The organism is Tumebacillus lacus, from assembly GCF_026410385.1.
Taxonomy (GTDB): domain Bacteria; phylum Bacillota; class Bacilli; order Tumebacillales; family Tumebacillaceae; genus Tumebacillus; species Tumebacillus lacus.
The window spans coordinates 57,672-171,697 of record NZ_JAPMLT010000007.1; the positions used below are offsets into that span (position 1 = coordinate 57,672).

Sequence of the window (114,026 nt, forward strand, 5' to 3'; positions counted from 1 at the left end):
TGCCAAGCGCGTGCTGAAACCGGACGGCACCTTTATCACGTCAGGCATCATCAAGGACAAAGCGGATCTCGTGCGAGCGGAGTTGGACGCGCACGGATTCCGAGTCGTCGATACGATCATCGAAGAAGACTGGGTGGCGCTCGTCGCCAAACTCGCGTAGCCGAAGGGGGAGACCGCCGTGCAACGCTATTTTGTTTCGCAAAACGCCATCGCAGGCGATACGGTCACGATCAGCGGCGACGATGTCAAACACATCGTGCGCGTGATGCGCATGGCAGCGGGCGATGAGGTGATCGTCTGTGATGGCAGCGGACAGGCTTTCCGCGTCGAGTTGACAGATCTTGGTGACACCGTGCAGGGCCGCATCGTCGAGAACGTGGCGAAAGACCCGGAACCGGCAGTAAAAATTACCTTGGCGCAGGGGTTGCCCAAAGGTGATAAGATGGAATTGATTGTGCAAAAGGGAACGGAGGTCGGCATCGCCGATTTTCTCCCGTTGGACATGGTGCGCTGCATCGTGCAGTACGACGCCAAAAAAGAAGCCAAACGCCGCGAACGCTGGCAAAAGATCGCCAAAGAAGCGGCGGAGCAAGCGCACCGCAATCGGATCCCTGATGTGCGCGAAGGCGTGACGTTCAAGCAGTGGCTGAAAACGGTCGCTGCGTATGATCTGGTCGTCGTTCCGTATGAAAGGGAAGAGGCGCTGGGGTTGCAAGAGGTACTGACAAACCATCCGGAGATCAAGAGCGTCTGCATCTTGATCGGGCCGGAGGGCGGCATAGCAGAGGATGAGATCGAACAGGCGTTGGCGGCAGGGGCGCTCCCCGTCACGCTCGGTCCGCGCATTTTGCGCACGGAGACGGCCGGGCTGGTCGCTGCGACCTGCGTGTTCTATCACTATGGAGAGATTGGAGGAGGAGAGAAATGAGCACCGTAGCGTTTCACACTTTAGGATGCAAAGTCAACTCGTACGATACGGAAGCGATCTGGCACCTGTTCCGCGAAAAGGGCTATGCACAGGTCGATTTTGACGATCAGGCGGACGTGTACATCATCAACACCTGCACCGTCACCAACACCGGCGACAAGAAATCCCGCCAGATGATCCGTCGCGCCATCCGCAAAAATCAAGACGCGACCATCGTCGTCACCGGTTGTTACGCGCAGGTCGCACCGGATGAAATCTTGGAGATCCCGGGCGTCGACCTCGTCATCGGGACGCAGGGCCGCGAGCAGATCATCGAGTATGTCGAGCGGGCCCAGCAGGAGAAAAGCCCGTTCAAGATCGTTTCTTCCGTGCGCAAACAGCGCGAGTTTGAAGAGCTGGACGTGTTTGATTTTACCGACCGCACCCGCGCGTCGCTGAAGATACAGGAAGGATGTAACAATTTCTGCACCTTCTGTATTATCCCGTATTCCCGCGGCTTCATTCGCTCCCGTCAGCCGGAGAACGTCATCCGTCAGGCGCGCAAACTGGTCGAAGCCGGCTATTATGAGATCGTTCTGACCGGCATTCACACCGGCGGCTACGGCGATGATCTGGACGACTACACCCTCGCCGACCTGCTCGTCGAACTGGAGGCGAAAGTGCCGGAGTTGCGCCGCATCCGCATCTCGTCCATCGAAGCGAGCGAACTGGACGCCAAGATGATCAAAGTGCTCACTGAGTCGAAGAAAGTGGTGCGCCACCTGCACATCCCGCTCCAGTCCGGCTCGAACCGCGTGTTGCAGCGCATGAACCGCAAGTACACCACCGAGGAGTTTGCAACCTCGTTGGCGGACGTGCGCAAGGCGCTGCCGGACCTTGCGATCACATCGGACGTGATCGTCGGATTCCCGGGTGAGACCGAAGAAGAATTTGTCGAGACGTACGAATTCATTCGCGATCAAAACTTTGCCGATCTGCACGTCTTCCCGTATTCGCCGCGCAATTTCACCCCGGCGGCGAAATACAAAGATCAAGTACCGGAGCGCGAGAAAGAAGCGCGCGTCAACCGCCTGATCCAACTCGCCAACTCCTTGCAGGTCAAGTACTCGGCCAAATTTATCGGCCAGACGCTGGAAGTGATCCCGGAGGAGCGCAACGAGCAAGGTCTTTTGATCGGCTTCACCGACAACTACATCAAGGTGGAGTTTGACGGCGGCGATGAACTGCTCGGCGAAGTCGTGGCCGTTCGCCTCGACGCGGCGGGTCCCGTTTTGTCGCAGGGCACGTTTGTGGAGCGACTGACGTTTACCGAACGCGAGGAAGAACTCCCGAGCGTGACCGGGCCGTTCGGTGAAAATGCGATTGAACTGGAAATGATGTAAGAGAAGCACGCATGGGAGAGGGGCCTTTTCACACAAGAGGCCCCTGCCTGTACATATCGCCGTACATAAGGAGGAATCTCAATGCAGGAGACAATCAGCCAAGCCAGAGCTGCTGTCGAGGCGGCTATCGGCCAGGTGGAGACAGGCATCGGCGCGTACACTCCGATCCCGAAAGAGCAAGTCGCTTCGATCATCGACCACACGATCTTGAAGCCGGAAGCGACGCCGGAGCAGGTGGAGAAGATCTGTGCCGAGGCGAAAGAATACAAATTTGCAGCCGTCTGCGTCAATTCGGGGCACATCGAGCGCGTCGCCAAATCGCTGGCGGGCACGGATGTCAAGCCGTGCGTCGTCGTCGGCTTCCCGCTCGGAGCCAACACGCTGGAGTCGAAAGTGTTCGAAGCGCAGGATGCGGTGGCAAAAGGGGCTCTGGAAGTCGACATGGTCATCGCCATCGGTCTGCTCAAAGGCGGCGACCTGAAGGCGGTCTACGAGGAAATCAAGGCGGTCGTCGAGGCTGTCAAAGGCAAAGCGCTGACCAAAGTGATCATCGAGACTTCGCTGTTGACCGACTTGGAGAAAGCGATCGCCTGCCTGCTGTCGGTGGCGGCCGGAGCCGATTTTGTGAAGACGTCGACCGGTTTCTCCAGCGGCGGCGCGACTTCCCCCGACATCGCGCTGATGCGGGCTGTCGTTGGTCCGCACGTGGGCGTCAAGGCGTCCGGCGGCGTGCGATCGGCAGAAGACGCCTACGCGGTGATGGCGGCCGGTGCCAACCGGATCGGCTGCTCGGCAGGCGTGGCGATCATGCAGGGGCAACAGTCGGAGTCGAACTACTAGTGACAAGCTCGCAGGCCAAAAGCGCGCACGAAAAAACGGGAAGGCGCATCGCCCTTCCCGTTCTTTTCATGCCTGCAGCGGCTTGTCCGGCATCAACCACTCCACGAGCTTGGCAAACTGTCTCGTGAACGGCCAGACGGCCAGTGAGGAGATCAGATTGAACAACAGATGCGACGTGGCAACCTGCACGCCGATACCGTCCGCCGTGTAGCGGCAAAAGTCGGCGAGGAGATTGATAAACGGCAGGAAGACAAGCACCCCGAGCACGTTCAAAATCACGTGTGCCAGCGCGACCCGTTTGGCCTCAAGCGTCGTGCCGACGGCAGCGATCACCGAGGTGATGCAGGTGCCGATGTTGTTGCCGAGGATGATCGCAATCGCGCCGGGCAGATCGACCAGCCCTTGCGAGGCGAGCACGACGGTCAGCATCGTCGTCGCCGTGCTCGACGTGATCAGCGCCGTCAGCACAGTGCCGGCCAGCACGCCGAGCAGAGGATGGCGGGACGAGGTGGCCAGCACCTCGCGGAACCAGTCCATGTGGGCGAGCGGGGCGAGGGCGCGCTCGATCAGTTCCAAGGCGAGAAAGATCGCGCCAAAGCCGAGAATGGCGAGGCCGATGTATTTGTATTTGCCGCGCAGCACCAGCGAGAGCACCGCCCCGGCGATGATCGACGGGAGGATCAGCGCGTCGAGGTCGAAGGACAGCACCTGCGTCGTCACCGTCGTCCCGATATTCGACCCGAGGATCACGCCGAGCGAGTCGGCAAACGTCATCGCACCGGCACTGACCAGCCCGATGGAGATGATCGAGACGCCCGCGCTGGAGTGGATCAGGGCGGTGAGTACCGTCCCGGTCAGCAGCCCGCGCGTGGGCGTTTTTACAAAGCGGCCGATGATCTGGGGCAGGCGGTCGATCGCCATGCGCTCCATGCCGGTGCGCATGATCCACATCCCAAACAGAAAACCGGAGAGGCCCAAGACGAGAAGGAGGGCCGATTGCCACATAGCAGCCACCTCCTGAATGCACACTATAAGACAACCTATGCAAACTCGTCCGACAACTGAACCTCTTTCCGAAGGAGCGTCGTACATATGGCAGATGTCATGTTGATGAAAAAACGCAAGAAACGACTGGAGCAAGGACACCCGTGGGTGTTTAAAGGCGAGATTGAGAAGATTATGGGCGACGTGGCAGCAGGCGATATCGTCAATGTCCGCCAAGCCAACGGCATGTTTTTGGCCAAGGGCTACTACAACCCGCACTCGCAGATCTCCGTGCGCGTGATGAGTTACAACGAGCGCGAAGAGATCGACCAAGAGTTTTTCAACCGCCGCATCCGCGAGGCGTGGGACTACCGGCAGCGGATGGTCGAGGACACCAACGCGATGCGCCTGATCTACGGCGAGGCCGATTTTCTGCCGGGTCTGATCGTCGATAAATTTGGCGACGTGCTGGTGATCCAGGTGTTGTCGCTTGGCATGGATGTGCGAAAAGAGATGGTGTTGCACGCGCTGAAAGAGGTGATCGCACCGAAAGCGATCTACGAGCGCAGCGACGTCGGCGTGCGCGAACTGGAAGGCCTGAAGCAGACGACCGGCTTCCTGTACGGGGAGAGCGACGGTCTGATCGAGATCAAAGAAAACGGGCTGAAGATGGTCGTCGACATCATCGGCGGGCAAAAAACCGGCTACTTCTTTGACCAGCGGGAAAATCGCGCGTCGATCCGCGACCTCGTCAAAACGTCTGTCGAGGGCGAAGAAGGCGCGTCGGTGCTGGAATGCTTCTCGCACACCGGCTCGTTCACCGTGCATGCGGCCGCGTTTGGCGCGAAGGACATCACCTGTCTCGACATCTCCGAGCATGCGATCGACACGGCGATCAAAAACGTCGAGTTGAACGGCTTTGAGGACAAGGCGGACTTTGAATTTGTCGTTGCCGATGCGTTCGACCAACTGCGCGTCTGGGAGAAGGAAGGTCGCAAATGGGACGTGGTCATCCTCGACCCGCCCGCATTTGCCAAATCGAAAGGCGCCGTGCCGGGCGCGGTGCGCGGCTACAAGGACATCAACCTGCGCGGGATGAAACTGGTCAAAGAGCGCGGCTTCCTCGTCACCGCGTCCTGCTCGTACCACATGCACCCGGAGTTGTTCATGGAGACGATCCGCGAGGCGGCCTTGGATGCGAAAAAAATCTTGCGCCTCGTCGAGTTCCGCACGGCCGGTCGCGATCATCCGAAGATCCACGGCATGGATGAAAACAACTACTTGAAATTCGCGATCTTCGAAGTCCGCAACCGCGGCTAGAAGCGAATGAGATTCCGGAAAAATTGATTTTACTTTTTTTCCAACGTGCAGTATACTGTTTAGGTATCTAATGGCACCGTTAGTTGACATTATTTGCTCGATTATTTTATAATGTTCTCTGACGGACTCTCGTCATTTGCCTTTTTATTGTTGCTTGGCGGAGGGAGGGAAATCAGGTGTCTGAAGTCAAGGTTCGCAAGAATGAATCTTTGGATAGCGCACTTCGTAGATTTAAGCGTGCCACTGCGAAAGATGGTATCCTCGCAGAGGTTAAGAAGCGCAAGCATTACGAAAAGCCCAGCGTCGCCCGTAAGAAGAAATCCGAGGCAGCTCGCAAGAAGAAGAAATACTAAGGAGGCAACTTTGCCATGAGTTTAACCGAACGTCTTACCAACGACATGAAACAGGCGATGAAGGACAAAGACAAAGTCCGCTTGTCGGTTATTCGCATGGTTCGCACCGCTATCCAGAACGCGGAGATCGATCAAAAAAAATCGCTCTCTGACGATGAAGTGGTAGTCGTGCTGAATCGCGAACTGAAACAACGTCGTGATTCCCTCCAATCTTTCGAAGCTGCTAATCGTGAGGATTTGATTCAGGATGCAAAGCAGGAGATCGAGATCCTTCTCGACTATCTGCCTGCTCAACTGACGGCGGAGGAACTTCGCTCCCTCGTTCAGGAAGCTATCGCTGAGACTGGCGCCAAAGGGAAATCCGACATGGGCAAGGTCATGTCGGCGTTGATGCCGAAGGTGAAGGGGCGTGCCGATGGCAAGCTCGTTAACCAAATCGTCCAAGAGGCGCTTCAATAAAATTCGTTCTGATTGCAGAGAAAAGCCATGTGTCGCAGCAATGCGGCACATGGCTTTTGTTGTACATGAAACTTTTGTGTCTTTGATGCGTATACCCAGGCAGAACGAGTTTGCGAAAGGAGAGAACGGCATGCGGGAGAACTTCCGCAGTATGTTTGCGGCCTGCCTGGCGGTGCTGCTGCTCGCGTTGTCGATCTGGCTGCCGAGCGGCACGCAAGCGGCGGGAAAGGGTCCGGTCTACGTGATCCCGGTGGTCAACGAGATTGAAACCGGGCTGTCGATCTCGCTGCAGCGTGCGTTTGAGCAGGCGCAGGCAGACGGGGCGCAGGCGATCATCTTGGACATCGACACGCTCGGTGGACGCATCGATGCCGCCTTGGAGATCGGCGAGCGGGTCCGCTCCGCTGAGATGCCGGTGATCGCCTATATCCGCGGCGAAGCGATCTCCGCCGGCGCGTACATCGCGCTCAACGCCAAACACATCGCGATGTCGCCCGGCAGCACCATCGGCGCGGCCGAAGCGCGCACCGCGTCGGGGGAGCCTGTCGACCCGAAAGTGACCGCGCTGTGGCGATCCGAGATGGTCGCCGCCGCTGAAGTGACGGGACGGGACACCAAGATCGCAGCCGGGATGGTCGACCGCAATCTGGAGATCCCCGGTCTGAAGCAAAAAGGCGAGTTGATCTCATTGTCCGCAAAAGAGGCGGTCGATCAAAAGATCGCCGACGGCACGTTTAAAACGTTGGAGGAAGTGATGGCGCACTACGGGTACCAAGGCGCTGTCGTCACTCAGTATGAGCCGAGCGTCTCGGAGATGATCGCCCGTTTTGCCACCAAGCCGGGTGTGATTCCGATCCTTTTGATCATCGGTCTGCTCGGGCTGACCTTTGAGCTGATGATCCCCGGTCACGTGTTCCCGGGCCTGATCGGTGCGGCGTCCTTGGGGCTGTATTTCTTCGGCCATATGGTCGCCGGATTTGCCGGGTGGGAGTCGGTGATCCTGTTCCTCGCCGGGTTGATCCTGATGATCGCCGAGATCTTTGTCACCGGATTTGGCATCATCGGCGGCCTTGGAGTGCTGGCTCTGGGGACCGGGGTGGTGATGGCGGCGTACGACACGACCTACGGGTTGAAAGCGATGCTGTTTGCGATCATCATCGCGGTGATCGGCGGCTTTGTGATCTTCAAGTACTTCGGCCACCTCGGCATCTGGAACAACCTGGTCCTGAATGACCGTCAGGAAAAATCGGCCGGCTACGTGCCGACGCGCAACTACCGCCACATGATGTACCAGATCGGCCGCACCGTCACGCCGCTGCGCCCGTCCGGCACGGCTGTCTTTCACGGACAGCGCTATGACGTGGTCAGCGAAGGGGCGTTCCTGCCAGTCGACACCGAGGTGCAGATCGTGCTGATCGAAGGCACGCGCATTGTGGTGCGGCAAAAGGAAAAAGGGGAAAATACGGTCATCCCCGTGCACACAGAAGAATAGAAGGGGGACTTGATTCATGGATACTGCACTCGTTGGCATGCTGGTGCTGATCGCGCTGGGCGTGATCCTGCTCGCCGTCATCTTTACTTTCGTGCCGATCATGCTGTACATCTCGGCTTGGGCCTCGGGGGTTCGCGTGCCGATCTTCACGCTGATCGGGATGCGCCTGCGCCGCGTCATTCCGGCCCGCATCGTCAATCCGCTGATCAAAGCGCATAAAGCGGGTCTCGGGCTGACCACCAACCAACTGGAAAGCCACTACCTCGCGGGCGGCAACGTCGACCGCGTCGTCAACGCGCTGATCGCAGCCGAGCGCGCCGACATCAACCTCGCTTTTGAACGCGCCGCCGCCATCGACCTCGCAGGCCGCAACGTGCTGGAAGCGGTGCAGATGTCGGTCAACCCGAAAGTGATCGAGACGCCGATCGTCGCCGCCGTGGCGAAAGACGGCATCGAAGTGAAAGTCCGCGCCCGCGTCACCGTCCGTGCCAACATCGAGCGTCTGGTCGGCGGTGCCGGTGAAGAGACGATCCTCGCCCGCGTCGGCGAAGGCATCGTCACCACCATCGGCTCGGCCGAGTCGCACAAGAAAGTGTTGGAAAACCCGGACGCGATCTCGCAGACCGTATTGACCAAAGGTCTCGATGCCGGGACTGCCTTTGAAATTCTCTCCATCGACATCGCCGACGTGGATGTCGGCAAAAACATCGGCGCCCAACTCCAAACCGATCAAGCGGAAGCCGACAAGCGCATTGCCCAAGCGAAAGCGGAAGAACGCCGCGCGATGGCGGTCGCCCGCGAACAGGAGATGCGGGCGTACGTTGAAGAGATGCGTGCAAAAGTCGTCGAGGCGGAGTCGGAAGTGCCGCACGCGATGGCCGAAGCGCTCCGCAACGGCAAACTCGGCGTGATGGACTACATGAACCTGCAAAACCTCGTCGCCGATACCGACATGCGCAAGGGCCTCGCCAACATGAACGACGACAGCGGCGACCCTGGCGATCTCACGAAAAAGTAGGTGATGCCCCGTGGATATCGGGCTTCTGATCTTCGGTATCATCATCGTCGTCAACCTGATCCGCTTCTTTAAAAAAGCGGCGGAGGGGTACAACAGTGCTTCGCCCCGTGTGGAGACAGTCCAGACGCCCTCTGTACACGAAAACCCGCAGGACGAAGGCGGCGAAGGCGTGACGCACGAGTGGCGGGAGGATAACCGTCAACCGACGGTTGAATCGCGCCCTGTCACGGCGTATTCCCCTTCGATGCTCTCGACGGGCCGCCGGCCGCAGACGCCGCCCAAAGCGCCTGTGACCGCACCGCCGCAGCCGCAACAGCACCATCCGCTGCTCGGCAGCAAACAGGACGTGGCGCGTGCGCTCGTGCTGGGAGAGATCCTTGGCGAACCGCGTGCGAAACGGCCGTGGGGGCCGCGTTCTACACGCAAGTAAACAGGCATACACATGGAGAGACACCCTCTGTCTAACGGCGGGGGTGGACTCTCCTTTTTTGTTCTCTCAGGGGCGTCCCGAGCATATGTACATAGAAAAGGAGGGTGACGTCTGTGCGTGCTTCTTGGCGTCAACGCGTGAAGAAAATGGCGGCCGATATGCTCGATGTGCCGAAGGACTCCATCTTGGATGTGCCGCGCATCACCCTCATCGGCGGTCTGCAACTGTATGTGGAGAACTACCGGGGCGTCATGGAGTTTCGCGACGACCTGCTGCGGCTCGCTTTGAGCCAAGGCGAGCTGCATGTCTACGGCAAAAGTCTGGTGGTCAAATCGATCTTTCCCGCCGAAGTGGTGATCGAAGGCAACATCAGCGGCATCAAATACCTCGAATAGATCGATAGGGGGATCTGTCATGTTGGGAAGGTGGTTCGTTGATTTTTGGAAAGGAACGGTCGTCGTCACGATGCGCGGCGACCGTGTGCCGGAACTGCTGAACGCAGCGACCGGTCAGGGCATTCCGATCTGGGAGATCTCCCGTCTGAAAAACGGAGACTACCGGATGATGATCAACCGGCACGACATTCACCGCCTGCGTCCCTTGATGCGGCGGTCGCAGATCAAACTGCGCCTTGGTCGAAAGATCGGCGTGCCGTTCCTGCTCTGGCGGGCGTGGCGGCGCAAATTTTTCCTGGCCGGCGCGCTGACGTTTCTCGTCTCGCTCTACATGCTCTCCTCGGTCATCTGGTCGGTCGAGGTGGAGGGAGCGGAGAAACGTCTCTCCCCGGAGTCGGTCGAGCAGGCGGCCGCTGAGATCGGCATCAAGAAGTGGGCGTGGATCGGCCATCTGCCGGACACCGACGAACTGCAGAGCAAACTGCAGGACAAACTCCCGCAGATCACCTTTGCCGGCGTGCAGATCCAGGGCACCAAGGTGAAAATACAGGTCGTGGAGAAAGTCGAAGGCGTCACCCCGCAGCCGACCGCACCCCAGCACATCGTGGCGACGAAAAAAGGCACCGTACGCGACTATGCTGTGCACCGGGGCAAGATCACCGTCGCGCGCGGCGAATTGGTACAACCCGGGCAAGTCCTGATCTCCGGTACGCTTGCGGAAGGCAAAAGCTCCGTCCATGCCACCGGCGAAGTCTGGGCGGCCGTCTACTATCCGAGCAAAGTGGTGATGCCGCTGACGACGACCCGCAAAGAACTGACGGGCGAGACGGTCGAAAAACATTTCCTGACCTTCTGGGGCAAACCGATCCAGATCTGGGGCTACGGCAAGATCCCGTACGCAGAGTTTGAGGAAGAAGCGGAGGACAAGGTGCTGAAAATTCGCGACTTTGTCTTCCCGATTCAATATCGGCATACTGTATACCGGGAAGTGGAAATTGAAAAAATGACATGGACTGAGGAGCAAGCCACCGAGCAGGCCAAAGAGCTGGCGAAGGCCGACGCATTGAGCAAAGCGGGCCAGGATGCGAAGGTTGAAGAGCAAATTCTTTTGCGGAGCCAAACAAAAGATGGTAAGTTAGAGGTAGAGATCGTCAATCGGGTATTGGAGAATATATCCAAACCGGTGCCGTTCACGCCGGGTCCGCCCGCCGATCCCGATCCAAACGCTACCAAACCGGCTCCATAAGCCGTTTTCAGTTCCGTTTTTTTAAAATGACTCACACAGCCACCTGTCGCAAAGGAGTGGGATCCAGCATTGGACCAACAGAAGCGAATCACACTGCAAGATAACCACGAGGCGTCGCAACTCTTCGGGCCGCACGACACGCACCTGAAGCAGATCGAAAGCGAGTTTCCGAACACGAAAATTCACTGCCGGGGTGTCGACATCACGATCACCGGCAGCGAGGAGGACCTCTCCGTCCTGGACAGTCTGTTCTCCGTGCTCCTCAAACTGATTCGCAAAGGGCAGTCGCCAAAAGAGCGCGACGTCGCCTACGCGATCAAACTCGCTCGTGACAACTCGGCGGAGCAGTTGCTCGAACTGTACAGCGAAGAGATCGCCGTGACCTACAAAGGCAAGCCGATCCGCATCAAAACGCTCGGACAGCGGGACTACATTCGCTCGATCAAAAAGCGCGACATCGTCTTTGGCGTCGGGCCGGCGGGCACAGGTAAAACGTACCTCGCCGTGGTGATGGCGGTCACAGCTCTGAAAAAGGGCGAAGTGAAAAAGATCGTGCTGACCCGCCCTGCTGTCGAGGCCGGTGAAAACCTCGGCTTCCTGCCAGGCGACCTGCAGGAAAAGGTCGATCCGTATCTGCGCCCGCTCTATGACGCGCTGTACGACGTGCTGGGTCTGGAGACCACCAACAAATATCTGGAGCGCGGCACCATCGAGGTCGCGCCGCTCGCTTACATGAGGGGGCGAACGCTGGAGGATTCGTTCGTGATCCTCGACGAGGCGCAGAACACCACTCCGGAACAGATGAAGATGTTCTTGACGCGGCTTGGTTTTGGGTCGAAAATGGTCGTCACCGGGGACGTCACCCAGATCGACTTGCCGCGCGGCAAACAGTCCGGTCTGAACGAAGCGGTGCGCGTGCTCAAACGAGTCGAGGACATCGCGTTCAACTTCCTGAGCGAGCAGGACGTCGTACGTCACCATCTCGTGCAAAAGATCATCCAGGCTTACACTGAGGAAGCCGAAGCTTAAGTTACAGCCCGACTGGGAGAGGCTGTTGAAGGAGTCGAACCACGATGAGGAGCAATCTGCTGAAACATCTGCGACAGATTACCCTAAGTCCGGAACTGCGCAAAAGCCGTTCCTTGCGAGCTACGATCTACGTCGTCATCACCGCGCTCCTCTATCTGCTCTTTCTCGGCAATGTGTTGCCTGAGCGATACGACTACGAGGTCGGCGCGATCGCGGAAAAGTCGATCAAAGCGCCGACCGATGCGGTCGACACTTTGGCGACGAATCGTCTGCGCGAAAATGCGCGCAAAAACGTGCCGCGCCAGTTTAACAAAGACACCGAAGTGGAGGAGCGGGCCTACGCCGACGTCAACAAGCTCTTGGAGACGGTCAGGCGTTTTGGCGCAGACCCGGCTCTCTCCGCCGAGGACAAGCTCGCTTCGATCAAGCGGGAAGTGCCGAACCTCGCGCTCAGCGACGAACAACTGAAAAAGTTGCTCGCCGTGCCGGTCGACACTCTGCCGTTGCTGCGCAACGAAGCGACCCGTCTGATCCAACAGGTCTACGTCGAAGAGATTACCGACGCGACGATCCCGGCCATCGACACCAAACTGGATGCGATGCTGGGCTTTTCCGCACTCGACCGCGACAGCCGTCTGCTCGTCAAGGAGATGGTCAAGCCGCTGATCCGGCCGAACATGATCTACGACTACGAACAGACGGAGAAAAAGCGCAACGAAGAGGCGGCGGCGATCCCTGCCGTGCAGATCAACAAAGGCGAGATCATCGTCAAGCAAGGGGAGCGGATCGACGAAGACACGCTGTCGAAGCTCAAAGATTTGAAACTGACCGCGCAGGACCCGAACTACCGGATGTATGTCGGCTTTGCCGCCTTGATCACGTTCTGGTCGCTGGTGCTGTGTCTGTATCTCGAACTGACCGGCTCGAAGGTGGGATCGAACAACCTGCTCCTGCTCTGCCTTGGCATCATCATCATCATCGTCGCGCTCTCGACCAAGACGCTGTCGCTGGCCGAGCCGCTCGGCTTTGCCAACATCGGCTATCTGGCGCCGGTGGCGATGGGCACGATGCTGATCGCCATCCTGTTCGACACGCAGCTCGGCATCGTCATGGCGTTTCTGTTTGCGCTGCTGACGGGGGCGGCGTTCGATTTCAAATTTGACCTGATCTTCATCTCGTTCATCTCCGGGCTGACCGGCGTGTTCGCCGTCTCCCAGGTCAAGAGCCGCCTTGTGATCATGCGCGCCGGCTTTATCATCGCAGGTGTCAATCTGCTGACCATCGCGGCGATGCAGGCGCTGTCGTCGTCCACAGGCGGCGAACTGAGCTCGTATCTGCAATCGTTCCTGTTCGGGATCATCGGCGGCGTGTTCTCCGCCGTCGTCACCATCGGCGTGCTGCCGTTCCTCGAGAGCTCGTTTGGCATCCTGACGCCGATCTCGCTGCTTGAACTGTCCAACCCGAACCATCCTCTTTTGAAAAAGCTCCTGATGGAAGCGCCGGGCACTTACCACCATTCGCTGATCGTCGGCAATCTCGCCGAAGCGGCAGCGGAGACGGTCGAGGCCGATCCCTTGATCTGCCGTGTCGGTGCGTTCTTCCACGACGTCGGGAAAATGAAGCGCCCGATGTTCTTCATCGAAAACCAGATGTCCAAAGAGAACCCGCACGACAAGATCGCACCGAGTCTCTCGCACCTGATCATCACGTCGCACGTGCGCGACGGCCTGGAGATGCAGGAGGAGTACCGTCTGCCCAAGGCGATCCGCGACATATGCGAGCAGCATCACGGCACGACGATCCTCTGGTACTTCTACAACAAAGCGCTGGAGCAGGACAAGAGCAATTCGGTCAAAGTCGACGACTTCCGCTATGCGGGTCCGAAACCGCAGACCAAGGAAGCGGCGATCGTCATGCTCTGCGACGCGGTGGAAGCGGCCGTGCGGGCGATGAACCGCCCGACGCCCAACCGCATCGAATCGGTGATTCAAAAGATCTTCAAGGATCGCTTGAACGACGGTCAGCTCGACGAGTGCGACCTGACGTTCAAAGACCTCGACAAAATCGCCGAAGCGTTTTTGCGTACGCTCAACGGGATCTATCACGCACGCATCGAATACCCGGAGCCTCCTAAAGCAAACTAACACAGAATCCCGTTGCCAAAAGGAGACATGAGTCATGTCCGAAGCAAACATCCAAGTCGAGATCCTCGACGAACTGGGCGAGTCGTTTTCGTTTGATGTCGCCGACCTGCTGACCCGCGCGCTGATCGCCGCGGCCCGCCACGAAGAGATCGAGGCGGGCGAAGTGGTCGTCTCGCTGGTCGACGACGAGCGCATCCAAGAGCTCAACCGCACCTATCGCGACAAAGACCAGCCGACCGACGTGCTGTCGTTCGCCATGCAGGAAGAAGGCGAAGACGAGCCGGAGATCTTCTTTGAAACGGAGGAGGAAGCGGCGGAGATGGACCGCGTCGACATGCTCGGCGACATCATCATCTCCGTGCCGACCGCTCGCCGCCAAGCGGGAGAGTACGGGCACGGCCTCGAACGCGAGCTGGCCTTTCTCGCCGTCCACGGTTTCCTGCATCTGATCGGCTACGATCACATGACGGAAGCGGACGAAAAAGAGATGTTCGGCCGCCAAGAGGAGATTTTGGTCGCGATGGGGTTGACCCGCGACTAGGGGGGACTGGCCTCTCATGCGCAGTTTGAAACAGCCCAAATTTACCAAAAGCGTCTCGTACGCAGTCGAAGGGATGACGCACGCGCTGACCACGCAGCGCAACATGCGGATTCATTTTGCGGCCGCCTTTGCCGCGATGGTTCTGACTTTGCTCCTCGATGTGAGCAAAGTCGAGATCGTGCTCATCTTCTTCGCCATCATCTGGGTCATCGCCGCCGAATTGTTCAACACCGCCATCGAGGCGGTCGTCGACCTGGTGACTGACGATTATCATCCGCTTGCCAAGATCGCCAAAGACACGGCGGCCGCCGCTGTGCTCATCGCGGCGGTGCATGCGGTGATCGTCGGTTTTTTTGTCTTCTTCGATAAATTGCTCCCGCTGCGGGTCCGCGACTGGTCGAGCACCGGGGAGATGGCACTGTACGTCGCCACGATCCCGTTTGGCATTCTCGTCTTGCTGCTGATCTCTTGGCGGGCCTATGTCCGAGTCAAACGAAATGGAAGGTGATCCTTCAATGGAAATTCGTGAGTTGATCGAGCATTCGCGTCAAGCGCGGGAGAGAGCCTATGTGCCCTATTCCAAATTTGCGGTCGGTGCGGCCGTCGAGCTCGCAGACGGCGAGATCGTCAAAGGCTGCAACATCGAAAACGCCGCCTATCCGTTGTGCCTGTGCGCGGAACGCACCGCCATCTTTAAAGCGGTGTCAGAAGGGAAGACTGAGATCAAACGGATCGCCGTCATCGCGGATACGGCGGGACCTGTCTCGCCGTGCGGCTCCTGCCGCCAAGTGATGGCCGAGTTCTGCCGTCCGGACACTCCGGTCTTCCTCGCCAACCTCAAAGGTGTCTACCAGGAGACCAGCGTCGGCGAACTGTTGCCATTTTCTTTTACTAAGGAGGATTTACAAGGTTGAGCAAAACACACTCCGGATTCGTCGCGATCGTCGGACGACCAAACGTAGGCAAGTCCACCTTGATGAACCACATGATCGGCCAGAAGGTCGCGATCATGTCGGATAAACCGCAAACTACGCGCAACCGGATTCACGGTGTCGTCACCGACGAAGCGCAAGGCAAACAGATCATCTTCATGGATACACCCGGCATACATAAACCGAAACACCGCCTTGGCGAGCACATGGTCAAGATCGCTACGCAGACCTTGCGCGAGGTGGAGGCTGTGCTGTTCCTCGTCGATGCGACGATGCCCAAGGGCGCCGGTGACGAGTACATCATCGAGATCTTGAAAAACGTCAAAGACACGCCTGTCTATCTGATCATCAACAAAATCGATCTGATCGAAAAACAACAGCTGCTGGAGATCATCTCCTCCTACAAAGACGCCTATGAATTTGCGGAGATCGTACCGATCTCGGCCAAGGTCGGCGAAAACGTGTCCCGCCTCAAAGACTTGATCTTCAACCTGCTGCCGGAAGGGCCGTTCTACTATCCGCCCGATCAGGTCACCGATCATCCGGAGCGATTTATCGTCGCCGAATTGATTCGTGAAAAAGTGCTCCATTTGACGCGCGAGGAAATTCCGCACTCGGTCGCTGTCGAAGTGGAGCAGATGCAGTTGAAAGAAGAGAAAAACATGTTGATCATCCATGCGGCGATCTACACGGAACGCGATTCGCAAAAAGCGATCATCATCGGCAAGCAAGGCTCCCTACTGAAGAAGGTCGGACAGCTCGCCCGCTATGACATTGAGCGCCTGATGGGCTCGAAAGTCTATCTCGAACTGTGGGTCAAAGTCAAAGAGGATTGGCGCAACCGGGACCATCTGCTGCGCAACTTTGGCTTTACGGAAGAGTAAGCCATTCACCCGTTTCACGCACGTTTTCTGCCTTTATTTCCATAGTATAGGGCAAGGAGCCTTGGCGAACATTAGAGTTACGATGTTGGCTTCACCCTCACTTTGGAACGAAAGGATGAGCTGCATGAGAGATTTTTCGTGGCGCTACTTCGAGCGTACAGGTGAGATTGACGCCTATTTGCTCTACAAGGAGCATCAAACCGTCTGCGGGGGCATAGAGCTGATCGAGGAAGGAGAAGGCTTGGAGACTGAGCAGGGCGCTCCTTCTGAAGGATAAGGGTTTCTTGTTTGCAGCGTGAAAGAGGTTCTGTTCATGAACAAAGTCGAAGCGATCGTCTTACGCACGGTCGACTATGGTGAAACTCATAAAATCCTCACATTATATTCCGCACAGATGGGCAAGATCGCAGCCCTCGCCCGTGGCGCAAAGAAGCCGAGGAGCGACTTGGCGGCGGTCTGCCAACCCTTTACATACGGCACGTTTCTGCTCTATATCGGCGAGCGGCAGGGCATGGGCACGATCTCGCAGGCGGAGGTGCTCGACTCGTTTCGGGCGATTCGCGAGGATCTTTTTAAAGCGGCCTATGCCTCGTATGTAGCGGAGTTGACAGACCGGTTCTGTGCGGACCGCGAGCCTTCCCCGAGCCTGTTTCTCTTGCTTCAAACGGTGTTGCACTATCTGACCGATGAGGACAAGGACCCGGAGGTGCTGGTGCGGCTCTATGAGACGAAGATGCTGGATCTGGCGGGGATTCGCCCGGAACTCTATCATTGCGCTCATTGTTTTCGTCCGGTGGAAACGAGCATCCGCTTCTCGATCCTGCACGGCGGACCGCTCTGCGGTGCTTGTCACCAGTCGGACGAGCGGGCTGTCTGGATGAAGCCTGTCACGTTAAAGTTGATGCAGACCTTTCAGGGCATGGACGTGCGACGGCTCGGACAGACGCGGGTCGGCGATGACGTTAAACGGCAGCTGAACAAGATCTTGCGCCAATATCTGGACGAGTACAGCGGCGTGCAGTTCCGTTCCCGAGGGTTTCTCGATCAGCTTCACAAATACGAAATCTAGGGAGGACCCCTCATGGCAGAGACGACGATGCTGGAAAAAGTGGACATCTTGCGCAGCCGTTGCCGCATCTCTTACCGGGACGCCTACGAGACGCTGGAGCGAAACGGCGGCAACGTGATCCGCGCCCTGATCGAACTGGAAGACCGCGAACACGCGGCCAAGCCGAACGTGCTGAACGCGTTGCCGCATCTGCCGGGCAAGGTGGAAGAGCGGATCACCGTGATGGGGCACGAACTGATGGACAAGCTCCAAGAGATCGTAAAGACCGGTCAGAACACGAAGATCCGCGTGATGCGCGACGGACGCACCGTGTTCAAAGTGCCGACTGCGGTCGGTGCTGTCGGCGCGCTGTTGTTCCCCGCCGTCACCGTCGTCGCCACCGCCGCCGCGATGGCCTCCCGCTATGAGATCGTGCTTGACAAACGTCCGCAGAATCAACAAACGGAGGACAGCGACACCGGCCATGACCCGGTGCTCGTCAACGTCCACACCGAGACGTTCGACCCGCTCGACAACGGCCACCGCCAGATCAACCCGTCGATTTCGTCGGGGAAGGTCGGTTCCGTATAAGCATTCAAAAAGACCCTGTCAGAGATTTCTGACGGGGTCTTTTTATGTATTTCAAGAACAAGGATCAGGAAAAATGTCCTGTGTTGAGTGTTGTAAAACAGTATCGTTTTGTGACTATAATACTGATTGTAGTAAATATAGATAAATTACTATTGCTTGTCTTTTGTTTATGATTATATAATCTGAGTGTGATCCAAATACAACAACACTTATTTTTAGGAGGTACTAACGAATGAAAAAAACCATCCTCAGCTTGGCACTCCTGGCAGCGTTCACGATGAGCAGCAACACCCTGATCCAAACGGCAAAAGCGGACAACCCGTTTGGCAACACGTACAAATGGTCGACCAACGAATCGATCACGACCAAAGCAACGCCGACCACTGACCCGAACGTTACGCGCTGGGTCGGCACCACCTGGCCGTTCGACGATGTTCATTACACGACCGAGATCTTTGGCAATCAGTCCCCGACTTACAGCAACAAATGGTACCTCCAGCACTTCCATGCGTATTCGGTCCAATCGTCCACCTGCGGCGACAGATGGGGCTTGTCCTCGGTTGAAATCATTGACGCTGGCGGCACTCCGATCTACGGCGTAAATGGCGGCGACCGTGTGATCGGCGAACACGTAGGTGTCAACAAAGAAGCATGGGTCACCAAAGGAAACAACAAAGTCACCTTCTACCTCTACCACGAGATGAAGAGATGTGACGGCGGCACCGGCGAATATTACGAGGGCAAGCGCTGGCGCTCGAACTTCTAAGGATAGGCAGGGGTCATGATGAAAAAGAAATCTATGATGTTGCTGAGCATGTCCCCCTTGGTGCTGGCCTCGATGATGTATGTCGGGTGGGCGTCTGTCAACTCGCCAGACACGGTCACGACCCCGGCACCGTCTGAGCAAGCGACGACCGCACAGCCAAAGCAGGCGGCGACCTTTGCGGAGCCGATGCCATACGCGGACACGACGGTGTTGGTGGAAGAGGAGGTCAAAGGCGAGCGGGTGGTCACCCGGTATGAAATCGCGGCCGACGGTTCCTGGCGTCAAGAGATCATGGAACATTATGATCCGTCCGGCGTGGGTCTGGTCACAGCTTGGGACAACTCCAAAAAGTACAGCTATGATCCGACCACCAATCGCCTGATCATCGCCGATCCTCCCAAAACGACTTCGAGATTTATGCCGAACCAGATTCTTTCGCAGGCGTATCCCTTGAACATCAAGAACAGCGCCGGCAAAGCGGCGAAAGTGGAGCAGGAAGGCGATCTCGACGTGTACACCGTGGGCAAAGAGCGATACAAGATCGACACCAAAGACGGCTTCATCAAGCAAATCGACCTTCTCGACGAATACGGTGCGATCGTGGGCCACGTCACCGTCAAGGATGTCAAACCGATGAAGCATGACAAGTCGCGGTTTCAGATCGATCCTGCAGGCAAGATCGTAGAGCATGTGCACGACCCGTCAAAGGGATAACAGACAATGCCAAAGGGGATACCTTCAGATGAGGGTATCCCCCTTGACTTTGCCCTGCACGATTTGCTATGATGATCCTCAAATTCCATATGATCGCGTTGAAGGAAAGAAAGTACCCGAGAGAGACCGATAACAGCGACCCAGGGACGGTGTGAGCCTGGGATTGGCGCTTGGCGAAACAGGCATTCCGGAGCGATCGTGAGTGAAAGAGGCGGGAACGTGCATCAAAAAGGCGTTCCAAACAGGGTGGAACCGCGGGAGCAACAGCTCTCGTCCTTGTGCAATTTATTTGCGCACAGGACGAGAGCTTTTTTGATTTCGAATTGCCCAAAAAGGAGTCGAAGAAAAGATGAAGATGAATTTCCAGAACATGATCCTCACGTTGCAACAGTTCTGGGCTGAACAGGGCTGCTTGCTCGTTCAACCGTACGACGTGGAGAAAGGGGCCGGCACGATGAACCCGATGACGTTCATCCGCGTGCTCGGTCCGAACGATTGGAAGATCGCGTATGTGGAGCCGTCCCGTCGCCCGGCAGACGGTCGCTACGGCGAAAACCCGAACCGCCTGTACCAGCATCACCAGTTCCAAGTTATTCTCAAACCGAGCCCGGAAAACGTGCAGGAGCTCTATCTGGAGTCGCTCAAGCGTCTTGGCATCGATCCGCGCGACCACGACATCCGCTTCGTCGAGGACAACTGGGAAAATCCGTCCTTCGGCGCATGGGGCCTCGGCTGGGAAGTGTGGCTGGACGGCATGGAGATCACCCAGTTCACCTACTTCCAGCAGGTCGGCTCGCTCGACGTCCGCCCGACCGCTGTCGAGATCACGTACGGCATGGAGCGTCTCGCTTCCTACATTCAGGACAAAGAGAACGTGTTTGACCTCGAATGGACAGATGGCGTGACATACGGCGACGTGTTCAAGCGCAACGAGTACGAGCAATCCAAATACACGTTCGAAGTGTCCGACACGGCGATGCTGTTCGACCTGTACAACAAATACGAAGCGGAAGCACGCCGCACCATCGACCAAGGGCTGGTCATGCCGGCTGTCGACTACGTGCTGAAATGCTCGCACACCTTCAACCTGCTCGACGCGCGCGGTGCGATCTCCGTCACCGAGCGCACCGGTTACATCGGCCGCGTCCGCACATTGGCCCGCCTCTGCGCACAGGCGTACGTGAAGCAGTTTGAAGTCACGGAGCCGTCCGCAGAAACAGATGCAGCAGCGAAGGAGGAGCAGTAAGCCATGACCACCACCCGTGATTTTCTTCTTGAGATCGGGACCGAGGAGATCCCGGCCCGTTTTCTCCCTGATGTACTTGCTCAGATGGAATCTAAGTTTGCCGCTTGGATGGAGGAGATGCGCCTGACCTACACCTCGCTGAAATCCTACGCCACCCCGCGCCGCATGGCGTTGCTCGTGCAAGGCCTGCAGACGAACCAAGCGGACCTTGAAGAAGAGATGAAAGGCCCGGCGAAAAAAGCAGCGCAGGACGCGGAAGGCAACTGGACGAAAGCGGCGGAAGGGTTTGCCCGCGGTCAAGGCGTCTCCACCGCCGACCTGTTCTTCAAAGAGCTGAACGGCGTTCCGTACGTCTTTGCAAACAAAAAGACGGTCGGCCGCGCCACCCAAGACCTGCTGGAACAGGGCCTCGAAAAATGGATCACCTCTATGCACTTCCCGAAGCATATGCGTTGGGGCACCCATGACCTGTGGTTCGTCCGCCCGATCCGCTGGCTGGTCGCGCTGTTTGGCGATGACGTGATCCCGCTGTCGATCACCGGCGTGGAAAGCGGATGCGCGACGTACGGTCACCGCTTCCTCAGCAACACCGACTATCAACACGAAAACGGTGCATACACGATCCCGTCGCCGACCGCCTATATCGAAACGCTGCGAAACGCTTTCGTCCTCGTCGACCAAGACGAGCGCCGCGAACTGATCCTCAAGCAGATCGACGCGCTGGCACAGGCGCACAACGCCAACGTCGAGATCGACGAAGACCTGCTCGAAGAAGTCGTGCACCTCGTCGAGTGGCCGACCGCGCTGATGGGCTCGTTTGAAGAAGAGTTCCTCGACGTGCCGCAAGAAGTCCTGATCACCTCGATGCGCGAACACCAACGCTATTTCCCGGTGCTCGACAAAGCAGGCAAGCTGCTGCCGAACTTCGTCACCGTCCGCAACGGAGACGACCGCTCGCTGGACGTCGTCCGCCGCGGCAACGAGAAAGTGCTCCGTGCCCGTCTGTCTGACGCCCGTTTCTTCTATGAAGAAGACAAAAAGACGCCGATCTCCGAGAACTTGAAAAAGCTCGAAACGGTCGTCTACCACGAAGACCTCGGCACCGTCGCGGAAAAAGTCCGCCGCGTCCGTTCGCTGGCAGGCAAGCTCGGTCAAAAGCTGGTGCTGACCGACGCCGAACAAGCGACCCTCGACCGCGCAGCCGAGATCGCCAAGTTTGACCTGACCACGCAGATGGTCTATGAATTCACCGAGCTGCAAGGCATCATGGGTGAAAAATACGCCAAGCTGCACGGCGAGAGCGAAGCGGTCGCCAAAGCGATCTTCGAACACTATCTGCCGCGCAACGCAGGCGACATCCTTCCGGCCACCTTGCCGGGCACGGTGCTCTCCATCGCCGAGAAGGTCGACACCATCGTCGCTTCTTTTGCGATCGGCCTGAAAGTATCCGGTTCGCAAGATCCGTACGGCCTGCGTCGTCAAGCGGCTGCCGTCGTCACCAACCTGCTCCACCACAACCTGAGCCTGAACCTCGGCGATCTGGTCGACCTTGCCCTCGAAGGCATCGCGGCACAAGGCGTGGGCAAAGTCGCTCCGGAGCAAGTGAAGCAAGACGTGCTCGACTTCTTCACCCTGCGCCTCGAGACGCTCTTGCAAGAGCAGAACGTCCGCTACGACGTGATCAACGCCGTTCTCGCCGTCGCAAAAGGCGACGTGCTGGCGACGGTCGGCCGTGCCAAAGCGATGATGAACGCGCTGACCGACGAACGATTCCTGCCGGCTGTCGAGTCGTTCAAACGTTCGAACAACCTCGCGAAAAAAGCGGAAGGCACTGCCGTCTCGGAAGAATACCTCCAAGACGACGCGGAAAAAGCGCTGTACAAGCGCGTCCGTGCGGTCGAAGAAGCGGTCCAGCCGCTCCTGTCTTCCCGCGACTACGACGCGATCCTGAACGAGCTGTTCGGCCTGAAAGCGGACATCGACGGGTTCTTCGATAAAGTGATGGTCATGGCGGAAGACGAAAACGTCCGCCGCAACCGTCTGAATCTGCTGAACGCAGTCATCCACAATGTAAGACTCGTGGCCGACTTCGGCGAGATCGTCGCGTAATACAAAACAAATCCGCACACCAAAAAAGCCGTGCCCTCGTGGAGAGGACACGGCTTTTTTCTTATGCCCGGACGATCAAGATCGACCCGAACACGATCAACAAGACGCCGGCGATGATCCCGAACGAGATCTTTTCCTTCAAAAAGATCGCGGCCAGCAAGATCGTGAACACGATGCTCAGCCGGTCAATCGGCGCGACTTTGCTGGCCGGGGCCAGTTTTAACGCGCCGAAGTAAAACATCCAGGACGCCGCTCCGGCCAGACCTGAGATGAAGATGTACATCAGGGGCTTCAACTCGATCTGTTTAATCTGCCCAATCGTGCCTTGGAACGTGATAAACGCAATCGTTGCGCCGGCCATCACCACGGCGCGCACGGCGGTGGCGACGTTGCTGTCGACGTTTTGCACCCCGATCTTGCCGAGGATGGCGACGAGGGAAGCAAAGACGGCGGAGAGCAAGGCATACATCAACCAGCCCATCCTGCTCACGACTCCTTTCTGCGCGGACATCTGTGTCTTGTTGGTATGCCCAAGGAAAAGGAAATTCAAGCAAAAGCGTGGCGGGAAGCTGTATCCTGTTATATAGTATATACTATATCATTGCTGACACAGTGTAGTATGGCACATTGATGGCATAGAAGGTGGTGGGCACCATCGAACTGACGAAACGACAAGGGCAGATCCTGGAGATCGTGCGAACGGAAGGTCCGATCACCGGCGAACAGATCGCCGATCAACTCGGTCTGACCCGCGCCACGCTGCGCCCGGACCTGGCGATCCTGACGATGGCGGGCTTTTTGGAAGCGCGCCCGCGCGTCGGCTATTTTTACGCCGGAAAAAAGAACGGCCAGATCTTCGGCGAGCAGTTGCGAAAGATGCTGATCAAAGAACACAAAGCCGTGCCGATCGTCATCGCCGAGAACACGTCGGTGTACGATGCGATCGTCACGATGTTTATGGAAGACGTGGGCACGATCTTCGTCGTCAAAGACCACGGCATTCTGGCCGGGGTCGTCTCGCGCAAAGACCTGCTCAAAGTCGCCATCGGCAAGCAAGACACGCATGAAGTTCCCGTCTCGCTGACGATGACGCGGATGCCGAACATCGTCACCCTGACCGGCGACGAGACCGTCTATGACGGCGCGAAGAAATTGATCGACTACCAGATCGACTCGATCCCGGTGGTCAAGCCGCTCGACGACAGCGGGCGCACCCTCGAAGTGATCGGACGCTTCACCAAGACGACCATCGCCAAGATCTTCGTCGAACTGGGTGAAAACAAAGAAGTGTAAATGGCTCTCTTGTGTAATCAGCTCGCTTAGGAGGCGGTCGTATGTCACAACCGATTGTATATGTTATTTCCGACTCGGTCGGCGAAACGGCAGAGTTTGTCGTTCGCGCCGTCGCGAGCCAGTTTAACGGCGGCCGGGTGGAGATCCGCCGAGTCGGCTACGTCGATGATCAAGAGCAGATCAAAGAGGTCGTGCAGGCGGCCAAGGAAACGAACGCCGTCGTGGCGTTCACGCTGGTGCTGCCGGAGATGCGCGATTACCTGATGGACTACGCGGTGATGAACGGCGTCGTCGCCGTCGATATCCTCGGTCCGATGATCGACGCGTTTTCGAAGGTGAACAACCAGACCCCGAAAAACCGTCCGGGCCTTGTGCATCAGCTCGATGACGAGTATTTCCGCCGTGTGGAGGCAATTGAGTTTGCCGTCAAATATGACGACGGCAAAGACCCGCGCGGCCTGCTGCGTGCCGACGTCGTGCTGATCGGTGTCTCCCGCACTTCGAAGACACCGCTCTCGATGTTTCTCGCCCACAAGCGGTTCAAGGCGGCGAACGTGCCGCTCGTTCCGGAGGTCGAACCGCCGGAAGAGCTGTTCGAGATCAACCCGCGCAAAGTGATCGGCCTGACGATCTCGCCGGATGAGCTCAACCTGATCCGCACGGAGCGGCTCAAAGCGCTCGGCCTCGGCTCTCAGGCCAACTACGCGCAGCACGAGCGGATCAAACTGGAACTGGACTATGCGGAAAAGATCATGAGCAAGATCGGCTGCCCGGTGATCAACGTCTCCAACAAAGCGGTGGAAGAGACCGCTTCGATCATCATGGACGTGATCAAACGCGGCGGTCGCGGCTGACAGCCGTAAATCGAGCGGCTATAACATAAAAATCCCGTCCTCTGCGACGGGATTTTTTCATGTTGTGTGAACATTTCGTGTCAGAATGGGAAAGTCATCGCTTCAGGAAGGATTTTTTGCGAAATAAAGCGTACATATTAAAGAAAGCTGGAACAGGTTTCTCTTGACAAAACGTCAAAAATGCTGTAATGATGTGGAATATTTTTGAATGGGCACGTCTATACTAGGGACGTATTTTGGAGAAAAGATTTTTGTCGAATCTTGTCTAATCTCTTGGAGAAACAAGCAGGAATCTAGTTCCTATCGTAGAATATTTATCACCTGTGCAAGGTGCGATTTCGGGAAAAATCTGTCGTACGCACAGAAGGAGATTGTTGAAAGTTGGCGAATATCTAACGTACTCCAGTAGACTTCACATGTTTTACAGAAGGGTGATGTCTGTTGAGACACCGGATTCCAGAAGAGATTGTCGAGAGAGTTCGTCAACATTTTGACATTGTCGACGTCATCGGAGAATATGTACGGTTAAAGAAAACAGGTCGCGGCTATGTCGGCCTGTGTCCGTTCCACAACGAGAAAAGTCCGTCTTTTTCTGTTTCTCAGGATAAGCAGCTCTACCACTGCTTCGGATGCGGTGTGAGCGGCAACCTGTTTTCCTTTCTGATCGAAAAAGAGGGCATCACATTCTTTGAAGCCATCGAACGGCTGGCACAACGGGCGGGTATCGCGTTGCCTGCTGCCGAGATGGAGGACGTCGAGTCTCCCGAGTACAAACGACGGAAAGAAATGTTTCGCGCACACGACCTCGCAGCGAAATACTACCACCACATCCTGATGAACACGGACGTCGGTCTGCCGGCCCTCCGCTACTTGGAGGAACGCGGGATCACGCGCACCACGATGGAGGCGTTCTCGCTGGGCTATGCACCGCAGGGCTGGGATGTGTTGCTCAAATTTCTGCTCAAGCGGGGTTTTCAAGAAGATTTGCTTCTCGAAGCAGGTTTATTGTCGGAAAGCGCGAATCAAAAAGGCAGATGCTTTGACAAGTTCCGCCATCGCGTCATGTTTCCCATCCAAGACGGTCAAGGTCAGGTCATCGGCTTTGGCGGCCGGGTGATGGACAAAGACGCGAAGCCGAAATACCTGAACTCACCAGAGACCCCTTTGTTCCACAAGGGGCGTCATCTGTTCAACCTGCACCGTGCCCGTCCGGACATGCGGCGCGTCGGTCAGGTGATCGTGCTCGAAGGCTATATGGACGTCATCACCGCGCATCAGCACGGGATCGGTCATGTGGTCGCGGCGCTCGGGACGGCCTTGACTGTCGATCAGGTGCGGCTCTTGCAACGCAACGTGCAGGAGATCGTCATGATGTTCGACGGCGATGAGGCCGGTCAGAAAGCAGCGCTGCGCTCCTTGGATGTCGTCAAAGAGTCGGGCTCCGAAGTCAAGGCCAGGGTCGCGACCATACCGGACGGGATGGACCCTGATGAGTTTCTAGGCACGTACGGCAAAGAAGCGTTCACCAGAGTCGTGCTGGACAACGCGTCCTCGACGACGACGTTCCGCATGCTGGCGTTGCGCAAAGACTTCAACCTCGCGACACAGCAAGGACGGGAGGACTACATCAAGTCGGTCATCTCTCAAGTCTTGTCGACGGTGCAAAGTCCTGTCGAGCTGGAAACGCACCTGAAAGAACTGTCAGAGGAGTTCGGCTACCCGAGGGAAGCGTTGCTCGAAGAGGTGGCGCTGACCAGAAAAAAGGCGCCCATCGGGGATAAACCTGACAGGAAGTGGAATACTAATAGAAATAATGCCGCAGGAATGGGCACCGGTATGCACCGGACCGCGTCTGACTTTCCGCCGCATATCCGGGCGGAACGCAAGCTCCTTACTTATATGTTAATCGATGAAGGGGTGGCAAGACAAGTTCAAGACACGCTGGCAGATGAATTTTCTGTGGATGAACACGGAGCGCTGCTGGCACATCTGTACGCGTTCTATGCCGAGCAGGAACATGCGGACCCGCAACGTTTTATCGGTCGTCTGGACGACCGGGAGCTGGTGCGGCTCGCGACATCGCTCGTCATGGAATCGGAGTCGGAAGGTTTTGAACGGCGGCCGGAATACGTGGAGAGGATCGTTTCAGAGCAGATCTTGCTGTTGCAGAAGCATCATCTGGAGCGAGAAGTGAAAAGGTACGATCAATTGGCGATTGATTGCGGAAATCGTGGGGATTGGGCAGGAATGAGGGTAGCTCTTGAAGAAAAGAGTCGTATCGAGACTTATATTGCAGCCCTTACGCATGCCTAACCGCAGTTATTGCAAATGATAGAATGTCAATCACTCCTTGAGGGGAAGGAGGGGTCGGGATGGTGAAGAATGTGAAAGATGGAGAAGTACAACAACTGACAGTCGAAGATGTCAAGCAATCACTCGTCGCGACGGGTAAGAAACGAGGCGTGATCACCTATAGTGAGATCATGGACAAACTTTCTCCCTTCGACCAAGACTCGGATCAAATCGATGAGTTTTTCGATCATCTCTCCGAGCAGGGTGTGGAAGTGATCAATGAATCGGATGAAGATCCCTTGCCGCTCGACGATGACGAAGAAGAAGAGGACGGCCCGCGCGGACCGCGCGATCTGGAAGAGGAGGAGTTTGACCTCAACGACCTGAGCGTGCCGCCGGGGATCAAGATCAACGACCCTGTTCGTATGTATCTGAAAGAGATCGGCCGCGTGCCGTTGCTTTCTGCTGATGAAGAGATCAATCTCGCCCGCCGCATCGAAGACGGCGACGAAGAAGCGAAGCGCCGACTGGCCGAGGCTAACTTGCGTCTGGTCGTTTCCATTGCGAAACGCTATGTCGGACGCGGGATGCTGTTCCTCGACTTGATCCAGGAAGGCAACATGGGCCTGATCAAGGCGGTCGAGAAGTTCGACTACCAAAAAGGCTACAAGTTCTCCACCTATGCAACGTGGTGGATTCGCCAAGCGATCACCCGTGCCATCGCGGACCAAGCGCGGACGATCCGCATCCCGGTGCATATGGTCGAGACGATCAACAAACTGATCCGCATCTCCCGTCAACTGCTGCAAGAGCTCGGCCGTGAACCCACCGCCGAAGAGATCGCAGCCGAGATGGACATGAGCCCGGACAAAGTGCGTGAGATCTTGAAGATCGCTCAAGAGCCGGTATCGCTCGAAACGCCGATCGGCGAAGAGGACGACTCCCACCTTGGCGACTTCATCGAGGACCAAGATGCGCTGGCTCCTGCAGATGCAGCCGCGTACGAACTGCTCAAGGAACAGCTTGAAGATGTGCTTGACACGCTGACCGAGCGCGAAGAGAACGTGTTGCGCCTGCGTTTTGGTCTGGATGACGGACGCACCCGCACCCTCGAAGAGGTCGGGAAGGTATTCGGTGTCACTCGTGAACGGATTCGCCAGATCGAAGCGAAAGCACTTCGCAAACTGCGCCATCCGAGCCGGAGCAAACGTCTGAAAGATTTCCTTGAATAGAAGGCCCTGAGCACTCACTGTTACGGTGAGTGCTTTTTTTCTTAGGAGGAGTTCCGGGTGAATCAACAAGAGAAAAAGATCATCATTCAAGAGATTCGGACGTGGCGGGACAGCAAGCTACTTCCGGCGGAATATTGCGACTTTTTGTTGAACCTATACGCCGAGGGTGATTCGTTTTCTGCCGAAGAGCAGAATCGTCCCCGGAAGAACAACCGCACAAACGGTGGCGGCGAAGGGCTCAGACAGTTTTTTAACAGTCAAGCCAGCCTCGTCCTGCTTGTGATGGGCGTGTTGTTGTTGTTCGTGATCTTTGCCTTTAATTTTACCTTGTTTCCTTTGCCAATGCAAATCGGAGTCCTTGCTCTTGTCACGGTGGTCGTCTACTTTTTGGCGATCCGTTCCGGGCAGGGGCCTGCTCTCAAACGGTTGGCTTGGACGGCGACATCGGCTGTGCTGGTAGCGGTGGACGGGTACTTTTATCTGAGCAAGACCGGGCTGATCGAGAGCAGAGGCTCGGTGATCGGCGTGATGTCGGTCGTCTTTCTGCTGTGGGTGCTCACCGGCGGGATCGGCCGCTCCCGGTTGATCTCCGGCATCGGCTGGGGCGGGCTGCTCCTGATGTACGCGATGCTGATCGAGCGGATCGCCGAGATCGGATCGAGTCCGTACGGGGTGCAGCATTTCTACTGGCTGATCCCGGCGATTCTCTCGCTCGTGCTCGCCTATCTGCTCGGTCGGGGCCGCGTCTACATCGCGCCGGTGTTTTTCGTGCTCGGGCTGCTCTCGCTGTTCGGCCCGGATCTGCGCCTGCTGGTCTACGGCGGGTCGATGGACTTCTTCATCCAAGCGATCATCTTTTTGAAGTTGGCAGTGCTGATCTCCGTGGTGATCGTGTTCCGGCTGGACCTCAAGAACTGGTGGGACGGCACTTCTGTCGAAATCGGTCGATAACGACAGGGAAAACGTCTTGCCACTTTTGCCGATCAGCGTATATAATGAAGATGAGAAACAATGAATGCGTATTCATTCATCGTACTTCGTTCGGTCCCCGTTGTTTCAACGGGTTTTTCTTTGAACATGATCTACCGAACGGTCGATTTAGGACTTTATTCGAGGAGGAATCACAATGAACTTTGATCTGACTCAAGAACAAGTGATGATTAAAAATATGGTGCGCGACTTCGCAGACGCGGAAATCGCACCGCGCGCGGAGCATGTGGACCGCACCGGCGAGTTCCCGTTCGACACCTTCATGAAGATGGGCGAACTCGGCATGCTGGGTCTGCCGATCTCCGAAGAGTACGGCGGCGCAGGCGCTGACACGATCTCCTACGCGCTGGCTGTTGAAGAAGTCGGCCGCGCTTGCGGTTCGCACGGTCTGTCCTACGCGGCGGCTGTCTCCCTCGGCGTCTCCCCGTTCTACTACTTCGGTACCGAAGAGCAGAAGCAAAAATGGCTGGTGCCGCTGGCGGAAGGCAAGATCCTTGGCGCATTCGGCCTGACCGAGCCGAACGCCGGCTCTGACGCGTCCGGCACGCAAACCACGGCGGTGCTGGAAGGCGACGAATGGGTGATCAACGGATCCAAGTGCTTCATCACCAACGTTTCCTACGCGGGCGTGTGCATTGTAACCGCTGTCACCGACCGTTCCAAAGGCTCGAAAGGCATCTCCGCTTTCATCGTGCCGACCGACACCCCCGGGTTCTCCACCTCGACGCCGTATGACAAGTTGGGCCTGAAAGGCTCCAACACCGCCGAGATCATCCTAGACAACGTCCGCGTCCCGCGTGAAAACCTGATCGGTACGGAAAACGAAGGCTTCAAGCAATTCATGGTCACCCTCGACGGCGGCCGCATCTCCATCGGTGCCCTGTCTGTCGGGATCGCACAAGCTGCGTACGAAGCATCGCTGAAATATGCGAAAGAGCGCGTGCAGTTTGGCCAATCGATCTCCAAGTTCCAGATGATCCAGCAAAAGCTCGCGGACATGGCGACCAACATCGAACTCGCTCGCACCGCGGTGCACAAAGCGGCGTTCCTGAAAGACCAAGGCCGTCCGTTCACCAAGGAAGGCGCGATGGCAAAGCTGTTCGCATCCGAGATCTGCATGCGCGCTTGCGACCAAGCGATCCAGATCCACGGCGGCTACGGCTATATGAAGGAATACCCGGTGGAGCGTTACTTCCGCGATGCGAAACTGATGGAGATCGGCGAAGGCACCTCCGAAGTTCAACGCATCGTCATCGCTCGCCAAATCGGCTGCTAATCAGTTTTTGATTGCTAAACTTTGCAAAGTTTAGTATAGTATGAGTTGGCGTATAATCATTATCCATTTGCACGGATATTGTACTGTAAGGAAAGACCAACACAACACTAGCCCTCTGCCATGCCCGGCAGAGGGCCTTTTTTTGTAAAAGGAATTTTACGGTGTGCAGTCGAATACATGTACTGTGAATATTTCGAAACTTTGCAGAACGTTGCTGCATCGGACAAGGAGTGGACGTACATGGCCGAAACTTTGCATGTGACAGTCGGACAACTGCTCGACAACATCACCGCCCGATATCCGGAGGGGGAAGCGGTGGTCTACCGGGATCGGGGACTGCGCCTGACCTACCGTGAATTCAATCAAGTGTGCGCCCAAGCGGCGAAAGGATTTATGAAACTGGGCATCGACAGGGGAGAGAATGTCGCGATCTGGGCGACCAACCACCCGGAATGGCTGATCTCGCAGTTTGCGACCGGCAAGATGGGCGGCGTGCTCGTCACCGTCAACACCAACTACCGGACAGCCGAACTGGAGTATCTGCTGCGCCAGTCCGACTCGACGACGCTGATCTTGATGGAAGCGTTTAAAGGGGCAAGCTATATCGAGATGCTCTATGAGATCGTGCCGGAACTGCGCGATGCGGAGCCTGGGAAGTTGCAATGCGAGCGATTGCCGCATTTGAAAAATATCATCGTGCTCGGCGAGACCCGATATCCGGGGATGTTCAACTGGTCGGACCTCATGGCGATGGGAGCGGACGTCAGCGACGCGGAACTGACGACAAGGCAAGACTCGCTCGATCCGGACGATGTGATCAACATGCAGTACACGTCGGGGACGACCGGCTTCCCGAAAGGCGTCATGCTCACCCACAACAACATCATCAACAACGGCCGCAACATCGCGGCGTGCATGGATCTGACCGATGTGGACCGACTGTGTATTCCGGTGCCGTTCTTCCATTGCTTCGGCTGCGTGCTGGGCGTGATGGCTTGTGTGACGGTCGGGGCGACGATGGTGCCGATCGTGTTCTTCAACCCGCAAGAGGTGCTGGAGACGGTGGAGGCGGAGAAGTGCACCGGTCTGCACGGGGTGCCGACGATGTTTATTGCGGAGCTGAACCATCCGGAGTTTGACAAATACGACCTGTCTTCGCTGCGCACGGGGATCATGGCCGGGTCGCCGTGCCCGATTGAGGTGATGAAAGCGGTTGTGGAATGGATGGGTGCGAAGGAGATCACCATCGCGTACGGGCAGACCGAGTCGTCGCCGGTGATCACGCAGACCCGCACGCAGGACCCGATTGAGCTGCGGGTGGCGTCGGTGGGGCGTGCGTTGCCGAACGTGGAAGTGAAGATCGTCGAGCCGGGGACTTCGATTGAAGTGCCGGTCGGCGAGCAGGGCGAGCTGTGCACGCGCGGGTACCATGTGATGAAGGGGTATTATAAAAATCCGGGTGCGACGGAAGCGGCGATCGATGAGGACGGCTGGCTGCACACGGGCGATCTGGCGACGATGGATGAAAACGGGTACTGCAAGATCACGGGCCGTTTGAAGGACATGATCATTCGCGGCGGGGAGAACATCTACCCGCGTGAGGTGGAGGAGTTTCTGTACACGCACCCGTCGGTGCTCGACGTGCAAGTGGTCGGCGTGCCGGATCTGAAGTTTGGCGAGGAAGTGGCGGCGTATGTGATCCTGAAAGAGGGTCAGTCGCTGACCGCCGATGAACTGCGTGAGTATTGCACGGGCAAGATCTCGCGCTTTAAGATCCCGCGCTACTTCGAGTTTGTCGACGCGTATCCGATGACGGCGTCCGGCAAGATCCAAAAGTTCAAGCTCCGCGAACAGGCGATTGAATCGCTGGGGCTCAAGCAAGCGGCTGAGATCGAAACGGCGTAAAAGATAAAGGAAAAGACCCTCGCAGCGAGTGCGAGGGTCTATTTTATCTTGCGAGGTGCTGACAATGCGTAGAAGATGTTGAGACGAGCAGGTTTGAGAACGTACAAGGTCTTGAGGGCATCGCAAGGACTTGCGAGTGATGAGGGTCTGCTTCTATTTGTGTGATGGAGTCGACGGTTTCAGCACCAGTTTGTGTTCGCTGCTTTGATACTCGTCTGGACGAGTGCTCGTGATGTGGTACCCACCGTATGCCCAGGCCTCCGCTTGATCGTCGTACCACGGGGAGAGGACGTGGCCCGATTGGCCGGGGCCGACGACGTTGTGGGTGCGGGTGAGGTCGGAGAGGTCGTTGACGGTGCGCCATGACGCGCCGTGGTTGACTTCGCCGGTGATGCTGTTGTATCCGGCTGCTCCGACTGTCACTTTCGAACCGCCCACAGCGAGCGGCTCCGGGTTGAAGAGCAAGTCGAGCGGCTCGACAGACGCGAGCGGGTGCTGGAACTGGACCTGATGGAAATCGCCCCAGTTCCATTTTTTCGTATGGCCGCCTTGCAGGGCGACCACTTTGTCGACCGTCTTTTGGAACGAAGCCAGCGCCACTTGCGACAGTCCGCCTTTTTCTTTCAGCCAGATGCTCTCTTTGCCGTCTGCCGCATCCCGGATCATCCCATCGACGGTGTTCCCTCTGCCTTCAAACATTTTGTACAGATCGGCATCGATCTCCGGCAGGAAAATCTCGTCGGCGATCTGCGTCATCCACAGATTGAACAGCAGCGGCCCGGCCTGATCCGGGTCATCCTTCAGAGGTCCTACGCTGGACTCGCCATATATCCAAAGCCGCAACATCTGTTTGGCTTCCAAATCGATCAGGCGCAACGAGTCTACCGGCACCAGTTCCAACTGTATCAACAGGATCGGCAACAACTCGTCTGCTTGCAGATTCATTGCATCATGCTGCAGTTGTTTGACCGACTCGACGTTGATCTTGCCCCTTTTTGCCGCCGCTTCGATGAACGCCGCAATGCGCTTTTGCCGATACGGTTGCGCCCACAGATTGGAGATGTGGTACGGGTAGTCATCCGGCGTGACCTTGTTGTTCGCCGTGGCGATGTACCCTTGCTTCGGATTGACCGAGGTCGGCAGTTCGTCCCACGGGATAAATCCGGTCCATTCGTATTCATCCGTCCAGCCGGGCACCGGCATCGAACTGTCGCCTTTTTTGCGAATCGGGATCAGCCCGTTGGCCCGGTAGGCGATGGTCCCGTCGGTGGAGGCAAAGACAAAATTTTGCGCCGGGGTGTGGAAGGCGGTCAACGCGTTTTTAAATTCCTCCCAGTCTTTCGCTTTCGCAAAGTCCAGCACAGCCTCCAACTCTGTCGACGGCTGCAACGCCGTCCATTTCAAAGCCAGAGCCGTCCCCGGCTTGTCATGATGGGCAAATTCGGAGATCACCGGTCCGTGGCGGGTGACGGTGATCTGATAAGGCACCGGGTCGCCGTCTTTGACCCGGATCTCTTCCTCGATCACTTGGGCCGCTTCCCATTTGCCGTTGTACTCGAACTCGTTCGGGTTGGCCGGGTTGCGTTTTTCGATGTACACGTCCTGCACGTCCGGGCCGACGTTGGTCACGCCCCATGCGACTCGCTCGTTGCGCCCGAGGATGATGCCGGGGACACCGGCGAAGATCACGCCGCTGACGTTGGTTTGATCCGACTTCAGATGCGTCTCATACCAGATCGCAGGCGTTGCCAGCCCGAGATGCGGATCGTCGGCAAGGATCGGTTTGCCCGACTCGGTGAGCGAGCCTGCGATCACCCAATTGTTGCTGCCGTTGAATTCGTTCGGGATCACCGCTTCGTCAAACGAGTCGCCGAGGGCGAGCTTCGTCTCTTGGACGGCGGGGAGGATCGTCGGCGCGTCTTTCGGATAAGTCGGGAACAGGTCGAGCGCTTTTTCCTCGGAGAAGTTTTGCACGAGGTAGTAGCGAAACACCTGCGACTCCCAGTGGCCGCCGAGATCGAACGCCATGTATTTGCCGATGGTCAGCGAGTCGGTCGGCGTCCACGGCTTCGGTTCGTAGCCGAGCAGCTTAAACTCGACGGGGAGCGTTTGGGTCGCCTTGGCCGCTTCCATATAGGCGTTGACACCGGCAGCGTACGCTTCAAGCACTCGTTTCGCTTCCGGAGAATAAGAATCCCACGACGCGACGGCCGCACGGCGCAGGCCGAACGTTCGGAAGAATTTATCGCGATCCAACGCTTTCGCCCCGACGACCTCGCTCAGTTCGCCGGACGCTTGCCGACGGCTCAGATCCATCTGGAACAGGCGATCCTGCGCGGTGACGTAGCCTTGGGCAAAGAACAGATCCGCGTCGCTCTCCGCTTCGATGTGCGGCACACCGTTCTCACTGCGCCAGACGGTGACGGGAGCGGCGAGTCCGTTGACGGTCAACTCGCCTTGGGTGACCGGCAGGCTCTGCCTGAGCAGCCAATGACCGGCTCCGACCGCACTGCTCGTGACGAGTATCAACACGAGCAGGACAGCCAGCAATACACGCACCCACCGCCGCCGTTTCGGGCGCGGTGCCGGTTGGGAGAGAGCGGTTGATGAGGATGATGACATACAGATAACCTCCTTGCCGGATAGATGGGATGTCCAATTATAAATGATATAAGAAGTCAGGCAATTCTATACAACAAAACTCCGCAGATCGTGATGTGCATTCCCTGGGGCTTTTGTTTATAATGAAAGCAAATTCCCATAAAATCTCTACATACAACAGGTGATCTCATTTTGCTGAACATATCGGAAAGACTTGCACGCATCGCCGCGCACGTGCCTCAGGGTGCGCGGATGGCGGATATCGGGAGTGACCATGCGTATCTGCCGCTCTATCTCGCACAAAAAGGGCAGATCGCCTCGGCCGTCGCCGGGGAACTGAATGAAGGCCCGTTCCGGGGAGCGGAGCGCAATGTGCGTTCGCGCGGGTACAGCGACAGGATCACGGTGCGCAAAGGAAATGGCCTCGCCGTGATCGAGCCGGGGGAAGTGGACGTGATCACCGTCGCCGGGATGGGCGGCGGTACGATCCGCGAGATCCTGTCGGCAGGCGAAGAAAAGCTCGCCGGCGTGCAGCGGCTCGTCCTCTCTCCGCAGGGGGACAGCGAAGGTCTGCGCCGCTGGCTCGGGGAGCACGGCTGGCAGATCCTCGACGAAGAGATGCTGGTCGAGGATGAGAAAATGTACGAGATCGTCGTCGCCGAACGCGGTGAGATGGCGGTCGACGACCGCAACGCGATGGAGTTCGGGCCGATCCTGCTCGCTCAAAAGCATCCGCTGATCGCAGACCGCGTCGACTACGAACTGGGCAAGATCCGGCTCGCGCTCGAAGGGCTGGAAAAGGCCAAAGGGGACTCCGGGGAACAGCGCCGTCAGGAACTGCTGGCCCGTCGTCAGCAACTGGAAGAGGTGAAAGCATATGTCCAATCCTAACTCGCACTACGCCACGATCCGCCAAGTCGCGTCCGCGCTGGAAGAGATGGCCCCGCTCACCCTCGCCGAGTCGTGGGACAAAGTCGGCCTGCAGATCGGCGACCCGAACCGCCCGGCTCGCAAAGTCCTGCTCTCGCTCGACTCCAACGACGAAGGCGTGATCGACGAAGCGATCCGTATCGGCGCCGACCTGATCATCGCTCACCACGCGATGATCTTCAAAGCGGTGCAGACGATCCGCACCGACTCCCCCTACGGCCGCAAACTGCAAAAACTGCTGGCTGCGCAGGTCGGCGTCTACGTCGCCCACACCAACCTCGACATCGCCGAGGGCGGGATCAACGACATCCTCGCCGGCCGTCTTCATTTGGAAAATGTGAAGGTGCTCTCCCGCGTCCACAACACGCGCCTGAAAAAGCTGGTCGTCTTCGTGCCGGCCACGCATCACGAGCTCGTTCGCAAAGCGGTTGGCGACGCCGGAGCGGGCTGGATCGGCAACTACAGCCACTGCACGTTCAACACGCCGGGCACCGGCACGTTTGTCCCGCGAGAAGGGACAAATCCGTTCATCGGCGAGCAGGGCAACCTGGAGCAGGTCGACGAGGTGCGCATCGAAACGATCGTCACCGACCGCAACCAAGATGCGGTGATCGCCGCGATGTTGGAAGCGCATCCCTATGAAGAAGTCGCCTACGACATCTACCCGCTGGAGATCATGGGCCAGGAGCTCGGGGTCGGCCGCGTCGGCGATCTGGTGCAGGACATGACGTTGGAGCAGTTTGCGCAGTTTTGCAAGGGGCAGCTCGGCGTCGAGCACGCTCGCATCGTCGGCCCGCATGACCGCGTGGTCCGTCGCGTCGCCATCCTCGGCGGCTCGGGGGAGGAGTACTGGCCGGAAGCGCTGAAAAAAGGCGCCGACGTGTATGTGACCGGCGACATCCGCTACCACTACGCGCAGGACGCACTGGCGGAAGGTCTGTGCCTCGTCGATCCGGGGCACAATACAGAAAAGGTCTGCCTGCCCGCCTTGCAGGCATTTTTGCAGGCCAAGATGAACGAGTACGGATATGACACGGAGATCGTGGTCTCAGAGACGAACACCGAGCCATTTTCCTTTGTGTAAGGCGAGTCTTTTTTGCGGGACATCCCCATAGGATGGTAGTGGGGGTGACGAGCAATGGCTCATTTGATCATGAGCGGACTTTTCTTGCTTGCGGTGATCATGGCCTTTATCTATGCGTACTATCTCTTGCAAATGATGTTGACCATCACGAAGTGCCCCGATTGCGGCCGGATCATGCAAAAGGTGCTCTATACCGAATGGGCAGACGACAAACAAGAGAAAGTGGTATACGAATGCCGCTTTTGCCAAGCCAAGCGCATTCGCAAGACAGGACACACCGGAAAAGGCCGCAGACATACGCTGTATCCATAACGGTTTTTACAACGATTGGAACTTGATAAGTCGGTTCCGATCCTGTATACTTTCTTCTTGCTGATACACAACAAAACAATTTGCAAACCGAAAAGTAAGCCGGGCAATCGCCGGTGCAAGTTCCGAAAGGACGCACGGGAGGAAAGTCCGAGCTTCACAGGGCAAGGGTGCCAGTTAACGGCTGGTGGGAGCGATCCTAAGGACAGTGCCACAGAGAGATACCGCCAACGGCTCCTTCACGGAGTGCGGGCAAGGGTGCAAAGGTGCGGTAAGAGCGCACCAGCAGCATGGAGACATGCTGGCTCGGTAAACCCCACCCGAAGCAAGACCGGATAGGAGTCCGCATGTGCCGGCCCGGCACGGACTCGGGTTGGTCGCTTGAGCGTACTGGCAACAGTGCGCCTAGATAGATGATTGCCGCTCCATCGTGCGAGGGTGACACCCGTTTGCAGCACGCGGAGAGACAAAACTCGGCTTACAGGCTTACTTTTCGGAGTCAATAAAAAAAAGAACTCGCCGCTTGCGGCGGGTTCTTTTTTGCTATATAATCATATCCAATTGATTCTGTTGAAAAGCGATGACGAAAGACGCGCCTGCACCGCGCACCCTTGATCAGAGAGAAGAAGCCGTCGGCTGAGAGCTTCTTCGTTGGGTCGGACACAGGACACCACTTTCCGAGCTGCTGTCTGCAAAGGACAGCCGGGGCGTACGTTATACGCGCGTGGAGAGCGCATGGCAAAATGCCGATGCGCTGAAGATTGGGTGGTACCGCGAGAGTAACGTCTCGTCCCTTTTACTGGGGACGGGACTTTTTTATTTTCTCTAGCAACCAAATTTTGTAAAACATAAAAGGAGTGTATGAGAACAATGTCTGAGCAGTTTATCGTTCGTCTCAAAGATGGTTCCGAAAGGTCGTACGCGCCGGGCACCACCTTTGCCGAGATCGCAGGTTCGATCTCGAAATCTCTCGCCAAAGACGCGGTCGCTGTCAAAGTGAATGGTCAAGTGATGGAGATGGCTCGCCAACTGGAAGGCAACGTGGATCTGGAGATCCTCACCCTGAAAGACGCGGAAGGCGTCGACGTCATGCGTCACACCGCAGCTCACGTGATGGCGCAGGCGGTCTCCCGCCTGTATCCGGGTGCGAAGTTTGCCATCGGTCCGGTGATCGAGAGCGGGTTCTACTATGACTTCGCCGATCACACCTTCTCCTCCGACGACTTCCCGAAGATCGAAGCGGAGATGAAGAAGATCATCAAGGAAAACCAGCCGGTCATCCGCGAGGTCATGTCCCGCGAAGACGCTTTGAAATTCTTCCGAGACCGTGAAGACCGCTTCAAAGTCGAACTGATCTCCGACCTGCCGGAAGATGAGATCATCTCCGTTTACCACCAAGGCGAATTTACCGACCTCTGCCGCGGGCCGCACCTGCCGTCGACCGGCAAGATCAAGGAATTCAAGATCATGTCGCTGGCGGGCGCGTACTGGCGCGGCGACTCCGACCGCGAGATGCTGACCCGTATCTATGCAGCGGCGTTCGCGAAAAAAGAAGACCTGGAAGAGCATCTGCGCCTGCTGGAAGAAGCGAAACAGCGCGACCACCGCAAGCTCGGCAAAGAGCTCGGCATCTTTACCCTCGTCAAAGAGGTCGGCCAAGGCCTGCCCTTGTGGCTGCCGAACGGCGCGAAGATCCGCCGCGTGATCGAGCGCTACATCGTCGACGTGGAAGAGAGCCTCGGCTACGATCACGTCTACACCCCGCACCTCGGCTCCATCGAGCTGTACAAGATCTCCGGTCACTGGGATCACTACCATGAAGACATGTACCCGCCGATGGCGATGGACAACGAAGAGCTGGTGCTGCGCCCGATGAACTGCCCGCACCACATGATGATCTTCAAGTCGGAGATGCACTCCTACCGCGACCTGCCGCTGCGTATCGCGGAACTGGGCATGATGCACCGCTACGAGTCGTCGGGCGGACTGGCCGGTCTCCAGCGCGTCCGTGCGATGACCCTGAACGACGCGCACATCTTTGCCCGTCCGGATCAGATCAAGTCGGAGTTTAAGAAAGTCGTCCAACTGATCCAGCGCGTGTATGAAGACTTTGGCATCGAGGACTTCTACTACCGCCTGTCCTACCGCGACCCGGAAGACACCGAGAAGTACCACTCCAACGATGAGATGTGGGAAATGTCGCAGCGCATGCTGAAAGAGACCATGGACGAGATGGGGCTGCCGTACGTGGAAGCGCCGGGTGAAGCGGCGTTCTACGGTCCGAAGCTCGACGTGCAGGTCAAAACGGCGCTCGGCAAAGACGAGACCATGTCGACCGCGCAGCTCGACTTCCAGCTGCCGGAGCGCTTTGAACTGGAGTATGTCGGCGAAGACGGCAAGAAGCACCGCCCGGTCGTCATCCACCGCGGCATCGTCGGCACCATGGAGCGTTTCGTCGCCTACCTGATCGAACAGTACAAAGGCGCGTTCCCGGCTTGGTTGGCTCCGGTGCAAGCGGTCGTCGCAACCGTTGCGGAAGCGTACGCTCCGTATGCGGAAGAAGTGGCGGAGAAACTGCGTGCCCAAGGCCTGCGTGTGCAGACCGACGTGCGTCCGGAAAAGATCGGATACAAGATCCGCGAGGCGCAAGTCGGCAAGATCCCGTACACCCTCGTCGTCGGTGAGAAAGAGCAGACCGAAACTGCGGTCTCCGTTCGCCGCTACGGCCAAGGCGACCTCGGTTCGATGTCTGTCGAGGCGTTCGGGGAGAAACTGGCCGAGGAAGTGCGGGGCAAAGAGCTGTTGGTGCAAGCGGTGGAGAAAAAGTAAACCGGTTCTGGTAAGGGCGGTTCCGCGGACGATGAGACGACCGCCGACCTGCTGCTCGGGATTCACACGGAGTTGGAAAAGCACGTGTGGATGCTGAGATCGTTCTTGGGATCAGACAGAAAGAAGCCCTTGGTGAAAAAACGCCAAGGGCTTCTTCTTGTTTGCCTTGCTCAGTCCTCGATCTTGATTTTGTACTCGCGCAGCCACGTATCGACCTGCGCCAGATAGGCGAACATCTGGGGACCTGCCATCAGTTGGCCGAACCACGGCTTGACGAAGTTCGGGTCGTTCGCTTTGGCGATCTCGCGGATCTGGTTGGCGTCGATCAGCGGCAGGATCGGCGAGCTCGGATCGTCGAGGATCTCCAGCACCCAGTCGCGGACCGCCGCAAAGTAGGCCGGATGGTGCGTTTTGGGATAGGGGCTCTTTTTGCGGTAGAGCACGTCATCCGGCAGCACGCCTTCGAGGGCGAGGCGGAGCAGACCTTTTTCCCGCTCTTTGTAAAACTTCATCTCCCACGGCACGTTCCACATGTACTCGACGATGCGGTGATCGCAGAAAGGCACGCGCACTTCCAAAGAGGCGCCCATCGTCATGCGGTCTTTGCGGTCGAGCAGCGTCGGCATCCAGCGGAACAGGTTGAGGTAGGAGATCTCCCGCGCCCGCGCTTCCCGTGCCGATTCTCCGTCCAGTTTCGGCACCTCGGCGAGCGTGTCGTGGTAGCGGGAGAGCACGTATTCTTCAATGTTCACTTTGGCGCTCAGTTCTTTCGACAGCCAGCCGGCGCGGCCTTCGACGTTGCGCGACCACGGGAAGGTGCCGGCGTTGACCATCTCTTCCCGGTAAAACCACGGATAGCCGCCAAAAATCTCATCGGCGCACTCGCCCGACAGCGCGACGGTGGCAAATTTCTTGATCTCTTCGGAAAAGAGGAACAAGGAAGCGTCGACGTCCGCCATGCCCGGCAGATCGCGGAACCGCAGCGCGTGTTTCAGCGAGTCGATCAATTTGGCGTTGTCGATCTGGATGTAGTGGTGCTCGGAGCCGAGGAACTCGACCATTCGTTTTACCCACGGCGCGTCGGAGTTGGGCTGGAAGTCGCTGGCGGTGAAGTGTTTGTCATTGTCCACGTAGTCGACGGAGAACGTGTGCAGAGGACCTTTGCCTTCACGTTCAAACTTTTTGGCGGCAAAGGCGGAGATCATGCTCGAATCCAGCCCGCCGGACAGCAGCGTGCAGATCGGCACATCGGAGACCAGTTGGCGCTCGACCGCGTCCTGCAGCAGTTCGCGCAAAGTGGCGATCGTCGTGTCGAGATCGTCTTCGTGCGGGCGGCTGTGCAGCTGCCAGTACGGCCAGGTCTTGAGCCCGTTTCGGGTGAAGAGCAGCACGTGTCCGGGCTTCAGTTCGTGAACGCCTTTGAACACGCCGTGCCCCGGCGTGCGGGCCGGGCCGATGGCGAACACTTCGGCAAGCCCCTCGGTGCCGACGACCGGCTCGACGGCCGGGTGAGCCAGCAGTGCTTTCAACTCCGAGCCGAAGATCAGCCCGTCGCCTTGCTCGGTGTAAAACAGCGGTTTGACACCGAGGCGGTCGCGGCCAATAAACAGCGACTGCTCCGTCTCATCCCAGATCGCAAACGCAAAGATCCCGTTTAAACGCTCGACGCAGGCCGGGCCCCACTCCATATAGGAAGTGAGCAGGACCTCCGTGTCGGAGTGACCGTGGAAGCGGTGGCCGCGAGCGAGCAGGTCTTTGCGCACGTCTTCGGTGTTGTACAGCTCGCCGTTGTAGATCATCGTATACGAACGATCCCCGACATTTCGACTCATCGGTTGCGCACCGCCTGCGGGGTCGACGACGATCAGGCGGCGGTGGGCGAAACCGCAGGACGGCGACGTCCAAAACCCTTCCGTATCCGGACCGCGCCGGGTCAGAGAATCAGCCATGTCTTTCAGAACAGACTTCTGCCCGGTGAGGTCTTGTTTCCAATCAATCCATCCTGCAATACCGCACATAGTGTTCTTTCCCTCCCGAATCAGAGACATTCGCCTAGCATGACATAACGTATGCCGGGGGGAAACGAGATGTGTCTGACCGAGCCATCCCGCCGTGTGTCGGCTAGGGGCGGGGCAGGTCGAGCGGTGCGCCGTTCGGTTGGATCGAAGCGACGCATTTTGCTGCGATGTCGACACCGGCCAGCGTTTGAATGATCCACTGGGCCAAGGTGACGGCCGACAGACACCCGGCGGCGGTGGCGAGGTTGCCGGTTTGCACGAACGGTTCGTCGACCACTTCGACATCGTAGTTCGCCAGTTGTTTCAGGCGGGTGGCATATGTTGTCGCCTTCCGATTTTTTAACAGCCCGATCTCCGCGAGCAGAATCGCGCCGGAGCACATCGAGCCGATCAGCTGGCGGTCCGGGTCGAGGAGGTGTTTCAGTTTATTGAGGTAGGCGTCGTCCTTGATCAGCCGCTGCACCCCCGGACCGCTGGCGACGAGCACCGCGTCCGCCTCTTCGAGATACGAGAGGTCGGCCATCATCGGGATGGTCAGCCCGGCGAAGGACGTATGGTGAGCGGCGGTGCCGACGATCTTCACCTCCCAGTCATGCTTCGGGAAAAATTCGTTGACCCGCTTCAGCACATCCCACGGCAAAAAGACGTCGATGTCGGTAAAGTGATCAAAAGCGAGGATGGCGATTTTCATCTGTTCCGAATCTCCTTTATTTTGCGTTTGTATCATTGTAGCACAAAGGCAGAGACTAACACCGACTACCAGTCGAGGAGGTGTGCACACATGACGACTAAACTGGCGCATTTGTCTGACGCGCAGCACCAACAGATCAACGAGTTGGAACAACAGCTCGGCGTGGTATTGATCGCGTACGACGGTTACCAACAAGAGGATGAACAAGGTCATTCAAAAGAGCAGTAGCAGGTACGAAGGGAAAGGCAAGACCGCCTCGCTCCGTCGGGCAGTCAGACCGTATTTGCCGCTGAGAGCGACGGCACTTCGCCCAGTACAAGTTTCACGCGTACGTGCACGGCGACTGGGTGTGCGCCTTGGCGTTGCCCTGCTCGACAGACTCCAAGACCGCGATCTATAAAGAAAGAGGCAGCCCGACGGCTGCCTCTTTCTTCATGCCGTATTTAGTTTTTGCTGATCTTGATCGTCGCCGTGCTGCGGTCGGCCGCTTCGCCGGTGACTTGGATCTTCAGCCCGTAGGACGGCAGTTTCAGACCCGCATCCGGAGAGGACGGGCTCCAGTAGCTTTGCTTGTCGTCAAAGACAGCCACCGGAGTCTTCGCCGCGTTGTAGAGGTGGAAGTCCGGACCGTAGAAGACGTCGAGGTCGGAGCCTTTTTGCAGCGAGAACGAAGCGTCGAAGATCTGGTAGCGGGTGCCGGCCAGATCGCCCGTTCCCACGTTGCCGCCCCAATGGTGGACGTTTTGGTGCGCGTCGACGACGCCGAGGAAGCCTTGGCCCGGGTGGACGCCGGTCCAGTTGTTGTCAAACGCTTCATTGACATACCAGATCACCATGCCCGGATCGTAGGACAGGACAGACTGACCGCGTTTGATATGCGAGAGACCCGCGTCCACGCCTTGGTGATTGCGCCATTCGACGAGGTAGTGGTGTTTGGTGGTCATTTTGCCTTCATGCTTTTCAAAGCCGTTCAGGGTGAAGGACGATGCCGACTCGCCGCCGTCGTTCAGCACGGTCGCGCCGTTTGCGGTGACTTTCACATTGTCGACAAAGAAGCCTTCTTCGTTGGTGCCCCAGTCGGTGATGTATCGGAATTGGAGCTGGATCTTTTGACCCGTGTATGCGCTCAGGTCCATCGTCTCATGCACCCAGCCCGCGCTGGAGCCGGTGTAGCCCGGCACGTTGGCCGCGACAGACGGGTACGCGTCATTGACGACATCAGAGGTGGTGCGTGCGGAGGACAGGGACTGCCAGGTCGCGCCGTTGTCGGTGGAGACTTGGACAAACGCCATGTCCCAGCCGCTTTCGATGCGGTACCACGCGTCAAAGTCCAGCGTTGCGGACGTCGCGCCGGTCAGGTCGACGGTCGTCTGCATCGCGTGATCGATCTCGTCGCCGCGGCCGCCGTAGTATTCATAGGAGCCGGTCGCCGGTTGGTTGATCACATGGACGCGGTCCGGCAGGTCGATGCGGACGACGTCTTCGTTGGTGCCTTTCGACGACGCTTGGTCAAGCGTGACGTTGACGCCGGTCGACGGGATGTTCGCCAGCGAGAACTGTTTGCCATGCTGCCAGTTGCCTTCGAGGGACTTTTGGAAGTACTGTTTCGCATACGGGGAGAATCCGGTCGGCTCGGTGCCCGGGATCAAGCCCGCCCACGAGCCGCCGGACATGATCGACCAGTACTCGACCGGTTCGCCTGCGCCCGAGTAGATCGTGTCATACTCGTCCGGGAGGCCGAGGTCATGGCCGTATTCATGGGCAAAGACGCCGGTCGCGCCGTCTTCCGGCTCGATGGTGTAGTCGAACGCGCCGATCTGACCGCCCCAGTACGGGACGCTGGTCGAGGTGCCCGGGATCGCGTACGGCTCGCTGAGATCCCAGCGGTGCGACCAGATCGCGTCTCCTGCCAGGTTGCCGCCGCCCGCTTCTTCGCCGACGCCGGCGTGGATCACCATCAGGTGGTCGACGAGGCCGTCCGGCTCGCGCTTGTTGCCGTCGCCGTCGAGGTCGTAGATGTCTTCGAGATCGTATTGGTTGAGATCGACGCCGTCCGCCGCCGCTGCTGCCAACGCCTCGCGAACGAGCGCGCGCGGGTTGGCATCGTTGCCGTCGCCGCCGATGTTGCCGCCGTATGCAGCGGCCGTATGCAGCGGCCGGTTGAGACGCTTTCAGCCAGCCGTAGACATCGCCGTCCACGGTGTAGGAGCCGCCGGACTGCTGCAGGTAGTACTGCGACATCGAGATCAGGTTTTGCCCGTTTGGACCGGTGAAGCCGGTCGGGGAGAAGAGCATCTGCTCATAATGTTCTTTGGAATAGTTCGGATAATGGAAGTCGGTCTCGGACGGCTGGATCGAGTTGTGCGCGTAGTCGCTGTACTCGACGAGCAGCACGAGGATCTTGTCTTCCCGGGTCTCACCGTTCCACGACGTTGTTTGCACCGGTGCCGGCGCGCTCGCGACGGTGCCGGACTGTGCGCTTTCATGCAACGTGTTGCGCTTGGCAGCCGGGTTGTTTTTCTCGGATCGGATCTCGGCGGATCGCACGCGCTTTTGCAGATAGGCGTTGAGCGCTTTTTCTTTCTGCTCCGGCGAAAGACCCGGCTCGATCACGCCGCGCTTGACCAGCGAGTCGATCATGCGGTCATGGTTGACGATGCCAAGGTCGAGCGGCGCACCTAGGCCGCTTTCGGCTGCAACGGGGGTCGTCGCCGGGTTGACGGTAAACATCGCACCCGCGACGAGCACGCCCGTCAAACCGATGGAGATTGATTTTTTCAATTTGAATCCTCCCTTTGTCATACTCTTTTTGAATCTAAACCTTATATACTTACTTCAATGAAATATCTTGATATTCCTATTTGTTTATCAAATTTTTTTCTGAATTCTCTGTCCGTGACGTTTCTTACAGAAATCAAATCTCACTTGAAGCACAATTGTGGGTACAGAAGAGAGCGAGGCGAACTTAGATGTTGGAAAACCAAGTGTCTACCGGCGGCGTGTTTTTGGACGCGCAGCCGACGCGGGCTGTGGAGTGGGAAACGGTGTGTGCGGCGTTGCAAAGCAGGGAGGCGGTGCTGTTGCACCTCGACTACCTGAAACAGACGCGGCAGTTTGCTTTGTTGAGCTACAGCTCTGCCACGGAAGAGACATTGCTTGCTCTGAGCGGGATCGTCGGCGACGGGGCAAAGATATATACGACAGACGGCAGCCTGCTGCCAAACGAACCGTCCGGAGGTTTGACGCTCGGCAAAGTGTCGCAGGCAGACTTCGCGCAGGAGCCGCATTATATTGAAGCGAGCCTCCAACTGGCCCTGTGGGCCGATCTGCCGCCGCTGGTGGTGATCGCCGAGTTGGAGGAGGCCGATCTGCAAGCAGTGCGGGCGGCAGGCCTCGGACTGTCGGACGCGACCTCGCTGTCGGTGAAGGACATCCTCCACCGCAAGATGAGCGAAGTGTCGATCCGCGACATCTCCGCCCGCGTGACGGTGCCGACCCGCTGGGGCCCGTACGATATGATCGCGTTCACCGATTCGTTCGGCGTCTCGCACAGCGCAGTCGTCTACGGCGACATCTCGGGTGACGAACCGGTGTTGCTTCGCGTGCATTCGGAGTGCTTCACCGGCGATATCTTCGGCTCGGGTCGCTGCGACTGCGGCGAGCAGCTCGATTTTGGGATGCGGGCGATCCGGGAGGCAGGCCGCGGCGTCGTGCTGTATCTGCGTCAGGAAGGGCGCGGCATCGGGCTGGTCAACAAGCTCAACGCCTACATGCTCCAAGACGCGGGCTACGACACCGTTGAGGCCAATCACCACCTCGGATTCCCAGGCGACGCGCGCGACTACACGTTTACGATCCAGATGATGCGACATCTGGGCATCCGCCAGATCCGCCTGCTGACCAACAACCCGCGCAAATGGAACGGTCTGGGTGAATACGGCATCGACGTGGTGGAACGCGTGCCGGTGCACATCGAGCCAGGTCAGCACAACGACCACTACCTGCAAACGAAAAACGACAAGCTCGGCCACCTGCTCCGTCCGTAACCCGCCGCCAAACGGAAAAAACCGCTCCGAAACGAGCGGTTTTTTGCATGGGAGCGGTATGATACAATAGGAAAAGATTAGCCGACACAAACGGCCTTTTCAAAGGGAGAGATATCAGAGTGCATCGTAATTTGCGCGAGTTAATCGATACATTGCGCCGCGAGCGCGACATCGTCGAGATCACGGCGGAGGTCGATCCGTATCTGGAACTGGCGGAGATCCACCGCCGCGTGATCGCCGAGGGCGGTCCGGCTTTGCTGTTTACGAATGTGAAAGGAAGCACATACCCGGTATTCAGCAACATGTTCGGCACGATCCGCCGCGTCGATCTGGCATTCGGCCCCCGTCCCGAGCAGTTGATGAACGACCTGATCTCGTTGACTCATAAATTGATGCCGCCGAGCCTCGGCAAGATTTGGGGCGAGCGCGGTCTGTTCATGGACCTGCTCAAGGTCGGCACGAAAAACGTCTCCACCGGACAAGCTCCGATCTTGGAGTCGGTCGACGCACCGGCGCAGCTCTCGAAACTGCCGGTGCTCACCTCCTGGCATGAAGACGGCGGCCCGTTCCTGACCTTGCCGCTCGTCTACACCGAGCACCCGGTCAAAGGCAAGGCGGATCACAACCTCGGCATGTACCGCGTGCAGATCTACGACGACCGCACGACCGGCATGCACTGGCAGATCCACAAAGGCGGCGGCTTCCACCACCATGCGGCGGAAGAGCGGAACGAGTCGCTTCCGGTCACCGTCTTCCTCGGCGGCCCGCCCGCTCTGATCGCATCGGCCATCGCGCCGGTGCCGGAACCGCTGCCGGAGTTGTTGCTCACCTCGCTGATCATGGGGGAAAAACTGCCGGTCGTCGCCGACCCGCGAGGCGGCAAATACCCGCTGATCGCCGAGGCGGAGTTTGCCATCGTCGGCCAAGTGCCGCCGCATGAGCGCCGCGTCGAAGGCCCGTTTGGCGACCACTACGGCTACTACTCGCTGGAGCATGACTTCCCGGTCTTCCACGTCGACCGCGTCTACCACCGCAAAGACGCGATCTACCCGGCGACCATCGTCGGCAAGCCGGTGCAGGAAGATTACTACCTCGGCGACTTCCTCCAGCGTCTGCTCTCTCCGGCCTTCCCGATGGCGATGCCGGGCGTGCGCGACCTGTGGACGTACGCGGAGACAGGATTCCACGCCCTCGCGGCAGCTGTCGTGCGCGAGAGCTACAAGCGGGAGTCGATTGCCAACGCGTTCCGCATCCTCGGCGAAGGGCAGCTGACCCTGACCAAGTTCCTGATCGTCACCGACAAAGCGGTCGAGCTCGGCAACTTCCGCCTCCTGTTCGAGCAAGTGCTGGAGCGGTTCGACCCGGCGACCGACCTGTTTGTCATCGGCAACACGTCCATCGACACGCTCGACTACACCGGACGCTCCTTCAACAAAGGCTCGAAAGCGTTCATGCTCGGCACCGGAGACCCGATCCGCAGTCTGCCGGCCGAGTATCATGGCCCGGAGATCCCCGGTGTGGACGCGGTGTCGGCGTACTGCCGCGGCTGTCTCGTCGTCTCCGGCGCATCGTTTGAAGACGACCCGGAGCTGGCACCGCGCATCGTGCATCTGGCGGGCGAGCAGTTGCAGGAATGGCCGGTCGTCTTCCTCGTCGACGACGTGTCGATTGCCAAGCATCAGTCGTCGTTCCTCTGGACGACGTTCACCCGCTTCGACCCGTCGCAGGACTTGTACGCGGACGCGGAGTTGGTGCGTCACCACGTCGGCTACAAACTGCCTATCGTCATCGACGCCCGGATGAAGCCGTGGTACCCGAAAGAAGTGGAAACCCGCCCGGACATCGACGCCAAAGTGTCGGCCCGCTGGACGGAGTATTTTGGCAAGAAAGCGTTCTAAGCGCTCGGTGCATCGAAATGGAAAAATCCCCTTTGCCGCCAGTGGACAAAGGGGATTTTTCCATTAGAAAGGCTCTTTCCAGTCGGACAGCACGTCGATCCCGGCCGCCCTCACCGTTTTGCGGAGCTGGTTCACGTTCACCAACTGAGAGTCATACGCGACCTCGATGATGTGGTTCCCCGGATCGGCCGTCGCATGGTCGACACCGGTCAACGCATTCAACGATTTCGAGACTTTGCGGTACTCGTCCGGCGAGCAATTGCGAATCATGATGTGTGCGATCGACATGGAATGCACCTCCCTGTCATAAGTATGAGCGGAAATGGTGAACACTACTCGCAGGAGGTGTCTTGCACATGTCCAATCACATCGAGTATCGACGCTTGGAATGGCTGATGAAGAAGTCTCGTCACGGTACATTGACAAAGCAAGAGCAACTCGAATTGGGAAATGCGTTTTTGACTGCCTCCGTACGTGCAACAAAAAGACCTCAGTAACAAAGACCTCCGTTTCAGGAAAAACATCCCTGCTCCCGCCTAAATTCGGGTCAGGGATGTTTTTTCGTGTGTCTTACAGTTTGTGTAAATTGACCAAATCTATTAGAATAGAAAAAGTTGAACGATTTTCATCAGATTGTCGAACTTTTTGCGGGTTGATTCGTATACATCGATACCAAGCAAAGGAGGTGGTACGGAATGGCTCGTTTGGAATACCGATTGTTTGATGAGTCTCAGGGCTTTCCGGTGCTGTATTATTATGAAGGGATCGAACGGCAGGAAGTGTCGTTGCGATTTGCCTGCTATTACTTTGTCAAAGACCGCACCGTCTACGAGCGGGTGTCCTGCGCCATCGAGGAGGGGACGTTCGTGATCTATGTCAGCCAGTCGGATGAGGAGAAGGTGCTCGATCTCAATGCTCCGCATCCGGTCAGCGGTTCCGGCATCCGATTGGAACTGCGGCAGTATCGGGAAGACACGGCGATCTATCCGGTGGTTCACGAATACAAGTTCCACAGTGCGAGCGACGCGCTGTTGCATTTGCAAAGCGATTTTCATTACGTGCAAGAGCGTGAGTGGAAGATGTCATCGACCGAGATCGATGAGGACCGCCGCACGTATGTGATTTACGCGGAACCGATTTCATAATCTGTTTTGGGGGGAACGGACATGCAACACAAAGACACGGGTCATGAAGGCCAGACCAAGACCATGAAAGTCGTCGGCCTGTTCGCGGCAGCCGCCCTGGCCGTCGCGGCGACCGGCTGTTCCAGCCAACCGGCGCAGCAGCCGGTGCCGATCAGCCAGGGCGCGCCGAGCCAGTCGGAGGTCACAGTCAACTCCGATGACATCTGCGAGGATGACAACAACGACGGGTACTGCGACAGCAACACCAGCACCCGCGTTCACTCCGGCGGTGCGTTCGTCTACATCGCCGGCAAGAAGTACTACTACAAAGACGGCCGCGCACCGATCGTGCAAAGCCAGAAACAACAAGAACAAAACTCCGGCTCTTCCGGCGGTTCTTCCAGCGGCGGCTCCAAAAAAGGTACCTCGGTCGGCAGCGGCAGCACCGTCACGCCGCCGTCCTCTTCGTCCGGCAGCGGGCAGGTCGTCTCGACTTCCAAATCGTCGAGCTCGTCCTCCAGCGTTTCTTCCGGCTCCAGAGGCGGCGTCGGCTCGTCGGGCGGTTCGAGTTCCTCCTGATGCGCCAGATCTCGTATGCCGACCGTCGCGACCGGATCTATCTGCCGCTGCGGGAGGCGGGGGTGTTCACCTGGGATTGGATGTACGGCGAAGAGTATGCACTGGCTTCGCTGCATGAGATTGACGCCGCGTTTCGCCGGGAGATCGCCGAGGCGACGGCCGTTTTGGGACGGATTTTTACAAAGGTGGTCGGCATCCTGCAGCAGAGCCCGGATGAACTGCTCTTGGAACTCGGCGTCCCGGAGGCGGCTGTCGGCGCGGTGAAGCGGGTGATCGACCCGGAGCGGGCGACGCTGATCGGGCGGTTCGACTTTGCGCCGACGGCGGAAGGACTTAAAATGCTCGAACTGAACAGCGACACGCCGACCGGCATCGTCGAAGCGTTTTACGCGAACGGGCGCGTGTGTGAGCAATTTGGCAAAAGAGACCCGAATGCGGGGATGGCGGCCGGGCTGCGGGACGGATTTCTCCGGTTTGCGGCGAAGTATCGGGAGCTCGGCTATCCGACCGACCGCGTGTACTTCTCCTCTCTCGACTGGCATGAAGAGGATGCGGGCACGACCCGCTATTTGCTGGAGCAGTCCGGGTTGACGGGGCAGTTCCTTCCGCTCGCCGATCTGCGGGTGCATGAGGATCGGCTGTATGCGCTGATCGACGGCGCGCATGAGCCGGTCGACCTGCTGTATCGTCTGCACGCGCTGGAAAAATTGGCGGAAGAGACAGACGAGGACGGCTATCCGACCGGCGCGCACGTGCTTGACCTGATCGCACGCGGGCATCTGGCGGTGCTCAATCCGCCTTCCGGATTTGCCGCGCAGACCAAGGCGGTGCAGGCGCTGGTGTGGAATCTGTACGAGACGGGCGAGTTTTTCGACGAAGCGGAGCGGGCGGTCATCGGCCGCTACATGCTGCCGACCTATCTGGAAAACCGATTTCACGGGAAAGAGCCGTATGTCTCCAAGCCGATCTTCGGTCGCGAAGGCGGCGCGGTGACGCTCCACGATGCGAGCGGACAGCCGATTGACCGCGACGCGGAAGAAAACTATTGGGAGCAGCCGATGGTCTACCAGAAGCTGGTCGAGATGCAGGAGATCGAAGTCGAGACGTTGAAGGGGCCGTATCGAGGGCGACTGCTCTGGGGTTCCTTCCTGATCGACGGTCAGGCTTCGGCGATTGTTGCGCGCGTGGGCGGCCGGATCACCGGCAATCTTTCGTATTATCTGCCTGTCGCCATGCGCGACGAACGATAGAAACGAGTTCCGCTAAGGGAAAGGGGAATGGAAATATGGCTTCGCAATGGGAGAGCATTTTTAACTTTTTGATCTACCTCGGGGTGACGTTGCCGCTGATGGGGTTCGGGATTTTTGTGTTTGCGATCACGACGCCGTACAGCGAGTTTAAACTGATCCGCGACGGGGGCGCCGAATCGGGCGACCCGCAAAAACAAGCGGCTGCCAAAGCGGCGGCGCACGATCTCGGCGGCAAGATCATCGGCCTTGCGCTGGTGCTCGCTTCGGCGATCTACCACTCGCTCGGTGTCACCGACCTGCTGATCTGGGGTGCCATCGGCATCGTCGCACAGGTGCTGGTGTTTTACGTCTTCGAACTGGTCACGCCGTTCCGCGTCATCTCGGAGATCCCGAAAGGCAACGTCTCCGTCGGTCTGTTCGCCTCGCGTCTGAGCATTGCGACCGGTCTGTTGATGGCGGCGCTGATCTCGTACTGATCGGGTCCGCTTCCTGCTTAGTTTCTCTGTCGACCACTTCCTCCTGTTCATGTTCCGAACAGGCAGGTGAAGTGGTCTTTTTTTTGTCCCTGTGAATAAGATCAAGGTGGATGCGGGTCTTGTGAAGGGTTACTAATGAAAGGGAGCAGAGAGGTGAAACATGCCGCAGGAGATGAACATCACTTATCAACTGGATATCGACGTGATCACCGCCGAGCCGTTCGCCTTGTCCGAGAGTTTGACGAAGGCGTGGGCCTCCGTCGGCGTGCAACTGAGTTGGAACGTGATTCCTGCTGCATGCGCACCGGCGGTGGAAATCATCGAGGATTCGATCCGTTCGGAGACCGCGTGGAGTCATACCCGCAAAGGTGCGTTGCAAGTGATCTGCTGCCGGACGCTGCACCGTGCCGGTATGCCGACGGACAGATTCCTGATCGGCGCGGACGGCGGATTTGAGTCCGATTGGCACAACAGTCTCTTCGTCACCGCTATCGACCTCGACGTGATCGGCACCGCCCTCGCCCAGTTGGTGCTGGGACGGACAGCGACGCAGGAGCAGCCAGGCAGGAGCGGCCGATTGTGCACAGACGGCACCCTCACGATGTCAATGACGGAGCAACTTCTGGCTCGCGACCGCATCTTGTTCGACCTGCAAGGACCGCCGAAACAAGCAAAAGGGCGCATCCTCTGGGTGTTTGCCAACCCATATATCGATTTGATCGCAGGGCCGTACGGACTCGACATCTTGGACGGCATAGCCAAACGCCGCGGCTTTCAAACGCATTTTGTCAATCCGTACCTTGAATCCCTCGATCCGCAAGCCGGGCTCTTGGAGGCGATCCGACGCACTCGTCCCGATCTGATCGGTGTATCGTTTCGAAACATCGACGATGCCTTGATCGTGCATCGCCTGGAAGGTGATCCGCAGTCGATCGACACGCACGATCTGGTCGGCGGCGTGACGCAGTTGTTGCAGGTGCTGGGCGAGTTTGACGGGCCGGTGATCGTCGGCGGTGCGGCGTTCGGCACAGCGCCGGAACGATTTTTGAATCAGTTTCAGCTCGACTACGGCATCATCGGCGCGGCAGACCTGGCGATCGATCAACTCTGCGCGGATTGGTCGCCGCTTGAGAGGAGCGGCGGGTGGCGAGCGGAATTTGAACGCGTCTGGTCCACTCTGCCGGGAGCGGTATGGCGAACGGGTGACACATTTGCCCGCCGCGATGGGAGCCGGACGCGGGAGTTGCAACAGACCCCGCGCATCCGCCGCACGCTGCCGTACACGCTGCTCAACAAGCGGGATTGGCTCCCGGAACCGGTGCGCGGGGCACAGGGGTGCGCGCTGGGCTGTTCCTACTGCGTCGAGTCGGTCAACCGCAAACAGATGAGCTGGCGGCAGGTGGGCGAAGTGGTCGACGAGATGGAGTTTGCCAGGCGCCACTATGGCCTGCAGGTGTTTCACCTTGCCGATTCGGAAGCCAATGTCCCTTTTTCGCGGCTGACCGACCTCGCCGACGAGATCGTGCGCCGGGGATTGGACGGTCACCTGCTCTGGACGGCGTATCTCAACGTCAAGCCGTTTGACACGGCGGCGATCCCGCTTTTGTCGCGCTCGGGTCTCTACCGGTTTAAATTTGCCCTCGACCATTTCCACGATTCGATGCTGAAAAGCTACCATAAAAATTTTCGGGAAGATGACATCGCTCAGTTGCTGGACGGATTTGCCCCGTATCTTCGGCAGACGCAGTTTTACGCGGGCGTCTTGCTCGGCGGGCCGGGGGAGAGCGAAGAGACGCTGGCCTGCGCGGTGCAGAGGATGAAAGAGGAAGCGGCGCGCGGCTTCACGTTTTACTACAACGTGGGGGTGCGGGTGTACCCTGGCACGCCGTTCGCCGAGCAGTGGCAGCGGGCAGCCGATCCGACGCACTACTACGGGCCGGGTCTGCACGACGGTGCCGTGTCTCCGCTGGTCTACTGTGCGCCGCAAGCGCCGCGTCCGCTGGCTGCCCGGCTGGAATCGGTGTTTGCCGACACACCGCGGGTGTTTCGGATGAATCAAGAGAAGATCCTCGAGATCGGATATGAAGGGTATCGGCGCTATCTGATCGCGTGGCACGCGTGGCTGGCCGGACGGGAATCGGAAGCTGCCGCGATCCTCGATCAGATCGAGAACTTGAACGTGCTGCGGCAAGGGATGGCGTTGCGCAGACTGTTGCGCCTCCGAGCCCGCCGTTCGCCGTGCACCGCACAATCCATAGAGAAATGAGGGACCCTCGTGAAAGTTTGTCTGGTTCGACCCCTGCTCTCATCCAACGTGTTTAACGGCTACCCGTTGAACTTGCTCATCCTGGCGTCTGCGATCCGCGATGTCGGCCACTACCCGGTGATCTGCGACTACGACTACCTCAAGGAGATCGACCCGTCTTGGATCGCCGAAGACTTTGCCGCCCGCGCCGCCGAAGACATCCTCAGCCACAACCCGGACCTCGTCGGCATCACCTCGATGTGCTCCAACTACGTCCTCGCCGTCGATCTCGCCAACGAGATCAAGCGGCGCGCGCCGCACGTTCACATCACGTTTGGCGGCCCGCACGTCTCCTTGTGCCCGGTGGAGACGTTGGAGAGCTTCCCGTCGGTCGACACCTGCGTCGTCGGGGAAGGGGAGATCACGTTCCCGGAGCTGCTGTCGGCCGTCGAGTACGGCCACTCACTCGAAGGCATCCTCGGCGTCCACTACCGGGACGAAGCCGGGGCGCCGGTCAGCAACGGCCCGCGACCGTTGATGAAAGACATCACGCTCTCGCCGCGTCCGGCGTACGATCTGGTCGACATGCGCTCGTACATCGACAATGCGGAGGACATCTACATGCAGGTCTATGCCGGGTCCGGCTGTCCGTTCGACTGCTCGTTTTGCTCGACCAGCATCGTCTGGGAGCGCAAATACCGCGTGATGGGGGCGGAGCGCGTCGTCGACGAGATCGAATATCTGCACAAAACGTATGGCGTGACCCACTTCAATCTGCTGCATGACAACCTGTCCTCCAACAAACCGTACATCCACGGGATCGCCGATCAGATCGTCTCCCGCGGCTTGAACATCAACTGGGGCTTCTCCTCCCGCATCGACACGCTCGATGAGAAGACCGCGCAGATCGTCGGCGCGGCCGGTTGCAACTATATCTTCTTCGGCGTGGAGAGCGCCTCGGAGCACATTCAAAAAACGATGGGCAAACGGCTCAAAGTCTCGATGATCCACCAGACGCTGCGCCATTGCCTGGAAAACGGCATCCTGCCGACGACCTCGTTCATCCTCGGATTTCCGGAGGAGGAAAAGCCGGATATCGAAGCGACGATCAAACTCGCGTTTGCCTGCAAAGTGGTCGGAGCTTGGCGTTCGTTTATCAACCTGCTCTCTCCGTACACAGGTACCCGCCTGATGCGCAATTCGGAAAAACTGGTGCTCGACTGGGACAATGTCAATACATCGATGGTGTATTTCCTGTACGACAAGCACAAGCGCGAAGTCGAGAAAAATCCCTTCATCTACGCCAACTTCTATTTCCTCGATTATTCCAAGTCCTATCTGAAAGAAGGCGACTATTCGAACATCGTCGACTTCTATACGATGTGTCTGTTCAAATATCCGTACACGATGCACTATCTGCTCAACGAGCTGGAACTGGCTCCGCTCGATGTGTACGCCTTCTTCAAAGATCAGGTGACGACGCTGACCCCGGCGCAGCGCGACTCGCTCGACGTCAAGATCACCGAGGAAGACCTGATCGCCATCGCCGGCGAGCAGCATGCGTACGACCTCGTCTCCTGCCTGCGCTATGACCAATCGATCGTCTTCGTCTCCAAAGCCGGCTTTGAAGGACGCGTTCTTTTCAAAGGATCGATCTACCTGCCGGACGAAGTGCCGCACAATTTCTTGGAGCAAGTGGTCGTGATGCCGGGCGAGCGGTATTTCCTGCACGAGAACAAAAAAGGCCACCTCGCGACGTATGAGCTGAACGAGGAACAATATCGGAACTTTGAACGGGAAGGTCTGCCGGTTTACTTCCCGGAGCATTGGGAGCCTGTGCACACAACCAACGGTGATGGGAGCATCAAACATGCTTAATCTCAATCTGAACGACCGGGATACCCTGTTGAAATTTGATCAGCAACTGCCCGTCTACAACTGGTACTATCCGTTTCCGTCCGACGAAGACGAAGTGGTCGACACCCATCAAGCATTGCTCACCCTGAAGACGGTCAAAGAGAATCGCGGCCGGCGCGCCTTGTATTTTCATGTGCCGTTTTGCGATACGCTCTGCACGTTTTGCCCGTTCTACCGCCTGACCAACTACACCTATCTGGAACGGGTCGATCAGTATGTGGATGCAATGATCGCCGAGATGAAGTGGAAGTCGCAATACCTCGGCATCGGCAAAGTGCCGGTCGACATCATCGCCGTCGGCGGCGGCACCCCGTCGGTGCTCACCGCCGAGCAGATCCGCCGCTTTGGGGCGGCTTTGCGGGACCACTTTGATCTCTCGGAGTTGAAAGAGTTTACGTTTGAGCTGGAAGTGAAGAGCGTGACGCCGGAGAAACTGCAGGCGATGAAGAAGATCGGCGTCAATCGGGTCAGTTTCGGGGTGCAGACCTTCCACCCGGTCTACCGCGAGATCTTCAACATCACCTCGACGCCGGAACAGGTGCGACAGGTCGCCAAGTGGGCGACGGATACGTTTGCGTACGTCAACATCGACATCATCTTTGGCCTGGCCGGTCAGAGCTTGGACGATCTGATGGCGGAGGCGGATGCAGCGATCGCCCTCGGCACGACGACGGTCGATTTTTACCCGCTCAACTACATGTCGGCCTCGCTGAAGATGCATCGCCAATTCAAAGAGCGGGGGTTGGAGCCGCTCTCACCGGCGACCAAGATCGGCTATCGCATGTTCCTCGACGAATACATGCGGGCCAAAGGGTACATTCCGATCAACGGCTACAGCTACACCCGCGACCGCAAAGAGCGCACCGGGCGGGTGCTGCTCGACCGCGATCCGGTGTTCCAATACCACGATGTACTCTACGGCTACAGCACCGACGAAGTGATCGGATTTGGTGCGAGCGCCGTCACGCAAGCGGGAGATTTCAACACGTTTAACCCGAGCTCGCTCGATGAGTACATCGATGAATTGCAAAAAGAAGGGGCGCTGCTCTCCGCCTTGACGCTCGGCAACAAAGACTGCCCGGAAAAAGGGATCGTCTATTTCCCGTATCGCGGCGTGTTGGAAAAAGACCGCATCGAGTGGGCGCGCGTGCCGGATGAAACGCGGCAGAGGTTGGCAGAGGCGGTGCAAAAAGGGCTCGTGGCAGACGGCGGCGACCGGTACACGCTGACGCAAGCCGGCTGGTTGTTCTATGTCAATCTGGTGTATTTCCTCACGCCCGGAGCCGGGCAACAGTGGCTCAACGAACGCATCGAGAAACGGATCGAAGAGGGGCGCGACCCCGACGCGATTCAGTTGTACGAACTTGTATAGAAAGGCGTGACCGTTCATGGAGTTGCAGTGGTGGGAAGAACTGATCCCCGACCGAGAATTGAAAACGTTGCACTTTTTGACTCAAGTCCCGCCGTTGACGTTCAACCCGGCTGAGTCGTTTGATCTGGTGACGCGCAACGTCGTGTCCAATCTCTTTGAAGGTTTGGTCACACAAGATCCGCAGACCTTGCAGCCGCAGCCTGGCATCGCCGATGAGTGGCAGGAGCTCGTGCCAGGTCAGGTCTATCTCTTTCATCTGCGGATCAACACGCGCTTTTCCAACGGAGACCCGGTGATGACAGACGATGTGATCTATTCCATCGGCCGGCTCGGCGAGTTTCAAGGGAGCGAATTGCAGGTGACGGAGGGGCCGGAGCCGCGCACGGTGCGGATCGAGCTGTCTCAGCCGTTGCACGGATTTCTCGACCACCTCGCCACGCCGCCGTTCGCCATCGTTTCTCAAAAGGCGGCAGAGCGGCACGGGTATGCACCCGAGCACCTCGTCTCCTCCGGCCCGTTTCGGATGAAGGAAGTGAGCAAGAAAGGGATCAAGCATCCGTCGATTGTCGTGCTGGAGCGCAACCCCTACTATTGGGACTGCTCTTCTGTAGGGATCGATCAGGCGGTCTACATCCCGATCATGGATGCGGACGAACGGCTGCGGGTGTTCAAGACCCGGTATTCGCCGGAAGGAAGACGGTTCCACTATTTTCTCAATCACGGACCGGTCATGCGCTACCAAGAGCTCAAGGAGGACCCGGAACTGCAACCGGCTCCCGTCTACGGCACCATCGTGATGACGCCCAACTTCAGCGTCAAACCGCTCGACGATGTGCGGGTGCGCAAAGCGATCTCGCTGGCGATCACCCGCCGCAACATCATCGACTACGTGGTGCCGCACATTCATGTGGCCGACGCGCTCGTGCCGCACCACATGCGCGGCTACCCGGAGTGTCGCGGTCTGGTGCGGGAAGATGAGGCGGAGGCCCGACGGTTGCTCGCCGAAGCAGGATACCCGGACGGGCGCGGGTTTCCGGAACTGACCTTGACGATCTTTGACCATGACTACCAAGAAGTGATGGTCAACTTTCTGATCCGCGATCTGAAGCGGGTGCTGGGCATCACCGTCGCGTGCAAGCGGCTGAAATGGGGGGACTATGTGCGCCATCTCGAATGGCGCAACTACGAGCTGCTGTACGAGACGTGGCATGCCGACGTCCCCGACCCGGGCGCGTTCCTGATCCCGCTGGCGACCGATCATCCGTTTAACACGCCGGGTTATTCCAACGCGGAGTTTGACGAACTGATGCTCCGCACTCTCGAGGAGCGGGACCCGGAGACGCGTACGCAGCACTACCTGCGCGCCGAACAGATCTTGATCGAGGAGATGGCCACCATCCCGCTCTGCTACGACTCGCACTTTGTGATGATCGACGAGGGCGTAAAAGGGGCTCGTTTGAACAAAGCGGCGGTGCTCCCGTTAAAACACATCGAATTGCAGTCGTAGCTTCAATGGATGCCGCATTGCCATTGAAAGGGGGTGAAATTAATGGAAAACATCACGAACGTAACGGAAACTCAAGAGACCGTTGAAGAAACGGTAGAAGTGGTGCTGGACGCTGAAAAAGTGACCGAAACCACGACCCTCGCTCCGAAGCGCCTGACCCGCGTGGTCACGAGCCGCGTCGTGTCCGAGTGGTAAGAACTCGCGTACATCTGAAAAGCAAGGAGGAGAAAAGACTGTCAAAAAATTGACAGTCTTTTCCTCCTTTTTCTTGTATAATAATCATTATCGATGTAAGGAGGGGAATGAATGAGTGGGAAAGGGTTTCGGCAGGTCTTTCGAAACCGCAACTATCTGCTGTTGTGGTTTGGACAGACGATCTCGCAGATCGGGGATGCGGTTTCATTGGTTGCGATGCCGCTGCTGGTGTTTGAGTTGACCAACTCGGTGACCGAACTGACGCTCACCTTTGTGATCGAAGCGATCCCGTGGATCTTGATCGGCCCGATTGCGGGCGTGTTTATCGACCGGGTGGACCGCAAAAAATTATTGATCGCAACCGACGCGATCCGGGCGGTGCTGATCTCGTCCGTCTTTTTTATCGATCAGATCTGGATGATCTATGTCATCGCCTTTTTGATGCAGACGATGGCGACGATCAACACGCCGGTGCGCTCGGCGATCATCCCGGAGTTGCTCGACAAGGAACTGTATGTCAAAGCGATCGGCCTGTCCCACACGACCTTTCAAACGGTGCAGGTGATCGGTCCCTTTCTGGCGGCCGGGTTGCTGTCTCTGAGCGGCGGACCGCGTCCCGTCTTTTTGTTGGACGCGCTGACATTTCTTGTCTGCGTTGCGATGGCGCTGGCGATGCGCTTCCCGGACGGGGCTGCGCGCGGGGAAAAGAAGACCGAATCGGCGGCCGACACGTTTGCGCAGATGGTGCAGGTCGGAGCCAAATTTCTCGTGACTCATCCTGTGATGCGCTACATCACGTCGATCAACCTGCTGAAAGCGGCGGTGCAGGCGCTCGTCTTGATCGGCTCTCTGCTCTATGTCAAAACGACGCTGGCGATGACCGGTACAGCGGGCGACCGGATGTACTCGCTGGTGATTGCGGCGATGGCGGTCGGGGTGATCTCCGGCACGCTGTTGATCGGCACGTTTGAAAAGCGTCTGCAGCGCCGTTGGCTGATCGTGGGCGGACTGATGTTGCAAGGCACCATGCTGCTGCTGGTCCAGACCGAGCCGGGGCAGGTCTCGCTCTTCTTCCTGTTCTTGATCGCAGGCTTTGGCGCGAGCGGTGCGATGACGCCCGTGTCCGCCTTCTATGCGGAGACCACGCCCAATGAGATTCGCGGCCGGGTGTATTCGATGACCAACTCGATGCTGCGCATCGCCTCCCTGTGCGCCTATCTGGCGGCAGGCCCCATCGGGGAACGCTACGGGGCGGTGGCCCTGCTGACCGGCACCGCCGCCTTGTTGCTGATCGGAACGCCGCTGTGCACGCTGCTCTTGCGGGGGTTTCGGGTGCTGCGACCGAAACTGTAAGACAGGAACGGCTTGCGCGCTTTCCTTTTTTCCTGTAGAAAAAAGGAAAGGCGTTTTTGTATGAAGGTGGGTGGAAAGATGAGTATCTGGATCGTGATCCCGGCTGTCGTCGTGCTCGGCTATTGGGCGGCGATGGCTGTGATGCATGCGTTCGGGCTGCCGAAGATTCCCCGGGTGGACGTGCGGTCCGACCGGTTGCCGGAGGAGCCGCTCGTATCGGTGCTGGTGGCGGCAAAGGAGGAAGAGGAGTCGATTGCGGCGACGATGCGCGATCTGCTCGGGCAGTCGTACAGCAAAATGGAGCTGATCGCCGTCAACGACCGCTCGGAGGACCGCACCGGCGAGGAGATGGAGTCGGTCAAGCGGTGGGCGGCCGAGCAAGGGCTGCCGGCGGCGGTGGAGGTCGTGCACATCAAGGAGTTGCCGCCCGGATGGCTGGGGAAAAACCACGCGCTCTATATGGCGGCACAGGCCGCAAAAGGGGACATCCTGCTGTTCACCGATGCGGACGTGCGGTTTCACAAAGATGCGCTGCGTTCGACGGTGCACTATTTTCTGAACGAGCAGGCCGACCATCTGACCACCCTGCCGGTGATGGTCGCCAAATCGCCGCTGTTGCGGGCGTTTGTCCACTTTTTCCTGTTCTCGCTCGGCATCCTCAAACCGATGTGGCGACCGAACGACGACGAGCAGACAAGCCTTGGCATGGGCGTGGGCGCGTTCAACATGCTCAGTCGATCCGCGTATGAACAGATCGGCACGCACCGCGCCATCGCCCTGCGGCCGGATGATGATCTGGAACTCGGCATGCGCGTGAAACGAGCCGGACTGCGGCAACGGGTGGCCGTCGGCATGGAACTGCTGTCGGTTGAGTGGTACCCGAGTTTGAAAGCGGCGCTGATCGGGCTGGAGAAAAATCTGTTTGCCGGATTGAAATATCAATTGTGGCAGGTGTTTGCCGCTACAGCCGGACAAGTGTTGTGTTTCGTCTGGCCGTTTCTCGGGGTCTGGCTGACGACCGGCTGGGTGCGGGGCGCGTACATCGTATCGGTGGCGATCATGATCTTGCTGTACGTCGGCTATGTGCGCAAACTGAGCCGGTATCGCGGCGTGGAAGTGTGGTTGCTGCCGGTGACCGCGTTGCTGTTCGTGTACGTGCTGTTCCGCTCGACGTTTTTGACACTGCGTCGCGGGGGCATCTACTGGCGAGGGACGTTCTACTCGTTGGCGGAGTTAAAGACGATGATGCGCGACACGGATCGGTGAACCAATGAAAAAGCTCTCTGCCGTGAAAAGGCAGAGAGCTTTTTCTTATTGCGCTTCGCTGGCCGCCGCTTGCACCCAGCGGGGGTGTTTTTCCGAGTTGCGGAATTCGCGGACGGCGAAGGTGACCGGGCCGAGCAGCGCCATGCCGATGCCGCCGATGTAGAACAGCATCGGCGCGGTCAGCACGCCGTTTTCCAACAGGAACGAGGCGAGGGCGTAGGAGATCGGCGTGATCCCGAACGACATCAAGGACAAGAGTGACATCACCCGGCCGAGCATGTGCCGTTCGGTGACGGTCTGCATGTAGGTGAGTACCGGGATGTTGAACATCGCCATCGACAGGCCGAGGACGAACATCACCGTCAGGCCGTAGGACATCGTCTGCATCGAGCCGATAAACGCGAAGGCGATGCCAAAGACGGCGATAAACAGCGAGACGATGCGCAGTCGCCCGCGAAACGCCTTTTGCCAAGCGACGATCAAACCGCCGATCAGCGCACCGATGGAGATCGTCGCTTCGAGGAAACCGTACTCCGTGCCGTCAAACCCGAGCGATTTGACCAGCGACGGCAATCCGATCTGCAACGGTCCCATAATCATCACGTTGGCAAACAGAGCGGTGAGCAGGATCAGCGCGACCGTGCGGATGGAGAGCGCATAGCGAATGCCTTCCACGATATCGGCGAATGCCGATTGCTTTTTCGCCTCGGGCGGGGCGGCTCCGTCCGTCTGCTCGTCTTGACGGAAGCGCAGCGGGAGGAGCAACACCGTCGCCACGAGGAAGAAGGAGCCGATCACGCTGAACATCAGCGAGTAGTTGTCGAGCAGGAACAACTGCGACGCCAGCATCATGCCAAAGACGGACGAGAGCTGCAGAGACGTCTCCAGCAGGCCGTTGGCGCGGGCGAGGTCGCTTTGTTTGACCACGAACGGCATGCTCGACGAGCGCGCCGGCCAGAAGAACGCATCGACGACGCCAAAGATCACCGCCATCGGGAACAATCCATACATCACATTTTCAGGCAACGCCCGTGTCAGGAACAGCGCGAACAAGATCATGATCCCGCCGCGGATTGACGCAGACAGGATGAGTATCCATTTTCGGTTCAACCGGTCGGCCGCCACGCCGCCGATCAACATAAAGAACAGGCGCGGCAGAGAGATCAACAGCAACGTGATGCCGAGCATCCCTTCCGACCCGGTGATGTCGACGACAAACCACGCCAGCAAGATCAGCAGCGCGGCATCCCCCAGCGCCGAACAGACGGTCGCGAGGTAAAAGCGTAAAAAGTTGCCGTCGCGCATAAAAGACTTGGCCATGAAAAGAGAGCCCCTTTCGATTTCACTTATTTACCTATCTTATAATAAAAACAGTAGCGAGGAAAGGAAAAGTAAAAAGAGGGAAGTAAAAAAGCACCGGAATCCTTTTCAGGTCCGGTGCTTCTGGTGTTCATTGATTTCTCTTACACGCGCGGTGCTGCGCTCTTGATCTCGTCCGAGACGCTGTCAAACTTCTCGAAGTTTTTCACGAAGCGGGAAGCCAGATCGCGGGCTTGGGCATCGTAAGCGTCTTTGTTTTCCCAGGTGTTGCGCGGGTTGAGGACGTCAGCCGGGACGCCTTCCACTGCGGTCGGGATCGCGAGGCCGAAGATCTCGTCGGTGACGAACTCCGCGCTGTCGAGGCGGTTTTCAATCGCAGCGGTGACCATTGCGCGGGTGTAGGACAGCTTCATGCGCGAGCCGGTGCCGTACGCGCCGCCGGTCCAGCCGGTGTTGACGAGATAGACTTTGGCGTTGTGCTTGGTGATCTTCTCGCCGAGCAGCTCGGCGTAGACGGTCGGTGCCAGCGGCAGGAACGGTGCGCCAAAGCAGGTGGAGAACGTCGCTTCCGGCTCGGTGATGCCGCGCTCGGTGCCTGCGAGCTTCGAGGTGTAGCCGGACAGGAAGTAGTACATCGCCTGTTCCTTGGTCAGCTTTGCGATCGGAGGCAGGACGCCAAACGCGTCGGCCGTCAGGAAGACGATCACTTCCGGGTTGCCGCCGAGGCTCGGCAGGACTGCGCCCGGGATGTAGTCGATCGGATACGCCGCGCGGGTGTTTTCCGTCAGCTGGTCGCTGTCGTAGTCCGGCAGGCGGGACTCGCGGTCCACGAGGACGTTTTCCAGCACCGCGCCGAACTTGATCGCGTTCCAGATCTCCGGCTCGTTCGCTTCGGTCAGGCGGATCGCCTTCGCGTAGCAACCGCCTTCAAAGTTGAACACGCCGTTGTCTGTCCAGCCGTGCTCGTCGTCGCCGATCAGACGGCGGTTCGGGTCGGCCGACAGCGTGGTCTTGCCGGTGCCGGACAGACCGAAGAACAGCGCGACGTCGCCTTTTTCGCCGATGTTGGCCGAGCAGTGCATCGGCATGACCCCTTTTTGCGGGAGCAGGTAGTTCATCACGGAGAAGATCGATTTTTTCATCTCGCCTGCGTAGTGCGTGCCGCCGATCAGGATGACGCGCTTTTCAAAGGAGCAGATGATGAACGTCTCGGAGTTGGTGCCGTCGACAGCCGGGTCGGCCACGCAGCCCGGTACGCCGATGACGGTGAACTGCGGCGTATGCGCTTGCAATTCTTCTGCGTTCGGACGGATGAACAGCTGATGAACGAACAGGTTCTGCCAGGAGAACTCGTTGATCACGCGGATCGGCAGACGGTACTCGGTGTCAGAGCCTGCAAAACCGTCAAACACGTACAGCTCTTCTTTGGTCTTCAGGTAGTCGAGCACTTTGGTGTACAGTTTGTCGAATTTTTCCGGATCGAACGGTTGGTTGACCGGACCCCAATGGACTTGGTTCTCCGTCGTTTCATCGCGGACGATAAATTTATCCTTCGGAGAGCGGCCGGTATATTTGCCGGTCGTGACGCTCAGCGCGCCGGTCGAGGTCAGAAGGCCCTCGCCTTTTTGGGTCGCCGTTTCGACAAGGAGCGGCACAGACAGGTTGCGGTGAACTTTAACTGTATCTAAAATTTGTTGGAGTTCCGGGGTGATCGTTTTGGTGGTCATGCGGGTTTCAGTTCCTTTCCAGTTGGGTCTGAGGAAACATGTTAGTACCATATTAAGCATATGCACATCATTGGTGCAACAGATTTTGGGAAAATGTCACGATTCCGCCAATGTTTAAGTCATACTATTTGCCAAGAGTATAACACATTGGGTCTGCCTCGGAAACACTTTTTTCCCAGTATCTATTAAACTACCTTTTTTCAGACTTGTCGAAATTTCATGATATTTTTAATCGAATTCGTGTTCCTCTTACAAAACCCGTGTTATAATGAAATCCCGAAACAGGGGAAAGTTGGGAGGAGGGACAGCGATGATCCGTGTGATTGCGATGGATCTCGACGATACGTTGATCGCGCCCGATCAACAGATTCCGGAAGAGAATCTCCAGATGATCCGCACCGCTCGTGAAGCGGGGGTGCGCATTGTATTTGCGACTGCCAGAGGGTGGTACCGCACAGAGAGTCTGTATCGCGCCCTGGATCTCGACACCCCGGCCATCGTGTCGTCCGGCGCACAGATGATTGACGGCGTGACCGGCAAAGAACTGTGGGGGCGCACCATTCCTTTGGAACTCGCCAAAGAGGTGATCGCATATGCCAACGAGCAAGCGATTGCCTTGCGGGTGTACGTCGGTTCCGAACTGTGGAACAATCTGCCCCGCGACCCTATTTTTGCGAAGGGGCAATATGAATTGAAGTATGCCCCGGACCTGCACCGCCATATCCGTCAGGCCCCTTACCAAATCTTTACCAAAGGGGAGCGGGAGGTCGAATTGCTTCTGAAGAAATTCCCGCAGGCGGGCGACGGTTGGCTGAGCCGCCGGGTCGTCTACGCGGACGGGGTGCCGGAATTGATGTACCTGCACCCGCAGAGCAACAAAGGCGAGGCGTTGGCCGCCCTGTGCGCGAAGTGGGGCGTGCCCCGCGAGCAAGTGATGGCGATCGGCGATTCGACGAACGACCTGCCGATGATCGAGTGGGCGGGTGTCGGCGTCGCGATGGGCTGGGCTCCGCAAAGCGTCCGCGAGCGGGCGGACCTCGTCACGGCGGAGAGGGACCCGGCCGGCGTCGCTGCAGCGATCCGCCACGCTTTGTCCGCCAACGTGTCGCCTCGGGTATCCTAGGCGCCCATACTTGTAACAAAACGAGCAAAAGCCCCGACGATATACTCGTCAGGGCTTTCTTTTTATGCCTTGCTTACTGCTTACGCCAATACATCGCGGCGGGAGAACGTCACAAAGGCGACGATCAACGCCCCCAGAGACCAGAGGCCCAGCATCGCCAGCGAGAACGGCAGGGTCAGATCGGGGATCGGCAGCGGCGTGCCGTTGATATAGTCGGTCAGCCGCAGGTGCGTGACGAACAGATATTTTGACAACGGGAAATCGGACGCCATCTGCACCAAGATCGTGCCGCCGATCAGCACCGCCATCATCACGCCCATCCCGGCTGCGGTGGAGCGGATCAGCACAGAGACCATAAACGACAGCGTGGCGACGGTGATCGCAGCGACAAAGCCGAGGCCGTAGTTCATCAGCACGAGTTTCCACTGCGGGATCATCTGCACGGCGGAAGTGTCGATGCCGCCGCCCGACATGGAAAAGCCGGTGAACATTGGCGCGTCCCAGCCTTTGTAGCCAAAGAACAAGCCGGAGATCAGATAGGAAAACACGCCCATCGCCATCACGGTCAAGCCCGTGAAGAGCAGCAGGGTGATGTATTTGCTGAGCAGAATCTTCCACCGCTTGACCGGGCGAGTCAGCAACAGTTTCACCGTGCCGTCGGTGTGTTCGGTGGAGACGATGTCGGCGGCGACGACGATGATCAAAAGCGGCATGAACAACTGCGAGCCGAACTGCATGAAGACGCGGGTAAACGTCGAAGCGCCGGTCTCAGCCGGGTTGATGCCCCGGTCGAGGTAGTAGCGGTTTTGTTCCTTTTGCATCGTCAGCACTTTCTTGTATTCGTCCGACAGCGAGGCCGATTGCAGACGGCGTTCCGTGTCGGTGATCTGTTGTTGGAGCTGAATGCGCCAGTCGTTGATACCGACCTTGGCTTTCAATCGCTCTTGCTGCGTCTGCTGCCCGTAGGCGAACAGCGGGATCAGCACGAGCAGGATCAAGAGCACGACGAGGAAGCGCTTTTTGCGCACCACTTTCAGCGTTTCGTTTTCGACGAGTCCAAGCAGGTTACGCAATGGAGTCACCTCCTGTGATCTCCAGGAACAGCTCTTCGAGCTGCCCTTGCAACTGCACGCTGTACAGCTTGACCCCGGCGGCGATCAACCGCTCGTTGACGTGGGCGGTCTGCGCTTGGTTCAAGGTGGCGACCACTTTGTTGACACCGAGCAGATCGACCCGGCCGTCGCCGACCTCCTCCTCGATCACCCGGACGGCAAGTTCGCGGGGCTCGACCGTCCACTCGATGCGGTTGATCTCCGACTGCACGATCTCTTCGACGGTGGCGACGCGCAGGATCTTGCCATTGCCGATGATCGCGATGCGGTCGCACATCATCTGCACCTCGCTCAGCAGGTGTGAGGAGACAAAGACGGCCAGCCCCTCCTCGCGGGCCAGTTTGCGGATAAACTCGCGCAGCTCGCGAATGCCGGCCGGGTCGAGACCGTTGGTCGGCTCGTCGAGGATCAGCAGTTTCGGACGCCCTAGCAGCGCTTGGGCGATGCCGAGGCGTTGGCGCATCCCGAGCGAGTACGTCCGCACTTTGTCGTGCACACGGTTTTCCAATTTGACGAGGCGGACGACCTCTTCGATCCGCTCATCGGTGACATCGCCGAGCATGTTGGCAAAATGTTCAAGATTTTGCCAGCCTGTCATGTATTTGTACAGCTCCGGGTTTTCGACGATACAACCGACGCAGCGCATCGCTTCAATAAAGTTTTGACGCAGGTCGAAGCCGCCGATCTGCACCTGGCCGTTCGTCGGCTTGATCAATCCGACGATCATTCGGATCGTCGTGGTCTTGCCGGCGCCGTTCGGGCCGAGGAAGCCGAACACTTCGCCTTCGCAGACATCAAACGTGATATCCTCGACGATGGTGCGGCCGCCGATTGCCTTTTGCAAGCCGCGCACAGACAGAGCGGCGGGGCGTTTGTTGGATGGCACTGTCTCTTCCTCCTCGATATGGTTATACTGGGGTTATACGAAAGTTATACCTACTTCATCTCTCTATGATACACTATAGATCAGGAGGTGCATCGCTCCATGCGTAAAAAAAGTTCATCTGCACTCTGGATTTCAGTGGCAACGGTTGCACTCGTCTCCATCTGCGTGCTGGGCGGCGGCTTTTTGATGGCTGTCACCGGACCGAAGGGCGAAGTGGCGAGCAACGCGCCCGTAGGGCAAGTAGAAGCAAAGGAAGCGGCAGCCGCAGCACCGGCCGCCAACGAGCCGTATCGCATCGTCGCTCTGGGCGATTCGCTGACCAAAGGCGTCGGCGACACGACCGGCAAAGGCTATGTCGGCTTCCTTAAAGATAAGCTCGAAGCAAACGGCCGCACGGTTCACCTGCAAAATCTCGGCATCTCCGGTCTCGAATCGACCGAACTGGCCGCCTCGCTCGACTCGGGCGGGATCAAAGAAGCGATCCAAACCGCCCAGTTGATCACGATCTCCATCGGCGGCAACGACGTCACGCACTCGATCGGCGGCGTCGGCAAGATCTTCTCGACCAGCGCCATCCCGGAAGCGGCGATCCGCGAGGCGCAGGCGCAGTATACGAAAAATCTGGGCCAGATCCTGCAGACGGTGCGACAACACAACCCGGAAGCCTCGATCCTCGTGCTCGGGTTGTACAACCCGTTCGAAGGTGTCTTTGAAGACCAACCGTTGATCCAGAAGCTGCTCAGCGAGTGGAACGCCAACCTCATCCAAACGGCGCAGACGATGCCGAATGTCAAAGTTATCCCGACGTTCGATATCTTCCAATGGAACGTTGGCAAGTTTCTCTCCCCCGACCATTTCCATCCCAATGAAGCGGGCTACGAACGGATCGCCGAGCGGTTCTTCCAAGCGTTGCCCGAAAAGATGCAAGCCAAAAAGCAATGACCGGCCGCGTTCTCCATCTGGAGGACGCTTTTTTTTTTACAAAAAAACTATTGAATTGTGCATCAATTCAGCGTATACTGTCCAACATACAAAAACACAAATCCATAAACAGTGAACACGAAAAGGGTGCGCGTCGATGGATTTGAACAGAGGAGTGGACAGACATGAACAGACATCCAGTGGTGAAAATCGGACTGCTCGGGCTCGGCACCGTCGGGTCCGGCGTTGTGAAAATGTTGGAGAATCACCCGGAGGCGTTGTTGGAGCGCAGCGGCAACGACGTTGAGATCACCAAGATCCTCGTGCGTGATCTGGACAAACAGCGGGCGGTCGACGTGCCCCGCGAGCGGCTGACGCAAAACGTCGCGGAGATCATCCAAGACCCGGAGATCGACATCATCATCGAGGTGATGGGCGGCGAAGAGGAGACCAAACAGATCGTCCTCGCCGCGCTCGAACAGGGGAAACACGTTGTGACTGCGAATAAAGATTTAATCGCGCTGCACGGAGCCGAACTGTCCCGCATCGCCGAAGAAAACGGCGTGGAACTGCATTACGAAGCGGCGGTGGCGGGCGCGATCCCGATCCTGCGGGCTCTGCGGCAGTCGATGGCGGCCGATCAGATCGTCGAGGTGATGGGCATCGTAAACGGCACGACCAACTACATCCTGTCGAAAATGACGGGGGAAGGCGCGTCCTACGACGAAGTGCTGGCGGAGGCGCAGATGCTCGGCTATGCGGAGGCCGATCCGTATGCGGACGTGTCCGGCCTTGATGCCGCTCGTAAAATGGCGATCCTCGCCTCCATCGCGTTCCATCGCCCGGTGGCCCTCGCCGACGTGGCAATACAGGGGATCGAGAAGATCACGCAGGAGAAGATCGCCGCAGCCCGCGCACAAGGCGGCGTGATCAAACTGATCGGCCGAGCGCAGCGCGTCGGAGCAGACGTGCTGGTGTCGGTCGGGCCGATGGTGCTGTCGAACGATCACCCGTTGGCGCTTGTCAACGATTCGTACAACGCCGTCCACGTGCGCGGCGAGGCGCTCGGCGAAGCGATGTTCTACGGTCGCGGTGCCGGCATGATGCCGACGGCCAGCGCGGTGGTCGGCGACCTGTTGGCGGTGCTGCGCAGCCCGCAGATGGCGCAAGGTCACGCGGAACTGCGGCTCGCGGGCGTACTGAGATAGAGAGGGAGGCAAGGGGAGATGAATCTGAAATTGTGGCCGGGCTTGCTGGCCGCCTACCGTGACCGTTTGCCGATCAACGAGCAAACGCCGTTGGTGTCGTTGCAAGAGGGGAATACGCCGTTGATTTTTGCCGAAAGTATTTCCCGGGAATTAGGCCTTGAGATCCATCTGAAATACGAAGGGCTCAATCCGACCGGGTCTTTCAAAGACCGGGGCATGGTGCTCGCCGTGGCAAAGGCTGTCGAAGCGGGCAGTGAGACGATCATCTGCGCGTCCACCGGCAACACCTCCGCATCGGCCGCTGCGTATGCGGCGCGGATGGGGCTGCGCTGTCTGGTGCTGATCCCGGACGGCAAGATCGCACTGGGCAAACTGGCGCAGGCGATGATGTACGGGGCGGAAGTGGTGGCGATCCGGGGCAATTTTGACCAAGCGCTCGCCCTCGTCCGCGAGATCGCCGAGGAGTCGTCGCAGGTGACACTGGTCAACTCGGTCAACCCCTACCGCATCGAAGGGCAGAAGACGGCCGCCTTCGAAGTGATCGACCAGCTCGGCGGGGCTCCCGACTACCTGGCGATCCCGGTTGGCAACGCAGGCAATATCACCGCCTACTGGAAAGGATTTTACGAGTCCCGCGAACGGGGCGACATTGACAGACTGCCGAAGATGATCGGCTTTGAAGCGGAAGGCGCGGCTGCCATCGTGCGCGGCGAACCGATCGCCGACCCGGAGACGGTGGCGACGGCGATCCGCATCGGCCACCCGGCGAGCTGGCAAGGCGCGGTCAACGCAGCACGCGACTCGGGCGGTGTTATCGACAGCGTGACCGACGAGGAGATCCTCGCCGCGTACAAAATGCTGGCTCGGCAGGAGGGCGTCTTCTGCGAGCCGGCTTCGGCGGCAGGGCTGGCTGGCGTGATCAAGCGGTTGAAGCAAGGTCGGATCGAGCCGGGTTCCCGCATCGTCTGCGTCCTGACCGGCAACGGGCTGAAAGACGCCCATATCGCGCTCTCCGTCTGTGACAGTGAGTTTCCGGTGATCGACGCGGACATGGCGGCTGTGCGAAATCAGATCTGGAGTCACCGCCGATGAACGTCCACGTCCGCGTGCCCGCCACCACCGCCAACCTCGGACCGGGATTTGACCTGATGGGGATGGCGGTCGATCTGTACAACGAAGTCTTTTTAAAGGAAACCGACGGCGGCCTGCACATCACCGTCGAAGGCGAGGGGGCGGAGACGATCCCGCTGGACGAGAGCAACCTCGTCTATCAGGTCGCTCACCGGCTGTTCCGCGAGGTCGGCTACACACCGCGCGGGCTGTCCTTTCATTTAAAAAATGACATCCCTGTCACCCGCGGCCTCGGCAGTTCTTCAGCGGCTGTCGTCGGCGGGCTGGCAGCGGCGAACCGGCTGTGCGGCGATCCGCTGTCCCTGCTGGAGTTGCTCGCCATCGCCGCCGACATCGAAGGGCATCCCGACAACGTCGCTCCGGCGCTGTTCGGCGGCGTCGTGCTGACGACCGAGGCGAAGGGGCGGCTCCACACCGTCCGCCTCGACCCGCCGCCAGAGCTGGCGATGGTCGCGGCGATCCCGGAGTTTGAACTGCCGACCGCCCTGTCGCGGGAGGTGCTGCCAAGCCTCGTGCCGCGACAAGACGCGATCTTCAATGCGGCGCACGTCGCCTTGATGACCGCCGCCCTGATGCGAGGCGACCTCGAACAGTTCAGCGCCGCACTCGCCGACCGGCTGCACCAACCCTATCGCTCGCCGTTGATCCCCGGCATGCCGGACGTGATCGCGGCGGCCGATCGTGCCGGTGCGCTCGGTACCGTGCTTTCGGGGGCGGGCCCGACGATGATCGCCTTCACCGAGGGACCCTGCTTGCGCGTCGGACAGGAGATGCAACGGGCGTTTGCCGCCCACGGCGTCGACAGCGTGATCCGCGTCCTGCTCCCGGACCGGGAGGGCGTCGCGTATCAGGGAAAGGAGTTGATTTCCACGCAACAGGACAGGAAACAGGACACGCAACAGGAGATCGTTTGCCATGACTGATCAGAAAAGACTGCGCGATTACGAAATACCTATTGGCACCCTGCCAACCGGCGCACGCAACGCGATCACCGACGTGCCCGGCGTCCGGGTCGGCCACGTCACCCTCGACGACGGCCCGGTCAAGACAGGCGTCACGGCGATCCTGCCGCATGGGGACAACGTCTTTCGAGAAAAGGTGCTGGCTGCCTACCACGTCATCAACGGATTTGGCAAATCGACCGGCCTCGTGCAGATCGAGGAACTGGGCACCATCGAAACGCCGATCCTGCTGACCAACACGCTCTCCGTCGGCACCGTCTCCGAAGCGCTCGTCCGGTACAAACTGGCGCGAAACGAAGACATCGGCATCGCCGCCGGCACCGTCAACCCGCTCGTGCTCGAATGCAACGACGGGTACCTCAACGACATTCGCGGCCTGCACGTGCGAGCCGAGCACGTCTTCACCGCGATTGCAAATGCGTCCGAAGACGTGGCAGAAGGCGCGGTTGGCGCAGGCACGGGCATGTCTTGCTACCAGCTGAAAGGCGGCATCGGCACTTCCTCCCGCGTCATCAGCATCGCGGAAAAAGACTACACCGTCGGCGTGCTCGTCCTTTCCAATTTTGGACGGCTCGACGACCTGCGCATCGACGGCCAGCCCGTCGGCCGCCGGATCATCGAGCACCGCGAGCAAGCCACCCGGCCCGAACCGGACAAAGGCTCGATCATCCTGATCGTCGCCACCGACCTGCCCGTCAGCGAGCGGCAGTTGAAACGCCTCGCCAAACGAACAGAGGTCGGCCTTGTTCGCACCGGCTCCTACATCGGCCACGGCAGCGGCGACATCGCGGTCTGTTTCTCAACGGCACAGCGGATGCAGCATGAAGGTGTGGCGGTTCACCCCTTGCACATGCTCGATGACTCACATCTCGACCCGGCATTCCGCGCCGTTGCCGAAAGCACAGAAGAGGCGATCCTGAACTCCATGATCGCCGCACACACCACCGTTGGGCGCGACGGACACGTGCGGGAGTCGTTGCGCGGGTATCTGGATCGCGGGCAGGAAAAACAGTAAAAAAGCGTACCTGTGAGAAAAACAGGTACGCTTTTTTATCGTGTTTGCGACTCTTTGCCAGTCTGAACGATCACAGGGAAATGGATCGACCTGTTCTTTCCGGCTCGCTTTCTGTCATTCTTTTATTCCGGTCGGATCTCTTCCATCCCGTTCATGTACGGCCGCAACGCGACCGGGATATAGATCGACCCGTCCTCGCGCTGGTGATTTTCCAGCAGCGGGATCAGAATGCGCGGCGTGGCGACGGCTGTGTTGTTCAGCGTGTGGCAATACTGGAGAGTGCCTTGCTCATCCCGGTAGCGGATGTTCGAGCGGCGGGCTTGGAACTCCCAGAGGTTCGACGCCGAGTTGGTCTCGCCGTAGCTCTCGCGGCTCGGCATCCACGTCTCGATGTCGTATTTTTTATATACGCCTTGCCCGATATCGCCTGTGCAGACCGCAACGACGCGGTAGGGGACCTCTAAAAGTTGCAGCAGGTCTTCCGCATTTTGCGTGATCTCTTGCAACAGGCGCTCCGACTCGTCCGGGTCGTTTTTGCAGATCACGACCTGCTCCACCTTCGCAAACTGGTGGACGCGGTACAGCCCGCGCGTGTCGCGTCCCGCCGATCCTGCTTCGCGGCGGAAGCAGTTCGAGACGCCTGCGAGGCGGATCGGCTCGCTCACATCGACCGTCTCGCCGCTGTAGTACGAGACCAGCGCGACCTCCGACGTGCCGACCAGCCATTTTTCATCGCGGGGCAGTTCGTACGTCTGCTCCCGGCCCGACGGGAAAAATCCGGTGTTGGTCATCATCTCTTCCCGCACCATCAGCGGCACGTCCATCGCCGTAAAGCCGCGTCCTGCCAACACATCGAGAGCGAGTTGCTGCACGGCGCGATGCAAAAACACACCGATCCCGGTCATGTAATAATTGCGACTGCCGCCGACCTTGACCCCGCGCGGCAGGTCGAACAGCCGGTGCATCTCGCCGAGCGTCACATGATCGCGGATCTCAAAGTCGAACACAGGCAGTTCCCCGACGCGGCGCACCTCGACGTTTTCCTCATCCGACCCACCCACCGGCGTGTCCGGCGAGATGATGTTCGGGACGAGCAGCATCAGCTCGCGATACGCGGCTTCGACCGTCAGCAATTCCGCCTCCAACTCCGTCAGGCGGGCGTTGACGGCGCGCACCTCCGCTTTTTTGGCTTCCATCTCGTCTTTTTTACCTTGCTTGGCCAGTTCAGGCATCGCCTGCGAGAGTGTGTTGCGCTGCATGCGCAGACCTTCTACCTCCAGCAGCAGTCTGCGGCGTTCGTTGTCCACGGCGAGCAGTTCGGGGATCGAGACCTCGATGCCTTTGTGGCGAGCCACCTCTTGTACCTGATCGGCGTGTTCGCGAATAAATCGGATATCCAACATGATTTTCTTCATCCTTTCTCCTGAAAAAATACAAAAAGCGCCCCTGTCCATTGATTGGGACGAGGGAGCGCTGTATGATTCAGGTCTCGCGGTGCCACCCAACTTGACCGCTTCTTGCCCGCAGGCGAGACGCGATCCGCTTTGGTTCCGCTGTAACGGGCGGTACCCGGTATACTTAGAGGGAATGACTTGCCAGAAACAGACCCCGGTCGCACACGCCTCCGAGTTGGATGCTCATCATCGGCCTGATACGCATTGTCAAGATTTGCTTTATTATACGATAGCTTTTCACGAAATGACAAGGAGCATTCGGGGGAAAATGAAAGTAGGACGAATGACGGGAAATGAATTATACTAGTAGAGTTTGGTACTTATGACATGACACAGGGAAAAGGAGACTTTCTATAGATGGCACAAACACAACTGCGACGCGAAGACATCGAATTGCTCGCTCCGGCGGGCAACTGGGAAGCGATGCGGGCTGCTGTCGCCAACGGAGCCAACGCTGTCTTTTTCGGCGTTGAAAAATTTAACGCACGGGCCCGGGCGAACAACTTCCTGATGGAAGAACTGCCGGACATCATGAAATTTTTGCACCTGTACGGGGTAAAAGGGTTTCTGACCTTCAACATCCTCGTCTTTGAAAACGAGCTGGAAGACGCCAAAGAGCTGGTCGAAGCCTGCATCGACGCGGGTGTGGACGCGATCATCGTCCAAGACCTCGGCCTCGTGAAAATGGTCCGCGAGATCTCGCCGGACTTCCCGATCCACGGCTCGACGCAGATGACGATCACCTCTGCCGAAGCGGTGGAGTTTACCAAGCAATACGGCATGGAGCGGGTCGTCCTCGGCCGCGAGAACAACCTCAAGCAGATCCAAAAGATCCACGAACAGGCGCAACTGCCTTTGGAAGTATTCGTCCACGGCGCGCTGTGCGTCTCCTACTCCGGCCAGTGCCTGACCTCGGAGATGTGGGGCGGCCGTTCGGCCAACCGGGGGGAATGCGCGCAGGCTTGCCGTCTGCCGTATGACATGATGGTCGACGGCGAGCACAAAGAGATGGGCAACATCGCCTACGTCCTCTCGCCCAAAGACCTCGCCGCTCTGGAGATCGTGCCGGAACTGATCGAAGCGGGCGTCACCTCGTTCAAGATCGAAGGTCGGATGAAATCGGCCGAGTACGTCGCCAACGTCGTCAGCAAATACCGCAAAGCGATCGATGCCTACTTTGCCGGGGAGAAATACGACCCGAGCATCATCGACATCCAGGAGTTGGAGCAGTCGTTCTCGCGCGGTTTCACGCCGGGCTTCCTGCTCGGGACGAACAACAAGACGCTCGTCGACGGCACCTTCCCGAAAAAGCGCGGCGTCCTGCTCGGCACCGTGCAGAAGATCCTGCGCGACGCGGTGCTCGTCGAGCTGAACGCGCCGCTCAAGCGCGGGGACGGCATCGTGTTTGACGCGGGCGACCCGACACAGGACGAAGAGGGCGGCCGCGTGTACGACCTGCGCGTCAAAGGCAATAAAATCGAAGGCTCGGTCGACCAAGGCACCTACGAGATCGTCATGGGCCGCAACGACGTCGACCTGCGCCGCGTCAACGTCGGCGACAAAGTGTGGCGCACCTCCGACCCGGAGTTGGAACGCCGCCTGCGCAAAACGTACGACACCGAAAAGCCGTACCACACCTTCCCGGTCGACGTGCACGTGTTCGGCAGCGTCGGTCAGCCGCTCGTTGCCACGTTCAAAGATGTGCGCACCGGCCACGAAGTGACCGTGCACTCGGAAAAACCGGCCGAAGCCGCGCTGAAGCGTCCGCTCGACCAAACGGTCCTCAGCGAGCAACTGGGCCGACTGGGCGGCACCGTTCTCCACCTCGGTGAACTCACGATGGATCTGGAAGGCGACGTCATCGTGCCGATGTCTGAGCTGAACAAGATGCGCCGGGAAGCGGCTGATCGATTGATGGACCTGCGTGAACAACCGCCGCAGTACACCAAGCGGGAGATCGACGTCTACGAAGACGCGCATGTCCCGGAGCCGGTGGACGGCAACGACGCGCGCCTGATCGCGCTGTGCCGCTCGCTGGAGCAGATCGAAGCGGCGGGGCAGACCGATGTCGACTACATCTACGCCGACTTTGAGTTTGTCAAAGACTACCCGAAAGCGGTGGAGACCGCCCGCAAGCACGGCAAAAAGATCGCCCTTGCCACGCCGCGCATCCTGATGCCGGGCGAGATCGGCATCCTGCGCCAGATCATCAAACATCAGCCGGACGGCGTACTGCTGCGCAACACCGGTGCGGTGCAATACTTTGTGCAGGAGCGACCGGAAGGGATTGAGCTGATCGGCGACTTCTCGCTCAACCTCGCCAACCACAAAGCGGTCAACCTGTTCTTGGAGCGCGGCCTGTCCCGCGTGACGGCGTCCTACGACCTGAACACCGAGCAGATGGTCGACCTGCTGTCCCAGTCGGACACGAGCAACGTCGAGGTGGTCATCCACCAGCACATGCCGATGTTCCATACGGAGCATTGCGTGTACTGCACCTTCCTGTCCGAAGGCACCGACTACACCAACTGCGGCCGTCCGTGCGAAGACCAGCGCGTCTCCTTGAAAGACCGTGTCGGCATGGAGCATCCGGTCCGCGTCGACACCGGCTGCCGCAACACCGTCTACAACGCCATCGACCAATCGGGTGCGGAGTTCCTCTCCGAATTCCTGTCCTACGGCGTGCAGAGCTTCCGCCTCGAATTCCTCGAAGAAGAAGGCGGTCGTGTCCAAGAAGTGATCAAACTCTATCGCCAAGCCCTGCGCGGCGAGATCACCGGCACCCAAGTCTGGAAAAACCTCAACGCCACCAACCAACTCGGCGTCACCCGAGGCCAACTGGTCAAAAAATAAGAACAAAGAGCCCGCCCACCTCACCCGTGGACGGGCTCTTTTATCGATCAAAAAAAATGCGTCAAGAACCCTGTCAACAAAACCCTGTTAAGTGCCCTCAAGAACTAAGAACATGCAAAATACCCTCAAGAACCCTAAAAAGAACCCAAGGAGTAACTAGTCCTCAATCAAGCGCCTGTCCGACCACAAGAAAGAGCCTTGTCTCCCTACCAGTAGGAAGACAAGGCTCTTTTAGGCCGTCAGGCCACCACATTTCTGCTCAGATCAAACGATCAGATGGATCTCGGTGGAGAAGTAACGCTCGTATTCCGACTCGATCTCGTCGATCAGGCGGTCCCAGATCGCTTCCGGATTGTTCAGGTGTTTCGCTTCCACTTTCGGGAAGATCGAGCCCGATTTGAGTTGGGACGCGAACGCTTCACCGTGGATGAAATCGATTTCAAACTCGTCGAGGTCGGAGTAGATCTTGTCCAGATCGATCTTTTTCTTCAGCTCGCCCGGATCTTTCAAGCTGTCCTTGATCTCGGTGACCATCGAGACAAACTCATCTTTTTTCGTGGTGACAACTGTGCGCAGAGCATTTTCAAAATCTTTTTCGTTTGCGATCATTCGACACAACTCCCTTGGCTGAAACTTTCGAATCTGTGAATCACTTCGACACTTGTTTGACGACTCCTCTCCCAATCAGAGGACAGTTCATTAAAACTTTCTGTTACAGAGGAGGAATTCGAGCTCTTAACCGAGAATCTCTCTTCTAAATCACGGTGACGAAATGAGTCGGTTATTGACGGATCCTTTTACCGTGGTAAAATAAACTTATACTTGCATACTTTCGTTTTGAAACAGGAGGACTAGGGATGAGCGTTGACAATCGAGTAGAAACGAACGGCGCTACGGTGCGGAATATCATCGAAGGTTGCGGTGTATTCCAGTCGCGCGTGACCAAACTGCTTGCAGAAAAAGGAATTACCGATATCAAACTGGACGGTTGGTATCCGCTGGGCACTGTCCTTGATATCATCAAAGAGCTTGCTAAGTCGGTCGGTCCGAACATCCTGTCCGAGATCGGCAAAACGGCTCCGAAAAACTCCGTCTTCCCGCCGGAGATCGACAGCTTCGAAAAGGTGCTCGTCGCGCTCGACTTCGCATACAAAGCGAACCACCGCAACGGCAACATCGGCAAATACGAAGTGATGCAGCTCGAACCGAAGAAGTACCATGTCAAGTGCGACAACCCGTACCCGGCAAACTTCAACCTCGGTCTGCTGCGCGGTCTGTCCCGCAAATTCTCCACGCTCGTTCGCATCGAGCAAGTGGACTCCCCGCTCGAAGGCGGCGAGTTCATCGTCAAGTGGTAGGATTGCCCGCCACAGTTCCAATCAATACGTTCAAAGACCACCTTGCGATCCCCGCAGGTGGTCTTTTCTGTGTGCAAAGACGAGGGACGACAGCAGAAATTGAGTACGATATAATGTGAAGGGAAATCAGATGACAATGTGGAGGAATCTCGCCTTGGAGATCAACGATTTGTTTACATATAAAGAGCGCGGGTTCCGCCTCTATCCGATCCACCGCACCCTGCACGACATCCCGCCGCATCCGGCCGACCTGTATGAGCGGCTCGGCTGGCAAGGACACGGTCACTTTTTGCTGGAGTCGGGCAAGATGGGCGAGTGCTCCTTTATCGGGGGAGATCCGTTTGCCGTGCTGATCGGCAAAGACCAGGACGTCACGTGGATTCATCGCGGCGGACACGAGCATCTGCTGGGCAATCCTTTAGATATTTTGAAAGAAAAAATGGCTCAGTATCAGGCCCCGCGCCTGCCGCACCTGCCCAAATTTCGCGGCGGGGCGGTCGGAATGCTCTCCTATGACATGATCCGCTATATCGAACGCATGCCGGAATCGACAGACGATGACCTGCAGACCCCCGATCTCTATATGCTGTTTGTGGACGAACTGTGCGTCGTCGACCACCGAACGGGGGAGGTGCATCTGATCGTGCACCTCGACCTCCATGCGGACGATCTGGAGGCGGCGAGGGCTGCCTGTGAACAGCGTCTCGACGAGTTGGAGCTCCAAGCCCGGAGCGGGGCGTCCCGTGTGCCGGCGTTTGAGCAGACGACGCAGGGAACGGGCGAGTTGGAGCGTTCGATCTCGGAGCAAGACTTCTGTGCGGCGGTCGAAGCGGTGCAGGAGTACATCCGGGCGGGCGACGTCTTTCAGGTCAACCTGTCCGTCCGCCAAGGGCGCGCCTTGGGGGCGGCACCTTACGAGATCTACCGCCATCTGCGCGAGATCAACCCGTCACCGTATTCGAGCTACATCCATCTGCCGGAACTGCAGATCGTCTCGTCTTCGCCGGAGCTGCTGGTCGGCTGCCGCGACGGCAAGGTCGACACCCGCCCCATCGCCGGGACGCGGGCCCGCACCGGCGATGACACGCGCGACCGCCTGATGCTGGAGGAACTGCGCACCAACGAAAAAGAGATCGCCGAGCACATCATGCTCGTCGATCTGGAGCGCAACGACCTCGGGCGCGTCTGCCGCTACGGATCGGTGGAAGTCAACGAGCTGATGGTGATCGAGGAGTATTCCCATGTCTACCACATCGTCTCGAACGTGCGGGGCGAGTTGGCCGAGGGCAAGGACGTCTACGACCTGATCCGCGCCACTTTCCCCGGCGGCACGATCACCGGTGCGCCGAAGATCCGCACGATGGAGATCATCGAAGAGCTGGAACCGACCCGGCGCGGGCTGTACACCGGTTCGATCGGCTGGATCGACTTCGACGGCGACATGGAGCTGAACATCGTCATCCGCACGCTGCAGGTGCAAAACGGCAAAGGCTACGTGCAGGCCGGAGCGGGCATCGTCATCGACTCGATCCCCGAGCGCGAATACAAAGAATCCCTGCGCAAAGCCAAAGCGGTCTGGGTCGCCATCGAAGCGGCCGAAGCCAAAAAACGCGAGGAGGAGGCAGCCCGATGATCTTGATCGACAGCAAAGACTGCGATGGATGCCAACACGAGCAACATGTCGGCGAACAGGATCACGCACGAGTCTGCCGCAGCAAGGGAGGTGCGATTCGATGATTTTGATGATCGACAACTATGACTCGTTTGTCTTTAATCTTGTCCAGTATCTCGGTGAAATGGGTCACGAACTGGTCGTTCGCCGCAATGATGAAATCACCGTCGAGGAGATCGAGCAAATGAACCCCCGCGTCATCGTCATCTCGCCCGGCCCGTGCACGCCGAACGAAGCGGGCGTGTCGCTCGATGTGATCCGCCGGTTTGCCGGGCAGATCCCGCTGCTTGGCGTCTGCCTCGGGCACCAGTCGATCGCGCAGGCGTTCGGCGGCACCGTCATCCGGGCCGAACGGCTGATGCACGGCAAAACGTCGAAAGTCTTCCACGACGGCCGCAGCGTCTTCCAAGACGTGCCGAGCCCCTTCACAGCCTGCCGCTACCATTCGCTGCTGGTCGAGCGCGAGTCGTTCCCGGAGTGCCTCGAGATCACCGCTTGGACGGAAGAAGGGGAGATCATGGCCTTGCGCCATCGCGAACTGGCGGTGGAGGGCGTCCAGTTTCACCCGGAAGCGATCCTCACCGAACACGGCAAACAACTGTTGCAAAACTTCCTCGAACGGCAGGGGCTGGCATGCACGTCTGTCTGAACGGCCGTATCGTGCCCGTCGCCGAAGCGACAGTTTCGGTGCTCGATCACGGATTTCTGTACGGAGCCGGGCTGTTTGAAACGATGCGCACCGTCGGCGGCCGCCCGATGTTTTGGCTGGAGCATGCGGCGAGACTGCGCGAGTCGGCTGTCTCGATCGGCCTCTCCGTGCCGTGGAGTGACGCAGAGTTGGAAGCGTGGATCATCGAGACCGTACAAGCCAACGCGCTCGCAGAAGCCTACGTCCGCCTCACCGTCACGCGCGGGGAAGGCGCGCTCGGTCCGAGCGGCCAAACGTGCGCCCGGCCGACCTTGGTGATCTACGTCAAAGAGTTGGTGCTGCCCTCGGCCCGCGTCTACGAGACGGGTCGTGATCTCATCGTCTTCGAGACCCTGCGCCAAACCCCGGAAACACCCGTCCGCGTCAAATCGCACAACTACCTCAACTCCCTCCTCGCGTACCGCGAGCTCGAACAGCGCGGTGCCGCAGAGGGCATCCAACTCACGGCGACCGGCTTTGTCGCAGAAGGCGCAGTGTCCAATCTGTTCTTCGTCGTCGACGGTCAGCTCTGGACCCCCTCGCTCGACACCGGCATCCTTCCCGGCATCACCCGCGCCTGGGCGATCCGGGAGGCTCGCGAAGCGGGCCTCGACGTTCGCGAGCATCGCTTTGGTGTAGAGGATCTTCGGACGGCGACAGAAGCGTTCACCACCAGCTCCGTCGTCGGACTGATCCCCGCCGTCTCCATCGAGGGAACCCCGTTGGGAGACGGAAAGATCGGCCCGGTCACAGATCGATTGATGACCGCATGGAAGCAAGTGTCCCGGTAACTGCACCGGGGCACTTTTCTTTTGAGAAGGTATTTTTTGACAGGTTGCGAAATAGGGTAGGAGGAGCTTCCTTATGGAGTCTCTTGAAAGGGGAGGTTGTCACGATGAAACTTTTGATTTTGGGCGGTACCCGTTTTCTCGGTCGCTACCTCGTCGAAAACGCGCTGGAACGCGGTCACGAGGTCACGCTGTTCAATCGCGGCCAGTTTGACCCGCACGTCTTCCCGCAGGTGGAAAAGCTGACGGGCGACCGGGACGGAGGACTCGACGCACTGCAAGGGCGCAGATGGGACGCTGTGATCGACACCTGCGGCTTTTACCCGCGCATCGTGCGGATGTCGGCCGAGCTGTTGAAAGATCACGTCGGGCACTACACGTTTATCTCCAGTGCCTCCGTCTATGCCGACCTGTCGCAGCCGGTCGACGAATCGTCCGCCGTCGCGACCATGCCGCAGGACAAACTGGACGAGATCCAGACGGGCAACTCCGGTCCGGCGTACAACGAATACTACGGCGCGCTCAAAGCGTTGTGCGAAGAAGCGATTGAAGATGTGATGCCGGGGCGTGCCTTGCACATCCGCGCCGGGTTGATCGTCGGTCCGCACGACTACAGCGACCGCTTCACCTACTGGCCGTCGCGCATCGCCAAAGGAGGCCGCGTACTGGCTCCGGACATGCAGGGGCGACCGATCACCGTCGTCGACGTGCGCGACCTCGCAGCGTGGATCGTGCGCAGCGTAGAGGCGAGACTGACCGGTGTCTGCAATTGCAGCGGGGCTGCGACGACGATGGAAGAGATCTTGGAAGCTTGCAAAATCGCGTCCGGCAGCGACGCACAGATTGCATACGCAGCAGAGTCCTTTCTGAAAGAGCAAGAGATCGCACCGTGGGGCGAACTGCCGCTCTGGCTGCCGTCCGACGGTCCGATCGGCATGTACGAGATCAACAACGACAAAGCGTTTGCCGGCGGCTTCACGGCGCGTCCGATCTTGGACACCGTGCGCGACACGCTGGCCTGGGATCGGACGCGTCCGGCCGACCTCGAACGCAAGGCGGGGCTCGATCCCGAGAAAGAAGCAAAAGCCCTGCAAGCATGGGGTTCGGGAGCCGCCCACTAGGCTCCCGATTTTTTTTGCAAAAACCTCTTGCAATCTAGCAGGCAGTCATGATATATTTACACCTGTCGCCGCGAGAGATCGCCACCGACGAGAACGAAAGCAGTTCAGTTTGAAACACAGCATGAGTCATTAGCTCAGTTGGTAGAGCAGCTGACTTTTAATCAGCGGGTCGAAGGTTCGAGTCCTTCATGACTCACCATTTTTATAACATGCGGTCGTGGCGGAATGGCAGACGCGCACGCTTGAGGGGCGTGTGGGGTTTCCCCGTGGAAGTTCGAGTCTTCTCGACCGCACCATTTATGGGGGTATAGCTCAGTTGGTAGAGCACCTGCCTTGCAAGCAGGGGGTCAGCGGTTCGAATCCGCTTATCTCCACCATTTCCCCGCCCTTTTAGCTCAGTCGGTAGAGCGCATCCATGGTAAGGATGAGGTCATCGGTTCGATTCCGGTAAAGGGCACCATTTTGGCTCGTTGGAGAAGCGGCTTAACTCACCGCCCTTTCAAGGCGGCATTCACGGGTTCGAATCCCGTACGAGTCACCAATACGGAGCTGTGGTGTAGTGGCCTAACATGCCCGCCTGTCACGCGGGAGACCGCGGGTTCGAATCCCGTCAGCTCCGCCATTTTTACAACGCAATACAAGGCTCGGTAGCTCAGTTGGTAGAGCAGAGGACTGAAAATCCTCGTGTCGGCGGTTCGATTCCGTCCCGAGCCACCATTCTCTTTTGAAAAAGCAACATCACCCGATGCGGAAGTGGCTCAGGGGTAGAGCATCGCCTTGCCAAGGCGAGGGTCGCGGGTTCGAATCCCGTCTTCCGCTCCATTTTTATACGGGCCCATAGCTCAGTTGGCTAGAGCGCACGACTGATAATCGTGAGGTCGGAAGTTCGAATCTTCTTGGGCCCACCATTTATATTAGGGTACGAGCCTATCCGGATATAGCACAGGACGCTGTCATCAGACAGTGTCCTTTTCGCATACTCAAATCAAACTGTGCGGAGAATGTCCTGTTCCAGCCAGTTTTTTTATTTGCGGATAAATGTTATCATAACACTATGAATAAGCTTTCATAAACCCTGCCAGATTGACGGGCACATACATAAGGGGGTCACACCATGAACAAAGTCTATACCAATTACCAAGAAGCGGTCGCGGATATCCACGACGGCGCGACTCTGATGGTCGGCGGCTTCGGCCTGTGCGGGATTCCGGAAAACCTCATCCTCGCTCTGCGCGACAAAGGCGTCAAAGATCTCACCGTCATCTCCAACAACTGCGGCGTTGACGACTGGGGCCTCGGCCTGCTGCTGCAAAACCGCCAGATCAAGAAGATGATCTCTTCCTACGTCGGCGAAAACAAAGAGTTTGAGCGTCAGTTCCTCTCCGGCGAGCTCGAAGTCGAACTCGTGCCGCAGGGCACCCTGGCAGAGCGTTGCCGTGCAGGCGGCGCCGGCATCCCGGCGTTCTTCACCCCGGCGGGCGTCGGCACTCCGGTGGCAGAAGGCAAAGAGACCCGCGTCATCGACGGCAAAGAATACATCCTCGAATACGCGCTCAAAGCTGATTTCTCGCTCGTGAAAGCGCATACCGCCGACAAGATGGGCAACCTCGTCTATCGCAAGACCACGATGAACTTCAACCCGATGATGGCATCGGCCGGTGCGATCACCATCGCCGAAGTCGAAGAGATCGTCGAAAACGGCGCCATCGATCCGGATCACATCCATACCCCGAGCATCTACGTGCAGCGCGTGCTTCAAGGGACGTTTGAGAAGCGCATCGAACGACGCACTGTGCGTCAGGGCTAGACTGATTCTACAGATCGAAAGGGGACACAATACCAATGGCATTGACTCGTGACCAAATCGTACAACGTGCAGCGCAAGAAATCCAAGACGGCTTCTACGTCAACCTCGGCATCGGCATCCCGACGCTCGTCGCCAACCACATCCCGGAAGGTCTGAGCGTCGTGCTTCAGTCTGAGAACGGGCTGCTCGGCATCGGGCCGTACCCGACCGAGGCGGACATCGACGCCGACCTGATCAACGCCGGCAAAGAGACCGTCACCGCCATCGACGGCGCGGCGTATTTCACCTCGGCGGAGTCGTTCGCGATGATCCGCGGCGGCCACATCGACATCGCCATCCTCGGCGCGATGGAAGTCTCCGAAAAAGGCGACCTCGCCAACTGGATGATCCCGGGCAAGATGGTCAAAGGCATGGGCGGCGCGATGGACCTCGTCCACGGTGCCAAGCGCGTCGTCGTGACGATGGAACACACCAACAAGCACGGCGAGACCAAAGTCCTCAACGCGTGCAAACTGCCGCTGACCGGCAAGCAGGTCGTTCACCGCATCATCACCGACCTCGCTGTCATGGACGTCACCCCGGATGGCCTCGTCCTGCGCGAAGTCGCACCGGGCCACACCGTCGAAGAGATCAAGTCGAAAACCGAACCGACCCTGATCATTCCGGCAGAAGGCGTCAAAGAAATCGCGATCTAATGGAGACAACGAACGCTTCCTGATCTTGGAGGCGTTCTTTTTTCTAACAGAAGGTTGCACATTTCTTTGAAACCTGATATATTATTAGACGTTGACCCGGTCAACACGGTTATAGTTTCTTCTCAATAGAGTATGACGAGTCATTAGCTCAGTTGGTAGAGCAGCTGACTTTTAATCAGCGGGTCGAAGGTTCGAGTCCTTCATGACTCACCACATGGCATCGTAACATCTTACTAAGTCGAGGAATGCCAGTCATTCCTTTGTCTGCGGAAGTGGCTCAGGGGTAGAGCATCGCCTTGCCAAGGCGAGGGTCGCGGGTTCGAATCCCGTCTTCCGCTCCATTTTCACCTTATCTCGATATGCGGTCGTGGCGGAATGGCAGACGCGCACGCTTGAGGGGCGTGTGGGGTTTCCCCGTGGAAGTTCGAGTCTTCTCGACCGCACCAACTGAAGACAGGAAAAAAGGTTCTTGGAGATCTCCAAGAACCTTTTTTCTTGCGTTTGTTTCGACCTCTTCCCTTACTTCATCGCGAAACTCGCGAGGGCACCCGCAAAGAACAGCGCAGCCCAGAATTTATAGGCTTGGTAGCGACAGAACATCATCGTACCTTCCTCCTTTCTCATGCCAAAATAGAGGGCTGTGGTAAACCGTATGCGGGGCAGGTTGGCCATGTTGCAGAAAAAAACCACAGTCCGCACGGGACTGTGGTTTTTCGGTTACACAGGGAGTCTCCTATTAATGAAGCAACGATTCATCCGAGATCCCGTTTTCCCCGAGATCCGGCCGATCCGCCGGACGGGTGATCATATCGCCGTTCGGCTCGACGACCGATTGCAGAAACTGGGTGTCAGGCTCCGACGGCTTCTGTGCGGCGGGGCCGCTGCCTGTCAAAAGCGTGTGCGCCTTTGCTTGCGAGGCCGGTCTGCTGTCGCGCCGCATGCCCTGCGCAAGGCGACCGCCGTCTACTGAACCTAACAACCGTGTCGCACCGGACGACAACGCCCGTTTCGCCGCCCGCCGCGCATCCGGCGACAGGGCGAGCACAACCCCGGCGACCGTCAAGGCGAGTCCGAGCGGATTGGCGCGGGATGATCTCTTTTTCACAGCCCATACCCCCTTTACTTACCAGTAGTATGGCGGCAAGGCTAGTGAATCATCCGGCCTTTCGTCTCTTTCGTCAGGAGGATCGCCAGCAACGACAGCGAGCTCGCCAGCATGAGATAGATCGCGACCGGCACGTAGGAGTTGTCATACCGGCTCAGCAACGCCGTTGCGATCAGGGGTGCCGTACCCCCGGCAAGAGCCGCTCCGAGCTGGTAGCCGAGCGTTACGCCGGTGTAGCGGACCTTCGTGGAGAAGATCTCCGAGTACAGCGTGCCGAGCACCGCCGTGATCGGGGTCCAGATGATGCCAAGACCGATCACGTTGGCGAGAATAAGCAGCCCGTTCGATCCCGTATTCACCAGCATGAAGTAGGGGAACGTGTACAAGATCATCGCCACCGTGCCCCACAGATAGAGCGGACGGCGACCGACCCGGTCGGCCAGGCGGCCCATCACCGGGATCAGCAGCACACAGACCAGCGTCGAGATCGTGATCGAGTTGAGCACGACGGTGCGATCCATGTTCACAAACTTCGTCGCATACGAGATGATAAACGTCGAGAAGATATAGAACGGAGCGGTCTCCACCACTTTCATCCCGGTGGCGAGCAGGACTTCCTTCCAATGATGTTTGAGCGTCTCCACCAGCGGCACCTTCGCCACCTCGCCGCTTTCTTTGACCTTCTGGAACGCCTCCGACTCTTCAACCCCGTTGCGAATCCAGAAGCCCACCCCCACGAGCACAGCCGAGATCAGGAACGGCACACGCCAGCCCCAAGAGAGAAACTGCTCGTCTGTCGTCAGGAACGTTGTCAGCGACATCGCAAACGTCCCGAGCAACAGCCCGATCGGCACTCCCATCTGCGGCACCGACCCGTACAACGCCCGCTTCTTTTCATCCGAGTGCTCCACCGCGATCAACAGCGCACCGCCCCACTCGCCGCCGATGCCCATCCCTTGGATCACACGCAGCGTCACGAGCAAGATCGGAGCCAACACCCCGATCGACTCGTAACTGGGCAGCAAGCCGATCAGGACGGTCGACACGCCCATCAGCATCAACGTCGCCACCAGTGTCTTTTTGCGCCCGATGCGGTCGCCGATGTGCGCAAACACGATCCCGCCCAGCGGCCGGATAAAGAACGGCAACGCAAAGGTCAGATAGGAGAGCATCAGCCCCACTACCGGGTCAAAGCTCGGGAAGAACAGCTTGTTAAACACCAACGCCGTCGCCGTCCCGTACAGGAAATAGTCATACCACTCAATCGAGTTGCCCACCAAACTCGCGATCAGCGCCTTCCGCTGCTGCCTCGCATTCGCCATACCGATCCCTCCTGTTAGCAGTACGAATTTAGAAAGTTCGTACAAAAATTCTATGAAGAACAAGAGGAATCCTGCACAATTTTCAGTAAAATGTGAGGTGCGAGTTAATTTGTAATTAGAAAAAGTGTTGGCACTTCTGGAATCGATATCTTCTTGACGAGTCACGCCTGACCTTGTATAGTATAAAAGTAACTTTCACACACACGGAGAGGTACCGAAGTGGTCATAACGGGGCGGTCTTGAAAACCGTTAGGGGGCAACCCCACGCAGGTTCGAATCCTGTCCTCTCCGCCATACTCACCTTACTTGGAAACTGTTACTCATGCCGATAGGAGCAATCCTGTCGGCTTTTGCGTTGTATGGGGTCTATCCAAGGAGGACTCAATCGGCTATAAGGTTTCTACGCAAAGAAGAGACCACTTCGAGTGGTCTCTTCTCGTACAGCATCCAATAATTTATTCGCAACCGGAATACCCAGGAACATAAGGACATTCTAACGATTCGGTCGTGTTCGTTGCAGCGGCTACTCCAACCATCGAAAAGGAAATCATCGATACAAGACCCAGTAAAGCAAGAGCTTTTTTCATGAGAAAACCTCCTTTGAATTGGGATGTGAAGTAATTATACAATAACAATTTATTTTTGTAAATCATTAAATTTCAATCTATTATCACTCTTCAAAACAAAGTGTGGGCTGTGCGTAGGAGATAGAGACATCGTTTTCCGAAAGCAATCAATTGATTTAATGCTTGGTGAGGCACTATCAAAAAAACATGTAGATAAATTGTTCGGTTATGATATAACGAGTTGTATTTCCTGATGGGGTTGCTAAATAGCCAAATGAGGTTTGGGGATAGTACAAAGACATATCATTATAAGAATGAGACCGCAAGGCTACACCACATGCCAAATCAATCACCCAACAACGATAAATCCGCGTGATAACAGGCATTCACACACGGAGAGGTACCGAAGTGGTCATAACGGGGCGGTCTTGAAAAGCGTTAGGGGCAACCCCACGCAGGTTCAAATCCTGTCCTCTCCGCCATCTACATACAAATTACGTGCTGACAGGTAAATGCCTGTCAGCTTTTTTATGACTTGGTTATTAGGATTGTTTTACTAGCGAGGCAGATGCTACTCTGTTTATACAAGAGCGGTCAGCGGAGGAGGAAGCAGGATGACAAACGAACAGTTGCTGTTGCAAATTGGTCGTATGATGGGGGACACAGTGCGAGAGGCCGTCCAGGAGATGAAAGCGTACGTGCATGAGGTCGTACAGGATAGTGAAGAACGGTTGACTCGCAAAATCGAGGAAGTGGACGAGCGCCTGTCTGCTAGAATGGATGAGTTGCAAGCATCGTCCCAACGCTCCCTGGACGAGACGGAAGAGATGGCTTTGCAGATCGCCGCCACATTTGAACGAATCGAGAGGATCGAGGGCGTGCTATAAGTGCGGCGAAGTAATGTAAACATGAAATAATGCCTGACATAACGGAGAGTTGGCCAATCGGTCAACTCTCTTTGTTTATGACCGCCTATAATGTTTGACCGAGTTTACGTGCTGACAGGTAAATGCCTGTCAGCTTTTTTATGACTTCCTCTTTAGGATTGTTTACCCAATCAGGCGGATGTTACGCTGTCTGTATAAGAGCGAGATGCGGAGGAGGATGCGAGATGACAAACGAACAATTGCTGTTGCAGATCGGTCGCATGATGGGCGAGACCGTGCGAGAGGCGGTACAAGAAAGCGAGCAACGCATGAGAGTGTATGTCCAAGAAGTTGTGCAGACCAGCATTCAAGAGAGCGAGCAACGGATGAAAGAGTATGTGCAAGAGACTGTACAAGCCAGCGAGCAACGGATGAAAGGGTATGTGCAGGAGGTCGTACAAGCCAGCGAACATCGCATGAAAAAGTACGTGCAAGAGACCGTACAAGCCAGCGAACAACGGTTGACTCGCAAAATCGTGGAAGTGGACGAGCGCCTGTCTGCTGGAATGGATGAGTTGCAAGCATCGTCCCAACGCTCCTTGGACGAGACGGAGGAGATGGCCTTGCAGATCGCGGCCACATTTGAACGAATCGAGAGGATCGAGTGTGTGCTATAAGTGCGGCGAAGTAAGGAGCTGGTGGGACGGACGACCCATCGGCTCTTTTTGTAGGTTCTCTTGAGACAGGAATGATAACGTGCTGACAGGTCTATTCTTCATGTATAATTTAATGAAAAATCGCATCTTTCAGGAGGAAGCACCTACACATGCAGACGAGCCAGCATCAAGCACAATCTGATCGCGCGATGGTTTCGAACGAAGCGGCGAAGTCCAACTCGGGCGCAGCATCACTTCAAGGGAGCGCCGCATACTCTGCCATTCTGGTGATGCAGCAAAAAATCGGCAACCAAGCCACCGCAAAGCTGTTGCAGAGAAGGCAGGCGGCTCAAAACCAGCCACCGATTCAACGGATGAAAGACGCGGAGTTTCAACAAGCATTCGGCGTTGCCATGAACATCAACAAGAAATTGACCTTGTTTGGTGAAGTGATGAAGTTCAAAAAGTGGTTGAAGGGCACGATTCGGGATAAGACCGATCTGAGCGTGGATGAGTACATGGACCAAAAGGAGTTTACTTCTGAGACCTTGGAAGGATATATCGCCCAGTACAAGGCCTTTCGGGATCTCGTCGGGCCGGAAGTTGCCAGCAACAAAAAAGCAGATGTGCCGGTACCGCAAGGCATGTTTTTGGTGGCGAGTCAATCGGAACTCGAGGCCGGGATGTATACGGACGGGGTGTCTCCTTGTGTGGCGGTCGGGTTTCAGATCCAGACGGAGGAGGAGGACGATGTGTTGGCACTGGGACACTTCGACAGTTTCACTTCGCCAAGCCTCCTGACCACGATGTATAAAGCGGCGCTTCAAAAAGCGGGCAAGAACATCGAACAGGTCTCGAATGTCACCATCAGTTTGGCAGGCGGGATCTCATCCCCTCAGCATGAGGATTCCAGTGAATTATCCGGTCCTGAGTTGTTCAAGCAATTGGCGGAAATCGCGGATGCATTGAAGGCGGACGCGTCCGATAAAATCCAAGTCATCAAAAGGCCTTCCATTGACGATCAGGACGTGAACGTCAGGCTTGACTCGAACAAAGGGATGGAACGGTACAAAAAATCGCTCGTGAACCCTGCGATGTCGGATCAACTCAAACAGAATCCGCAAGCGTTGAAAGCGACCAAATTTCTTCTTGAAAACGGCCAACACCTGACGAACAACAAAGGGGTGTTGGATCAGTTCGGCGTGGAGAATCGGAACAAGTTGCAGAATTCGGTAAAGGCGGCTGAGGAGGAGTCCGAGAATTGATGCACGTTTTCCAGTGACGCAACGCATGAAAGTGCATGTCTTAGAGGCTGTGCAGGCCAGCGAAGAGCGCTTGACTCATAGAATCAACGAACTGGACGAGCGCTTGACTCTCGCGGTGGATGAGTTGCAAGAATCGATCCGGCGGTCCCTGAACGAGACGGAGGAGATGGCGCAGCAGATCGCGGCCACGTTTGAACGGTTGGGGAGAATCGAGGAGGTTTGTTAACCACGTCTTAGAGTGGACTTCTACGGAAGTCTGCTTTTTTTGTTTGAAAATAATCAACTATTCTATATTTATTGACTTGAATGGACTATCCATGATAATCTGTAGATAAATGAAATTATCACATTATTTCACGGAGGTTTACATCCATGTTCAAAAAATTGTTTGCTACCCTTGCTCTGTCTGCTGCTGTCATGACCGCTGCTGTGGTCACTCCCGATCTGGTAGCTCCGCAAAAAGCGGAAGCGTCCTTCAACACCTGGCTGTATAAGCAATACTCCTCTCCGTGGGGCGATGACCTCATGGGCGGCGGTGACACGATGAGCGAATCCGGCTGTCTCGTCACTTCCGCAGCGATGGCGCTGCATCACAAAAACATCGCCATCTACGGCCTGGCTGCTGACCCGGGCAGCCTGAACTCCTGGTTGAAGTCCAACGGCGGCTACTCCGGGAACCTAATGGTGTGGAGCGCGCTTCCGAAGCTTTCCTCCCGCATCACCTTCCAAGGCCGTTACACCGGCGGCACGTCCCTCTCCGCTTCCACGCTGCGTTCTTATCTCGACGCAGGCAACAAAGCGATCATGGCAAACGTTCGCTCCGGCGGCCACTGGGTCCTCTTGACCGGCCACAACGGCGGCACGACCTTCTACGTCAACGACCCGGGCTACAGCACCACTTCCTACAGCTACTCCTCCATCGTCGGGTACGGCGTATACACCATCAACTAATTGTGAGCGGTGTGCCACACTTGCAGATCGAAAACAGTATGTGCTGACAGGCAAATGCCTGTCAGCTTTTTACGTATCCGGCTTTTTCGATAAAAGGTACACGTGTTATACTGTTTCTATAACGATTCGTGAGTCGAAATAATGGAGAAATGAGTGTGTCATCACTGATGAATCTGGGACATCTGTACGCGTTGCTGGCCTATGTGATGTGGGGGATCTTGCCGTTGTACTGGAAGGTGTATGAGGATGTGGGAGCGGGAGAAATCTTGGCCCATCGCATCATTTGGTCGGTGGTGTTTGTCATGGTCCTGATCGCGGTCACGCGACGGTGGGGCCTGTTGAAACAAGGGCTGCCGGATGCAAAGAGCAGGTGGGCTGTGATGATGTGCTCGATTTTGATCAGTCTGAACTGGTTGATCTACATCTGGGCGGTCAACAACGGTCAGATCCTGCAAGCGAGTCTCGGGTATTATATCAATCCATTGGTAAATGTGTTTGTGGGCGTCTTTTTGCTCGGGGAGCGCCTGTCGAAGTGGCAAGGGGCGGCGATTGTGCTGGCCGGGATCGGGGTGCTGATCATGACGGTATCCTATGGGGAGTTTCCTTGGGTGGCGATCACGCTGGCGCTGTCGTTCTCGATCTATGGATACACCAAGAAAAAAGTGCAGGTGGACCCGATGGTCGGTCTGTCGCTGGAGACGGTGATCGTGTTGCCGTTTGCGTTGTTCTATCTGTTCTTCTTTGCCCAGGGCGGGCAGGCTTTGTCTGTCTTGTCAGGGTGGGAGCTGGCAGGTCTCACGCTGTCGGGAGTTGCGACGGCGTTGCCGTTGTTGTTCTTTGCAGAAGGTGTGAAGCGGCTGCCTTTCACGGTGATCGGCTTCATTCAGTACTTGTCGCCGACGATTTCTCTTTTGATCGGGGTCTTGGCGTTTGGAGAGGACTTTACGGTCGTGGAGATGACCAGCTTCGGTTTGATCTGGAGTGCTTTGGTGCTCTATTCTCTGCAGATGGTGAAAAAGCAAAAAACAGTCGAGATCCAGCCAAACGTATCGTCGTAGCTGATGGTTCTACTACCGTCAGCTTTTTTATTTTTTCTGTTGTTAAACATCCATTGCAGATGTTAGGCTGAGAGCAACGACAAACTGACCACAAGAACGATTGGTGAAGGGAGCCCGCTCATGGACAACCAACAATTGCAAACCGCTTTTGCTCATCTCTCCACGCCGCTGGTCGCCGACGCGTGTTTGCGCTTGCAGATCCCGTATCGGATGGCACCCGCCGGTCTTCGTCCGCTGCAGCCTGGGACGCGCACAGCAGGCCGTGTGTTGCCGGCGAGACATTACGGCAGCGTCGACATCTTTTTGGAAGCGATGCACACCGCAACGGCCGGGGATGTGCTGGTCATCGACAATCAAGGCCGAGTCGACGAAGCTTGCATCGGCGACCTGACCGTCTTGGAAGCCAAAGCCAGTGAGCTGGCGGGGATTGTGGTATGGGGCTTGCATCGCGATACGTCAGAACTGCTGGAGATCGATTTCCCGGTCTATAGTTATGGAGCCGTGCCGTCCGGTCCGCAAAGGCTGGACCCGCGTCAGTCCGACGCGTTGCATACCGCTTCTTTCGGGGGCTTTACGGTCGGTCGAGAGGACGTTGTGTTCGCGGACAGTGACGGTGCCCTGTTCGTACCCGGAGACGCCGACCTCCAGCAGTTGATGGCCGTCGCCAGCACCATCGCACAAACGGAACGCCGCCAAGCGGAGATGATCCGCTCCGGACAGACGCTCCGTGATCAATTGCGTTTTTCTGACTATCTGGACAAACGGTCTGCAAACGCCGAGTATTCCTTCCGGGAGCATCTGCGAAGCATCGGCGGCTCGATTGAAGAGTAAGAAACGATCTGCCCGCTGTCACGAATCCCGACCCCGGTGGTGCGTGACAGTTTTTTTATGAGAAATGTGGGGGTACGATGTACCCATGTCGCTTTTTATCTTTCGGAAAAATCAGTTCTTACGTCATGTCATATGCTCATTCAACATATCTATGGACTATGCAACGGAAGTCCTGGAAGGAGAGTGAGCACGATGGCAGACTATCAACGGGTGATGACACCGAGTCAAGCGATCAACGCATTGGACTTGGAGCCGATGAAAGCCAAGTTGATCGAGGAAGGTGAGGGACACGGCTGGACGCTGGAAAAGGCGGATGCGGTCGGGGAGGTGTATCGTTGCTTTTTTTACCTGAACCTCAAATTCCCGGAACGTTACTTGGTACCGACCAAGGACATCGATCTGTTCTGGCACCAACACATCTTGGACACGCAAAAATACGCGGAAGACTGCCAGCGTGTGTTCGGAAAGATCCTGCATCACTTCCCGTACGTGGGCATGCGGGGCGAAGAGGATGCGGCGGTCTGGAAAGACTGTTTCCAAAAGACGCTCCAACTGTTCCGTACGAGTTTCCCGAAGCGGCAGGGCACCTGGATCATCAGGACAAGGCAGCCCTGTGCGTCGATGAAACATGGCCCTACGTGCAGGATCGAATTCAGTCCGGTGTTCGACCGGTGCCAAAAAGATAGGCGTGTCGAGCTGACGTCCGGGTCGGGCAGACGTCAGCTTTTTTAGATAAAGTGCGAAGTGTCAGGTTCCTCCAATTTTTTCTTTTTCGCTCAACCGCTTGCAATTGATTCTAAATGTGGTATGCTTATAACAGTTCCAAAGATGAGACCTGAATTCACTTGTTGTAAAGGGTTATCATGAGGAGATGGAACCTTTTCCAATGTGTGAATTTTATTTATTACGGTGAATAAGAAGCGCATGTTAACAATTCCCATTATCTGGAGGTTTTTTCTAATGCAAAACGGTACCGTTAAATGGTTCAACGCTGACAAAGGTTTCGGTTTCATCGAGGTTGAAGGCGGCAGCGACGTATTCGTACACTTCTCCGCTATCACCGGCGAAGGCTTCAAGACCCTCGACGAAGGCCAACGCGTACAATTCAACGTTGTTGAAGGCAACCGCGGCCCGCAAGCTGAAAACGTTGTAAAGCTGTAATGTCAGACAGAATGACTGCCCTTAACCTGGTTAGGGGCAGTTTTTCTTTTGTCCGAACATTTTGAGGAGGGATCATCCATGTACAATCGAGCAAAACCGGTCGAACTCCCAGAGGGGGTCACGGCGATCTGGTCCTGCACCCAAGAAGGTTGCAAAGGCTGGATGCGGGATAATTTTGCGTTTGAAGTGACGCCTACGTGCCGTCTGTGTTCGCATCCGATGGAGAGCACCACCAAGATGCTGCCGCTGCTCCAAAACTCCAACGTCGATCTGAAAGCAAGCAAGAAAGGCACCCAGATCGGGCGTTCGTCGATCTAACAGACCTTCGCGTCTGTTTTCCTGGAGAGGTACCGAAGCGGTCATAACGGGGCGGTCTTGAAAACCGTTAGGGGGCAACCCCACGCAGGTTCGAATCCTGTCCTCTCCGCCAACTTCATCAGCTATCAAGAGTGTACGTCATGGGTGTTTTTCCATGGCGTTTTTTGTATTCGTGATCCTGACGAAGCGTTAAGGATAAAATAATAATAATTTAAAACTTGGAAGGCTTACTAGTTTGTAGTACAATTGTTTAGGGAATTGTTTTCTTTTACAAATAGTGATTCCGTTTTATGAGTTAAAGATGAGGAGCAAAACGAAATCATCTTGTATGGATCAAGGGGGAGTAAACGTATGAGTGTCTTTGAAGCGACGGAACAAATTCACCGGAATTGGAGCGGTTTGTCCAATTTGGACCGTTATACGGTAGAGGCCTGGGAGAAACGATTCAAGTATCCAAGCGCTGATCACATACCGACCAGACTTTCCGCGCCAGCTCTCGAGTCCCTTTTATATCGGAATAGGGAATTTATTGAAATTGCAGGACATGACTTGGCGTTGGTAGACACCGAGATTGGGATTCCCCATTTTTTTCTGGTGACCGATCCGAACGGGATCTTGATTCAATTGATCGGGCAAGCGGAAATGATCGAAAAGCTCCGCGGATACAATGTGGATGTAGGAACTCCTTTTGCATTTGAACAGGCGGGAATCAACGGAGTCTCTCTGGCGATGCGACTGCAATCCACAGTGGTCGTTCAAGGCGAGCAGCACACGATGCAACTGTGTAAAGACTGGACTTGCATCTGTTCGCCCGTTCGCATCTTTGATGAGGTCTGCGGGTATATAGATTTATCATTCGGGTCTGACGTGGATGTGACGTTTGCAGTGCCCCTGCTCAAAAAGACGATTGAGGAAATTGAGCGGAAGTTGAAAAAAACCAGACAGTCCATTGGCGGCGGAGCAACAGCATATTTGTTATTTGAACCTTATAACCTGTCCAACCGGGAGAAAGAAGTGGCCTATGGTTGGCTGCAAAACAAGAGTGCTTTGCAAATGGCCCATACGATGGGGATCACGGAAGGCACGGTGCGAAACGTGCTGAAGAAAGTATACGCCAAAACGGGCGTCAGTGATAAAGGGCAGTTCTTCAGGAAGTTTCTTGTATAAATATGTCCAACATGTGAGAATTGATAGAGAACTTCACCCGTGACAACATGGGTGAAGTTCTTTTTTTATAATCTAAAATGAAATAATATATATCCCATTTAGGATAATTATGTGTCCTATATGGTATATGTTTTTAATTTAGAAGCGGTGATATGATTTTAATAAGAGTAGCTACACTTTAAAACAAGTAGCTGCCATTTTAGTAAATTTATACAGGTGGTGTTGAAATGGGCAAGCGTATGATTCGTATGTTTGATACTACGCTCAGAGATGGTGAACAAGCGCCTGGCAATGCGATGACACCGGAACAAAAACTGGAAATCGCATTGATGCTTGAAGAAGCTGGAGTCAATACGATTGAAACAGGATTCCCTGCTTCTTCGCGCGCTGATTTTTTGGCAACTCAGATGATCAGCGAACATTTGACGACGGCATCCTTCTCCACGTTTTCGCGTGCTCAAGTAAAAGATGTGAAGACCGCGATCGAAGCCGGCGGGGTGAGTGACCGGCACATTGTGATGCTGGCGGCGACCGGCAGTGACCTGCACTTGAAAAACAAGCGCAATATCACTCGCGAGCAAGGGATCGCTGAAGTTACGGAAGCTGTTGCCTATGCCAAGGAACAAGGCATTGCAAATATCACGGTGGGCATCGAGGATGCAAGTCGCGGTGCGTATGACTATATCGGAGCGATCACGAAAGCCTCGATTGAGGCGGGTGCAAACCAGATCATTTTGGCGGATACCACAGGTTTTGCCACGCCCGCATCCTTTGGGGATCTGGTTCGTTTCGTGCGCGAGGTCGCAGGACCTGCCATCAAGATCTCGGTGCATTGCCACAACGATCTGGGTCTTGGTGTTGCCAATGCAATCGCAGGTGTCCAAGCAGGTGCAGACGAGATCCAAGCCACCCTTGGCGGCATCGGTGAGCGGGCAGGAAATACTTCGCTGGAACAAGTGGCGGCGTTGCTGTACTACAAGAGCGACGAATACGGGCTCGAGACTTCCGTTCAACTGGACAAGTTGTATGAAGGCTATCTGCTGCTGAGCGAAGTGATTCAATTGGAAGAATCCCGTACGCAGCCTTTGTTTGGGAAATATGTCTTCAGCACGGCTGCAGGCATGCACCAACAGGGGATGTTGAATGATCCTGATACGTATGAATACGTGAAGCCGCGGGACTTGGGCCGCGATAGATCGCTGCTGGTCACCCGTCATTCCGGCAGAACGATCATTCGTCATCTGCTGCACGACCTGGGTGTCTCGCACAGCGATGAAGATGTGAATCATCTGTATGACAAATTTATTTTCAAGCAGCATTCCAGCTTGTGTGACGATCTTGTCACCTTTAGAGAGAAGATCATGCAAGAACTTCAACATCAAACGGCGGAGGTGGGTGTCTCATGAAGAAGGCATTGCTGGTCCTTGATTTTATCAACGATATCGTTCATGAAGAAGGAAGCATCGGCAAAGACGGCTATTATCACCACGAGCAGGAACAACAAGCGGTGGCGAATACCGCGAAGGCGATCGAGGCCGCTCGGAGAATGGGCATGCCGGTCCTGTATGTCGTCGTCGGTTTCTCCCCGGGGTATCCGGAGTGGAACGACCGTTCCAAACTGTTCCGCCCGCTGAAAGAGAAGGGGCAACTGGTGCTGGGCACGTGGGCGACGCAGGTGCATGATGCCCTGCAGCCGATGCCGGGTGAATACGTCGTGACAAAGAACCGGATCGATCCGTTCTATAACACCAATTTGGAAATCATGCTCCGCAACATGGAGATCGATACGCTGTACTTGACCGGGGTCTCGACCGAGTTTGTCATCTTGAGCACCACGCTCAGCGGGCATGACCGCGGGTATGTGGTTCGACCGCTGGAAGATTGCATTTCGTCCAGCGACGCGCACAGCCATGCATGTGCGATGAACGTCATCGAAAAACTGGCGGACGTGTACACCCTTGAACAATTCATGGCCGAGGAGGGCGTCAAACTGTGAAAGCCTATCACGTATTTTCCGAAGAGCAACACAAAGAGTTGTGTGCAGCACTTTCCGATCTTTCGGCGATCTCGCCGTATGTCGACTACTCGGCGTTTCAAGCACGGATGATCCGCAACGTGGAAGAGGGTGTGTTGCCGAAGTTTTTCCTCGACCTGTGCGAACGCATTCGCGCTGACCGGGCACACGGCCGTCACGTTCACGTCCTGAAGAATTGCCCGGTTGATACGGACGTTCCGGATCTCAATCATGATGACCCGGTAAACGACAAGTATCGCCTGAAGAAAACGTTCCTCGGCGAAGCATTCCTCGGCACCTTCGCTCACCTGCTGGAAAATCCGTTGCTCTCTTACGCATCGCGCAACAACGGCGATTTCTTCACCGATGTCGTGAGCATCAACCGGTTCCGCGGCATGCGCACCGGCTTCACCGACGGGGATCTGATCTATCACAACGACCGTTCGAGCCATCCGGTGCGTGCGGACTACATCACCCTCTTGGGCGTGCGTTGCCCGGAAGACGATCTGGTGTACACCACGTATGTGGACAGCCAGGACATCATCAGCCACTTGACCCCGGAGCAGGTGGAGGCGCTGAGTGAGAAGTGGTATTACACAGAAGTGGACGATCTGACGAAAGACAAGATCAAAAACTGGGATCGCTCAACTGCGCACGCAGTCCTTCAGGGCGAAGGCAAGATCTGCTTCACCGACACGATGACCCATCCGCTGCCCGATGCGCCGGTGGCTGCCGTGCATGCACTGCTGGCCTTCACGAATGCCGTCACCAAGGCGATGAAGCATCGTCATAAACTCGATTACGGGGATCTGTTGGTCTTCTCCAACCAATATGGTCTGCATAACCGCGAACGCATTGAAGTCAACAACCCTGAAGACACGGCAAAGCGTTGGTTGTTGAAAACTTATTCCTTCAAGAGCCGGGCGGTGTCTGATACGTACGCCGACTACTGGGTGAACGATGTGTACGGCTGCGTGAGCGACGGACTTGAAAAAACGGCTGTAACTTCAATGTAAGATGTTCAACTAATAAAATAAATCAGATGAAAGGAAAGTATGATTTTGTGAAGAAACACTATCATACGAGGTGGACCTTATGAGCATGCAAGTGGCTGACCTGATGAAAGCATTGCCGGTTCTTCTTCAACTGAACGAATCGGGCATGTTGTCTGATACTGAGATCGAGTTCCAACCGTTCAAAGCCAATGAACGGTCCGCTGCCGAGGTTCATTGGCTGTTCCGTCCCGAGGAAACGGGAGGCTGCGCTGCAGGTCTCGTGCGCTATGCAGCGGGCGGCAGTTCTCCGGCTCATGAGCACACGGGCTTTGAGATCATCTACATCTTTGATGGCGAGATGATCACGAACCAAGGTGTGCTCAGAAAGAACGAGCTCATCTGTTTGCCTCCGGGCAGCCAACACAGCTTCCACAGCGAAACGGGTTGCTTGGCTTTGATCATCTGGGAGAAACCGCCTCAAGTCGTCAAACCGTGAAAGGGGTAAGAAAATGGACACACTCTATTCGACTGCATCAAGGTACCGTTGGATCATCTTGTTAATTGGTGTACTCGCGCAAATCACGTTTGCTGTCGGATTTGTCGGGGTTCCTGTCACCGGGGTCCTCATGCGCGAGGACTATCAATTTACCCTCAGTCAGTTAGGTTTTGTCCTTGGATGCATGGGGCTGGGTGTTGCGATCTCCGAAATCGCCTGGGGCGTTTTGACCGACAAACTGGGCGATAAGATCGTCCTGATGATTGGGCTTGGAGGAATGGGCGCTGCGTTTTTGGCGATCTCGATTTGGCTTGTACCGAACGGAGATATGATTCCGAGTTACATATCGTTGGGTGTCCTGTTGATACTTGCGGGCGCGATCGGAGGCAGTATCAACTCTGCCTCCGGGAGTGCCGTCATGACATGGTTCCAAGATCATGAGCGAGGCTTTGCGATGAGTATTCGCCAGACGGCGATCCCTGTCGGCGGAGCGATCGGGTCGGTTACCTTCCCGTTCATCGTGGCCGGTTACGGTTTCGGTGCCGCTTTTCTTTCGTTTGCCGTCTTGTGCTTTGCCGTCACGCTGTTGGTCTGGTTTGGGATGAAAGTAAAAGAGGTGGGTCAGGCTGCTGCCGGCACCTCGCAGGCGAGTGACGTTTCCCCGCTGAAACGGATGTCGGTGTGGAACATCGCGCTGGCTGGTTGCGCGTTGACGTTCCCTCAGATGGCCGTGCTTACGTTTGCTGCTGTCTTTCTGACCGATGAACACCATCTCAGCATGGGAACGATCTCGCTGATTCTGTTCGGTGTCCAATTGGGCGGCGGGGCTTTGCGGATCATCACGGGGCGTCTAACCGATAAGTATAAAAATCGCCGCCAAGTCCTGCGCTGGATCGCGGTCATCGCCGCTGTGGCAGGGATCGTGCTGGGTCTGGTCTCCCATCAAAATACGTTCGTCGTCGTCACGTTGCTGGCGATCACCGGGCTGGCCGGGAATGCATGGCATGGCATTGGCTACACGGAAATCGCAGTGGCTGCCGGTGTCCGCTATGCAGGCACCGCGTTAGGCATGATGGGAGCGACTGTGTTTATCGTATCGTTTGTCATTCCTTATATGATTCCGATCATTCTCGGAGTCGCTTCCTGGACGGGTGTCTGGATCATTGTCGGGATTACAGCCTTCCTTGCTTTCCCGCTGTTGGTCCAATCTGTGAAAAAAATTGAAAACAAAGAAGTCAAACATGCCTAAGGAAGGTGAACGTTTTGGCGAAAACTTTGCATGAGAAAATCTGGCAGGCCCATTGTGTGAAGACTTTGGGTGAGGCGGAGGATCTGATCTACATCGACATGCATCTGTTGCATGAGATCAACACGCCGCAAGCTTTCGACAGTTTGCGCGCTGCCAATCGGACCGTGCGCCGGCCTGATCTGACCGTTGCAACTGTTGACCACAATACCCCTACGTCTTCGATCGCCTTGCTGGAAGGGGATGAGTTGCGCAGCAATCAAATTGATCTGCTGCGCGACAACTCTGCGGAGTTCGGCATCCCGTTCCACATGCTGGGCGAAGCGGGGCAAGGGATTACGCACGTCATCGCGCCTGAACAGGGTCTGGTGCTTCCGGGCACCACGGTTGTCTGCTGCGACTCGCACACCACGACGCACGGTGCGTTTGCCGCGCTGGCGTTTGGCATCGGTACGAGCCAAGTGGAACACGTGTTGGCCACCCAAACGTTGCGACTGCAAAAGTTTAAATCTTTCCGCATCACCGTCAAAAACTCCCTGCCTGCAGGTGTTTCGGCAAAAGATCTGGCGCTTGCGATCATTCGCCGGATCGGCACCGGCGGCGGGATCGGGCATGTCATCGAATATGCGGGTGAGGCGATTCACTCGCTGAGCATGGAAGCTCGGATGACGCTGTGCAACATGTCGGTCGAAGGCGGGGCCAGTGCCGGGATTATCGGTGTGGACGACGTCACCATCGACTACTTGCGCAAGGTCTACGCAGCCAAGGGGCGTCCGCTGACAGAGGAAGATGTGGAAGGATGGCGTTCCTTTGTGAGCGATCCTGACGCAGTCTTTGACAAAGAGATCGTGATCGATGCGGCGGCACTCGATGAGTCGGTCACCTGGGGGACCAACCCGTCCCAAAGCATCACGTTCGACGAAAGCATTCCGGCTGTCTCTGACTACGAAGATGCAAGTCAGCAACTGGCAGCAGAGCGCGCTTTCGAATATATGGACCTGCAACCGGGTCAAACTCTGCGCGACCTCTCGATCAATAAAGTCTTTGTCGGCTCTTGCACCAATGGACGCATCGAGGATTTGCGCGTTGTGGCGGGGGTCTTGGAGGGGCATAAAGTACATCCGGATGTGCATCTGTTGATCGTGCCGGGCTCCGTTCAAGTGCGCGACCAAGCCATTCGGGAAGGGCTGGATGAAATCTTCCACGCGGCGGGGGCAGACTTCCGTCCCTTGCCGGGCTGCTCGCTGTGCTGCGGCCTGAATGAGGACCAGATGAAAGCCGGTCAACGATCTGTCTCGACCAGCAATCGAAACTTTGAGGGACGGCAGGGAGCCGGTGCAAGAACGCATATCGCGTCTCCTGCTGTGGCAGCTGCCAGCGCGATCATCGGGCGGATCGCTCGCCCGTCAGATCTGGAAGCATGGGGGAAGGCAGAATGAGCAGAGCACAAATCAGCGGATGCGGTGTTCCTTTGGTGAGAAACAACGTGGACACGGATCAGATCATTCCCGCGCGCTTTTGCTACAAAGCACAACGCGTGGGACATGCGGATTCCTTGTTCGGCAATTGGCGTCAAGACCCGTCCTTCGTATTGAACGACGCCAGATACGCCGGCAACGCGATTTTGGTGGCCGGACGTGAGTTTGCCACCGGTTCGTCTCGCGAATATGCGGTTTGGGCAATCAAAGACTATGGTTTCAAAGTGGTGATCGCAGAAAGTTTCGGCGATATCTTCTATAAAAATGCGATCCTCAACGACGTTTTGCCGTTGAAGACGACGGAGCAAGGCGTTGAAACGCTGTGGGAGATCCTTGGCCGCGACCCGCAAGCATCGATTCACATCGATCTGGACAAAGAGACGATCATGATCGAGGATCATGTCTTGCCGGCGATCATGGATGAACATTTCAAGCGCAAATATATCCTCAATCTCGATGACATCGCGCAAACGCTTGAGGAGATCGAATCGATCAAAGCGTTTGAATCGTCGAGAAACAGACATTTGGCCACTACGGTACACAGAGGAGTATGACTATGAATGAGTCGCTAAAAGTTGCCATCATCGGCAGTGGTCCTCGCGGCATGTCGGTTCTTGAACGAATGGCAGCCCATCTGATTGAAGCAGACAACGGGGAACCGGTTGAAATTTTCCTGATCGACGATGTCAACATCGGGACAGGGAGAATCTGGAAGACCGATCAATCTCATTTTCTGCTGATGAACACCATCGCTCCGGAAGTTTCAGCTTTTTCCGGCTTTTGGGACGGTGGGGAAGTCCGTCCTGGCAACGGTCCTTCTTTTGCTCAGTGGTGGCAGACGCACCGTGACGATTATTCCGAATATGGCGGGTATGGACCTCGTGCCATCTATGGGGAATACTTGCTGTTCGTCTTAGCAACTGTCGAGCGCACGCTTCCGCCGGCTGTCACTTTGCACAAAGTGACAGCTCGTGTCGACAGCTTGGACGAACTCGATGCCTCTCAATTGTTGCATCTCTCCACCGGTCGCACGCTGGAGGTACACCGGACCGTATTGGCAACCGGCCATCCGGTGAACGAGACGAGCGGTCATGAATCGACGATGGAAGAATTCGCGGCTCGCACACCTGGTGTTTCCTATTTAAAAGGAGACTCGGTCGCGTCGATGGATTTCTCGTCGATTGAGCCGGGTCAACACGTCGGCATCATGGGAATGGGATTGACTTTCTACGATCTCATGAGCGAACTGACGATGGGCCGCGGCGGGAAGTTCTCCAAAAATGACGACGGCTCGATGACGTATCATCCGTCCGGACGAGAGCCGCGCATCTTTGCCGGCAGCCGCAGCGGCTTGCCTGTCCAAATGCGCGGTCTCAACCAGAAGCCGTTTGACTATGAATATCAGCACGCCATCTTTACGGTGGAGCGCGCTCTGATGATTCGTGAACGCGGTGATGTGTACTTCCACCGTGATGTGCTGCCCTTGCTGGAAGCTGAGATGACGCTCGTGTATGCGGAGACGAAACTGCGACTGGAAAAGGGTGAGGAGGAAGCGCAGAAACTGCGCAATCTGGTCTTGGAACACCAAGTGCAGACAGTGGAAGGCGTCATGATGCTGGCTCATACGCTGGGCGTTCCTTACCCGGTTGGTGTGAATCTCTATCAGCTCGGCTACCCGTTTAAAGGATGCACCTTCTCATCTCCCGAGTCGTTCAAAAAAATGATGTTGTCCGTGCTGGAAACAGACTACGCGGAAGCTATGAAGGGCAATGTGAACTCCCCGATCAAAGCGGCGCTCGATGTGATTCGCAGTACGAGACACATCATTCGACTGTTTGTGGACTTTGGCGGGCTGAATCCTGAGTCGCATCGGGAAGAGTTCCTGAAAAAGTTTAATCCGGTGTGCAACGCGCTGTCTGCAGGTCCGCCTGCTTTCCGCAGCCTGCAGTTGCAAGCGTTGATCCGTGCGGACATTCTCACCGTCGTCGGGCCTTCGATCAAGTTTGAACCGTCGGAAACGAGCCCGTGCATCAAGATGTATTCTCCGAGCGTGCTGGATTCGACTGTGGAAGTGAAGACGGTCATTGACGCGCGTGTTCCGAATCCCAACTTGTATCACGACACGTCCACGTTGACTCGTTCGCTGATTGAAAGCGGGATCTACACCCAGTTTGTGAATGGGGCGGATGATGCCCTCTTCGAAACGGGCGGCGTAAACGTGACGCAGTCGCCGTTCCATCCGATCCGGCATGATCAAACGGTCGCTGACCGGCTGTATGTGATCGGCATTCCGACCGAGCATACCCGTTGGTTTATGCAATCGGGCAGCAGTCGTCCGAACAAATGGAATGATTTGATGGTGGATGCAAACGCAATCGCTGCGGATATCTTGCAAAGGGGGAAAGGCGATGCAAACGCTGATCAAGACCAGCATTATGCAATTGCTCGAACTTTATAGGCAGGACCCGCGTGCCGATAAACTCAACCTGACGGCGGGGATCTATATGGACGAGTCCGGTACTTGTCCGATCCTTGACTCTGTGCGTGAGGCCGAAGCCTTTCGCGTGCAGAACCAATCCAGCAAGGCAACATTCAATCTGACGGGTGCGCCCGACTATCAACAGGCTGTACGCACGCTGCTGTTCCCGAACATGGGGGGCAGCGGTGAAACCCATCATGTTCAGGTCATCCAAACGTTGGGTGCGAGCGGGGCTTTGCATTTGGTTGGAAAGTTGGTCAATCACTACACGCCGAACGCAAAGATCTGGCTCAGTGCACCGACGTGGGAAAATCATCCGGCTGTTTTGAACAGTCACGCGGGCGGGTTTGGCCATTATCGTTATCTCCCGGCTCATCTGGATGAAGTGAGCCTCGATACGATCTTGGCGGATCTGGAGTCTGCAAAACCTGGCGATTACGTGCTGCTGCATGCCTGCTGTCACAATCCGACGGGGATGGATCTCAATCTGTCTCAATGGACGAAAATGGCAGACTTCTGCGCAGAGCGCCATCTCATTCCTTTGTTCGACTTTGCGTATCAGGGCTTTGCTCATTCGCCGGAGCGGGACGCTGAATTGTTCGATGCATTTAAGGAACGGGTCGACAGGTTCCTGATCTGCAATTCGTTCTCGAAAAATATGGGCCTCTACGATGAACGGATCGGCGCTTTGACGCTGGTCTTTAAAGAGGAGGAGCAGGCGCTCGATTGGAACAATACGGCGAAAAGATTGATCCGATCCAGCTATTCCATGCCGCCGACGCATGGCAGCTTTATCGTCAGCCATATCCTAAACGACCCGGACCGCTGTGCCCGTTGGCAGCAGGAATTGGCCGGTATGTGCAACGATCTTCACACACGGCGTGCTGCATTTTTTACTGAATTGGCCAATGCCGGTATTCAGGATCAAGTGCTGACATATCGCCAACAGCAAGGGATGTTTGTGATGCTGAATCTCTCCGAGCAACAGATCGACACGTTGCGAGAGCGATCTGGCATCTATCTGCTCGGCAATGGCCGAATCAGTATCGCGAGCCTCCGTACGGAAATGATGCCGAGATTTGTTGAAGCACTGAAGAGCGTGATCTGAGTCACGCGCCACGAGAACCGTATCCGATTTGGATGCGGTTTTTTGTGTACGCATGTGTGCTTGCAGCGCAAGGAATCGAATTGCTGGAATTGAACGGCTTGTGTATCATGAGATTATCCAGTAAATGAGGCTTACGAGACGGTGAAGGAGTGATTGCAGCGATGCAAGGTTACAAAACGGTACCACGCCAGCATTCCGTCACAGCTCAACGCGCAGCACATCCGGTACGCACCGCACAAACGGGAGCCGGACGCCTTTTGCAGATGCAGCAGTTGTACGGGAATCAGAAGATGGGCCGGCTGTTGACGCAGTATCGCGGAGCTCCTTTGCAACGGATGACGTCGGAAGGGGAGTCGTCTGAACCAAAAGGGCAGGTCACGATCTCGCAGATCCCGGAGGAGAAGTTTTTCGGGACAGGACCTGCGGGTGAAAAGGTGACGCTGACTTTGCAGGTGCAAGGCAACCGGGTGATCTCGATCTGGGCAAGCGAAAAAGGGGAGGTCCACACGGGGGAAGTAAAATTTGGCATCCGCCACGGTGTGCCGATCATCACGTGGGTGGAGGCGAGCCCGCAAAGTCAAAGGGTCGGGTCGGCTTTGATGTACTTTGCTGCGAAGGCGTGTCAAGGCGTGGTTCCCACCATTTTCGTAGACAACGTGTTGGAGACGGCTCGCAATTACTACGAGGGCATGGCGTTTGACACCTATCTGACAGTGAAAGAGGACGGAGAGCAGGTGGCCAGCCCGTCCGACATGATCGGGCAGACCTCGGAGATTCTCCTCGCCGCGCAGTCCAGCATGCAAAAAGGATGGGCGAGCGAGACGGGCGAGACGACAACCGACGAGACGGAAACGCAGGGCAAGAACAACAAAAAGAAACGGCAACAGGATTGCAGCGTTCAATAAGTGCGGAGACGGCAAGGTCGCGACTGGATCGCATCGTCGCGGGCATTTTGCCTGTCGCGTTTTTGTATGATGAATCATGAGGAGGTTGAAACATGGCCGTACAAACTGTCAACTCTGAAGAGTTGCACCACTGGCTGGAGCAAGGTGAGCCGCTCGTCCTGCTCGATGTGCGTTCACCGCAGGAGATCGCGGAATGGAAGATCCAGACGGAACCGGGTCTGTTGGTGAACATTCCGTATGCCGCGTTCGAACAAGGGGACGCGTCTGCGTGGCAAGACCTGCCCAAGGGCAAAAAGATCGCGGTCATTTGCCGTCGCGGCCGCACAGCCAAACTGGCTGCCGATGTGCTGGCCGAGCACGGCGACTATGATCTCTATGTCTTGGAACGCGGCATGCAAGGCTGGAGTCAGTTTTATCACCCGGTCACCGTGCATGCGGACGACTCGTATACCCTGATCCAGATGATGCGGCTGGGCAAGGGATGCCTGTCCTACATGATCCACTCCGGCGGCGAGGCGGTCGTCGTCGATCCGGGTCGTCATGTCGAGGAGTATGTTCGCCTGGCCGAGCGGGAAGGAGTGCGGATCAAGCACATTCTCGACACACATCTCCATGCGGATCACATCTCGGGCGCGAGTGAGTTGGCCGCACAGACCGGTGCGACCTACTATCTCTCCGCGCAGGAAATGCAGGAGGGTGTCATCCGCTACGAGGATGTGTCCCGCTATGAGCGCATCTCCTTGAGCGGCGTCGACCTGCAGGTGCTCCTGATGCAAACGCCGGGACACACGCCGGGCAGCGTTTCCTTCCTCGTCAATGACCGCTGGCTGCTCTCCGGCGACACGATCTTTGTCAGCGGACTGGGTCGACCCGATCTTGGAGGCAAGGCGCAGGAGTGGGCGTTGAAGCTCTATGAAACGGTGCTCGGCCAGATCGCGCCGTTGTCTGATGACGTGGTGGTGCTCCCGGCTCATTTTTCTGAGATCAGCGAACGGTGCGCGGACGGATATGTAGGCGCCGCCTTGGGCCGCATCCGGGCAGACAACGCCGTGATGCGTCTGACGGATGCGGCTGCGTTTGCGGCGGAAGTGACAGCACGCATCGGCACGACCCCGCCCAACTACGCAGAGATTGTGCAGATCAACCGCGGACTGGTCACAGCAGACGACGACAAGCGACTGGAGCTGGAAGTCGGTCCAAACCGCTGCGCAGTCAAACATCTGCCGCAATAGAGCAACGGCGATCTCACCAAGAGAGGCACCCTTCCTGGGTGTCTCTTTCGATTTCACGACCGCCTCCTCCGCAGTGTGTTTTTATTTAGACTTTACATGTAATTTAATTCCAACTTGAATCGTGTGCACAACTTGTGTATTCTCGAAGAAAGGAGGAGAACAGGTATGGGGTCCAATCATCGCATTTCTGATTTCAACGCTCGCTGGAGGCGGCTGTCTCTCAATACGTATTGGCTGGTTTTGATGCTTTCCTGTGTGGGCTCTGGACTCAATATTCTGCTTCTTCCAATTGAGGATGCGCACCGTCAAGATCTGCACACCCTTTTGATCGTTACACTTGTGCAAATCGTGCTGATTGCCACGGCTGAGTGGACGCTTCGATATCGAAAGCAATTTTTTATAGATGTGATGATCGTGCTCGGTGCTGTGTTGGCTGCGACGCTGTGTATCGTCAACAAAGAACCGGGCATTCTGTTTGTCTTAGTCCTGCCGATCCTCGTCCCGACTTTCTTGGGACAGCAGCAAAATCGAACGTTGTTCTCTTTGGCGGCGTCGCTCGTGACTTATTTTCTGTTGGTTATGTTCCACGAGACGATCAGAATACGGACGAGCCCGAATGAAGTGATCTTGATCGTTTCGTTGATGGTGTCGTTTGCCTTTATCACCGTCGGGGTGCACAAGCGGGGGAGCGAGTTGCTCAAGATCCTGCTTTCTTCAATCAGAGAAAAACAAGAGATCGAACGCGTATCCAAACTGGATGCGTTGACCGGACTGTCGAACCATCGCAATTTTCATGAAACGCTGGAACGGCACCTCGATGAGTATGATCGAGACCCGTTTCCGCTGTATCTTTTGTTGCTCGATCTGGACTCATTCAAGAAAGTCAATGACACGTACGGTCATCTGGCAGGCGATCTCGCGTTGAAGTATGTGGCGGGTGTGTTGCAAACGGCGATGATCGACCAGGCGGCCGCTTTCCGATACGGCGGAGAGGAGTTTGCCGTATTGCTCACTCACTGCACACCGTCGGAAGCGATCCGATTCGCGGATCGGATACGCGAGGAGATCGCCAAGCAGGCGCATCCGGAACTGGGCGGCAGGCATCTGAGCGTCAGTATCGGTGTGAGCCGGTATCGGCCGGAGCTCCACAAGGAGGAGCTCTTTGCCGAAGCGGATGCGTGTCTGTATGAGGCGAAGCGCACGGGGAAAAACAAAGTGGTAGTGCACAAGGATTGATTTAGAGAAGCGACCACGCAAGCAGCAACTGGGCGGAGTAGTAGGTCGCCATGACGGTCAGTTCGGCCGTTAGTGAGGGTTTGATGAAACGGTTCCAAGCGAGGACGGAGTCGGAGATCAGAAACAGCGCGGCACCGGCCAGCATGAAGGCGTCGCCAGTAAGAAAGGCGCGCCAGACCATGATCAGGATCACGGTGATGTAGCACATGACGGCGACGAGCAGTCCCATGCCCCCGGAAGCCAAGACGCCTCGGCGCAGCACGGCGACCGACAGGAGGCCGAGGAGTGTTAATACGACGGCCACGCTCGCTGCGTGTTCGTTGTCGCCTTGATCGGCAAACGCCGCGATGTAGCACACGTGGGCTGCAAAAAACGAGCTGAGCCCCGCCAAGAATCGGTCGCTTGGCAACACCAAAAACACATCTCCCGCCAGAGAGAGCACAAGGCCCGCCAGGAGCCATCGATGCCAGTCGTTGCTCCAGTCGGCACCAAGGAAAGCCAGAACGATGATCAGGATCATCGTAAAAGGCTTCCACACATATCTTGCTTTTGTCCAGCCGCGGCTGATGGCGAACAGATCCATCAAACCGCTGCCGATTGCAACACCTGTCAATATGATCACGGTCACAGCCTCCTCCAGATGTAAAACGGCTATGACAATTATAACCGACGTGGAGTTTCCTGTCGGTCTTTTTGCGTGGAACACCAGTAAAATACCCCTCTATGTTTGACAGGCGGTTTCGGCGGTGATACTATTCCTGTATATTCAAATATTCAGAGATACGGATATTGATAGGAAGGATGAAGTCACCGTGGAAACACTCGACAAACGTGTCTACACACTCGGGCGCTTGAAGAAAGACTTGCTGTCCGGTCTGATCGTCGGGGTGATCGCGATCCCGCTGGGGATGGGGTTTGCGATTGCTTCGGGCGTGAAGCCGGAGTACGGCATCTATACGACGATCATCGCCGGCATTCTCATCTCGCTGTTTGGCGGTTCGAAGTATCAAATCGGCGGACCGACGGGGGCGTTTATTCCGATTTTATTTGGCATTGTGATGACGTACGGGTATGAGAAACTGTTGATGGCGGGGTTTTTGGCGGGTGTCCTGTTGGTGATCATGGGGTTGCTGCGAGTGGGCACTCTGATCAAGTTCATTCCCCAATCGGTGACCATCGGCTTTACGTCCGGGATCGCGGTGATCATCTTTACGGGGGAGATCCCGCATTTTCTCGGGTTGCAAGATGTGGAGAAGCACAAATACTTTTTGGATAATCTTCGTGAAATTTTCTTGCATATCGGATCGGCCAATCTGTACAGCATCGTCACCGCCCTCCTCTGTTTGATGCTGATCATCTTGACCGCGCGAACGCTCCCTAAATGGCCAGGGGCGCTGCTTGGCATCGTGGTGGCGAGTGTATGTGCGTGGTGGTTTTATGGCGACAAGGTCGAAACGATCAGGTCTGCGTACGGGCCGATTTCTTCCGCCCTGCCGAGCTTTCACTTTCCGGCGTTCACGTGGGACACGGTGGGCACGCTGATCTATCCCGCCTTGCTGATCGCGTTCTTGGGCGGCGTGGAGTCGTTGCTCTCGGCGGTGGTGGCCGACAACATGTCGGGCAGCAAGCACAACAGCAACAGAGAACTGATCGGGCAGGGTCTCGCCAACATCGTGACTCCGCTCTTCGGCGGCATACCGGCGACGGGGGCGATCGCCCGAACGGCGACAAACATCAAGAGTGGTGCCACATCAAGGGTGTCCGGCGTGATTCATGGTATGATTGTGTTGGTGACGTTGCTGTTGTTTGCGCCCTTTGCTTCCCGGATCGCCTTGGCCAGCCTTGCGCCTGTGTTGATGGTGGTCGCTTGGAACATGAGCGAAAGGCACGAGTTTATGCAGCTGTTAAAGGCGCGGAACAGCGGTTCTTTTGTGATGGTTGTCACCTTTTTGTGCACGGTCTTCCTCGATTTGACGACCGCCGTGTTGGCGGGGATGGTGTTGGCGGCGCTCCTTGGCAAGAAGCGCGTGTGAAGAGGATCGCGGAGCAGACCAAGAAATTTGTTGCGCAGATTGGAAGGAGCAGGAGTCGGTCTATGAACTTGGAAATGCAGCGATTTAAAGCGGATTTTTTTAAGGCGTTGTCACACCCTTTGCGGATCAAGATCTTGGAGTTGCTGTCGGAAGGCGAGATGAGTGTGAACGAACTGCAATCGTTGGTCGGCAGCGAAGGCTCGGCGATGTCGCAGCAACTGAGCATCTTGCGATCCAAAAACATCGTGGTCGGCACCAAAGAGGGCAATCGGGTCATCTACTCGTTGCGAGATCCGATGATCGTCGAGCTGTTGCAGGTGGCGCGCAAGATCTTTAACAATCACTTGATCGACGTGATGAACACGTTGGATAAATTGTCTGATGAATGATTTGCTTCGCTCCATGCAAAAAAGGGAAGCTTGCCACCGGCGCACAGGCCGTTGAGCGAGCTTCCCTTTTTGTCGTTTCGGTCTGTCAGTGTGCAGGATGGTGCTGATAGCGATCCAGATCGATCCGGTCGCCGATGGAAAATTCGACGCCTTCCATCTCCAGCGACAGTCTTTGGACGTTAAAACTCTCGTCGTCTGAGAGGCCGATTTGGCCTTTTGAGTTGATCACCCGATGCCACGGGAGGTGGTGCTTTTGGCTCATCGAGTGGAGAATGCGCACGACCTGCCGGGCCGCTCGTGGACTGCCAGCGAGCGTTGCGATCTGGCCGTACGTCATGACTTTGCCGGGCGGGATGTCCTTGATGATCTGGAGGATTCGTTCGGTAAAAGGGGTCATCGTTTGTCTTTCTCCATCAGTTTGCGCACATGGTCTTTTGGGTTCCAACAGTTGAACTGGTACTTCGGATGGGTGTCAAACCCCAAGCGAGCGCATTTTGTCACCTGTTTGCCGTTCCTTTTTTCCACGGCATAGTGCTGACAGGTGGCGCAACAATGAAAGCGGCTCATGCGATCTCCTATTCAGCCGGAACGATATACTTTTTGAGCAGTCGCAAGCTGTCTTTGTGGCGGTTCCAGAGGCCCTTTTTGTTGTCAAACTTTTTGGCGATGTCGCTTTGTTTCGAGGCCGGTTTCATCAGCGGTTTGCGGTAGGCGACGGTGCCGTTGCTTATGTAGTAGTTGTGGGTGATCACCGTTTTGTTTGCGCGCAGGACAAGCTCGATGACGTGCAGCAAGTGATCGGTGTCGCGCGAGATCCATTTGAACGAGTCGCGGAACAGGAAGGAGATCTCGCCGTTTTGGATCTGGGTCAGGTCGTCCAAGATCTGGCTGTCGACGCCCGATTCGAGCGCGGGCAGGTCCGGCA

Annotated in this window: 108 protein-coding genes, 15 tRNA genes, 1 other RNA gene and 3 pseudogenes (2 of these 127 cut by a window edge); 107 read left to right on the forward strand and 20 right to left on the reverse strand. The window is 57.1% G+C overall.

The features are described from left to right. The 4 genes from prmA to deoC all read left to right on the forward strand — a co-directional run. Nucleotides 1-160 carry the 3' portion of a 50S ribosomal protein L11 methyltransferase gene (gene prmA, locus OS242_RS12665; protein WP_267152064.1) on the forward strand. The gene continues 776 nt to the left of window position 1, outside the view, so 160 of the gene's 936 nt are visible here — the last part of the coding sequence; its start codon lies off the left edge, out of view; its stop codon occupies nucleotides 158-160. An 18-nt stretch (nucleotides 161-178) separates the two neighbouring features. Next, nucleotides 179-928 (forward strand): 16S rRNA (uracil(1498)-N(3))-methyltransferase, encoded by a 750-nt coding sequence (locus OS242_RS12670; RefSeq protein ID WP_267152065.1) that lies wholly within the window; start codon nucleotides 179-181, stop codon nucleotides 926-928. Next, nucleotides 925-2,310 carry a tRNA (N(6)-L-threonylcarbamoyladenosine(37)-C(2))-methylthiotransferase MtaB gene (gene mtaB / locus OS242_RS12675; RefSeq protein ID WP_267152066.1) on the forward strand — a complete coding sequence of 462 codons (1,386 nt, stop codon included), beginning with the start codon at nucleotides 925-927 and terminating at the stop codon, nucleotides 2,308-2,310. The genes OS242_RS12670 and mtaB overlap by 4 nt, the downstream gene beginning before the upstream one ends. 81 nt (nucleotides 2,311-2,391) lie before the next feature. Then, a complete protein-coding gene (gene deoC, locus OS242_RS12680) occupies nucleotides 2,392-3,150 on the forward strand; it encodes a deoxyribose-phosphate aldolase (RefSeq protein ID WP_267152067.1) in 759 nt (252 codons plus the stop codon). A gap of 66 nt (nucleotides 3,151-3,216) precedes the next feature. On the opposite strand, the gene OS242_RS12685 is transcribed toward deoC, so the two are convergent. Then, a complete protein-coding gene (locus tag OS242_RS12685) occupies nucleotides 3,217-4,155 on the reverse strand; it encodes a Na/Pi cotransporter family protein (protein WP_267152068.1) in 939 nt (312 codons plus the stop codon). An 87-nt stretch (nucleotides 4,156-4,242) separates the two neighbouring features. On the opposite strand from OS242_RS12685, the gene OS242_RS12690 reads away from it, so the two are divergent. The 21 genes from OS242_RS12690 (at nucleotide 4,243) to glyS (ending at nucleotide 22,851) form a co-directional block, all read left to right on the forward strand. Then, nucleotides 4,243-5,454 carry a class I SAM-dependent rRNA methyltransferase gene (locus OS242_RS12690; RefSeq protein ID WP_267152069.1) on the forward strand — a complete coding sequence of 404 codons (1,212 nt, stop codon included), beginning with the start codon at nucleotides 4,243-4,245 and terminating at the stop codon, nucleotides 5,452-5,454. Nucleotides 5,455-5,630: 176 nt separating this feature from the next. Beyond that, nucleotides 5,631-5,807, forward strand: coding sequence for a 30S ribosomal protein S21 (gene rpsU / locus OS242_RS12695; RefSeq protein WP_038086206.1), 177 nt, complete (start codon nucleotides 5,631-5,633; stop codon nucleotides 5,805-5,807). Nucleotides 5,808-5,822: 15 nt separating this feature from the next. Then, nucleotides 5,823-6,266, forward strand: coding sequence for a GatB/YqeY domain-containing protein (locus OS242_RS12700; RefSeq protein WP_267152070.1), 444 nt, complete (start codon nucleotides 5,823-5,825; stop codon nucleotides 6,264-6,266). Nucleotides 6,267-6,396: 130 nt separating this feature from the next. After that, on the forward strand, nucleotides 6,397-7,758 hold the full coding sequence (locus tag OS242_RS12705; RefSeq protein ID WP_267152071.1) for an NfeD family protein: 1,362 nt from the start codon (nucleotides 6,397-6,399) through the stop codon (nucleotides 7,756-7,758). Nucleotides 7,759-7,774: 16 nt separating this feature from the next. Next, nucleotides 7,775-8,776 (forward strand): flotillin-like protein FloA, encoded by a 1,002-nt coding sequence (gene floA / locus OS242_RS12710; protein ID WP_267152072.1) that lies wholly within the window; start codon nucleotides 7,775-7,777, stop codon nucleotides 8,774-8,776. A 10-nt stretch (nucleotides 8,777-8,786) separates the two neighbouring features. After that, a complete protein-coding gene (locus tag OS242_RS12715) occupies nucleotides 8,787-9,206 on the forward strand; it encodes a hypothetical protein (RefSeq protein WP_267152073.1) in 420 nt (139 codons plus the stop codon). Between the two features lie 113 nt (nucleotides 9,207-9,319). Beyond that, on the forward strand, nucleotides 9,320-9,601 hold the full coding sequence (gene yqfC, locus OS242_RS12720; RefSeq protein WP_267152074.1) for a sporulation protein YqfC: 282 nt from the start codon (nucleotides 9,320-9,322) through the stop codon (nucleotides 9,599-9,601). A 19-nt stretch (nucleotides 9,602-9,620) separates the two neighbouring features. Beyond that, a complete protein-coding gene (gene yqfD, locus OS242_RS12725) occupies nucleotides 9,621-10,847 on the forward strand; it encodes a sporulation protein YqfD (protein WP_267152075.1) in 1,227 nt (408 codons plus the stop codon). A gap of 69 nt (nucleotides 10,848-10,916) precedes the next feature. After that, complete coding sequence (locus OS242_RS12730) at nucleotides 10,917-11,876, forward strand: PhoH family protein (protein WP_267152076.1); 960 nt, start codon at nucleotides 10,917-10,919, stop codon at nucleotides 11,874-11,876. Nucleotides 11,877-11,920: 44 nt separating this feature from the next. Continuing rightward, entirely contained in the window at nucleotides 11,921-14,020 is a 2,100-nt protein-coding gene (locus tag OS242_RS12735; protein ID WP_267152077.1) for an HD family phosphohydrolase, read from the forward strand. 34 nt (nucleotides 14,021-14,054) lie between these two features. Continuing rightward, the gene (gene ybeY / locus OS242_RS12740; RefSeq protein WP_267152078.1) at nucleotides 14,055-14,561 is read left to right on the forward strand and encodes an rRNA maturation RNase YbeY; all 507 of its coding nucleotides are present in this window, start codon (nucleotides 14,055-14,057) and stop codon (nucleotides 14,559-14,561) included. 16 nt (nucleotides 14,562-14,577) lie between these two features. Further along, nucleotides 14,578-15,069: a diacylglycerol kinase gene (locus tag OS242_RS12745; RefSeq protein ID WP_323372943.1), complete on the forward strand. Its 492-nt coding sequence runs from the start codon at nucleotides 14,578-14,580 to the stop codon at nucleotides 15,067-15,069. 7 nt (nucleotides 15,070-15,076) lie between these two features. After that, nucleotides 15,077-15,475 (forward strand): cytidine deaminase, encoded by a 399-nt coding sequence (locus OS242_RS12750; protein WP_267152079.1) that lies wholly within the window; start codon nucleotides 15,077-15,079, stop codon nucleotides 15,473-15,475. Next, complete coding sequence (era, locus tag OS242_RS12755; protein WP_267152080.1) at nucleotides 15,472-16,377, forward strand: GTPase Era; 906 nt, start codon at nucleotides 15,472-15,474, stop codon at nucleotides 16,375-16,377. Before OS242_RS12750 ends, era begins: the two co-directional genes overlap by 4 nt. A gap of 124 nt (nucleotides 16,378-16,501) precedes the next feature. Further along, nucleotides 16,502-16,654: a YqzL family protein gene (locus OS242_RS12760; RefSeq protein WP_267152081.1), complete on the forward strand. Its 153-nt coding sequence runs from the start codon at nucleotides 16,502-16,504 to the stop codon at nucleotides 16,652-16,654. A gap of 36 nt (nucleotides 16,655-16,690) precedes the next feature. Further along, on the forward strand, nucleotides 16,691-17,446 hold the full coding sequence (gene recO, locus OS242_RS12765; RefSeq protein WP_267152082.1) for a DNA repair protein RecO: 756 nt from the start codon (nucleotides 16,691-16,693) through the stop codon (nucleotides 17,444-17,446). Nucleotides 17,447-17,458: 12 nt separating this feature from the next. Then, nucleotides 17,459-18,016, forward strand: a complete 558-nt coding sequence (locus OS242_RS12770; protein WP_267152083.1) for a DUF4342 domain-containing protein — start codon at nucleotides 17,459-17,461, stop codon at nucleotides 18,014-18,016. A gap of 232 nt (nucleotides 18,017-18,248) precedes the next feature. Next, nucleotides 18,249-18,782 carry a hypothetical protein gene (locus OS242_RS12775; RefSeq protein WP_267152084.1) on the forward strand — a complete coding sequence of 178 codons (534 nt, stop codon included), beginning with the start codon at nucleotides 18,249-18,251 and terminating at the stop codon, nucleotides 18,780-18,782. 18 nt (nucleotides 18,783-18,800) lie between these two features. Next, the gene (locus tag OS242_RS12780) at nucleotides 18,801-19,496 is read left to right on the forward strand and encodes a hypothetical protein (protein WP_267152085.1); all 696 of its coding nucleotides are present in this window, start codon (nucleotides 18,801-18,803) and stop codon (nucleotides 19,494-19,496) included. Between the two features lie 355 nt (nucleotides 19,497-19,851). Further along, nucleotides 19,852-20,742, forward strand: coding sequence for a glycine--tRNA ligase subunit alpha (gene glyQ / locus OS242_RS12785; protein WP_267152214.1), 891 nt, complete (start codon nucleotides 19,852-19,854; stop codon nucleotides 20,740-20,742). Nucleotides 20,743-20,745: 3 nt separating this feature from the next. Continuing rightward, nucleotides 20,746-22,851: a glycine--tRNA ligase subunit beta gene (gene glyS, locus OS242_RS12790; RefSeq protein WP_267152086.1), complete on the forward strand. Its 2,106-nt coding sequence runs from the start codon at nucleotides 20,746-20,748 to the stop codon at nucleotides 22,849-22,851. A gap of 61 nt (nucleotides 22,852-22,912) precedes the next feature. Here the strand turns inward: glyS and OS242_RS12795 are convergent, their stop codons facing one another. Continuing rightward, entirely contained in the window at nucleotides 22,913-23,332 is a 420-nt protein-coding gene (locus OS242_RS12795; protein ID WP_267152087.1) for an EamA family transporter, read from the reverse strand. 161 nt (nucleotides 23,333-23,493) lie between these two features. Here OS242_RS12795 and OS242_RS12800 point away from each other — a divergent pair, with 161 nt between their 5' ends. From OS242_RS12800 to OS242_RS12830, 7 genes are all read left to right on the forward strand, one after another. Beyond that, nucleotides 23,494-24,144, forward strand: coding sequence for a helix-turn-helix transcriptional regulator (locus OS242_RS12800; RefSeq protein ID WP_323372945.1), 651 nt, complete (start codon nucleotides 23,494-23,496; stop codon nucleotides 24,142-24,144). 41 nt (nucleotides 24,145-24,185) lie between these two features. Further along, complete coding sequence (locus tag OS242_RS12805) at nucleotides 24,186-24,998, forward strand: pyruvate, water dikinase regulatory protein (RefSeq protein WP_267152088.1); 813 nt, start codon at nucleotides 24,186-24,188, stop codon at nucleotides 24,996-24,998. A 441-nt stretch (nucleotides 24,999-25,439) separates the two neighbouring features. Further along, complete coding sequence (dnaG, locus tag OS242_RS12810) at nucleotides 25,440-27,311, forward strand: DNA primase (RefSeq protein ID WP_267152089.1); 1,872 nt, start codon at nucleotides 25,440-25,442, stop codon at nucleotides 27,309-27,311. Between the two features lie 59 nt (nucleotides 27,312-27,370). Next, nucleotides 27,371-28,522 (forward strand): RNA polymerase sigma factor RpoD, encoded by a 1,152-nt coding sequence (rpoD, locus tag OS242_RS12815; protein ID WP_267152090.1) that lies wholly within the window; start codon nucleotides 27,371-27,373, stop codon nucleotides 28,520-28,522. Nucleotides 28,523-28,579: 57 nt separating this feature from the next. Then, complete coding sequence (locus tag OS242_RS12820; RefSeq protein WP_267152091.1) at nucleotides 28,580-29,473, forward strand: hypothetical protein; 894 nt, start codon at nucleotides 28,580-28,582, stop codon at nucleotides 29,471-29,473. Between the two features lie 175 nt (nucleotides 29,474-29,648). Continuing rightward, a complete protein-coding gene (locus tag OS242_RS12825) occupies nucleotides 29,649-30,788 on the forward strand; it encodes an acyl-CoA dehydrogenase (RefSeq protein WP_267152092.1) in 1,140 nt (379 codons plus the stop codon). A gap of 240 nt (nucleotides 30,789-31,028) precedes the next feature. Then, on the forward strand, nucleotides 31,029-32,693 hold the full coding sequence (locus tag OS242_RS12830) for an AMP-binding protein (protein ID WP_267152093.1): 1,665 nt from the start codon (nucleotides 31,029-31,031) through the stop codon (nucleotides 32,691-32,693). A gap of 153 nt (nucleotides 32,694-32,846) precedes the next feature. Here the strand turns inward: OS242_RS12830 and OS242_RS12835 are convergent, their stop codons facing one another. Further along, complete coding sequence (locus OS242_RS12835) at nucleotides 32,847-35,315, reverse strand: penicillin acylase family protein (protein WP_267152094.1); 2,469 nt, start codon at nucleotides 35,313-35,315, stop codon at nucleotides 32,847-32,849. Between the two features lie 171 nt (nucleotides 35,316-35,486). Here OS242_RS12835 and OS242_RS12840 point away from each other — a divergent pair, with 171 nt between their 5' ends. From OS242_RS12840 to OS242_RS12865, 6 genes and pseudogenes are all read left to right on the forward strand, one after another. Then, on the forward strand, nucleotides 35,487-36,185 hold the full coding sequence (locus OS242_RS12840) for a tRNA (adenine(22)-N(1))-methyltransferase (RefSeq protein WP_267152095.1): 699 nt from the start codon (nucleotides 35,487-35,489) through the stop codon (nucleotides 36,183-36,185). After that, a complete protein-coding gene (locus OS242_RS12845) occupies nucleotides 36,172-37,308 on the forward strand; it encodes a Nif3-like dinuclear metal center hexameric protein (protein WP_267152096.1) in 1,137 nt (378 codons plus the stop codon). The genes OS242_RS12840 and OS242_RS12845 overlap by 14 nt, the downstream gene beginning before the upstream one ends. 54 nt (nucleotides 37,309-37,362) lie before the next feature. After that, nucleotides 37,363-37,620, forward strand: coding sequence for a hypothetical protein (locus OS242_RS12850; RefSeq protein ID WP_267152097.1), 258 nt, complete (start codon nucleotides 37,363-37,365; stop codon nucleotides 37,618-37,620). Nucleotides 37,621-37,711: 91 nt separating this feature from the next. Next, nucleotides 37,712-38,114: RNase P RNA component class A (rnpB, locus tag OS242_RS12855), an RNA gene on the forward strand. A gap of 373 nt (nucleotides 38,115-38,487) precedes the next feature. Then, the gene (thrS, locus tag OS242_RS12860; RefSeq protein ID WP_267152098.1) at nucleotides 38,488-40,446 is read left to right on the forward strand and encodes a threonine--tRNA ligase; all 1,959 of its coding nucleotides are present in this window, start codon (nucleotides 38,488-38,490) and stop codon (nucleotides 40,444-40,446) included. Between the two features lie 24 nt (nucleotides 40,447-40,470). Next, nucleotides 40,471-40,557, forward strand: a pseudogene (locus OS242_RS12865) (DNA starvation/stationary phase protection protein); the annotation flags it as partial. Between the two features lie 59 nt (nucleotides 40,558-40,616). Here the strand turns inward: OS242_RS12865 and asnB are convergent. Together asnB and OS242_RS12875 are read right to left on the reverse strand one after the other, a co-directional pair. Further along, a complete protein-coding gene (gene asnB / locus OS242_RS12870) occupies nucleotides 40,617-42,464 on the reverse strand; it encodes an asparagine synthase (glutamine-hydrolyzing) (protein ID WP_267152099.1) in 1,848 nt (615 codons plus the stop codon). 103 nt (nucleotides 42,465-42,567) lie between these two features. Further along, entirely contained in the window at nucleotides 42,568-43,155 is a 588-nt protein-coding gene (locus OS242_RS12875; protein ID WP_267152100.1) for a DJ-1/PfpI family protein, read from the reverse strand. Between the two features lie 90 nt (nucleotides 43,156-43,245). On the opposite strand from OS242_RS12875, the gene OS242_RS12880 reads away from it, so the two are divergent. Continuing rightward, entirely contained in the window at nucleotides 43,246-43,383 is a 138-nt protein-coding gene (locus OS242_RS12880) for a hypothetical protein (protein ID WP_267152101.1), read from the forward strand. A 215-nt stretch (nucleotides 43,384-43,598) separates the two neighbouring features. Here the strand turns inward: OS242_RS12880 and OS242_RS12885 are convergent, their stop codons facing one another. Together OS242_RS12885 and OS242_RS12890 are read right to left on the reverse strand one after the other, a co-directional pair. After that, complete coding sequence (locus OS242_RS12885; RefSeq protein ID WP_323372947.1) at nucleotides 43,599-45,308, reverse strand: immune inhibitor A domain-containing protein; 1,710 nt, start codon at nucleotides 45,306-45,308, stop codon at nucleotides 43,599-43,601. Between the two features lie 43 nt (nucleotides 45,309-45,351). Then, nucleotides 45,352-45,957: pseudogene (locus OS242_RS12890) on the reverse strand (immune inhibitor A domain-containing protein); the annotation flags it as partial. A gap of 167 nt (nucleotides 45,958-46,124) precedes the next feature. Between OS242_RS12890 and ribA the strand changes: the two are divergent. Continuing rightward, nucleotides 46,125-47,201 (forward strand): GTP cyclohydrolase II, encoded by a 1,077-nt coding sequence (gene ribA, locus OS242_RS12895; RefSeq protein ID WP_267152102.1) that lies wholly within the window; start codon nucleotides 46,125-46,127, stop codon nucleotides 47,199-47,201. A 119-nt stretch (nucleotides 47,202-47,320) separates the two neighbouring features. Continuing rightward, entirely contained in the window at nucleotides 47,321-49,099 is a 1,779-nt protein-coding gene (locus OS242_RS12900; RefSeq protein WP_267152103.1) for a UbiD family decarboxylase, read from the forward strand. Nucleotides 49,100-49,162: 63 nt separating this feature from the next. Here the strand turns inward: OS242_RS12900 and OS242_RS12905 are convergent, their stop codons facing one another. Then, nucleotides 49,163-49,387: a heavy-metal-associated domain-containing protein gene (locus OS242_RS12905; RefSeq protein ID WP_267152104.1), complete on the reverse strand. Its 225-nt coding sequence runs from the start codon at nucleotides 49,385-49,387 to the stop codon at nucleotides 49,163-49,165. A 68-nt stretch (nucleotides 49,388-49,455) separates the two neighbouring features. Between OS242_RS12905 and OS242_RS12910 the strand changes: the two genes are divergently transcribed. The 12 genes from OS242_RS12910 to OS242_RS12965 all read left to right on the forward strand — a co-directional run bounded on the left by OS242_RS12910 (nucleotide 49,456) and on the right by OS242_RS12965 (nucleotide 62,383). Further along, a complete protein-coding gene (locus OS242_RS12910; RefSeq protein ID WP_267152105.1) occupies nucleotides 49,456-49,596 on the forward strand; it encodes a hypothetical protein in 141 nt (46 codons plus the stop codon). A 198-nt stretch (nucleotides 49,597-49,794) separates the two neighbouring features. Next, nucleotides 49,795-50,244 (forward strand): hypothetical protein, encoded by a 450-nt coding sequence (locus OS242_RS12915; protein WP_267152106.1) that lies wholly within the window; start codon nucleotides 49,795-49,797, stop codon nucleotides 50,242-50,244. Nucleotides 50,245-50,265: 21 nt separating this feature from the next. Further along, nucleotides 50,266-50,802, forward strand: a complete 537-nt coding sequence (locus OS242_RS12920) for a hypothetical protein (protein ID WP_267152107.1) — start codon at nucleotides 50,266-50,268, stop codon at nucleotides 50,800-50,802. Continuing rightward, nucleotides 50,802-52,052, forward strand: coding sequence for a glutathionylspermidine synthase family protein (locus tag OS242_RS12925; RefSeq protein ID WP_267152108.1), 1,251 nt, complete (start codon nucleotides 50,802-50,804; stop codon nucleotides 52,050-52,052). The genes OS242_RS12920 and OS242_RS12925 overlap by 1 nt, the downstream gene beginning before the upstream one ends. A 35-nt stretch (nucleotides 52,053-52,087) precedes the next feature. Further along, on the forward strand, nucleotides 52,088-52,528 hold the full coding sequence (locus OS242_RS12930; RefSeq protein WP_267152109.1) for a DUF350 domain-containing protein: 441 nt from the start codon (nucleotides 52,088-52,090) through the stop codon (nucleotides 52,526-52,528). Nucleotides 52,529-52,688: 160 nt separating this feature from the next. Then, the gene (locus OS242_RS12935) at nucleotides 52,689-54,794 is read left to right on the forward strand and encodes a B12-binding domain-containing radical SAM protein (RefSeq protein WP_267152110.1); all 2,106 of its coding nucleotides are present in this window, start codon (nucleotides 52,689-52,691) and stop codon (nucleotides 54,792-54,794) included. Nucleotides 54,795-54,803: 9 nt separating this feature from the next. Beyond that, nucleotides 54,804-56,651, forward strand: a complete 1,848-nt coding sequence (locus OS242_RS12940) for a B12-binding domain-containing radical SAM protein (RefSeq protein ID WP_267152111.1) — start codon at nucleotides 54,804-54,806, stop codon at nucleotides 56,649-56,651. Beyond that, entirely contained in the window at nucleotides 56,644-58,062 is a 1,419-nt protein-coding gene (locus tag OS242_RS12945) for a coproporphyrinogen-III oxidase family protein (RefSeq protein WP_267152112.1), read from the forward strand. Before OS242_RS12940 ends, OS242_RS12945 begins: the two co-directional genes overlap by 8 nt. Nucleotides 58,063-58,078: 16 nt before the next feature. Next, a complete protein-coding gene (locus tag OS242_RS12950) occupies nucleotides 58,079-59,569 on the forward strand; it encodes a peptide ABC transporter substrate-binding protein (RefSeq protein WP_267152113.1) in 1,491 nt (496 codons plus the stop codon). Between the two features lie 42 nt (nucleotides 59,570-59,611). Next, nucleotides 59,612-59,764 carry a hypothetical protein gene (locus tag OS242_RS12955; RefSeq protein ID WP_267152114.1) on the forward strand — a complete coding sequence of 51 codons (153 nt, stop codon included), beginning with the start codon at nucleotides 59,612-59,614 and terminating at the stop codon, nucleotides 59,762-59,764. Between the two features lie 111 nt (nucleotides 59,765-59,875). Then, the gene (locus OS242_RS12960) at nucleotides 59,876-61,117 is read left to right on the forward strand and encodes an MFS transporter (protein WP_267152115.1); all 1,242 of its coding nucleotides are present in this window, start codon (nucleotides 59,876-59,878) and stop codon (nucleotides 61,115-61,117) included. Between the two features lie 78 nt (nucleotides 61,118-61,195). Continuing rightward, the gene (locus tag OS242_RS12965) at nucleotides 61,196-62,383 is read left to right on the forward strand and encodes a glycosyltransferase (protein ID WP_267152116.1); all 1,188 of its coding nucleotides are present in this window, start codon (nucleotides 61,196-61,198) and stop codon (nucleotides 62,381-62,383) included. A 45-nt stretch (nucleotides 62,384-62,428) separates the two neighbouring features. Here OS242_RS12965 and OS242_RS12970 read toward each other — a convergent pair whose 3' ends face one another. Both OS242_RS12970 and pckA read right to left on the reverse strand, forming a co-directional pair. After that, complete coding sequence (locus tag OS242_RS12970; RefSeq protein WP_267152117.1) at nucleotides 62,429-63,703, reverse strand: MFS transporter; 1,275 nt, start codon at nucleotides 63,701-63,703, stop codon at nucleotides 62,429-62,431. A 143-nt stretch (nucleotides 63,704-63,846) separates the two neighbouring features. Further along, on the reverse strand, nucleotides 63,847-65,430 hold the full coding sequence (pckA, locus tag OS242_RS12975) for a phosphoenolpyruvate carboxykinase (ATP) (protein WP_267152118.1): 1,584 nt from the start codon (nucleotides 65,428-65,430) through the stop codon (nucleotides 63,847-63,849). A 310-nt stretch (nucleotides 65,431-65,740) separates the two neighbouring features. On the opposite strand from pckA, the gene OS242_RS12980 reads away from it, so the two are divergent. Continuing rightward, entirely contained in the window at nucleotides 65,741-66,553 is an 813-nt protein-coding gene (locus tag OS242_RS12980) for a Cof-type HAD-IIB family hydrolase (RefSeq protein ID WP_267152119.1), read from the forward strand. Nucleotides 66,554-66,633: 80 nt separating this feature from the next. On the opposite strand, the gene OS242_RS12985 is transcribed toward OS242_RS12980, so the two are convergent. Both OS242_RS12985 and OS242_RS12990 read right to left on the reverse strand, forming a co-directional pair. Beyond that, complete coding sequence (locus OS242_RS12985) at nucleotides 66,634-67,617, reverse strand: ABC transporter permease (protein WP_267152217.1); 984 nt, start codon at nucleotides 67,615-67,617, stop codon at nucleotides 66,634-66,636. 1 nt (nucleotide 67,618) lies between these two features. Further along, nucleotides 67,619-68,551: an ABC transporter ATP-binding protein gene (locus OS242_RS12990; RefSeq protein ID WP_267152120.1), complete on the reverse strand. Its 933-nt coding sequence runs from the start codon at nucleotides 68,549-68,551 to the stop codon at nucleotides 67,619-67,621. A gap of 99 nt (nucleotides 68,552-68,650) precedes the next feature. On the opposite strand from OS242_RS12990, the gene OS242_RS12995 reads away from it, so the two are divergent. The 5 genes from OS242_RS12995 to OS242_RS13015 all read left to right on the forward strand — a co-directional run bounded on the left by OS242_RS12995 (nucleotide 68,651) and on the right by OS242_RS13015 (nucleotide 73,788). Next, the gene (locus tag OS242_RS12995) at nucleotides 68,651-69,493 is read left to right on the forward strand and encodes a GDSL-type esterase/lipase family protein (protein ID WP_267152121.1); all 843 of its coding nucleotides are present in this window, start codon (nucleotides 68,651-68,653) and stop codon (nucleotides 69,491-69,493) included. 164 nt (nucleotides 69,494-69,657) lie between these two features. Further along, a complete protein-coding gene (locus OS242_RS13000) occupies nucleotides 69,658-70,680 on the forward strand; it encodes a homoserine dehydrogenase (protein ID WP_267152122.1) in 1,023 nt (340 codons plus the stop codon). 18 nt (nucleotides 70,681-70,698) lie between these two features. Further along, nucleotides 70,699-71,772 carry a threonine synthase gene (thrC, locus tag OS242_RS13005; RefSeq protein ID WP_267152123.1) on the forward strand — a complete coding sequence of 358 codons (1,074 nt, stop codon included), beginning with the start codon at nucleotides 70,699-70,701 and terminating at the stop codon, nucleotides 71,770-71,772. After that, nucleotides 71,769-72,734, forward strand: a complete 966-nt coding sequence (gene thrB / locus OS242_RS13010; protein WP_267152124.1) for a homoserine kinase — start codon at nucleotides 71,769-71,771, stop codon at nucleotides 72,732-72,734. Before thrC ends, thrB begins: the two co-directional genes overlap by 4 nt. Next, entirely contained in the window at nucleotides 72,727-73,788 is a 1,062-nt protein-coding gene (locus OS242_RS13015; protein ID WP_267152125.1) for a DmpA family aminopeptidase, read from the forward strand. Before thrB ends, OS242_RS13015 begins: the two co-directional genes overlap by 8 nt. A gap of 122 nt (nucleotides 73,789-73,910) precedes the next feature. On the opposite strand, the gene serS is transcribed toward OS242_RS13015, so the two are convergent. Further along, nucleotides 73,911-75,191, reverse strand: a complete 1,281-nt coding sequence (serS, locus tag OS242_RS13020) for a serine--tRNA ligase (RefSeq protein WP_267152218.1) — start codon at nucleotides 75,189-75,191, stop codon at nucleotides 73,911-73,913. Between the two features lie 408 nt (nucleotides 75,192-75,599). On the opposite strand from serS, the gene OS242_RS13025 reads away from it, so the two are divergent. Then, nucleotides 75,600-78,095, forward strand: coding sequence for a DUF3656 domain-containing U32 family peptidase (locus OS242_RS13025; RefSeq protein ID WP_267152126.1), 2,496 nt, complete (start codon nucleotides 75,600-75,602; stop codon nucleotides 78,093-78,095). Nucleotides 78,096-78,359: 264 nt separating this feature from the next. Here the strand turns inward: OS242_RS13025 and OS242_RS13030 are convergent, their stop codons facing one another. Beyond that, nucleotides 78,360-78,704, reverse strand: coding sequence for a hypothetical protein (locus tag OS242_RS13030; protein ID WP_267152127.1), 345 nt, complete (start codon nucleotides 78,702-78,704; stop codon nucleotides 78,360-78,362). 248 nt (nucleotides 78,705-78,952) lie between these two features. Here OS242_RS13030 and OS242_RS13035 point away from each other — a divergent pair, with 248 nt between their 5' ends. The 19 genes from OS242_RS13035 (at nucleotide 78,953) to OS242_RS13125 (ending at nucleotide 86,670) form a co-directional block, all read left to right on the forward strand. Beyond that, complete coding sequence (locus OS242_RS13035) at nucleotides 78,953-79,453, forward strand: hypothetical protein (RefSeq protein ID WP_267152128.1); 501 nt, start codon at nucleotides 78,953-78,955, stop codon at nucleotides 79,451-79,453. A 130-nt stretch (nucleotides 79,454-79,583) separates the two neighbouring features. Next, complete coding sequence (locus OS242_RS13040) at nucleotides 79,584-81,086, forward strand: anthranilate synthase component I family protein (protein WP_267152129.1); 1,503 nt, start codon at nucleotides 79,584-79,586, stop codon at nucleotides 81,084-81,086. A 100-nt stretch (nucleotides 81,087-81,186) separates the two neighbouring features. Beyond that, nucleotides 81,187-81,774 carry an aminodeoxychorismate/anthranilate synthase component II gene (pabA, locus tag OS242_RS13045; RefSeq protein WP_267152130.1) on the forward strand — a complete coding sequence of 196 codons (588 nt, stop codon included), beginning with the start codon at nucleotides 81,187-81,189 and terminating at the stop codon, nucleotides 81,772-81,774. After that, entirely contained in the window at nucleotides 81,759-82,604 is an 846-nt protein-coding gene (locus OS242_RS13050; protein ID WP_267152131.1) for an aminotransferase class IV, read from the forward strand. Before pabA ends, OS242_RS13050 begins: the two co-directional genes overlap by 16 nt. Nucleotides 82,605-82,708: 104 nt before the next feature. Then, nucleotides 82,709-83,722, forward strand: a complete 1,014-nt coding sequence (locus OS242_RS13055) for an NAD-dependent epimerase/dehydratase family protein (RefSeq protein ID WP_267152132.1) — start codon at nucleotides 82,709-82,711, stop codon at nucleotides 83,720-83,722. 123 nt (nucleotides 83,723-83,845) lie between these two features. Further along, a tRNA-Lys gene (locus tag OS242_RS13060) sits at nucleotides 83,846-83,921 on the forward strand. Between the two features lie 12 nt (nucleotides 83,922-83,933). After that, a tRNA-Leu gene (locus tag OS242_RS13065) sits at nucleotides 83,934-84,018 on the forward strand. A gap of 5 nt (nucleotides 84,019-84,023) precedes the next feature. Continuing rightward, a tRNA-Ala gene (locus OS242_RS13070) sits at nucleotides 84,024-84,099 on the forward strand. Between the two features lie 7 nt (nucleotides 84,100-84,106). Beyond that, nucleotides 84,107-84,182 (forward strand) — tRNA-Thr (locus tag OS242_RS13075). A gap of 4 nt (nucleotides 84,183-84,186) precedes the next feature. Next, nucleotides 84,187-84,263 (forward strand) — tRNA-Glu (locus OS242_RS13080). A gap of 4 nt (nucleotides 84,264-84,267) precedes the next feature. Further along, a tRNA-Asp gene (locus tag OS242_RS13085) sits at nucleotides 84,268-84,344 on the forward strand. Nucleotides 84,345-84,363: 19 nt separating this feature from the next. Next, nucleotides 84,364-84,439: transfer RNA gene (locus OS242_RS13090), tRNA-Phe, on the forward strand. 30 nt (nucleotides 84,440-84,469) lie between these two features. Further along, nucleotides 84,470-84,544 (forward strand) — tRNA-Gly (locus OS242_RS13095). 9 nt (nucleotides 84,545-84,553) lie between these two features. Beyond that, a tRNA-Ile gene (locus tag OS242_RS13100) sits at nucleotides 84,554-84,630 on the forward strand. A gap of 206 nt (nucleotides 84,631-84,836) precedes the next feature. Next, a complete protein-coding gene (locus OS242_RS13105; protein ID WP_267152133.1) occupies nucleotides 84,837-85,529 on the forward strand; it encodes a CoA transferase subunit A in 693 nt (230 codons plus the stop codon). Nucleotides 85,530-85,564: 35 nt separating this feature from the next. Further along, complete coding sequence (locus OS242_RS13110) at nucleotides 85,565-86,224, forward strand: CoA transferase subunit B (protein WP_267152134.1); 660 nt, start codon at nucleotides 85,565-85,567, stop codon at nucleotides 86,222-86,224. A gap of 137 nt (nucleotides 86,225-86,361) precedes the next feature. Next, nucleotides 86,362-86,437 (forward strand) — tRNA-Lys (locus OS242_RS13115). Nucleotides 86,438-86,490: 53 nt separating this feature from the next. After that, a tRNA-Gly gene (locus tag OS242_RS13120) sits at nucleotides 86,491-86,565 on the forward strand. Between the two features lie 20 nt (nucleotides 86,566-86,585). Next, nucleotides 86,586-86,670, forward strand: a tRNA-Leu gene (locus OS242_RS13125). Between the two features lie 290 nt (nucleotides 86,671-86,960). On the opposite strand, the gene OS242_RS13130 is transcribed toward OS242_RS13125, so the two are convergent. Together OS242_RS13130 and OS242_RS13135 are read right to left on the reverse strand one after the other, a co-directional pair. Continuing rightward, entirely contained in the window at nucleotides 86,961-87,329 is a 369-nt protein-coding gene (locus tag OS242_RS13130) for a hypothetical protein (RefSeq protein WP_267152135.1), read from the reverse strand. Between the two features lie 41 nt (nucleotides 87,330-87,370). Then, on the reverse strand, nucleotides 87,371-88,651 hold the full coding sequence (locus tag OS242_RS13135) for an MFS transporter (protein WP_267152136.1): 1,281 nt from the start codon (nucleotides 88,649-88,651) through the stop codon (nucleotides 87,371-87,373). A gap of 205 nt (nucleotides 88,652-88,856) precedes the next feature. Here OS242_RS13135 and OS242_RS13140 point away from each other — a divergent pair. Next, nucleotides 88,857-88,945 (forward strand) — tRNA-Ser (locus tag OS242_RS13140). 161 nt (nucleotides 88,946-89,106) lie between these two features. Here the strand turns inward: OS242_RS13140 and OS242_RS13145 are convergent. Further along, nucleotides 89,107-89,238 carry a hypothetical protein gene (locus OS242_RS13145; protein ID WP_267152137.1) on the reverse strand — a complete coding sequence of 44 codons (132 nt, stop codon included), beginning with the start codon at nucleotides 89,236-89,238 and terminating at the stop codon, nucleotides 89,107-89,109. Between the two features lie 373 nt (nucleotides 89,239-89,611). Here OS242_RS13145 and OS242_RS13150 point away from each other — a divergent pair. The 25 genes from OS242_RS13150 (at nucleotide 89,612) to OS242_RS13270 (ending at nucleotide 110,679) form a co-directional block, all read left to right on the forward strand. After that, a tRNA-Ser gene (locus tag OS242_RS13150) sits at nucleotides 89,612-89,699 on the forward strand. Nucleotides 89,700-89,831: 132 nt separating this feature from the next. Beyond that, nucleotides 89,832-90,104, forward strand: coding sequence for a hypothetical protein (locus tag OS242_RS13155; protein ID WP_267152138.1), 273 nt, complete (start codon nucleotides 89,832-89,834; stop codon nucleotides 90,102-90,104). A 224-nt stretch (nucleotides 90,105-90,328) separates the two neighbouring features. Continuing rightward, complete coding sequence (locus OS242_RS13160; RefSeq protein WP_267152139.1) at nucleotides 90,329-90,760, forward strand: hypothetical protein; 432 nt, start codon at nucleotides 90,329-90,331, stop codon at nucleotides 90,758-90,760. Between the two features lie 149 nt (nucleotides 90,761-90,909). After that, nucleotides 90,910-92,004, forward strand: a complete 1,095-nt coding sequence (locus OS242_RS13165) for a hypothetical protein (protein WP_267152140.1) — start codon at nucleotides 90,910-90,912, stop codon at nucleotides 92,002-92,004. Nucleotides 92,005-92,029: 25 nt separating this feature from the next. Then, the gene (locus tag OS242_RS13170) at nucleotides 92,030-92,230 is read left to right on the forward strand and encodes a hypothetical protein (RefSeq protein WP_267152141.1); all 201 of its coding nucleotides are present in this window, start codon (nucleotides 92,030-92,032) and stop codon (nucleotides 92,228-92,230) included. Between the two features lie 146 nt (nucleotides 92,231-92,376). After that, nucleotides 92,377-92,955 (forward strand): C39 family peptidase, encoded by a 579-nt coding sequence (locus OS242_RS13175; RefSeq protein ID WP_267152142.1) that lies wholly within the window; start codon nucleotides 92,377-92,379, stop codon nucleotides 92,953-92,955. A gap of 155 nt (nucleotides 92,956-93,110) precedes the next feature. Then, nucleotides 93,111-94,013 (forward strand): EamA family transporter RarD, encoded by a 903-nt coding sequence (gene rarD, locus OS242_RS13180; RefSeq protein WP_267152143.1) that lies wholly within the window; start codon nucleotides 93,111-93,113, stop codon nucleotides 94,011-94,013. 120 nt (nucleotides 94,014-94,133) lie between these two features. Beyond that, entirely contained in the window at nucleotides 94,134-94,844 is a 711-nt protein-coding gene (locus OS242_RS13185) for an RraA family protein (RefSeq protein WP_267152144.1), read from the forward strand. 192 nt (nucleotides 94,845-95,036) lie between these two features. Further along, nucleotides 95,037-95,576, forward strand: a complete 540-nt coding sequence (locus tag OS242_RS13190; protein ID WP_267152145.1) for a glycine-rich domain-containing protein — start codon at nucleotides 95,037-95,039, stop codon at nucleotides 95,574-95,576. A 228-nt stretch (nucleotides 95,577-95,804) separates the two neighbouring features. After that, entirely contained in the window at nucleotides 95,805-96,005 is a 201-nt protein-coding gene (locus OS242_RS13195) for a cold-shock protein (RefSeq protein ID WP_267152146.1), read from the forward strand. A gap of 78 nt (nucleotides 96,006-96,083) precedes the next feature. Next, complete coding sequence (locus tag OS242_RS13200) at nucleotides 96,084-96,323, forward strand: cold-shock protein (protein WP_267152147.1); 240 nt, start codon at nucleotides 96,084-96,086, stop codon at nucleotides 96,321-96,323. Nucleotides 96,324-96,346: 23 nt separating this feature from the next. Next, nucleotides 96,347-96,435, forward strand: a tRNA-Ser gene (locus tag OS242_RS13205). A gap of 239 nt (nucleotides 96,436-96,674) precedes the next feature. Beyond that, nucleotides 96,675-97,490, forward strand: a complete 816-nt coding sequence (locus OS242_RS13210) for a LuxR C-terminal-related transcriptional regulator (RefSeq protein ID WP_267152148.1) — start codon at nucleotides 96,675-96,677, stop codon at nucleotides 97,488-97,490. A gap of 227 nt (nucleotides 97,491-97,717) precedes the next feature. Continuing rightward, nucleotides 97,718-98,896, forward strand: coding sequence for a LeuA family protein (locus tag OS242_RS13215; RefSeq protein WP_267152149.1), 1,179 nt, complete (start codon nucleotides 97,718-97,720; stop codon nucleotides 98,894-98,896). Continuing rightward, a complete protein-coding gene (locus OS242_RS13220; RefSeq protein WP_267152150.1) occupies nucleotides 98,893-99,486 on the forward strand; it encodes a cysteine hydrolase family protein in 594 nt (197 codons plus the stop codon). The genes OS242_RS13215 and OS242_RS13220 overlap by 4 nt, the downstream gene beginning before the upstream one ends. Continuing rightward, nucleotides 99,483-100,520, forward strand: coding sequence for a TauD/TfdA family dioxygenase (locus OS242_RS13225; RefSeq protein WP_267152151.1), 1,038 nt, complete (start codon nucleotides 99,483-99,485; stop codon nucleotides 100,518-100,520). Before OS242_RS13220 ends, OS242_RS13225 begins: the two co-directional genes overlap by 4 nt. A 79-nt stretch (nucleotides 100,521-100,599) precedes the next feature. Next, nucleotides 100,600-100,995 carry a cupin domain-containing protein gene (locus OS242_RS13230; RefSeq protein ID WP_267152152.1) on the forward strand — a complete coding sequence of 132 codons (396 nt, stop codon included), beginning with the start codon at nucleotides 100,600-100,602 and terminating at the stop codon, nucleotides 100,993-100,995. A 13-nt stretch (nucleotides 100,996-101,008) separates the two neighbouring features. Further along, nucleotides 101,009-102,244 (forward strand): MFS transporter, encoded by a 1,236-nt coding sequence (locus OS242_RS13235; protein ID WP_267152153.1) that lies wholly within the window; start codon nucleotides 101,009-101,011, stop codon nucleotides 102,242-102,244. A gap of 14 nt (nucleotides 102,245-102,258) precedes the next feature. Next, the gene (gene leuC / locus OS242_RS13240) at nucleotides 102,259-103,680 is read left to right on the forward strand and encodes a 3-isopropylmalate dehydratase large subunit (protein ID WP_267152154.1); all 1,422 of its coding nucleotides are present in this window, start codon (nucleotides 102,259-102,261) and stop codon (nucleotides 103,678-103,680) included. Then, nucleotides 103,677-104,273 (forward strand): 3-isopropylmalate dehydratase small subunit, encoded by a 597-nt coding sequence (leuD, locus tag OS242_RS13245; protein WP_267152155.1) that lies wholly within the window; start codon nucleotides 103,677-103,679, stop codon nucleotides 104,271-104,273. Before leuC ends, leuD begins: the two co-directional genes overlap by 4 nt. A gap of 2 nt (nucleotides 104,274-104,275) precedes the next feature. After that, nucleotides 104,276-106,177, forward strand: coding sequence for an FAD/NAD(P)-binding protein (locus tag OS242_RS13250; protein WP_267152156.1), 1,902 nt, complete (start codon nucleotides 104,276-104,278; stop codon nucleotides 106,175-106,177). After that, a complete protein-coding gene (locus tag OS242_RS13255) occupies nucleotides 106,128-107,306 on the forward strand; it encodes an aromatic amino acid transaminase (protein WP_267152157.1) in 1,179 nt (392 codons plus the stop codon). Before OS242_RS13250 ends, OS242_RS13255 begins: the two co-directional genes overlap by 50 nt. 161 nt (nucleotides 107,307-107,467) lie before the next feature. After that, nucleotides 107,468-108,211, forward strand: coding sequence for a hypothetical protein (locus OS242_RS13260; protein ID WP_267152158.1), 744 nt, complete (start codon nucleotides 107,468-107,470; stop codon nucleotides 108,209-108,211). Between the two features lie 92 nt (nucleotides 108,212-108,303). After that, nucleotides 108,304-109,443: an MBL fold metallo-hydrolase gene (locus tag OS242_RS13265; protein ID WP_267152159.1), complete on the forward strand. Its 1,140-nt coding sequence runs from the start codon at nucleotides 108,304-108,306 to the stop codon at nucleotides 109,441-109,443. Nucleotides 109,444-109,767: 324 nt separating this feature from the next. Next, nucleotides 109,768-110,679 (forward strand): GGDEF domain-containing protein, encoded by a 912-nt coding sequence (locus OS242_RS13270; RefSeq protein ID WP_267152160.1) that lies wholly within the window; start codon nucleotides 109,768-109,770, stop codon nucleotides 110,677-110,679. A gap of 1 nt (nucleotide 110,680) precedes the next feature. Here OS242_RS13270 and OS242_RS13275 read toward each other — a convergent pair whose 3' ends face one another. Next, entirely contained in the window at nucleotides 110,681-111,301 is a 621-nt protein-coding gene (locus OS242_RS13275) for a lysoplasmalogenase (RefSeq protein ID WP_267152161.1), read from the reverse strand. Nucleotides 111,302-111,491: 190 nt separating this feature from the next. On the opposite strand from OS242_RS13275, the pseudogene OS242_RS13280 reads away from it, so the two are divergent. Both OS242_RS13280 and OS242_RS13285 read left to right on the forward strand, forming a co-directional pair. After that, nucleotides 111,492-112,709, forward strand: a pseudogene (locus tag OS242_RS13280) (SulP family inorganic anion transporter); the annotation flags it as partial. Between the two features lie 65 nt (nucleotides 112,710-112,774). Continuing rightward, nucleotides 112,775-113,101 (forward strand): ArsR/SmtB family transcription factor, encoded by a 327-nt coding sequence (locus OS242_RS13285; RefSeq protein WP_267152162.1) that lies wholly within the window; start codon nucleotides 112,775-112,777, stop codon nucleotides 113,099-113,101. Nucleotides 113,102-113,186: 85 nt separating this feature from the next. On the opposite strand, the gene OS242_RS13290 is transcribed toward OS242_RS13285, so the two are convergent. Both OS242_RS13290 and OS242_RS13295 read right to left on the reverse strand, forming a co-directional pair. Further along, a complete protein-coding gene (locus tag OS242_RS13290) occupies nucleotides 113,187-113,498 on the reverse strand; it encodes an MGMT family protein (RefSeq protein ID WP_267152163.1) in 312 nt (103 codons plus the stop codon). 178 nt (nucleotides 113,499-113,676) lie between these two features. Next, nucleotides 113,677-114,026, reverse strand: partial view of a hypothetical protein gene (locus tag OS242_RS13295; protein ID WP_267152164.1) — the end only. The gene runs 508 nt beyond the window's last position; 350 of the gene's 858 nt are visible here — the last part of the coding sequence; its start codon lies off the right edge, out of view; the stop codon is at nucleotides 113,677-113,679.

What these genes read in the sequence shown, in the direction of transcription:
- mtaB (WP_267152066.1), top strand. Translation starts at nt 925, where the DNA reads ATGAGCACCGTAGCGTTTCACACTTTAGGATGCAAAGTCAACTCGTAC.
- deoC (WP_267152067.1), top strand. Translation starts at nt 2,392, where the DNA reads ATGCAGGAGACAATCAGCCAAGCCAGAGCTGCTGTCGAGGCGGCTATC.
- OS242_RS12685 (WP_267152068.1), bottom strand. Translation starts at nt 4,155, where the DNA reads ATGTGGCAATCGGCCCTCCTTCTCGTCTTGGGCCTCTCCGGTTTTCTG.
- OS242_RS12690 (WP_267152069.1), top strand. Translation starts at nt 4,243, where the DNA reads ATGGCAGATGTCATGTTGATGAAAAAACGCAAGAAACGACTGGAGCAA.
- OS242_RS12700 (WP_267152070.1), top strand. Translation starts at nt 5,823, where the DNA reads ATGAGTTTAACCGAACGTCTTACCAACGACATGAAACAGGCGATGAAG.
- OS242_RS12705 (WP_267152071.1), top strand. Translation starts at nt 6,397, where the DNA reads ATGCGGGAGAACTTCCGCAGTATGTTTGCGGCCTGCCTGGCGGTGCTG.
- floA (WP_267152072.1), top strand. Translation starts at nt 7,775, where the DNA reads ATGGATACTGCACTCGTTGGCATGCTGGTGCTGATCGCGCTGGGCGTG.
- yqfD (WP_267152075.1), top strand. Translation starts at nt 9,621, where the DNA reads ATGTTGGGAAGGTGGTTCGTTGATTTTTGGAAAGGAACGGTCGTCGTC.
- OS242_RS12735 (WP_267152077.1), top strand. Translation starts at nt 11,921, where the DNA reads ATGAGGAGCAATCTGCTGAAACATCTGCGACAGATTACCCTAAGTCCG.
- ybeY (WP_267152078.1), top strand. Translation starts at nt 14,055, where the DNA reads ATGTCCGAAGCAAACATCCAAGTCGAGATCCTCGACGAACTGGGCGAG.
- OS242_RS12745 (WP_323372943.1), top strand. Translation starts at nt 14,578, where the DNA reads ATGCGCAGTTTGAAACAGCCCAAATTTACCAAAAGCGTCTCGTACGCA.
- OS242_RS12750 (WP_267152079.1), top strand. Translation starts at nt 15,077, where the DNA reads ATGGAAATTCGTGAGTTGATCGAGCATTCGCGTCAAGCGCGGGAGAGA.
- OS242_RS12760 (WP_267152081.1), top strand. Translation starts at nt 16,502, where the DNA reads ATGAGAGATTTTTCGTGGCGCTACTTCGAGCGTACAGGTGAGATTGAC.
- recO (WP_267152082.1), top strand. Translation starts at nt 16,691, where the DNA reads ATGAACAAAGTCGAAGCGATCGTCTTACGCACGGTCGACTATGGTGAA.
- OS242_RS12770 (WP_267152083.1), top strand. Translation starts at nt 17,459, where the DNA reads ATGGCAGAGACGACGATGCTGGAAAAAGTGGACATCTTGCGCAGCCGT.
- OS242_RS12775 (WP_267152084.1), top strand. Translation starts at nt 18,249, where the DNA reads ATGAAAAAAACCATCCTCAGCTTGGCACTCCTGGCAGCGTTCACGATG.
- OS242_RS12780 (WP_267152085.1), top strand. Translation starts at nt 18,801, where the DNA reads ATGAAAAAGAAATCTATGATGTTGCTGAGCATGTCCCCCTTGGTGCTG.
- glyQ (WP_267152214.1), top strand. Translation starts at nt 19,852, where the DNA reads ATGAATTTCCAGAACATGATCCTCACGTTGCAACAGTTCTGGGCTGAA.
- glyS (WP_267152086.1), top strand. Translation starts at nt 20,746, where the DNA reads ATGACCACCACCCGTGATTTTCTTCTTGAGATCGGGACCGAGGAGATC.
- OS242_RS12795 (WP_267152087.1), bottom strand. Translation starts at nt 23,332, where the DNA reads ATGGGCTGGTTGATGTATGCCTTGCTCTCCGCCGTCTTTGCTTCCCTC.
- OS242_RS12805 (WP_267152088.1), top strand. Translation starts at nt 24,186, where the DNA reads ATGTCACAACCGATTGTATATGTTATTTCCGACTCGGTCGGCGAAACG.
- rpoD (WP_267152090.1), top strand. Translation starts at nt 27,371, where the DNA reads ATGGTGAAGAATGTGAAAGATGGAGAAGTACAACAACTGACAGTCGAA.
- OS242_RS12825 (WP_267152092.1), top strand. Translation starts at nt 29,649, where the DNA reads ATGAACTTTGATCTGACTCAAGAACAAGTGATGATTAAAAATATGGTG.
- OS242_RS12830 (WP_267152093.1), top strand. Translation starts at nt 31,029, where the DNA reads ATGGCCGAAACTTTGCATGTGACAGTCGGACAACTGCTCGACAACATC.
- OS242_RS12835 (WP_267152094.1), bottom strand. Translation starts at nt 35,315, where the DNA reads ATGTCATCATCCTCATCAACCGCTCTCTCCCAACCGGCACCGCGCCCG.
- OS242_RS12845 (WP_267152096.1), top strand. Translation starts at nt 36,172, where the DNA reads ATGTCCAATCCTAACTCGCACTACGCCACGATCCGCCAAGTCGCGTCC.
- OS242_RS12850 (WP_267152097.1), top strand. Translation starts at nt 37,363, where the DNA reads ATGGCTCATTTGATCATGAGCGGACTTTTCTTGCTTGCGGTGATCATG.
- thrS (WP_267152098.1), top strand. Translation starts at nt 38,488, where the DNA reads ATGTCTGAGCAGTTTATCGTTCGTCTCAAAGATGGTTCCGAAAGGTCG.
- asnB (WP_267152099.1), bottom strand. Translation starts at nt 42,464, where the DNA reads ATGTGCGGTATTGCAGGATGGATTGATTGGAAACAAGACCTCACCGGG.
- OS242_RS12875 (WP_267152100.1), bottom strand. Translation starts at nt 43,155, where the DNA reads ATGAAAATCGCCATCCTCGCTTTTGATCACTTTACCGACATCGACGTC.
- OS242_RS12880 (WP_267152101.1), top strand. Translation starts at nt 43,246, where the DNA reads ATGACGACTAAACTGGCGCATTTGTCTGACGCGCAGCACCAACAGATC.
- ribA (WP_267152102.1), top strand. Translation starts at nt 46,125, where the DNA reads ATGTTGGAAAACCAAGTGTCTACCGGCGGCGTGTTTTTGGACGCGCAG.
- OS242_RS12905 (WP_267152104.1), bottom strand. Translation starts at nt 49,387, where the DNA reads ATGTCGATCGCACACATCATGATTCGCAATTGCTCGCCGGACGAGTAC.
- OS242_RS12910 (WP_267152105.1), top strand. Translation starts at nt 49,456, where the DNA reads ATGTCCAATCACATCGAGTATCGACGCTTGGAATGGCTGATGAAGAAG.
- OS242_RS12915 (WP_267152106.1), top strand. Translation starts at nt 49,795, where the DNA reads ATGGCTCGTTTGGAATACCGATTGTTTGATGAGTCTCAGGGCTTTCCG.
- OS242_RS12920 (WP_267152107.1), top strand. Translation starts at nt 50,266, where the DNA reads ATGCAACACAAAGACACGGGTCATGAAGGCCAGACCAAGACCATGAAA.
- OS242_RS12925 (WP_267152108.1), top strand. Translation starts at nt 50,802, where the DNA reads ATGCGCCAGATCTCGTATGCCGACCGTCGCGACCGGATCTATCTGCCG.
- OS242_RS12930 (WP_267152109.1), top strand. Translation starts at nt 52,088, where the DNA reads ATGGCTTCGCAATGGGAGAGCATTTTTAACTTTTTGATCTACCTCGGG.
- OS242_RS12935 (WP_267152110.1), top strand. Translation starts at nt 52,689, where the DNA reads ATGCCGCAGGAGATGAACATCACTTATCAACTGGATATCGACGTGATC.
- OS242_RS12945 (WP_267152112.1), top strand. Translation starts at nt 56,644, where the DNA reads ATGCTTAATCTCAATCTGAACGACCGGGATACCCTGTTGAAATTTGAT.
- OS242_RS12950 (WP_267152113.1), top strand. Translation starts at nt 58,079, where the DNA reads ATGGAGTTGCAGTGGTGGGAAGAACTGATCCCCGACCGAGAATTGAAA.
- OS242_RS12955 (WP_267152114.1), top strand. Translation starts at nt 59,612, where the DNA reads ATGGAAAACATCACGAACGTAACGGAAACTCAAGAGACCGTTGAAGAA.
- OS242_RS12960 (WP_267152115.1), top strand. Translation starts at nt 59,876, where the DNA reads ATGAGTGGGAAAGGGTTTCGGCAGGTCTTTCGAAACCGCAACTATCTG.
- OS242_RS12965 (WP_267152116.1), top strand. Translation starts at nt 61,196, where the DNA reads ATGAGTATCTGGATCGTGATCCCGGCTGTCGTCGTGCTCGGCTATTGG.
- OS242_RS12970 (WP_267152117.1), bottom strand. Translation starts at nt 63,703, where the DNA reads ATGGCCAAGTCTTTTATGCGCGACGGCAACTTTTTACGCTTTTACCTC.
- pckA (WP_267152118.1), bottom strand. Translation starts at nt 65,430, where the DNA reads ATGACCACCAAAACGATCACCCCGGAACTCCAACAAATTTTAGATACA.
- OS242_RS12980 (WP_267152119.1), top strand. Translation starts at nt 65,741, where the DNA reads ATGATCCGTGTGATTGCGATGGATCTCGACGATACGTTGATCGCGCCC.
- OS242_RS12995 (WP_267152121.1), top strand. Translation starts at nt 68,651, where the DNA reads ATGCGTAAAAAAAGTTCATCTGCACTCTGGATTTCAGTGGCAACGGTT.
- OS242_RS13000 (WP_267152122.1), top strand. Translation starts at nt 69,658, where the DNA reads ATGAACAGACATCCAGTGGTGAAAATCGGACTGCTCGGGCTCGGCACC.
- thrC (WP_267152123.1), top strand. Translation starts at nt 70,699, where the DNA reads ATGAATCTGAAATTGTGGCCGGGCTTGCTGGCCGCCTACCGTGACCGT.
- thrB (WP_267152124.1), top strand. Translation starts at nt 71,769, where the DNA reads ATGAACGTCCACGTCCGCGTGCCCGCCACCACCGCCAACCTCGGACCG.
- OS242_RS13015 (WP_267152125.1), top strand. Translation starts at nt 72,727, where the DNA reads ATGACTGATCAGAAAAGACTGCGCGATTACGAAATACCTATTGGCACC.
- serS (WP_267152218.1), bottom strand. Translation starts at nt 75,191, where the DNA reads ATGTTGGATATCCGATTTATTCGCGAACACGCCGATCAGGTACAAGAG.
- OS242_RS13025 (WP_267152126.1), top strand. Translation starts at nt 75,600, where the DNA reads ATGGCACAAACACAACTGCGACGCGAAGACATCGAATTGCTCGCTCCG.
- OS242_RS13030 (WP_267152127.1), bottom strand. Translation starts at nt 78,704, where the DNA reads ATGATCGCAAACGAAAAAGATTTTGAAAATGCTCTGCGCACAGTTGTC.
- OS242_RS13035 (WP_267152128.1), top strand. Translation starts at nt 78,953, where the DNA reads ATGAGCGTTGACAATCGAGTAGAAACGAACGGCGCTACGGTGCGGAAT.
- OS242_RS13040 (WP_267152129.1), top strand. Translation starts at nt 79,584, where the DNA reads ATGACAATGTGGAGGAATCTCGCCTTGGAGATCAACGATTTGTTTACA.
- pabA (WP_267152130.1), top strand. Translation starts at nt 81,187, where the DNA reads ATGATTTTGATGATCGACAACTATGACTCGTTTGTCTTTAATCTTGTC.
- OS242_RS13050 (WP_267152131.1), top strand. Translation starts at nt 81,759, where the DNA reads ATGCACGTCTGTCTGAACGGCCGTATCGTGCCCGTCGCCGAAGCGACA.
- OS242_RS13055 (WP_267152132.1), top strand. Translation starts at nt 82,709, where the DNA reads ATGAAACTTTTGATTTTGGGCGGTACCCGTTTTCTCGGTCGCTACCTC.
- OS242_RS13105 (WP_267152133.1), top strand. Translation starts at nt 84,837, where the DNA reads ATGAACAAAGTCTATACCAATTACCAAGAAGCGGTCGCGGATATCCAC.
- OS242_RS13110 (WP_267152134.1), top strand. Translation starts at nt 85,565, where the DNA reads ATGGCATTGACTCGTGACCAAATCGTACAACGTGCAGCGCAAGAAATC.
- OS242_RS13135 (WP_267152136.1), bottom strand. Translation starts at nt 88,651, where the DNA reads ATGGCGAATGCGAGGCAGCAGCGGAAGGCGCTGATCGCGAGTTTGGTG.
- OS242_RS13145 (WP_267152137.1), bottom strand. Translation starts at nt 89,238, where the DNA reads ATGAAAAAAGCTCTTGCTTTACTGGGTCTTGTATCGATGATTTCCTTT.
- OS242_RS13155 (WP_267152138.1), top strand. Translation starts at nt 89,832, where the DNA reads ATGACAAACGAACAGTTGCTGTTGCAAATTGGTCGTATGATGGGGGAC.
- OS242_RS13160 (WP_267152139.1), top strand. Translation starts at nt 90,329, where the DNA reads ATGACAAACGAACAATTGCTGTTGCAGATCGGTCGCATGATGGGCGAG.
- OS242_RS13165 (WP_267152140.1), top strand. Translation starts at nt 90,910, where the DNA reads ATGCAGACGAGCCAGCATCAAGCACAATCTGATCGCGCGATGGTTTCG.
- OS242_RS13170 (WP_267152141.1), top strand. Translation starts at nt 92,030, where the DNA reads ATGAAAGTGCATGTCTTAGAGGCTGTGCAGGCCAGCGAAGAGCGCTTG.
- OS242_RS13175 (WP_267152142.1), top strand. Translation starts at nt 92,377, where the DNA reads ATGTTCAAAAAATTGTTTGCTACCCTTGCTCTGTCTGCTGCTGTCATG.
- OS242_RS13185 (WP_267152144.1), top strand. Translation starts at nt 94,134, where the DNA reads ATGGACAACCAACAATTGCAAACCGCTTTTGCTCATCTCTCCACGCCG.
- OS242_RS13190 (WP_267152145.1), top strand. Translation starts at nt 95,037, where the DNA reads ATGGCAGACTATCAACGGGTGATGACACCGAGTCAAGCGATCAACGCA.
- OS242_RS13195 (WP_267152146.1), top strand. Translation starts at nt 95,805, where the DNA reads ATGCAAAACGGTACCGTTAAATGGTTCAACGCTGACAAAGGTTTCGGT.
- OS242_RS13200 (WP_267152147.1), top strand. Translation starts at nt 96,084, where the DNA reads ATGTACAATCGAGCAAAACCGGTCGAACTCCCAGAGGGGGTCACGGCG.
- OS242_RS13210 (WP_267152148.1), top strand. Translation starts at nt 96,675, where the DNA reads ATGAGTGTCTTTGAAGCGACGGAACAAATTCACCGGAATTGGAGCGGT.
- OS242_RS13215 (WP_267152149.1), top strand. Translation starts at nt 97,718, where the DNA reads ATGGGCAAGCGTATGATTCGTATGTTTGATACTACGCTCAGAGATGGT.
- OS242_RS13220 (WP_267152150.1), top strand. Translation starts at nt 98,893, where the DNA reads ATGAAGAAGGCATTGCTGGTCCTTGATTTTATCAACGATATCGTTCAT.
- OS242_RS13230 (WP_267152152.1), top strand. Translation starts at nt 100,600, where the DNA reads ATGAGCATGCAAGTGGCTGACCTGATGAAAGCATTGCCGGTTCTTCTT.
- OS242_RS13235 (WP_267152153.1), top strand. Translation starts at nt 101,009, where the DNA reads ATGGACACACTCTATTCGACTGCATCAAGGTACCGTTGGATCATCTTG.
- leuD (WP_267152155.1), top strand. Translation starts at nt 103,677, where the DNA reads ATGAGCAGAGCACAAATCAGCGGATGCGGTGTTCCTTTGGTGAGAAAC.
- OS242_RS13250 (WP_267152156.1), top strand. Translation starts at nt 104,276, where the DNA reads ATGAATGAGTCGCTAAAAGTTGCCATCATCGGCAGTGGTCCTCGCGGC.
- OS242_RS13255 (WP_267152157.1), top strand. Translation starts at nt 106,128, where the DNA reads ATGCAAACGCTGATCAAGACCAGCATTATGCAATTGCTCGAACTTTAT.
- OS242_RS13260 (WP_267152158.1), top strand. Translation starts at nt 107,468, where the DNA reads ATGCAAGGTTACAAAACGGTACCACGCCAGCATTCCGTCACAGCTCAA.
- OS242_RS13265 (WP_267152159.1), top strand. Translation starts at nt 108,304, where the DNA reads ATGGCCGTACAAACTGTCAACTCTGAAGAGTTGCACCACTGGCTGGAG.
- OS242_RS13285 (WP_267152162.1), top strand. Translation starts at nt 112,775, where the DNA reads ATGAACTTGGAAATGCAGCGATTTAAAGCGGATTTTTTTAAGGCGTTG.
- OS242_RS13290 (WP_267152163.1), bottom strand. Translation starts at nt 113,498, where the DNA reads ATGACCCCTTTTACCGAACGAATCCTCCAGATCATCAAGGACATCCCG.